Raw genomic sequence first — 89,680 nt, forward strand, 5'->3', positions numbered from 1 at the left:
GCGCGACAGGTCGAGCGCGACATCGTCGCGGGCAATCTTGATCGGTTCGACGGCGAAGGCCGGGAGCGCCGCGCAAAGCGTGACGACGGCCGCCAGAAAAAAGGCCAACAGCGACCCGTTTCGCAGGAAATTCGTCAAAAATCAGTCCTTCGTTCCAGCGCCCGGCGGATCGTCCGCGATCCGGGCGTAGAGGTAGTGGTCCTGCCAGATGCCGTTGATCCTGAGGTAGGATCGCAGAAGTCCTTCGCGCCGGAATCCGGCTTTTTCAAGCACGCGGATCGACCGGACATTGTCGGGAATACAGGCAGCTTCGATCCGGTGCAACCTCAGCGTATCGAAGGCGAAGCGGCAGACCACCTTGACCGCGTCGGTCATCAGGCCGCGGCCGCCGAACTGCTCCCCGATCCAGTAGCCGACATGGCCGCTTTGCGAGACGCCGTGGCGGATATTGCCGAGCGTAATGCCGCCGGCAAGCTTGCCGCTCGCCTTCTCGAAGATGAAGAAGGCGATGGCGGTTCCCTGCGCATAGTCTTCGCGGTAGCGGCCGATGCGCAGCCGCCAGGCGGTGCGGTCGAGTTCATCGGGCGTCCAGCGCGGCTCCCACGGTTCGAGGAAGGCACGGCTTTCGCCGCGCACCGCAGACCATTCGCGATAGTCGTTGGTGTAGGGCACGCGCAGCATGACCCGGTCGCCTTTCAGTGCCGGCAGGTCACGGCGAAAGAAAGGGAGCGCGAACACCGGCGCTTGAAGGCTTAGACGGCGAGCTTGCGGGCCGTGGTGTGCGTGCCCGCAAGCGAATCGAGAATCGCCTCATAGGGCGCGAGCGTACCCACCGGTCCAACCGCAGTCAGCGTCGGCTTGGTCGAAAACAGCCGGGACGAAAGGTCGGTCAGCCGCTCGACGGTCAGCGCCGACAGCCGTTCCATCAACTCCTCCTTGGCGATCGGCCGGCCGAACAGAAGCAGCTGCCTGGCGATCTGCGAGGCGCGGCTGGCCGGGCTTTCAGCCGACATGATCAGGCCGGCGCGGTATTGCGCGCGGGCGCGGTCGAGTTCTTCCTGAAGGATATTCTCGCCGGCCTTCTGCAGCTCGTCGATGATGACCGGCACCAGTTCGGCAATGTCGCTCTGCCCGGTCGCGGCATGAACGCCGAAGATGCCGGTATCGGAAAAACCCCAGTGGAAGGCATAGACCGAATAGCACAGGCCACGCTTTTCGCGGACCTCCTGGAACAGCCGGGACGACATGCCGCCGCCGAGGATCATCGACAGCACCTGCGAAGCGTAGAAATCGCGCACATGATAGGCTCGGCCTTCGAAGCCGAGCACGATCTGCGCGTCCATCAGGTCGCGATCCTCGCGGAAATCGCCGCCGACATACTGCGCATATTGGGGCATCGTGCTGTCGGACTTGCTGCGGAAACCGCCGAGCTGTTTTTCGACCTCGCGCACGAAATTGTCATGCTTGATGTCGCCGGCCGCGACGATCACCATCTTCTCGGCGCCATATTGGCGCTCGATGAAATCATGCAGCTGTTTGGAGGTGAAGGATTTGACGGTTTCCGGCGTGCCGAGGATCGAGCGGCCGATCGTCTGGTGGCGGAAGGCGGTCTCGGTGAAACGGTCGAAGACGATGTCGTCGGGTGTGTCGTGCGCGGCGCCGATCTCCTGCAGGATCACATGCTGCTCGCGCTCCAGTTCCTCTGGGTCGAATTCGGACTCCTGCAGGATATCGGCAAGGATATCCACCGCCAGCGGCACATCGTCGGACAGCACCCTGGCGTAATAGGACGTCGTCTCGACTGATGTGGCGGCATTGATCTCGCCGCCGACATCCTCGATTTCCGAGGCGATCTCGAAGGCCGTCCGCCTTTTCGTACCCTTGAAGGCCATATGCTCGAGCAGATGGGCCATTCCGTGCTCGTCGTCACGCTCATTGCGGGCGCCGGACTTGACCCAGGCGCCAAGGGCAACGGATTCGAGGCTTGGAAGGGTTTCGGTGGCGACTGTCAGGCCGTTCGACAGACGGCTTACCTCAACACCCATATGGCAAGTACTCCCTAACGCGCTGCCCTTGAGTGGCGGCTCACGTAATCTTCCACCATTTTCAGGTCGGATGGAAGTACCGTGTACTTTTCGTCGGCTGACATCAAGGACCCCAGCCATGCGGGCAGGGCCGGCGACACGCCGCAGGCGGCTTCGACCGCGGCCGGGAACTTGGCCGGGTGCGCCGTGCCCAGCACCACCATCGGCACTGCACCGTCAGCCTTGCCGGCGGCGACATGCACGGCCGCGGCCGTGTGCGGATCGAGCAGATAATTGCTGGATTCGAGCGTTGAACGGATGGTGGCGGCAACCTCGTCCATATCAGCGCGTCCGGCGTCGAATTCGGACCGCATCCGGTCGATTTCTGCGGTTTCGATGGTGAAGGCGCCGGATTGCTTGAGGCCGGCCATGTAACGCCGCACCGTCTCTGCGTTACGGTCGCAGGCCTCGAACAGCAGTCGCTCGAAGTTCGACGATACCTGGATGTCCATCGATGGCGACGTCGTCGCAAACACACCCTTGGTGCGGTATTCACCGGTCGCGAAAGTGCGCGCCAATATGTCGTTGTCGTTGGTGGCGACGATCAGCCGCTCGATCGGCAGGCCCATCTTCTTGGCGGCGTAACCGGCGAAAATATCGCCGAAATTGCCGGTCGGCACGGTAAAGGAGACCGGCCTGTCCGGCGCGCCGAGCGAAAGCGCCGAGGAAAAATAATAGACGATCTGGGCCATGATGCGGGCCCAGTTGATCGAATTGACGCCCGACAGCGACACGCGATCACGAAAACCATGATCGTTGAACATATCCTTCAGCAGGCCCTGGCAATCGTCGAAATTGCCTTCGATGGCCAGCGCCTGGACGTTGGTGGCCGTCGATGTCGTCATCTGCCGCTGCTGCACCGGCGAGACGCGGCCATGCGGAAACATCACGAAAATGTCAGTTCGGTCGCGGCCGGCGAAGGCATCGATGGCGGCGCCGCCGGTGTCACCCGAGGTCGCGCCGACGATGGTTGCGCGCTGGCCGCGCTCAGTCAGTACATGGTCCATCAGCCGGGCAAGCAGCTGCATGGCAACGTCCTTGAAGGCCAGCGTCGGACCGTGGAAGAGTTCAAGGATGAACGTGTTGGCGCCGGTCTGCACCAGCGGGCAGACGGCCCGGTGGCGGAAGGTGGCATAGGCTTCTCGCACCAGGCGCTCGAAGACGGGTGCGGCGATCTCGCCGCCGAGGAACGGCGTCAGCACGCGGATGGCGAGGTCCGCATAGGGCAGGCCGCGCATGGCGCGGATCTCGGCTGCCGAAAACTGCGGCCATGTCTGCGGCACATAAAGCCCGCCGTCGCGGGCCAGCCCCGCCAGCACCGCGTCGGCAAATCCAAGCACGGGTGCATCCCCGCGGGTACTCACATAGCGCATCGTCAAGGTCCATTGCTGCCGCCGGTTCATCCACGGCAATTGGTTAATTTTCCGAGCCGGCTCAGTCGCATTTTTGCCGTGGCGTTGCTATACGTCACCAACTTTGCGAGAGGGAAGTGCAGTTTCATGGCGTTTCACAAGTTCAACCGTCGCTTTGTCGCGGGTCTGGCGCTCACCGGCTTTATGCTTGCCGCCGCCGGTTGCCAATCGAGCGACAATGGCATCCTCAATCTCGGTTTCGGCAAGAAGACCGACCCGAATGCGCCAATACCGCCGCAGGATCCCAAGGTTCTCGCCAGCCAGTTGCAGGCCTACTGCCCGAAAGTGACGGTGCGCGATGGCACCGCCTACTTCAATACCTACGCCAAGGGCGCGCCGCAGCCGAGAAAGAAAAAGGCTGATGCGGCACAGGATGCCGAGGCCGCTGCCGCCGCGCAGACGGCGCCTGACGGCTCCATCGTCGATCCGAACAAGGATCCGGCCAAGATCATCTACCAGGCCTCGATCAGCGATGTGAGCCGCGATTGCAGCCGTGCCAACGGCCAGTTGACGATGAAGGTTGGCGTTGCCGGCAAGATCGTGCCGGGACCGCTGTTCGCCCCCGGCACCATCACCATGCCGATCCGCATTGCCGTCATGCACGGCCCCGACGTGCTTTATTCGCAAATTCACCCCTATCAGATCCAGGTCAGCGATCCCTCGACCGCCACCCAGTTCGTGTTCACCGATCCCAACGTCGTCGTGCCCGAACCCTCCGCCCGGGATTACACTGTCTATGCCGGCTATGACGACACCGCGCCGGCGGCGGCGGACAAGAAGTCCGGCAAGAAAAAGAAGCGCGCTCCCGCGACGAACTAAGCGCCTGGGCACCGTCGCTGCTGCGACGGTGCCGGTCAACTCTTTGAAAGATCCAAACGATCCGATCGTAATCCTGCAGGCGTGCGCCTGCGGCAGGTCGCGTCTGCGCTTTAATCTCGATCCATTCCGCCAGCGCACTTGACTCATCCATATCCCGGCGGTTATACGTCAATCAATAGCTCGCAGGTTATTGATCCCGATGCCGGACGCCCACGATACTTTGTTCAGAACGCTTGCCGACCCGACCCGGCGGGCCATCTTCGAGCGCTTGTGCCGCCAAGGTGAGCAGACCGTGGGGGCGCTGACGGCGCAGTCCGGGGTCTCGCAACCGGCGGTGTCGAAGCATCTCGGCGTCCTGAAGCTGGCCGGCCTGGTGCGTGACCGCCACGCCGGACGCCAGACCCACTACAGCGCCCAGCCCGCGGCACTTGGCCCGCTGACCGACTGGACAGTTCAAATGACTGGATTCTGGGAGAGCCGCTTCGATGATCTCGAGAGCCTGCTGAAAAGGATGGACCAGTGAGCAATCCCGAGCTGCGCACCGTCGTCGTCGAACGTGAAATATCCTGGCCGGCGGAGAAGATCTGGCGCGCGTTGACGCAGCCGCATCTGATTGAGGAATGGCTCATGAAGAACGATTTCAAGCCTGTCGTCGGCCACAGCTTCAATCTTCGCGGCGACTGGGGCGGCGTGCTCGACTGCGAGGTGCTGGCCATCGAGCAAAACAGGACGCTGTCCTACAGCTGGGATTTTGCGCATGAGGATGCCGCCTACAATCTGACGAGCGTGGTGACGTTCACGCTCACACCCACGAGCTCGGGAACCCATCTGCGCGTCGAGCAGTCGGGCTTCCATCCGAGCCAGAAGCAGGCCTATGGCGGCGCCAGGGCCGGGTGGCAGCAATTCCTCACCAAGCTGGAGCAGGTCCTGGCGAAGCCGGATTGAAGCCTGCCGGTACCATGCCCTGATCGCGGGGCACCGAATGCAAAAAGGAGTAAATCGATGAAGATCAAGCTGACCAGCGTCTATGTGGACAACCAGGACAACGCACTGCGCTTCTACACCGACGTGCTGGGCTTTGCCGTGAAGGCCGACTTCAGCAATGGGCCTTTTCGTTGGCTGACCGTCATCTCACCCGATGAGCCCGAGGGAGCCGAGCTACAGCTGGCGCTCAACGACAACCCGGCCGCCAAGGCCTACCAGCAGGCCATCTTCAAGCAGGGGCAGCCCGCGCTCATGCTGTTCACCGACGAGGTCAAGGGTGATTACGAGCGCATCAAGGGACGCGGCGGTGCGTTCGCCATGGCGCCGACAGAAGTGACCGGCTCGACCATCGCCCAGCTCAACGACAGCTGCGGCAATCTGATCCAGATCACCCAGCTGGCGCGTTGGTAGGCGCTGGTTTCAAGAGGAGGTTGCAATGAATTTGAGCAAATGGATACGTCAAACCCATCGTTGGCTGTCGATCATCTTTACGCTGACCGTGGCAGCCAATTTCATCACCATGGCGTTCGGGCAACCTCCGGCCTGGGTGGTCTATTCGCCGCTGCTGCCGCTATTCCTGCTGCTGTTCAGCGGCCTCTACATGTTCGTGCTGCCTTACGTCGCGAGATCGCGTGGCGAGCAGGGCGCGCAAGGGTAGGACATGGCCAAGGCGCCGGGAAAATCGAAGGTCGCAAAACCGGCCCCAGACAAGCCGGAAAAGCCGGTCCTGCTTTCGGGCGGCAACCCGCAGATCCCGAAGGCCTATGGGGACGCTCCGGTGCAGGCCTATATTGCTGCCATGCCGGGCTGGAAAAGCGATGTCGGGCGCTGGATCGACGCACTTATCGTCAGCGCCGTCCCCAGCGTCTGCAAGGCGGTGAAGTGGAACTCACCGTTCTATGGCATCGAGGGCGAGGGTTGGTTCCTCAGCCTGCATTGCTTCACCAGATACGTCAAAGTCGCCTTCTTTCGCGGCACGTCGCTCGATCCTGTGCCTCCCGGCGGTTCCAGGCAAAAGGAAGTGCGCTATCTCGACATCCATGAAGGCGAAGAGATCGACGAAGCCCGCTTCGCCTCCTGGGTGAGCCAGGCCAGCCGATTGCCCGGCGAGAAGATGTGAACGGAGGCAGACCATGAAGGTCAGCATGTCGAGCAAGGACGAGGGAGGCGCCTCTGCCTCCGAGCGGATAGATGCCCGAATCCGGGAGCTGGACGATTGGCGGGGCAAGACGTTGGCCAGCCTGCGCAAGACCATCCTCGACGCCGACCCGGAAATCATCGAGGAGTGGAAGTGGATGGGCAGCCCGGTATGGTCACGCGACGGCATGATCGCCGTCGGCAACGCTCACAAGGACAAGGTGAAGCTGACCTTTTCTCACGGCGCCAGCCTGCCGGATCCCGACAGGCTGTTCAACAACGGGCTCAACGGCAAGGTGTGGCGCGCCATCGATGTGGCGGAGGGCGACGAGATCGATGCGGATGCGCTGAAAGCGCTCGTCCGTGCCGCGATTGCCTACAACAGGGCAAAGAAGAAACCGGCCAAGTCGGCCAAAGCCAAGGACTGATCGGTTCAGGCGTCCGACCATTCCGACAGAGCGGCAACCACACTTTTCAGTTCGGCCCAGCGGCGGATGACGGTTTCGGCGCCGGCTTCGGTCAGCACATCGGCATGGCCGGGATAGCTGTGCGCGGCGCCGGTGAAGCCGATCACGCGCATGCCAGCGGCCCTGGCGCCGGTGACGCCGTGCACCGAATCCTCGATGACGAAGGTGTTTGCCGGATTGGCGTTGAGTTGCTGCGCCGCGATCAGGAACACATCCGGCGCGGGCTTGGTTTTCTTGCTTGGTATTTCCAGCGCTGAAAAAATCCGGCCGGCGAAGAACGGCAGCAGGCCCACTTTCTCGAGCATGAACTCGATCCGCTCCAAGCGTGAGTTCGAGCAGACGCAGCGCGGCGCGGTGACCGCGGCGACCGCCTCGCGCACGCCGTCGATGGCGCGCACGTCGCTGCGCAGTTTGCGGTCGACGAGCTCTTCGGCCCGGTCGATCATCGAGGCCTGGAACGGGATGGCGGATTTTTGCTCGACCCGCATCATGATGTCCTTGAAGGTCAGTCCGGCATAGGTTTCGGCGTATTCCTCAGCCGAGATTTCATATCCGGCCAAGGTCAGCAATTCGGCCTCGACGCGGGCTGCGATGATTTCGGAATCGACGAGCACGCCGTCGCAATCGAAGATGACAAGATCTGGCTGGGGCATGGCAATCCGAACGAGGGAGGGTGATGGAGGCCCGGCAAGGCTCAAGCGGCGCGACATACACCAACGGGCCGGGCTGCGCAAATTGACGACGTCAGGGCTGCCTGGACCGTTGCGTCCTTCACCGAATATTTACGCTGATCGGTAACCATAATGGGGAGTAAACAGTAACGCGTGCCTTGGGTGTAAAAATGTCTGCCGTGCGTCTTCTCGCCGACCTCTCCCACGCCCCCCAGCAATCCGAGTGGCTGGACACGATCCTCAAGGGCGATTGTGTCGCCGCGCTCGACCGGCTGCCGGAAAAATCCATCGACGTCATCTTCGCCGATCCGCCTTACAATCTGCAACTCGACGGCGATTTGCACCGGCCCGACCAGTCCAAGGTCGACGCCGTCGACGATGACTGGGACCAGTTCGAGAGTTTCGAGGCCTATGACGCCTTCACCCGCGCCTGGCTCCTGGCGGCACGCCGCGTGCTGAAGCCGAATGGCACCATCTGGGTCATCGGCTCCTACCACAACATCTTCCGCGTCGGCGCCAAGATGCAGGATCTCGGCTTCTGGATCCTCAACGATGTCGTCTGGCGCAAGACCAACCCAATGCCTAATTTCCGCGGTCGCCGCTTCCAGAACGCGCATGAGACCATGATCTGGGCCTCGCGCGACCAGAAGGGCAAGGGCTATACCTTCAACTACGAAGCCATGAAGGCATCGAACGACGACATCCAGATGCGCTCCGACTGGCTGTTCCCGATCTGCACTGGCGGCGAGCGGCTGAAGAACGACAATGGCGACAAGCTGCATCCGACGCAGAAGCCGGAAGCGCTGCTCGCCCGCATCATGATGGCCTCGACCAAGCCGGGCGACATCGTGCTCGACCCGTTCTTCGGATCCGGCACAACCGGCGCCGTGGCCAAGCGGCTTGGCCGCCATTTCGTCGGCATCGAGCGCGAGCAGGCCTATATCGACGCCGCCAATGAGCGCATCGATGCCGTGCGGCCGCTGGAAACCGCCGATCTCACCGTGCTCACCGGCAAGCGCGCCGAGCCGCGCGTCGCCTTTGTCAGCCTCATCGATACCGGGCTTATGCAGCCCGGCGCCACGCTTTACGATGCCAAGAAGCGCTGGTCGGCCAAGGTACGCGCCGACGGCACGGTTGCCATCGGTGACAGCGCCGGCTCGATCCACAAGATCGGCGCCGAAGTGCAGGGCCTGGACGCCTGCAATGGCTGGACCTTCTGGCACTATGAGCGCTCGGGCGGCCTGACCCCGATCGACGAACTGCGCCGCATCGCCAGGCTCGGCATGGAACGGGCAGGGGCCTGACGCTACCACATAAAGGTCGGCGCCCTACGGCGCCCCCCTCTGGCCTGCCGGCCATCTCCCCCACGAGGGGGGAGATCGCGCGCTTCATTGTTTTCGCCAACCTTCAACGTTGTAAGAAAGAGCCGTCGGCGAGGCTGCCAATCTCCCCCCTCGTGGGGGAGATGCCCGGCAGGGCAGAGGGGGGCGCCATAAAGCGCTACCTTCGACCCCTCTGCGTAGCTCAGGTCGCGATGCCATACCGCTCTAGGTCCGCCTTGAGCGTTTTTGCATCTGTGAACAGCACAGCATTCCAGCCAGCCGCCCTGGCTCCGTCGACATTCCTGGGGCTGTCGTCGATGAACAGCGTGGCGGAGGGCTCCAGGCCGAACGCGACCACGTGATGGTCGTAGATGGCGCGGTCGGGCTTGATCTCACGGATATCGGCCGACACGGTCACGCCGCGCGGGCGGCTAAGGAAATCGAAGCGCAGTCTTGCCTCGGCAAGCGTGTCGGCGGCGAAGTTCGTCAGCATGGTCACGTCGCGGCCGCTCTCGATCAGGCCGAGCATGATGGCGACGCTGTCCTCATAGGCATGCGGCACCATGTCGTTCCAATAGCGCCGGAAATTGCGAATGTTTTCAGCATGATCCGGGTAATCCGCGATCAGCAGCGCTTCCGCCTCTTCCCACGTCCGGCCACGATCCTGCTCGATGTTCCAGTCATGCGTGCAGACATTGTCGAAGAACCACTTGCGCTCTTCGGCATCGGGAATGAGGCGGCTGAACGGAATGTTCGGATCGTAGTGGAGCAAGACGCGGCCGATGTCGAACACGATATGGCGGATTTCAGTCATTTCTGGCCTTTCAAAGCGAATGCTAGTCAATTGGGCGGTGTTTTTTGGTTGCGCCCGGTATCGCTGCTTCGATGACCTTTTTCATGACGGTCGGCAGCGCTTCTCCGGAAATGTCATGGGCCAGCGACCAGAAATGCCCTTCCGGCGCATCACTTTTCACTTGAGCGTGAAAAACTTCGAGCTCGAGCGCGAAATGGGTGAAGACATGCGCGATCTCTCCAGCGCGCCGCCAGTCGGCAGGGAAGGGCGCTGCCTCCGAAGTGGTTGCACCGTCGATCCGCGCTGTCCAACCTGTGGTCGGCACCTCGGTCATGCCGCCGAGCAGGCCCTTGTCAGGCCGCTTGCGCAACAGGATGGCGCCGTCGCCGCGCTCGGCGACGAAGGCGGCACCCCGCCTGAGTGGTTTGTCGACCTTGGGCAGGCGGACCGGAAAGCGCTCGGGGTCGCCGGACAGGATGGCGCTGCAATCCTCGCGCACCGGGCACAGCATGCAGCGCGGCCGTCTTGGCGTGCAGATCGTGGCGCCAAGGTCCATCATTGCCTGGGCGAAGTCGCCCGGCCTTGTCTGCGGAACCAGTCTTGCGACGAGCGCGCGGATTTCAGGCTTTGCCTCGCTGAGCCGCGTTGCGATCGAATAGAGCCGCGAGATGACACGTTCGACATTGCCGTCGACGACCGCCGCCGGACGGTCGAAGGCGATCGCCGCGATCGCCGCCGCCGTATAGGCGCCGATCCCCGGCAATTCCCTCAATCCCGTTTCGTTGTCGGGAAAACGGCCGCCCTGGCTCGCAACCAGATCGGCGCAGGCCTTGAGGTTGCGCGCCCGTGAATAATAGCCGAGCCCGGCCCAGGCCTTCATCACATCCTCGGCCGGCGCAGCCGCCAGCGCCTTCACATCAGGCCATTTCTCGACAAAGGCGCGAAAATAGGATTTTACCGCTTCGACCGTGGTCTGCTGCAGCATCACTTCCGAAAGCCAGATGCGATAGGGGTCCGGCCGTGCACCGCCGGCCGCGGCGTGCGGCGTGATCCGCCACGGCAGTTCGCGATGGTGCGCGTCGTACCAGGCAAGCAGACGCGCGGCGATCTCTCCCGATAGAGTTGGTCCGGATGCGGCCTTGCGGGTCTGTTCGTGCAGTGCCATTGATCGCGGGCTGGCTCTAGGCTGGTGAGGAGCGTGGCTGGAGAACGTACATGGCAGGGAGAACGCCTTACGGCAATCCCGTTCCGGTGAGCGATCTCGCGACCGCGATCCTCGACCCCGTGCTGCGCAAGCGGGCCGGCATTTCGATCGGGCTGGTGCAGTCATGGGAAGAGATCGCCGGCCCCAGGCTCGCCGGCCATTCGCGCCCCGAAAAAATCCAGTGGCCGCGCCGCATGCATGAGGACGATCCGTTCGAGCCGGCGGTGCTGGTCATCGCCTGCGAGGGCATGGCCGCGCTGCACCTACAGCACGAGACCGGCGAGATCATCAACCGCGTCAATGCCTTTCTCGGCTTCAACGCGATCGGCAGGATCCGGATCGTGCAAAAGCCGGTGCTGAGGGACAAAGCCCGGCCGAAACCGACGCCGAGAGCACTGACTTCTGTCGAAAAGGCCAAATTGTCCGATACCGTCGGCAAGATCGAGGATGAAGGCTTGCGCGCCTCGCTGGAGCGTCTTGGCGCCACAATTCTTGGCCAAAGGAAGCGGCCAAGGTAATCAACCGGTAATCAGTCGGTCATGAACGCGTCATCTATCTCGCGCATTCGTGATCCTGCATGTAGAGTTTGGCGATTGGAATGGGGACGGCGATGCCTTAATTCCCGCCAACTCTCGCCTTTTCTAGCCTTTGCGTTGCAAAATCAAACCACAGTCAGGTGATTCGCATGAACCGTAGCTTGTCCCGCAGAAACCTCCTGTCTTCGCTGGCCGTCATTCCGGCAGTGGCTATGCTCGCCGCATGCAGCGATTCAGGCGAGGACGCCAAAGCAGCGGATGTGAAGCCTGCGGCTCCCGCGCCTGCTTCGACGCCTGCCACTCCGGCCGCCGTCAAGGTCCCGGAGTCTTCCGGCAATGTCGACATGGCCGAACTGCTGAAGCCCGGCGCTTTGCCCGACAAGCAGCTCGGCAAGGATGACGCCAAGGTCACCATCGTCGAATATGCTTCGATGACCTGCCCGCATTGTGCGCATTTCGCGGCGACCACCTTCCCTGAGTTGAAGACCAAATACATCGACACCGGCAAGGCGCGTTACATCCTGCGCGAATTCCCGTTCGATCCGAGCGCCGAGGCCGGTTTCATGCTGGCGCGCTGTTCGAAGGACAATTATTTCCCGATGGTCGACGTGCTGTTCAAGCAGCAGGCCAACTGGGTCGGCGTCAACAATACCAAGGATGCGCTGCTGCAGATCTCCAAGCTCGCCGGTTTTACACAGGAGTCCTTCGAGGCCTGCTTGACGGACCAGAAACTTCTGGACGATGTGAGATCGGTCCAGAAGCGCGGCGCCGATGAATTCAAGGTCGACTCGACACCGACCTTCTTCATCAACGGGAAAACCTACAAAGGTGCGATGTCGATTGAGGAAATATCGGCCATCATCGACCCTCTGCTCTGACGTCCAGGCGGCGCCGGAGCGACTGCGCTTTGGCGTCAGCGCACCTTTGTGCCTTCCAGGCAGGCGCGAATGAAGTTTTCGCGCCTTCGCCTCCTCGGCTTCAAGTCCTTCGTCGAACCCGGCGAGTTCGTCATCGAACGCGGCCTGACCGGCATTGTCGGGCCGAATGGCTGCGGCAAGTCGAACCTTGTCGAGGCGATGCGCTGGGTGATGGGCGAAAGCTCATACAAGAACATGCGCGCGTCCGGCATGGACGACGTGATCTTTTCCGGCTCGGGAACGCGCCCGGCCCGCAACACCGCCGAAGTCACGCTGTTCCTCGACAATAGCGACCGGACCGCGCCCGCCGCCTTCAACGACGCCGATGAATTGCAAGTGTCGCGCCGAATCGAGCGCGAAGCCGGCTCGCTCTACCGCATCAACGGCAAGGAAGCCCGCGCCAAGGACGTGCAGCTTCTGTTCGCCGACCAGTCGACCGGCGCGCGCTCGCCATCCATGGTCGGACAGGGCCGCATCGGCGAACTGATCCAGGCCAAGCCGCAGGCGCGCCGCGCGCTGCTCGAAGAAGCCGCCGGCATTTCCGGCCTGCACACGCGCCGTCACGAGGCCGAGCTTCGGCTGAAGGCGGCCGAACAGAATCTGGAACGGCTGGACGACGTCGTCGGCGAACTGGAAAGCCAGATCGAAAGCCTGAAGCGCCAGGCGCGCCAGGCATCGCGCTTCAAGAACCTGTCGGCCGATATCCGCAAGGCGGAAGCCACGCTCTTGCATCTGCGCTGGACCTTGGCCAAAACCCAGGAGGGCGATGCGCGGTCGGCATTGGCGGTTGCCACAGCTCTGGTCGGCGACCGCGCCGCCGCCCAGATGGCTGCCGCCCGTGAGCAAGGCATCGGTGCCCACCGGCTGCCCGATCTGCGCGATGCCGAGGCCGCCGCGGCTGCCGCCTTCCAGCGCCTGTCGATCGCCAAGGCGCAGATCGAGGAGGAGGCAGGCCGCATCCGCGCCCGCCAGGCCGAACTCGAGCGCCGGCTGCAGCAGCTCGACGGCGACATCGCCCGCGAGGAGCGCATGGTCCGCGACAATGCGGATATTCTTGAGCGCCTGCGCGAGGAAGAAGCCACGCTCAACTCAGACAATGCCGGCGCCGCCGAGCGCGAAGCCACGACGCGGGCCGCTTTCGAGCAGGCCGGCGCAACGCTTATAACAAGCGAAGCAAAGCTCGCGGCGCTGACCGCCGAACGAGCAGAGGCCGCCGCCTCGCGCAACCAGATCGAGCGCACGCTGCGCGACACCGCCGAACGCCGCGATCGCTTTGCCCGCCAGCTGGCCGATGTCGACCGCGAGCTATCGGAGATCGTCTCGAAAGTCGCCGGCCTGCCCGATCCCGCCGAGAAGCGCGCTTTGGTCGAGGACGCGCTCGCCCGGTTGGAGGAAGCCGAGGCCGGCGCCATTGCTGCCGAACAGGCGGTCGCCGAGGCGCGCGCCACCGAGAGTGCCGCCCGTCCGCCGCTGCAGGATGCCAGGGCCGAACTCGCCGGCATCGAGACCGAAGCCCGCACGCTGGCCAAGATCCTCAATGCCGCCAGCGGCGATCTTTTCCCGTCGGTGCTGGAGCAACTCAGCGTCGAACGCGGCTATGAGACGGCCCTTGGTGCTGCGCTTGGCGAGGATCTCGACGTGCCGCTCGACCGCAGCGCGCCGGTGCACTGGGGCGAAAGCCAGGTTCAATCAGGCGATGCGGCCTTGCCGGAAGGCCTCAAGAGCCTCGCCAGCGTGGTGCGCGCGCCTTCGCAGCTTGCCCGACGGTTGGCGCAGATCGGCATTGTCGACACCTCTGACGGCCGCCGGCTGCAGGCTCTGCTCGCTCCCGGCCAGCGGCTGGTCAGCCGCGACGGCGCGCTGTGGCGCTGGGACGGGCTGACCGCCAGCGCCGATGCACCGACCGCGGCCGCGCAAAGGCTGGCGCAGAAGAACCGGCTGGCCGAGCTCGATGCGGAGGCGGTACAGGCGACGCAGATCGTGCGCGAGGCCGAAGCCGCCCTTGCCCAGGCCGAACAGGCACTCCGCCAGGCGAGTGAGGCCGAACGCAATGCCCGCCAGGCCGGGCGCGATGCCCAGCACGGCCTGGACGCCGCCCGCAACGCCTTGGCCGAGGCCGAAAAGGCCGGCGGCGAATTGGCAAGCCGCCGCGCCGCGCTCGACGAGGCGCGCGCGCGCATCGTCGACAGCCATGAAGAGACGGCCGCCGCCTTCGCCGAGGCCGAAATGCTGCTGCAGGACGCCCCCGATCTCGGCGACCTGCAACTTCAGCTCGAACAATCCGCCGCCAATGTCAGCCGCGATCGCGCAACCTTGGCCGACGCGCGCGCCGTCCATGAAGGCCTGCGCCGCGAAGCCGAGGCGCGCACGCGCCGGCTCGACGCCATCGGCGCCGAGCGCAGCAACTGGTTGCAGCGGGCCGAAAACGCCTCGACGCAGATTGCCTCGCTGGGCGAGCGCAGGGCCGAGGCCGAGGCCGAGCGCGAAACGCTGGCCGACGCCCCCGACGAGATCGACGCCAGGCGGCGCGCGCTGCTGTCGCAGCTGACCGAGGCCGAGACCTTGCGCAAGGCGGCCGCCGACCGTTTGCAGGAGGCCGAGAACAAGCAGGCCGAGCTGGACAAGGCCGCCACCGCGGCCATCCAGTCGCTGGCCGATTCCCGCGAAACCCGCGTCCGCGCCGAAGAGCGATTGACCGCCGCCGATGAGCGCCGGCTCGAGGTCGAGGCGCGCATCCAGGAAACGCTGAACACGCCGCCGCATCTGGTCATTCGCCATACTGGCCTGGAAGCCGACAGCCCGATGCCGGAAATGGCCGAGATCGAGCGCCAGCTCGACCGGCTGAAGGTTGAGCGCGAGCGGCTCGGCGCCGTCAATCTGCGCGCCGAGGAAGAGCAGAAGGAATTGTCGGACCGGCTGGAGACCATCGTCTCCGAGCGCGAGGACATCATCGAGGCGATCCGCAAGCTCAGGCAAGCGATCCAGAGCCTGAACCGCGAAGGCCGCGAACGGCTGCTTGCCGCTTTCGAGGTGGTCAACGGCCATTTCCAGCGGCTGTTCTCGCATCTGTTCGGTGGCGGCACGGCCGAACTGCAGCTGATCGAATCCGACGACCCGCTCGAAGCCGGGCTCGAAATCCTGGCACGTCCGCCCGGCAAGAAGCCGCAGACCATGACGCTGCTGTCCGGCGGCGAGCAGGCACTGACGGCGATGTCGCTGATCTTTGCCGTGTTCCTGACCAATCCGGCGCCGATCTGCGTGCTCGACGAAGTCGACGCGCCGCTCGACGATCACAATGTCGAACGCTTCTGCAACCTTATGGACGAAATGGCCGCGACCACCGAGACGCGCTTCGTCATCATCACCCACAACCCGATCACGATGGCGCGCATGAACCGCCTGTTCGGCGTGACCATGGCCGAGCAGGGCGTCAGCCAACTGGTCTCGGTCGATCTGCAGGCCGCCGAGGCGATGCGCGAGGCGAGCTGACGCAGCATGCTTTGTTGATTTCGTCGGCGATGGCGTCGATCCGACTGTTGCAATAGGACCGTCGCCCTTGCGACCTGCTTGCGACGCGCATTCTGTAAGGTTCGAAGAGAAGGAATTTAAGCGCCACCTGAGAGCGAACGCCAAAGCCCACATGCAAAGCGCCCGGCCAACGCGAAAGCGATGCCTACAAGGCGCAGATGGCAATAGGCTCCGACCGCAATTCAGCTGCCACGTTTATCGGAAGCCCAGGAAGCTCAGTATCGCAATCACGATAACGACTGCTCCGATGAGCCAGATTATGTTGTTCACCGTATCTCTCCCGAACTAGTTGCTGGGAGTGAACTCGTAAGAGCCTACTAATGTTCCCGCATTTTCTGCGTCGAAACAAAATGGCGGCCATCGCTTCGTCGATTGCCAGACCAAGGTCCGAACAGGGTATGACTGAAGTCCTGACGTCGGAGCCATAGGCCTGAAGGCGGGCAACCTATGCCCTCCCGATACATTGGAACCGGGCTGCCGAGCATGAGTCCCTTCATCGGTGGTCAATCGGGTGCCCGCCATTCCTGAGAGGTTAGCGGGCACCCGATTGTCGTGACACCGCCAACGGCGTGCGTTTCAATAGCGAGGCTAACAGTGACCTTTGTCCAGAGATCTGTGCGTGACGGCGCAACCCGACCCGCAAACGACAACGACAGTCCTGCGGAGGTTTCTTCCGTTCTTGACCTCATACCATCGGCTGACGACGACAAGGTCGCTGAGCTTGTCAGGCGAACAGAGCGCCTGGCAATCGCAGTGGTTATCGGAATCGCGGTTCTGCTGATCTTGGCGCCGGTGGTTTACCTTGCACTTTCTTACGGGATCTGAGACGGCCCGACTTAGGCGATCTAAGATGGCCTGATTGGTCTCGTAAATCTCACAAATTGTGCCGACGGTCTTCCTCGCAAGACAAGTGTTTCCCGTCACAGATCAGGAGATCGAACGCGACGACATGGAATGGTCGTGCGCAGCGCTGCTTTGTCGAGTTGCGTAACCTTGGTGGTCGGCTTGAAAGAGCGTGCTCACCAGAATTTGCCAACAAGAGCTGTTGTTGCAATTCCTTCCTTCACACGCCGTGTTGCGCGGGAGCAGCCGTCACTGATCGCGCCCGTGGACCAACGACGCTACTCGGAACCAAAGGGATGGGACGCGGTTATCCCCGCGAAGGGATAATTAGCAGATGGAGATATTACAATGAAAACAATGATCGTGAGCGCCTTGGCGCTGTTCATTGCCATGCCGACGATAGCTCCGGCAGCCGAAGCTGACGTGGTCATCACGACCCACCATCGACATCATCACAGGAGCGTAAAGGTCATCAATGACCAGGGTCAACGCCTTCATCACCGCAGACACGGCACGGTTGCCTTCTACGACCACGGCCGCAGACATCATCGCCGGGATACGGTCATCGTGACCGGCTCGATCGAGCGCAGCCATCATCGCTATTATCGACATCATCGGCATCATCCCGTCGTCATCCAGGACGACAACGATTACTGATCCTCTCCGCACGGCCCCGGCTCTGTCAACGGAGTCGGGGTCGCGTGGGAGTCAGATAGCTCCTGACGGCAGCCATCGACAAGGTCGGTAAATCATTGATTCCAAAGGCATGTGATTTGGCTGGGGCGCCAGGATTCGAACCTGGGAATGTCGGTACCAAAAACCGATGCCTTACCACTTGGCGACGCCCCAGCAAACGAGCTTTGCCCGCTGCGCGCGGCCTTATAGGACGAGCGGCACGAAAGCTCAATGCCGAGTTGGCCACTGTGCAAAACTGATCCACCGCTTGGCGCGGGGACGCGCTATTCGCCCCAGACCGCCAACTCGTTGCCAGCGGGATCGGTGAAATGGAACCGCCTGCCGCCCGGGAACGAGAATATCGGCTTGACGATCGTGCCGCCGGCGCTTTCGACAACGTCGAGGGTTGCTTCCAGATCCTGCGAATAGAGCACCGGCAATGGTTTCGCCGGAGCCTCGCCTGCATCGGCCTGGAAGCCGCCATCGAGCCCTTCGCCGAAGGCTGAATAGGTCGGCCCGTAATCGGTGAACGACCACGAGAAGGCGGCGCTGTAGAAAGCCTTGACGCTGTCCAGCGTTGCGCCCGTCGCGGGCAGTTCGAGATAGTCGAGTTTTCCGTTGAGTTTCATCACGCTGCTCCCAACTTGTTCCCTATATGTTCTATATCCTGGGCAGCGATCCGGCAAGTCTTTTCGACGCAGCTTTTGCTTAATCGATTGTAGTCGCCGGGCTTCGCTGCCACACCTTGCCTTTCGCACTGCAGCATAATAACGCTCGGGTCGGAACGCGGGGGAACCGGGTCTTGGCCCCGGTGTTCTATCTTCCGAGGACTTGGAGGGCGAGCATGACCAAATGGGTCTACACCTTCGGCGATGGCGCCGCGGAGGGACGTGCGGGCGACCGCAACCTTCTCGGCGGCAAGGGCGCCAATCTGGCCGAGATGTGCAGTCTTGGCCTGCCGGTGCCGCCGGGCTTCACCCTCACCACCGAAGTCTGCAACGCCTATTATGCCAACGGCAACAGCTATCCGGCCGCGTTGAAGGCCGACGTCGTCAAGGCGCTGGACCATATCGGGCAACTGACCGGGCGCCGTTTCGGCGATCCGTCGAAGCTGCTTCTGGTCTCGGTCCGCTCCGGGGCCAGGGCCTCGATGCCGGGCATGATGGACACCGTGCTCAATCTCGGCCTCAATGACGAGACGGTCGAGGCGCTGGCAGCCGATTCCGGCGATGCCCGCTTTGCCTATGACAGCTACCGCCGCTTCATCCAGATGTATTCCGATGTCGTCATGGGTCTCGACCACGAAGTGTTCGAGGAAATCCTGGAGGACCAGAAGGCGAGCCTCGGCCACGAGCTCGACACCGAACTGACAGCGCAGGAATGGCAGAGCGTCATCGCCCTCTACAAGGCCAAGGTCGAGGAGGAGCTCGACAGGCCGTTTCCACAGGACCCGCACGAGCAGCTGTGGGGGGCGATCGGCGCGGTGTTTTCCAGCTGGATGAACAACCGCGCCATCACCTACCGGCGCCTGCACGACATCCCGGAAAGCTGGGGCACGGCGGTCAATGTCCAGGCCATGGTGTTCGGTAACATGGGCGAGACGTCAGCCACTGGCGTCGCCTTCACCCGCAATCCCTCGACCGGCGAAAAGATGCTCTATGGCGAGTTCCTGGTGAACGCGCAGGGCGAGGATGTCGTAGCCGGCATCCGCACGCCGCAGAACATCACCGAGGCGGCGCGCATTGCCGCCGGCTCGGACAAGCCGTCGCTGCAGAAACTGATGCCGGACGCGTTTCGCTCCTTCGTCGACATCTCCGACCGCCTGGAACAGCACTACCGCGATATGCAGGACCTCGAATTCACCATCGAGCGCGGCAAATTGTGGATGCTGCAGACGCGTTCCGGCAAACGCACCGCCAAGGCGGCGCTGAAGATCGCCGTCGAGATGGCGCGCGACAAGCTGATCACGACGGAGGAGGCGGTCGCCCGCATCGATCCGGCCTCGCTCGATCAGCTGTTGCATCCGACCATCGACCCCAAGGCCGCGCGCGATGTCATCGGCGTCGGCCTGCCGGCTTCTCCGGGCGCGGCGACCGGCGAGATTGTTTTCTCCTCGGGCGATGCCGAGGATCTGAAGACGCAAGGTCGCAAGGCAATCCTGGTGCGCATCGAAACCAGCCCCGAAGACATTCATGGGATGCATGCTTCGGAAGGCATCCTGACCACGCGCGGCGGCATGACCAGCCACGCCGCCGTGGTCGCGCGCGGCATGGGCAAGCCTTGCGTTTCGGGCGCCGGCTCGCTGCGTGTCGACTACAAGGCCGGCACGCTGATGTCGATGGGCCAGACCTTCCGCAAGGGCGACATCATCACCATCGATGGCAGCAACGGCCAGGTGCTGAAGGGCGCCGTGTCGATGCTGCAGCCGGAACTGTCGGGCGATTTCGCCGCCATCATGGAATGGGCCGATGCGGTGCGCCGCATGAAGGTGCGCACCAATGCCGAGACGCCGCTCGATGCGCGCATGGCGCGCTCCTTCGGCGCCGAAGGCATCGGCCTCTGCCGCACCGAGCACATGTTCTTCGACGGCGAGCGTATCGTCGCCATGCGCGAGATGATCCTGGCCGATACCGAGAAGGACCGCCGCACCGCGCTTGCCAAGCTGTTGCCGATGCAGCGCTCGGATTTCCTCGAACTGTTCGAGATCATGGCCGGCCTGCCGGTGACGATCCGGCTGCTCGATCCGCCGCTGCACGAATTCCTGCCCAAGACGGAAGCGGAGGTGGCGGAGGTCGCCGCCGCCATGAACGTCTCGCCCGACAAGCTCAGGCAGCGCACCGAAGCCTTGCACGAGTTCAACCCGATGCTCGGCCATCGCGGCTGCCGTCTCGCCGTCTCCTATCCCGAGATTGCCGAGATGCAGGCGCGCGCCATTTTCGAGGCAGCCGTCGAGGCCGGCAAGAAAGCCGGCGCGCTGGTCGTTCCCGAGATCATGGTGCCGCTGGTCGGCCTGGTGAAGGAGCTCGACTACGTCAAGGCGCGCATCGATGCGGTCGCCAAGGCTGTCATGGACGAGACCGGCGTCAAGATCGACTATCTCACCGGCACGATGATCGAGCTTCCGCGCGCGGCGATCCGCGCCCACGTCATCGCCGCTACGGCCGAGTTCTTCTCCTTCGGCACCAACGATCTCACCCAGACCACTTTCGGCATCTCGCGCGACGATGCGGCGTCCTTCCTCGAGACCTATCGGCAGAAAGGCATCATCGAGCAGGACCCGTTCGTCTCGCTCGACATCGAGGGCGTCGGCGAACTGGTGCGCATGGCTGCCGAGAAGGGCAGGGCGACGCGGCCCGACATCAAGCTCGGCATATGCGGCGAACATGGCGGCGATCCGGCCTCGATCCGCTTCTGCGAAGAGGTCGGCCTCGACTATGTCTCGTGCTCTCCCTACCGCGTGCCGATCGCAAGATTGGCCGCAGCCCAAGCCGCGGTGCAGATTGCCAAAACAGCAGTGCCGCGCCCCAAAAAGAGCGCCGCGGCATCCTGATTTCGAAATAGTCCTTTCGGTATCAATGAAACGGCCACCCCTGCGTGGCCGTTTGGCGCTAAGCTTACGATTTTGTAAGCAAATTCACGCCGATGTGCGCGGCCCAACACGCAATCCCGACATCGTTTCTGCCCAATTTCACGGCCCCCCAACCCGCCCGGTGCCGAGAAAAAGATGTTACAGATTTCGCCCAGACCCTTCCGCTCGATCCTGATTATCCAGACCAAGTTCATCGGCGATATTGTTCTGTCCTCCACGCTCGCCAAGAACCTGCAGCTCGAATATCCCGGTGTCAGGATCGTCTTTCTCTGCGAGGCGCGCCTCGCCAGTTTCGTCACCGCCCACGGCATCGCCTCGGAAGTCGTGACCTTCCGCCGCGCCGCCATGCGCGGCACCCCGCTGGAGCGTGGGCGCGAGCTCTATTCTATGATCAGCAAGCTGCGCCAATTCCGTTTCGACCTGACCATCGACCTTACCGATTCAAAGACATCGCGGCTCATCGTCAGGTTCCTCAACGCCAGGACCCGCATCGGCTACAATCCTCCGGAAAGGCCGCTGCGCTGGCATGAGCGCCAGCCCGCCAATGTCTTTGCCGAGCCGTTCGGTTTTGGCGAACGTCACTATCTCTACCGCTACCTTTCGCCGCTCGAGCCGCTCGGCGTCGGCCTGCGCGTGCGGGTGCCGTCGATTCGGCCATTGCCGATGGAGACGGCGAGGGCCCAGGCATTGCTGGACAAACACCATTTGCGGCCAAACGGCTTTGTCGCGGTGCATGCCGGCGCCAGTTTTCACGGCCGGCGCTGGCAGCATGAACGCTTTGCCGCCGTGATCGACACGATTTCGCGCGAAACCGGACTGGATTTCGTACTCGTCGGAGGCCCTGACGAGCGCAAGCCGGCCGAGCAGATCCTCGCCAGTGCCGCGTCGATCGTCAACCTCGTCGGCACGCTGTCGCTGGAAACGCTGCTGGCGGTGTTGCAGCAGGCGCGGCTGTTTGTCGGCAATGAGAGCGGCCCCATGCACATGGCGGCAGCGGCCGGAACGCCGGTTGTCGGCCTGTTCGGCCTGACCAGCCCGGCCGTCTGGGGACCGGTCGGCGTGCCCAGCCTCGCCTTGCAGCCATCCATGCCGTGCAATTGCGTGGCGGGCAGCCTGTGCAATCCGCTCGATCCCAGCAAGGCCTGCTGTGTCTGGCGCCTCGAGGTCGAACCGGTCGTTGCGGCTGTGCGCGAAGTCCTGTCACGCACGCATGTGGAACTGGAACACGCCGTCTGACGGTGCGCGGCGGTCAGATTGTCGGGATATCAGCTTTCTCACGGCCACTATCCCGATTTCCGCCTTGTTGCGGGTCGTGGGATGCGGCTATGACAGCGCCCATTCTCAGACAAGACAGGCATCCCTTGCAAAAGCTGTTTTGCGCCTTGGCGCTATCTATCCTGGCCGTGTCCTCGGCCCAGGCCGCGCCGCTTGTCGAGCCGACGCTGCATCTGAAGGCTGAGGATAGTGTGTCGGCGCTGGTGGAGAACCGGATTCCGGCGACGATCTTCGTCACCGGTATCTGGCTGAAGCGCAACGCCGCCGTCGTCGAGATCATGCGCGCGCATCCGGACCTGTTCGAACTGGAAAACCATGGCGGCCATCACATCCCGGCCGTCGACACGCCGCGTAAGATCTATGGCATCCGCAGCGCCGGCAGCCCGGAAGCGGTGCGGGCCGAAGTCGAATCGGGCGCTGCCGCTCTCGCTGGCACCGGCGAGCCGGCGCCGAAATGGTTTCGCGGCGCGACCGCCGAATACAGCCCGTCGGCTATCGCCATGATCCGCAAGCTTGGCTTCAAGGTCGCCGGCTTTTCGATCAACGGCGATGGCGGCTCGTTGCTCGGCGCAAAAGAAACTGCCCGGCGCATCGCCGCCGCCAAGGATGGCGATGTCATCATCGCCCACATCAACCAGCCGACCCACGCCGCCGGTGAGGGCGTCGTGCAAGGTCTGCTCGCGCTGAAGGCCAAGGGGCTGACGTTCGTGCGGCTGGATGACGCGGACGGTGTCGGCAACGACGGGACGACTGATTAGGATTAGGCGGCGGCAGGCGGTTTCATCGCCTTTGGACTAACGTCGCCGACGTTTGAGACTAGCCGAGGCCTCTAAACTCGTCATCCCGGGATGAAAACAGGAGCGAAGCTCCGTCGCGAAGACCCTGGGATGACGAAGCGAGCAACGGCGGCTTGAGTCGCTTGCTCAGGCCGGTGCTGCTTCGATCGTCACCCTGTTGGGATAGAAGGCGCCGTGGTCGCGAATCTCAGCCATTTCGTCGAAGGGCTGCTCATAGCCCCACATTGCGTCCTTGCCGGTCTCGCCGGCCCGCAGCACGCTCCAGTAGCTGGCGTCGCCCTTGTAGGGGCAGTGGGTCGACAGGGTGGTTTTGCCGAGCTGGGTGAAATCGATGTCTTCGAAGGGGATGTAGAATGCCTGGGGGTAGGGCGGTTCGGACAGAAGCTTCGCTCGCGTCGATGAGGCGATCACCGTATCGCCGGCACGCACGACCACGGTGCCGCGATAGGGTTCGACGGTGATGACCTTGCCGGGATTGCTCTGAAAGCCGGGGGCGGGGTTGGCGATCTGGTCCATGCGGGGTTCTCCTTGTTCGATTGGGAGCACAGTCCGATTGAGAGAGTGCGGGGTTGCTTCCCATGTCCCTAAAATGTGTCTGGAGAACTCGTTGCGCAAGCCTTCGCCAGTAGGCCAGAGCTGGCCTTCCGATCACTAAAAACGATCCCGCGTGGAATGCTAGGCTGCGGTCTTGAACACGTCCATGAGGCCGGCATAGGCCGCGGCAATACCGGCTACCGGGTTGGTGCTTCTTGACGTCGTCTCGACCTTCAGTGGGCCGCCGCCTGTCGGCAAGGTGAGCAGCAGGAACTGGCGATTGCCGCCATCGCCGATCGATGCGGCGGCGACATGCTGGCCTTCGCCTTCGTTCTGGACGCACATTTTGAACAGCAGCGTGCCGCCGACCGCTTCAAGGGCGCCGCCGACCACCTCGACGAATTCGTCTTCGGAGACCTTTTTGGCCTCCGGCACGAGATCGGCCAGACTTGCGGCAAGCGTGTCTTCAAGCTCTTCGTCGAGTTGAATATCGTCCAACTGCACGTCTTGGGCCCCGCTGTCAGCCAGCTGCCTGTCGTCGATCTGCCTGTCGTCGATCTGCCTGTCGTCGATCTGCTTGTCGTCGAGCTGCGTGTCCATGCGAACCTCTTTCAGTCGCCAATCCGCACCCCTACCCCGTTAACGAACCTTAACGTCGACGATGGCCGGATTGTGGCGGTTTTCCCCGCCTTTCGATCACTGCTTGCTTCAGCCGTTAACGGTTGGAGACGTCATGGCTGGACAATCCGTCCGTTCGTCCCACAATGGAACAAAAGACGGGAAAAACGAGGAAGCAATGGGAGGAACCAGATGCTCGGACTGATGCAGGAATGGCCGCTGCTCTGCCACAAGCTGATCGACAATGCCGAGCGGCAGCACGGGACGCGCGAGATCGTCTCGCGCTCGATCGAAGGTCCTGTCGTTCGCACCACCTATGCTGAAGTTCATCGCCGCGCGCTCAAGGTCGCTCAACGGTTGGAGCGCGATGGCTTTGTGCTCGGCGACCGCATCGCGACCCTGGCCTGGAACACGGCGCGCCACATAGAGGCCTGGTACGGCATCATGGGCATCGGCGCCATCTACCATACGCTTAACCCGCGTTTGTTCCCCGAGCAGATCGTCTGGATCATGAACAATGCGCAGGATAGAGGGATCTTCGTCGACCTGACCTTCATGCCGCTGCTGGAAAAGATCGCCGGCGCCGTCAAATCGCTGAAAAAGGTGATCGTCCTGACCGACAAGGCGCATCTGCCTGAAACGACGCTGCCGAATGTGGTTGCCTATGAGGACTGGTTGAACGAGGCCGATGGCGACTTCGCCTGGAAGGTTTTCGGCGAAAACACCGCAGCCGGCATGTGCTACACCTCCGGCACGACGGGCGATCCCAAAGGCGTGCTCTACAGCCACCGCTCGAATGTGCTGCATGCCATGATTGCTGCCATGCCCGACGCCATGGGCCTCTCCGCGCGGGACACGATCCTCCCCGTCGTGCCAATGTTCCATGCCAATGCCTGGGGCCTTGGCCAGAGCGCGCCGATGATCGGCGCCAAGCTGGTCATGCCCGGTTGCAAGATGGACGGCGCCTCGATCTACGAGCTGCTCGACACCGAGAAGGTGACCTTCAGCGCCGCCGTGCCGACCGTCTGGATGATGCTGCTGCAGCATCTGGAAGAGACCGGCAAGAAGCTTCCCTATCTCAGCAAAGTCGTCATCGGCGGCTCGTCCTGCCCGCGCGCCATCACCAGGAAATTCCAGGACAATTACGGTGTCGAAGTCATCCATGCCTGGGGCATGACCGAAATGTCACCGCTCGGCACGCTGTGCACCATGAAGCCGCAGTATCAAGCGCTCGAGGGCGAGGACCGGCTCGATATCCAGGGCAAGCAGGGCTACCCGCCCTTCGGGGTCGAGATGAAGGTGACGGATGACGACGACAAGGAACTGCCTTGGGACGGCAAGACCTTCGGCCGGCTGAAGGTGCGCGGTCCAGCCGTCGCCAGCGCCTATTATGGCGGCGTCGGCGCCGAGCAGTTCGACAAGGACGGCTGGTTCGACACTGGCGATGTCGCCCATATCGAGTCCGGCGGCTACATGCAGATCACCGATCGCGCCAAGGACGTCATTAAGTCGGGCGGCGAGTGGATATCGACCATCGACCTGGAGAACCTCGCCGTCGGCCATCCCGATGTCGCCGAGGCCGCGGCGATCGGCGTCCATCATTCGAAATGGGGCGAGCGGCCCTTGCTGGTCGTGGTCGCCAAGCCCGGCAAGGAGCCGAGCAAGGCCGATATACTGGCGTTCATGGACGGCAAGGTGCCGAAATGGTGGATGCCCGACGACGTCGCTTTCGTCAGTGAAATCCCGCACACCGCCACCGGCAAGATCCAGAAGATCACCTTGCGCAAGCAGTTCAGCGACTACCGCCTGCCGACGGATTGACCGGGACCGTGCGTTTCCTTGACCTTCAAGCTACCGGCGGCAAAAACGTTAGGGCAGGGGATGTTCAATTTGAGCATCCTTTGCTCTAAGCGTCTGTGCGGGTTGGGGCGGTGCTGAAGACAATGGAAATTGACGAGCGGCAGACATCGAAGGCGGCCGGCTGGTCGCGGCGCACGGGCGCTTTTGCCCTGGTCCTGCTGCTCACCGTGCTGGCCGGCCATCATTTCGAACTGGTCGAAACGCCGGCCTTCCTGTGGGTGCTGGCGATCGTCGCCTTGCTTGCCGCGTTCGCTTTGCTGTTTGCCGGCCTCGCTTTGTCCCGGCTGTGGCATTTCGGTGACCGTGGCGGCCGCGACCTCTCGGTCGGCGCCCTGCTGGCGCTGCTGGTGCTGACGCCCTACGGCTTTGCCACCTATTTGGCGGCGACCACGCCGCCCCTGAGGGACATCACGACGGACCTCGACAATCCGCCAGTGCTCGACACCAGCGACCGCACCAAGGACATGAACGTGCTCGCGCTGCCAACGCCGGGCGAAGCGCGCCTGCAGGCCGACGCCTATCCGCTGGTCACCGGGCATAGCTACAATCTGCCTTTCGAAACCGTCGTCGACGCCGTTGAAACCGTGCTCGACCGCCGCGATTGGCAACTTACTGCGCCATATCCGGTGACGGACGGTCAGGACGAGGTGACGATATCGGCCGTTGCCCGGAGCTTCGTGGTCGGCCTGCCCGCCGACGTCGCCATCCGGGTCAGCAATGACGGCGACACGATCGTCGTCGACATGCGCTCAGCCTCCCGCTACGGCCGCTACGACCTCGGCGACAACGCCGCGCGGATTGTGGAGTTTCTGGCCGAGCTCGACCGGGAGGTCGCGGGGCAGGTGGGTGCCGCGCCGGCTGAATAGTTCTCTACCCCACTGGCACAAAAACGCCGTCGATGGCCGGGTCACCCTGGGTAGCAACCAGGCCGCGCGCCACCAGGTCTTCGAGATGGGCAAGCACCGACAGGCCGGCGGCGCCATGCAGGCGTGGGTCGGTGTCCCGGTAGATAGCCTTGACCATGTCCGGGATCGTCCGGTCGCTGTCGCGGATCCGCTCGAGGATCGCCCGTTCGCGCATCTTGCGATGGGTCTTGAGGCCGCGCATGAAGCTGCGCGGCGCGGTCACCGGGCCGCCATGGCCGGGCAGCAGCAGGCGATCGCCGCGCGCGATCAGCCTGTCGAGCGAGGCCATGTAGTCGGCCATCCCTCCGTCCGGCGGCGCCACGATCGATGTCGCCCACGCCATCACATGGTCGGCTGAAAACAGGATGCCGGTGCCTTCGAGCGCAAATGCCGCGTGATTGGCGGTGTGGCCCGGCGTCAGCACCGTCCGGATCGTCCAGTCATCGCCCTCGACCAGCGCATTGTCGGGCAGCGCGATCTCCGGGACGAAAACCGTGTCGGCGCTGGCGTCGAGCGGGTTGATCTCGCCGATCCGCAGCGGCCTTGCCGGGCGGTGCGGGCCTTCGGCCAGTACAATAGCGCCGGTGTGCGCTTTCAGCCGGGCGGCCAGCGGAGAATGGTCGCGATGCGTGTGGCTGACGAAGATATGGCTGACCGGCCGGTTTGCGATCACCTTGAGCAGCGTCTGGAAATGCGCCTCGTCATCGGGGCCGGGATCGATCACCGCCAGCGTATCGCGCCCGACGATGTAGCTGTTGGTGCCGTGAAAGGTGAACGGGCTGGGGTTTTTGGCGGTGACGCGCAAGACGTCCGGCGCAACGGTGACGCCCTCGCCATAGGCCGGATCGAAGCTGGTGTCGAATTTGAGCGCCATGGCGGTGTCGTTGAATCTCTGTTCAGGAAGACGGCAAAACTGATTGCCGCATAACACGGAAGCCAATATAGAAAAACGCAAGGCCGCGATCTGCGGCAATCCGGATTGGGGAAGACCATGGCACTTGCAACGACGATGCGCCCGCTTGTTTCTCTCGCTTTGCCCCAGGAGGGCGCGCAGCGCCTGGCAACCCAGCTTTTGCTGGCGATCGCCGGAACGCTGCTTTTGACCCTGTCGGCCAAGACGAAAGTCGTGCTCGGGCCGGTCGACATCTCGATGCAGACGCTGGCCGTCCTGCTGATCGCCACCGCATTTGGCCTGCGGCTTGGCGTCGCTACCCTGCTTCTCTACATGGCCGAAGGCGCCATGGGCTTCCCGGTCTTCCAAAGCACGCCTGAAAAGGGCATCGGCATCGCCTACATGATCGGCGGCACCGGCGGTTATCTCGCCGGCTTCGTCGTCATGGCGGCCATTGTCGGCTGGGCCGCCGACCGCGGCTGGGACCGCCACCCGATCAAGTTGTTCAACGCCATGCTGGTCGCCGAAATCGTCATGATGGCCATGGGCTTTGCCTGGCTGGCCACCCTCATCGGCGTGGAAAAGGCGTGGCAGTTCGGCGTTTTGCCGTTCGTCCTCGGGGATTTGATCAAGGTTGCGCTCGCCGCCAGCCTGGTGCCGGCGGTATGGTCGCTGCTGCCCAAGCAGCCCTGAAACGGAGGCTTTTTCCACCGAACTTTACGTGAATAAAAGAGTGTAAAACCGGGGGTACGGCTTTTTGCGGCAACAGCGTCCGGTCGCCTATGCAAGATCAAGATTTCACTGAAATCAGACTTTATGGCGAGGTCATCATCAGCCGCGAGAGAGATATCGCGCCAGAGTTTTCCGACTACGACATCGACGCCCCCTTGCGACTGGATACTGCTGCCAACCTCGCTTTTCCGGATGGAACGATGGGCGTCAAAGGGTTCCGAAAGGAGCGCGATCAGGGTCGCCTTACCACAGAAATGATCGCCAACAAGGAATATACGCCTTGGCCGCGATCGAGCGCATGAGAGAGGTATGTCGCGTCCAAGCAAGGGAACCCGTCTCGCATGGCCGGAATTGCGGCGCAGATGGTCAGCGACTTCACCGGCGCAGAGACGATCGATCCAGATTTGCTGGATTGGATCGTGCGGAACTAGGCGCACTCAGCGCCACGGGAACAGCGTTTCGGTTCGGTTCCTGAGCGAAAGGGGGATACGCAGACCATCGCCATCGGCAATTTGAAGATGATTGAGCTGAAGACGCGATGGCGACCATTGCAGCAGCCAGCGCCTAAACCAGGCGTTGGCCCAGACTTCGAAGCCATAGTGGATAGCCAGCCCCCAGGCGGTCGCAAACGAGAGCATCAACAAAAGCCCAAGGTGGGGCTCTATCACCTCGTACCAACGCCAGTACCAAATCGGCCATTTGAAAAAGCTCCCCTGCACGACAAGATGCGCAAGGTAGATCGCGTAGCTAGCTGCACCCAGCATCTGAAATGGTCGCCCTCGCATGAAGACCCGACCTTCGACCTCTGCGGCGGCAAGCCCAAACACGAGGAAGAAGGCCCCGGCTCCCCACATGGAAAAAATGACGTTTCGCGACTCACCGACGAAGGCTGTCGTCGAAAGGATTAGTATCGCCAGGGCAAAAACGAGATACGCCAGCCATAGCCGCGTCACGGCGCAGTTCTGGATGGTCGATGCGATGATTAAGCCGCCACAGAACTCCAAGATAACCGGAGATCCGGAAAAGCCAAGGACCGCCGCATCGGTCGATAAGTTCACGTAAACCATCAGCACGAAGACAGAGATCAGAATGGCCGCGCCCCTTACCCTGGTGCCAACTATGCCGGAAACCACCACGACCGCGAATGCTATGTAAAAGAACATTTCGTATTCAAGAGTCCAGCCGACCCCCAGCGCAGGTAGCTGGCCTGTGATAGGCCTCTCGAGGAACAGTAGTGAGCGGCCCAATTGCGGCCATGTCCACACTTGGGAGGCCCAACAAACATAGGCGAGGGTCATCACCCAATAGAGCGGGAGGATTCGGGATACCCGTTTGGCCATGAAATCATAGACACCGGCAGCGCCAATCTCGAACCGCTGTAAGCCTATGACAAAGCCGGAAACCACAAAGAATATGGGCACGCCAACGGCGCCAAAGACTCCCACATTTCCGTAGGAGAAAAGCCAGGGGAGATCGCCGCCGACCAGTTTGTGGATTGAACCATAGACGCCGTAGTAGTGATGCACGACGACGAGCAGTGCCGCGATCCCGCGCAGCCCTTGAATAGATAGAAATACTTTCGGCACAACTCCTCCCGAGAGCTTCCGTCTTTTCAGAAGTTTTTCGCATCCTTTGTGGGCAACAGCAATCGAGAGACAACTCCTATGCACTGTTTCGTGCAAGCGCGTCCGCCAGCACGCGCGGCGCGCTTCACTCGCAACTCGCGCTGTTTAGAGGTCCGGTCATCTTTAAACCCCACGTCGGACATTCACGCACGAACATCGTCAGCAGAAACGAGACAGACCAATCCCTTCGACCATTCATGGCAAGGCAAGCGCCCTCGTCAGTTCGACAACACTTGAGCAGAACAGTGCTGTGCTCGCCGCGACCTTCTCTACCGCGCGCTGTGACAGTCGCCAACAAGATGACTACGAGTTCTGGTTCCGGGTTTTCGAGGGTCACGTACTGCGACCGGAATGTGATTGAACGGAAGGCACCTAGCCCGCTATCTTTTGATGAGGGCGTAGCAAATCTGTTTCGCGATTGACCGATTCGGACGAACGGGGATGATCCTAGACGCTGCCCGAGCCGGAAGATTGACAAGCCATTGCTTGAAACCTAAGCACGGGCAACTTGTTGTCAGGGCGGGGGCCTCGGTTTTCAAGGAGAGCTTGTTGAAAGGAATTATCCTTGCAGGAGGCAGCGGCACCCGTCTCTATCCGCTAACATTAGCGGTCTCTAAGCAAATCCTGCCGATATACGACAAGCCTATGATCTATTATCCGCTGAGTGTGCTGATGCTCGCGGGTATCAGACAGATTTTGATCATCTCAACTCCACGTGACTTACCCACTTTCCGGGAATTGCTTGGCGACGGCTCGGAGTTCGGCCTTGAGCTCTCATATGCCGAACAGCCGCGGCCCAACGGGCTTGCCGAGGCCTTCATCATCGGCCGCGACTTCATCGGCAAGGACAATGTGTCGATGATCCTCGGCGACAACATCTATTTCGGCGAGGGCCTGTTGCAGCTCTGCCGCGCTGCCGCGCAGCGCGAAAGCGGCGCGTCGGTGTTCGCCTACCATGTCGAGGATCCGCAGCGCTATGGCGTGGTGTCGTTCGACAAGCTCACCGGCACCGCTTTGACGATCGAGGAAAAGCCGGAGAAGCCGAAGTCCAACTGGGCGGTCACCGGGCTCTATTTCTACGACAACGATGTCGTCGACATCGCTTCGACGATCAAGCCCTCGGCGCGCGGCGAGCTCGAGATCACGGCGGTCAACAACGTCTATCTCGAGCGCGGGAAATTGCACGTGCATCAGCTTGGCCGCGGCTATGCCTGGCTCGACACCGGCACGCATGACAGCCTGCATGAGGCCTCGTCCTTCGTGCGCACCATCGAGCACCGCCAGGGCATCAAGGTTGCCTGTCCTGAAGAAATCGCTTTCGAGCAGGGCTGGCTGACCGCCGACAAGGTGCTTGAGCGCGCCACGCGCCTGGGCAAGAACGAATACGCCGCCTATCTGCGCCGGCGTGTCACCGAGCTGACGGAGAACTAGAGTGGACTTCAGGCAGCTTGGTCTTGATGGCGTGCTCGAGATCGTGCCGAAGCGGCACGGCGATGCGCGCGGCTATTTCATCGAGACCTGGAATGCCGAGCGCTTTTTTGAAGCCGGCATCGACCTGCGTTTCGTCCAGGACAATCACTCCTATTCGGCGGCGGCAGGTGTCGTGCGGGGGCTTCACTATCAACTGCCTCCACGCGCGCAGGACAAGTTGCTGCGTGTGATCCGAGGCAAGATTCTCGACGTGGCGGTCGACATCCGCCGCAGCTCGAAAACCTTCGGAAAATGGGTCGCGCTCGAAATATCGGCCGAGAGAGGCAACCAGATCCTGGTGCCGAAGGGTTTCGCGCACGGTTTCGTCACGCTCGTGCCGGACACCGAGGTTCTGTATAAGGTCACCGACACCTATTCGCCGGCGCATGATCGATCGATCCGTTTCGACGATCCTGATATCGGCATCGATTGGCCGTCGCCGGCCGGCGCCTTCGAGCTCTCGGCCAAGGACCTCAAGGCGTCGGCGCTTGCTGAGGCCGAGGTGTTCGCATGACGCGCGACGATGTGAGGAGAGCGCCATGAATTTTCTGGTGACAGGCGGTGCCGGCTTCATCGGCTCGGCCGTGTGCCGGCATTTGTGCGCCAATCCGGCCTACCATGTGACCAATCTCGACAAGCTCACCTATGCCGGCAATCTGGCCTCGCTGCGCACCATCGAGAATGCGCACAACTACAAATTTGCGCAGGCCGACATCTGTGACGAGCGGGCGGTTCTCGACATCCTCCACCGCGACGAGATCGACGTCGTCATGAACCTCGCCGCCGAAAGCCATGTCGACCGCTCGATCGACGGACCGGGCGCCTTCATCGAGACCAACATCGTCGGCGCCTACCGGGTGCTGAATTCGGCGCTCGAATATTGGCGTGGCCTTGGCGACGACAGGAAAGCCCGCTTCCGCTTCCACCATGTGTCGACCGACGAGGTGTTCGGCGATCTGCCTTTCGACGGCGGCATGTTCGTCGAGGAAACGCCTTACGCGCCGTCCTCGCCCTATTCTGCCTCCAAGGCGGCGTCGGACCATCTGGTGCGGGCCTGGCACGAGACCTACGGCCTGCCAGTCGTGCTCTCCAATTGCTCGAACAATTACGGGCCCTATCACTTCCCCGAAAAGCTGATCCCGCTGGTCATCCTCAACGCGCTCGACGAAAAGCCGCTGCCGGTCTACGGCGCCGGCGCCAATGTGCGCGACTGGCTGTTCGTCGAGGACCATGCGCGCGCGCTGGAGCTTGTCGCGACCAAGGGAATGCCGGGCGAAAGCTACAATGTCGGCGGCAATTCGGAGCGGACGAATTTGAGCGTCGTCGAGACGATCTGCGACCTGCTTGACATCAGGCGGCCTCGAAAAGGCGGCAAAAGCCATCGTGATCTGATCAATTTCGTCACCGACCGCCCCGGCCACGACCGCCGCTACGCGATCGACGCATCCAAAATCAGCCGTGACCTCGGCTGGACGCCTGCCGAGAGTTTCGACAGCGGCCTGGCAAGGACGGTCGACTGGTTCCTCGACAACAAATGGTGGTGGGGCCCGATCCGCGAACAGCGCTATGCCGGCGAGCGGCTGGGCCAGGTCCAAGACAGGAAGGGCGCGGCGTGAGGCTTGTCGTCACCGGACGCGAGGGCCAGGTCGCCACCAGTTTGCTGGAGGCGGGGCAAGGGCTGGCGGGCGTGGAGGTGGTCGCCGTGGGACGGCCGCAGCTCGATCTGGCGCGGCCCGACACGGTGTTCGAGGCGCTTGCGGCGGCGAGGCCCGATGTCATAGTCTCGGCCGCCGCTTACACCGTGGTGGACCAGGCCGAGGACGAGCCCGAACTGGCTTTTGCGGTGAACGCCGCGGGCGCCGGCAAGGTGGCCGAAGCGGCAGCGCGGCTTGGTGTCCCGGTCATTCATCTTTCGACCGACTATGTCTTCGACGGCACCAAGACCGGTGCTTATGATGAGGCGGACGCGACCGCGCCGCTCGGCGTCTACGGCGCGTCCAAGCTTGCGGGCGAACAGGCGGTGGCTGCAGCCAGCCCGCGCCACGTGATACTGCGCACCGGTTGGGTTTACAGCCCGTTCGGCAAGAATTTCGTCAAGACCATGCTCAGGCTGGCTAGCGACCGTGACGAGATCGCGGTGGTGGGCGACCAGTGGGGAAACCCGACTTCCGCGCTCGATATCGCCGACGCTATCCTCCGTGCAGCAGCGATCCTGCGTGGCCACACAGGCTTTGCGTCCTTCGGCATCTACCATCTGGCGGGAACCGGCGAGACTAACTGGAGTGGCTTTGCCCGCCACATCCTGGACACAAGCCGGGCGTTGGGTGGCCCGCGTGCGCAGGTGCGCGACATCGCGACCAGCGACTATCCTACCAAGGCGGGGCGCCCCGCCAATTCGCGGCTTTCGAGCGCGAAATTCGCAGCCACGTTCGGATGGACGGCGCCGGAGTGGCAATTATCCACAAATGCCTTGGTCGGCCGCCTTTTGGCGGGGGAGACAACGAGCGCGATCGAGGGGCATCGCCATGGACCTGTTGCCGGACCGCCTCGAAGCGATTTGGCGCCAATCAAGGACAGCCTCCAACGATGAATGAGCCAGCAACTTCGCGGAAAGGCAGCGATCCGAAAGCGGATACGGAGCCGACGAATATCCGCGGCCGGTCACTTCGCCGACTCTACGACAAACATGACGGCAAGGTGTCTGACAAGTGGTCGATTTACTTGAGTGAGTATGATCGATTTTTTTCGAGATATCGAAACAAACCGGTTCGGATCCTCGAAATTGGAATCCAGAACGGCGGCTCGCTTGAGATATGGGGAAAGTATTTTACAAAAGCGGAAATTATTCTGGGCTGTGATATCAACCAGAACTGCGGACTCCTGCGTTTCGACGACGGGAAAATCGACGTTGTCATAGGTGATGCTAACGCCGAAGACGTTAAGCGCAGTATTGTCGATCGATCCGAGGCTTTCGACATCATCATAGACGACGGTTCGCACAGATCTTCCGACGTCATACGGACATTCACAGGCTATTTTCCTCATCTTTCAGATGGTGGGATATTCGTTGTCGAAGATCTGCATACCAGCTACTGGCAGGACTTCGAAGGTGGCCTCTATGATCCGCTTTCCTCGATGTCGTTCTTCAAGCGATTGCTTGATTTGATCAATCACGAGCACTGGGGACTGGACCATAGTCGAACGGATGCACTCGCGGCATTCGCGAATCGGTACGGGGTCGTATTCGATGATCCTTCGCTTGCGTCGATTCATTCCGTAGAGTTCCTGAACTCTCTTTGTATCGTAACCAAACGGCCGTCCCAGGAGAACGTCCTCGGGCGCCGCTACGTAGCAGGAGAGGTCGCGGCGGTTGAACAGAGCATCCTTCGTCTTGATGGCACGGCGCTGAACGCTGCCAGCCAGGCTGGAAATCCCTGGTCGTTGCGGTCGATGACGATGGAAGAGGAGATCACGAGCAAACGGGAACTGGGCGACCATCGCGAAGCGCAAATGCAGGCGCTCCTCGAGGAGGTCGCCAAGGCGCGCAGAGAGATCGAGAGCCGCTCCGACGAGATCGCAGGCGCAAGAGCCCAGCTCGCTGAAAGGTTAGAAGAGATCAACGCCTTGCAAGCGGAACTGTCGACGGCGCATGCGGCCGCCAGCACGCTCCTTGCCGATCGCGACAATGCTCGCTTCGAGGAAGTCCGGTTGCACGGTGTTCTCGATGCAGTCTACGCCAGCACCTCATGGCGACTGACCAGGCCATTGCGCGGAATTGCGAGCCGCGTCCGCGCGATCGGCAAGGCACCTATGACCGCTCGCCGCGTCTTGGCTCGCGGCGCGTACATTTGCTGGCACAAACTGCCGCTGTCTGTCGACGTTAAACGGAAGTTGAAAAGCGCGGTGTTTTCGACCTTTCCTTCGCTGTTTGGCGTTACGAATGCCTATCGCGCCTGGCGAAGCCTGGAGGCGCCCGACGCACCGATGGGCTACGTCGGGACGGCCTTGTACCGGCCGGCCAGTTCTGGCCCGGCCGTTGCACCCGAACCCGTCTACGTGCCGCGTCTCGAAGCTCCGCCGCTGCACCAAAAGCCGGTGCGCGTCATTGCGTTCTACCTGCCGCAGTTCCACCCGACGCCCGAAAACGATGAATGGTGGGGGCAAGGCTTCACCGAATGGACCAATGTCAGGCCCGCCCAACCGCAATTTTTCGGCCACCACCAGCCGCATGAACCGGATGCCCTCGGCTACTATGATCTGCGCGACACCGCCGTGCAGTACCGCCAGATCAACCTGGCAAAGCTCTATGGCGTGGAAGGCTTCTGCTTCTATTTTTATTGGTTCGGCGGCAAGAGGCTGTTGGAAAAGCCGCTCGAAAACTGGCTCGGGGACAAGAGCCTCGACATGCCGTTCTGCCTTTGCTGGGCCAACGAAAACTGGTCGCGCCGCTGGGACGGGCTGGACCAAGAGATCCTGATCGCCCAGGATCACTCTCCCCAGGATGATCTCGCTTTCATCGCCGAGGTCGCGCCTTATCTTCGCGACCCTCGTTACATCCGGATCGACGGCAAGCCGCTTCTGCTTGTCTATCGCCCAAGCCTGCTTCCGGCGGCAGCCGAGACGGCGCAACGCTGGCGGACATGGTGCCGGGAGAACGGCATAGGCGAGATTTTCCTCGCTTACACCCAGTCCTTCGAAGCCGTGTCTCCTGACCGTTACGGGTTCGATGCCGCTGTGGAATTTCCGCCAAACAATTCGGCGCCGCCAAATGTCACGCACACCGTTGCGCCGCTGCACGACGATTTTGCCACCACTGTCTATGACTGGTCTGTTTTTCCGCAGCGCAGCGAGAACTATCCACCCCGCAAATACAAGCTCTTCCGCTCGGTTTGTCCCGGCTGGGACAACACGGCGCGCCGCAAGCGCGGCGGCACCGTGTTCATCAACAACACCCCCGCGCTCTACCGAGGGTGGCTGGGCAACGCCATCGAGGACACGCTGGCCCATGTCAAGGAGCCATCCGAGCGGCTGGTCTTCGTCAACGCCTGGAACGAATGGGCGGAAGGCGCTCATCTGGAGCCCGATACCGTAAACGGCTACGCCTACCTGCAAGCGACCCGCGACGCTCTGGAGGCGGCGAGCGGGAAATGCAAACCCCGGATCGCAATCGTTTCCCACGACGCCCATCCGCATGGCGCACAATTGCTGGCGCTCAATTTGGCCAAGGGGTTCACACAGCTTGGTTTCGCGCCGGATCTCGTCGTGCTGGGTGATGGGCCGCTGCTCGGCCGTTTCGCCGACACAGCGACAGTGCATAGGATCAATGTGCCAGAGGGAGATGCCGCCGATGTGTTGTGTCGCCTGACCGCCATCAGGAACGCAGGCGCGGAAGTGGCGGTCGTGAACACCACCGTATCCGGCATGCTCGTCCCGCTGCTGAAACAGGCGGGGTTCCGCACGGTGTGCCTCGTCCACGAGCTGCCCGGGATATTAAAGTCCTACGGCCTTGCTGATGCCGCCGAGGCGATTGCCGAGGGCGCCGATACAGTCGTTTTCCCAGCAGAGATCGTGAAAGCCGGATTTGAAGAATTTGTTGGCCGGCCGGTCAGCCAGTCAGTCGTCAGACCGCAAGGCCTCTATTTGCGCATGCCGTACCACGCAGGGGACCGTCAACGGGTCCGCGAGGCGGTCCGCGCCAAATTGCAACTATCGACAAACACCAGCATCATCTTGTGCGCGGGCTACGCCGATCATCGGAAGGGCCTCGATCTTTTCGTTGACGTTTGCCTCACTCTGATGAGGTCCAATCCGGATGTGGTTGCGGTCTGGGTCGGCCACGTCGATCGCGCCTTTCACGCCAAACAGATGCAACGCGTGAGGGAAGCAGGGCTCGAGGATCGCTTCGTCTTTGTGGGCTTGGTAGAGAACCCGCAGGAATATTATTTCGCGGCGGATATTTACGCCCTGACTTCGCGTGAAGATCCGTTCCCGTCGGTGGTACTTGAGGCGCTTGATGCCACGGTCCCGGTCGTTGCCTTCGAAGGCGCAGGCGGCTTCCAGGACTTGCTGAAGCGTGATTGCGGAAGTCTTGTGCCTGCATTCGACACTGACGCCATGGCCAAGGCCATCAACGGTCTACTCGATGATCCGGACAATGCTCGAAATCTGGCAGGCGTGGGCCGTGATATTGTCCGCCAGGAATTCAGCTTCAGCCACTACCTGCACGACTTGCTGATTTACGCAGAAAGGCCATCGCCGCGGGTGTCGGTCATCGTGCCGAACTACAATTACGCCCGATATCTGGGTGCGCGCCTGAGCTCGATCACCGATCAGACGATGCGGCCCTATGAGTTGATCGTGCTTGACGATGCTTCGACGGACGAAAGCGTCGAGGTCATCCAGCAATTTCTGGCCGATTGCGACATTTCGTGCAGGTTGGTCGTGAATGCGCAGAATTCGGGCTCGGTCTTCCGTCAATGGATGCGTGGGGTCGAAATGGCGCGGGGCGATTACGTTTGGATCGCCGAAGCCGACGACCTCGCCGATCCCGGCTTTCTGGCCGAGCTTATGCCAGCCTTCGAGCGCGACGAAGTCGTAATGAGCTACTGCCAGTCGCGCCAGATAGACGGCGCCGGCCGCGTCTTGTCCGAACACTATCTCGACTATGTGGCCGATATTGACCGGTCTCGCTGGACGAAACCCTATGTCGTGGATGGCCGCCAGGAGATCGCCGAGGCACTTTACCTCAAGAACACCATTCCAAACGTCAGCGGCGTTCTGTTTCGAAGGGAGGCGCTGCGCGAGGCTCTCAGCCAGCACCTTGATGAAATCGCTTCCTACAGGAATGCCGGCGACTGGGTCGCGTATCTGCGATTGCTGGAGAAGGGCGATATCGCGTTCCATCCGCACGCGCTCAACGCGCATCGCCGGCATCAATCAAGCGTGACCATCGGGAGTTTCAACGCCAGCCATCTGCAAGAGATCGCGCGCGTGCAATCCGAAACGATTGCCCGCTTCCATCTGGGAGCGGCAGCGCAAGAATCAGCAAGCGCATATGCCCAACGACTCTACGAGCAATTTGGCCTCGCGACAGGCGACAAGCCACGGTTCGAGTGGCATCAGGTTTCTGGGGAAACTCGGGCCAAGGCCGAAGAAACAAACAGCGCCGATATGATCAATTCTGAATCGAAGAGAAAGCTCGGCGAGTCAGTGGCGATCGTCGGCGCCGCTTGGGTCGAAAGCCCATACTATGACGATGCCGAGCCCTGGACCCATCTGTTTTGGGACGAGGACAAGAACTTTCGTCGTCTCTTCAACAAACTGGACCTGACGTCAGTTCTCGAATTGTCGTGCGGACATGGTCGGCACGCCGAACGAGTTGCTCAGATGACGGATCGCCTGACGCTGATGGACATTCACGAGGCCAACCTGGATTTCTGCCGAGACAGGCTGCGGGCGTATCCGTTTGTCCGATATCTCAAGGGGGACGGGGCCACCTTTGAGCCGGTGGAACAAGGAAGTGTGACCGCTATCTATTCTTATGACTCCATGGTGCATTTCAGCCCGGATATCGTTGAGAGCTATCTCAGGGATGCAGCACGAATACTGCGGCCCGGCGGAATGGGGCTTTTTCACCACTCTAACTATCCAGCGCCAATGAACCGGCACTACGGTCGGAATCCACTGGCGCGAAACCACATGACCAGGAAACTGTTCGAGACCTACGCCAAAAGTGCGGGGCTTGTCGTTCGCGAAAGCAATATCATTCACTGGGGCGGCGTGGACGAACTGGATTGCGTTACGCTCGTGGAGCGGCCGGACTAGACACCGTGAATGTCCAAATAGAATTTTTGAAACCTCACTCAGAAGAGCTGAAATTTATCGCCGCTGACGAGGTTCGCACCTCTAGATTAGAACGTGCGTGGCTTTCTCAGTATGTATACCTCCGTCATAGGGCCAAGGACCGCAATGCTATTGGACTGCATTCTCCGCACTTCAACGTCGAATCCGGTGTGTCGCTGGATCAGCAGGGGAAAATCGTAGCCATACCGCCAAGTGACCAATGATCCGCTCGGATCTTGCGGGTTGCCATGGTATTCGGGTTCGCCCACAATCCGGATGCCATCCTTCGATCGGAAGGCTACTTGTTCTGAGGCCGCCCATTCCGGGTATGTCGGTGTTGTGAAAATGCACACGCCACCGAAATCCAGAGTTCGGAAAATCTCCCTGAGGGCGGCAAATGGGTGGAATAGGTGCTCCATTACATCAAGATGGATGACTAGGTCGAAAGTTCGGTCAGGAAAGGTTTGAGCCTCCAGGTCCTCATTCCTGATGTGCTCAACCATCGAACCGAAAGGTTTGCTCGGATAATAGCCTGAAAACACCTTTTGCTTTGAATTGTACCAAAGCCATAGCGAAAGGCCGCGCCCTCCCGGCGCCGATTCGTGCACGCGGAGCGTCTTGAAAGCTTCTCTTGGGAAGAGCGAGAATACGACATCAGCTGCGGCCCGCTCGCGCGTCACGCAATCGTTCAGCGGGCAATTGACGGCGACAAGGGAGTCTCGGCAGCTGTAATAGTCGTCTGGGGATGTGAACGTCTTCCGCTCGGTGCAGATCGGGCAAGTCGCCTGAAACTCTATCGCCATTGATGTCCTCCGCTCAGCCTCAAACTTAGCCGAACTCTGTAGCCGTCACAAACCTACAGCCGCATTTCCTTCACGTGCGTCGGTCGGAAAGGCAAATCCATGCATCGAATTTCGCGCCGGAGCCATAGTGGACCAAGTTTGGAACTGATATGGCCAAACGCGGTCGGTTTACCCACGTATCGACTAGTCTAGATCAATGGGGTAACGCAGCGGGTGCGGTGCAGTCGAGGCCTTGACCGCCGAGGCCGTTGAGAAGGCGTCCCCTAGCTCGAGTGCTTTGTGTCAAAAACGTTCTGCAGGGTGACGCGGTCAAAGTTAACGCCAAGGAAGTCAAATAGTGGCCTAAGGCGATCAGGGTCATAGCGGTAGTCATCATAATGGACGTGAAAAATGTCTCGCGTCGACGATTCTGCTATGTCGCGAAGCAACTGATCGGCTTTAGTCAAATCCTCCTTTGAAACATCATGACCTGCCTTTTTGTTGCTGGCGATAGTGGCCTCCAGACCCCGCGTGTTGATAAGAAAGGCACAGCGAGGAAAGAAGCGCCGCATGAATTCCAGCTCGAACGCCAGTTCACCAGCAGTCAAGTGATAGCGAATTTCCTTGAAGCCTGTGACGCGAATATCTGGCGGCGGCTTCAAGATATTCCGAATGAAACTGGCGGCAAGATCGTGCCCGAATCGATCAAGATCCATGCCGGCGGCGCCAAACCATGGACTGGTGGGCTTTTCGCTATCGGCTGAGAACAGGTCCTGCGCAATCTTCACCGCCTCCCAGGACTTGATAAGACCGTGAAGAGCGCCCGCATTTTCACCTCTGATAAGCACACCCGGGATGGTGTTCACTATCCCCTGAAGCAGAGTTGAGCCTGATCGCCCATAGGTCACGATAAAGAGAAAATCAAAATTCATTAGCACCTCATAAGGAGCCATTAGCGCCGGCACCGGAACCGAGTACCGCTCGCCATTGCCGAAATCGTCCCCACACGGCGAATGGCAGCCGATCAAATCATAGTAGAAGCGATTACCGGAGAATCTCGGTCCGGCAGACAATTAATCCACTATCTCTCTCTCGTGCAGGTGGTTGATAAACCGCGATTTATCGTCACCTTAGCCCGCCGCTAACCGGAAGGCTGCATCAGCACCGACACTTGGAATGGATCGAGTATGGATCGGTCATGTCCTACAAGTGTCCAGCCATTCCCCCTCAAAAAATCGATTTCGCAAGAGATGTCACCATACGTTTCGCCTTCGACACCACCATGAGGAAGATAGGCAAATCCGTTAAGGCGGTGATTCGACTCCATCTCCGCAGCGATGGAGGTCTTTCGAATCCCATCGATGAACGGCCAGAATTCGATGGGCCGAATGGTGGCGACGAGCAGTCCGCCGGGCTTGATGTGGTTTCGAAGCGCCGCAAGGCAGGTTTTGGCGGTTGCCGGCGCGAGATGAGTGAAGACCGAGAAGGCGAAAATCAAATCGAATCGTTGATCATTGACGGGTAGACCAGAAGGCATCCGCTCCGATTGAGCGAACTTGCCATGCATCCTCGCCTCTCGACATAGGTCCAGAGATTTATCCCACGCGTCAACACCCCATATGTGCGACGGGTCGCTATAGTAGTACATCATGCGCAAGATACGCCCGTAGCCACATCCGAAATCGAGGATGTCAGACCCTGCCAGCGGCTTTTTCACATGCCGAGTGTAGTTGTTTTCAAGTTGACGGGCAAAAGATGCTGTCTGCCGATACAGGTCGAGACCAGATGCTCCGGTCCAAGTCTTCTGCACGTCGTCGCTGGCCATTGCTGGCAGGAGACGCGACAAACCAGGATAGTGCTTGTTCGGCAAGGAAATCATAAAGAGGCCGAAGTCGTCCAGGCTCATTCGGCGTAGAAAAACGAGTGCCTCTTCAACCGTGCATCCGTTGGCCGCCGAGCTTTCCGCCGCATTCAAGTGTGGGACGGCAGTGGAAAACATGCGGCCTCGCGCTGTTCGTGAGGTCTCTCCGTTTGCGTGACCGTGTAGCACGCGTCGAATTGCAGTCAGCCAATCAACGACCAAAGGAATCACCGCTGAAAACTGAATCGAAGGGTCCCCGATCCACCGTTTCAAGAGCTGGCGACGTACGGGTCAAACCTGGACTAGTCGGGCGCATGTCAAGTCCGCAGCGATAAGTGCCAAACCACACTACAGGACTTTCGCGAGCAGGACCAATTGCGGCGCCCTTCAACGCTTGGCCATCCTTGTGAGGGCTTGCTGATGTGCGTAGCTAGGCGTCTGGCCGAGCCTTATCAGTGCGATGTCGTCCTTGATTTCTACACTGCCGGGAGCGGGCCACACCGGCATGGTTGAAAGACGGACGATTGTTTGGTCGACTTGATCCAGGGTCGGGCCTGTCAAATTAGAATAGCCCAGAAGTTCCATATAGGAAGCGATACGCCAAGGATTGCCACCGTCCCATTCGAAGAAGGAATAACCGACTGTCGAGCCTGGCGGCCTGGGATAGGTTGTCACAAATGGCTGGGCACCGAACACGCTTAAGGCGTAGCTGCGTTTTGCGTCGAAACCGGGCGTGGCCGACAACCTCTCGTAGAGGGCTCCCGCCAGAAGAGTATCGTGCTTGTCGACCAGATAGCTGGACGCCAGACGATAGTTCTGGATGACCTGGATCTGGAAGAGCGCCACCGCCAGCAAAATAGCCGAGGCGACACGAATCCTGTAATTCCCGCTCGTAACCGCCACATAAGAAAACAGCCACACCGCGATCGGAACCCCAACGAGACTTCTGACAGGCATGCTGCCCGCCGCGAGCAAATGAAGACCGAAGGGAACAAGCAACGAAACGAAGGCGGGTGCCGTCAACATCAGTCTTGTGCGGGGCGATTCCTCGAAAAGTACCCAGCCGCCCAGGATCAGCAAGAGAGGAATTGCCCACAACGCAACGCCATAGGTGCCCCGGTCCAGAGCGTAAGCCCCGCTCATCGCCTCCAATACGCGTCCAATGACCACAATCGGATGTTCAAACAGAAAACCCGGCTGGGAAAGCGAATCGAAATAGGCGTTACTGCCGGAGACGAACAATCTAAAAACGGCGTTGCCGGTGACGTAGAACAATATGGCGCCGGTCAGCAGAACACCGATCCGAAACAGGACTTTAGGCAGCGATTTTCCCGTGCCAGCCCTTGTCTGTAGAATTGAGATCGCGATGCCCAATACCAGAATTGCCGGCGCGAAACTCTGATAGATCGAGATCGCGAAGCCGCCTGCGGCTACTGCACCCAGGAAGGATGGGCTGAGTACAGAAACGTCACTCCTGACGATCAGCCAAAGCGCGAGCGCGGTGGCGAACAGACCAATCCCGACAGCGGCGATGTTCGAATAAAACTCGACGATGAAGAACCAGGTCGGGAAACCGCAGAAGATTGCAAAACATGCATACTCCGCGATGGAAAGCTCGCGCTTGTCGATGGCGTCCATGACGAGGAGATAGGCGGCTACGCAACCGGCACCAAAGACGGCCGGTGTCAGCAGCGGCATCACTGGGTGGGGGATGAGAAATCTCTCGATCAGATACGCGCCCCATCGCCCCTGAATGATCCAGATTGACGCATCAGTTCTGAACGCGGCGAGTTCTTCGTCGACGGAGAGCGAAAAGGAAGCCAGCTCAGAGAAATACATCGCGACAAAAATCGCGAAGAGATTGATTGCCTGCCGGATTGTGTTTGGGCGCGTCAGCATGATCTGCGGAGTATCCATCGAGAAATCAAGAAGTTGAGGATGGTCGTCGTGGCGAGGGTTACGAAGAATGCTACCGCCGTGTTTTGCAAGATTCTTTCGAGGACCTGAAGACTAACCAATCCGACTACGAACACGATTGCGATCGAGGCGCCGATTGCCAGTCTGTCAGCGAAGCCCGTACGGCCTCCGGGAAAGACACGATCTGGATAGAATACCATCGCAAAAACGAGGCCTGCCAGCCAGGCAAGCCCGTAGGAGAAACTTGAAGGGAACACTGTTAGGCCGGCGAAATATATGAGCGTGGTCAGCGCGGTGTTTAGGCCGCCGGCGACAAGAAAGCGGATAGCGTCTGCGCCCACACGATCAGCGGCCATCCTGCCCGACCGCATTGAGGAAATCTGAATAGTCCCGGATGTAATCGTCTGCATCATATTGGTGCGAGGCCATCACCAGCAGGGCCGTTTCTGGCTGAAATTTGTACTGAATCCCCCAAATTCCTGGCGGCAAATAGAGGCCGATCGAAGGTTCGGTCAATGACACCTCTTTCCTGTCACGTCCGTCATCCACGACGACCGAAAGGCGACCATGGGTTGCAATAAGGAACTGATGGCACTCGCGATGCGCATGCTCGCCTCTGACCTTGTCTGACGGCACGCCGTAGACCAGGAATGAGCGGACCGGCTTGAAGGGCAGATTCAAACCGAACTCTAGTGGAGCGAGCTCGCCGCGCAGGTCGCCAAAATGCGGTAGCCGCCAGAGTTCGCACCCGCCAATGCCAAGCGGCATTTTCTCGCCAGCTGTGCCGGGAAAGGTTTGGGTCACGATCGGCTCCACTCGCGGGCCGGTCTGGTAGCCGATGATCGTGGCGGGATTCCCGACGACAACGGCATTGGCAGGGACGTTCTTGGTCACCACGGCGCCGGCGCCGACCATCGCCTGACGACCGATGGTTATGCCTGGGAGAATCGTCGCGTTGGCGCCGATTGATGCGCCATCCTCGACGGTCGTCAGCAGAAACGTTTCGGGATATTCCTTCGAACGAGGGAATCGATCATTGGTGAAAGTCGCATTCGGGCCGACGAATATGCGATTGCCCAGGCGAAGGCCGTCCCACAATTGAACACCGCACTTTATGGTCACCTCATCGCCGATGATCACGTCGTTCTCGATGAAAACATGATCGCAAATGTTGCAATTCGAGCCGATCACGGCGCCGGGAAGGACGTGGGCGAACGCCCAGATCCGTGTTCCATCGCCGACATACGAACTTTCGCAAATGCCGCGCTCATGCACGAAAAATGGCTTGTCGGTCATTTGGCTGTTCCGTCAACGACGCGGCTGATGATTCTGAGAGGGCGTGACTTGGTGTTTTCAACTGCCCGCCAGAGATAGCAGCCAAGAATGCCCTGAACCAGGAGACTGGCCGAACCGAAGCCCGTGATCAGCAACACCAGCGTCGTGTAACCGGCGGGATCGATATTGCCAAGCAAGCGGGCAATCACGGTAACGGTGGCAAATATCAGGCTCAAGACGCAGCCCGCGAAGCCCACCCAGAGTGTGAGCATGATCGGAAAGTCAGAGAACGAAAAGACGCTGTCCATCATGTATCGGAACCGCCGTGCCATGCCCCAGGAGCTTGTTCCGTGCTCTCGTTCGCGCCGGCGATAGGGCACGAATTGCCGCCTGAAGCCCACCCAGAACAGCTGCACGACAAGCGAGCTGTTCGGCTCTTCGATCGACAGGATCGCTTCCAGCACCGGGCGATTGCAAGCGAAGATATCCACCCCGCCGCTCGGCATGCTGGGCAGGACCAGCCTGCGGTAGGCGGCCCAGAAAGCCCTCGAGAGAAATTTAGTCAGAGGCGGATCGCTACGTCCAGCTCGCTGCCCAAACACCACGTCCGCCTCATCCTTCTCCAGTTTCGAAAAGAATTCGAGGATCAGTTCCGGCGGCTCCTGCAGGTCGGCCGCCATGGCCGCAACGTGATTGCCCGATGCGTGTTCGAGGCCGGTGCGGATGGCGGTAAAAGAACCAAAATTCCGGCTATGGAAGATGATCTTGTAATCGTAGCCCGTGCTCTTCATTTCCTTGATCAGCAGAGGGCCGGATTCGTCAGGCGACCCGTCGACAACGAAGACGAACTCGATGTCGCCCTGATATCTGCAATGGAAATCGGCGACCGCCTGCAGAAGGGAAGGGATGTTCGCCTGATTTCGATAGATCGGGAAAACGATCGAGCGCGTTGTCACATTGCCTCCCATTCGCGGAGGGCCAGGCACACCTGCTCGATTTCGTCACTCGTCATGTCGGGATAGCAGGGGACGGAACAGAGGCGGCCGACGCTGTCCCTTGAAATGGCGAGATTTTCCATTCCTTTCATCGGCAGGTCCGCCCAGCCGACCTGGTCGCAATCCAGCACGGGATAGTGAATGTCGGTATCGACGCGGTGTTCTTTCATGTACGCTCTGAATGCATCTCGATCGTCGCAGAGCACGACGGCGAGGTGCGCGACAGCGCCGTCGCCACCCTCCAGGAATTGCAATCGATGCCCGGCGACCGATTTGTATCGGTCGAGAATGGCACGTCGCTGCCTGTTGCGGATATCCACATCGCCCAGCAAAACGTCCAGTATCGCCGCTTGAACCTCATCCATACGAGAGTTGCGGCCGTTGGGCACGCCGACATGATATTTTGAACTCCAGCCATATTGTTGCAGCTGCCGCACGTGTGCGGCGGCTGCCCCGTCGGAGGTGAGAACGGCGCCGCCGTCACCCATGGCCCCGAGATTCTTGGTTGGATAGAAGCTGAAAGTGGAGATATCGCCCAGCGAACCCGCAACGTCGCTTCCGATCCTTGCCCCGTGCGCCTGCGCGCAATCCTCCACGATTGGAATGTGCGAGAGACCAGCCTCGGCAAGTCCCGCCCTGATGGCCCGGACATCGACGACGCCGCCATAAAGGTGGGTAACGACGATTGCAGCAGTGTCTGCGTTGGCTGCTTTCAGCACCGACTGAAGGTGTACGAGCTGGCTGGTCGGTTCGATGTCGACGTAGTGCGGAATGAGGTCGTTGTGCCAGCAGGCACAGCTGGCATAGCCCCCGGCATTGGCCGGAAGGACAACTTCGCGCCCGCGCGCGCCGCCGCGCTTGAGGACCGCGGCCAATGCAAATTCGAGTGCGTCAGTACCGTTGGCCACGAGGACGCATTCCGAAACACCAATAAATCTGGAAAAATTTGCCGCAAATCGTTTGCCGACCGCGCCATCGAGCCACCATCCCGAACGCAACGTGCTCGCTACTTCACGCTCGATTTCGACTTGATAGCGCTGATACAGGCGCTTCAGGTCGTTCATCGGGACGGAGTCTTGTGTTGTCATGGTCAACTCAACTGCTCAAGCATGCTTCATTTAAGAATGTTCGCACGGCGGAACGTTTGGCAAGCTCAGTTGCCGCAGGCATGGTAAATCCAGAAGTCCGCTTGCGAGCGTGAAGGGGCGCCGAAAGAAGAGGCACAACTATTGGGATTCTGACGCCGCTGCAACCGGCTTCGCATCGGTAGCGCAGGATGCGCGCCATGTTCAACAGGGCCCACGAACAGCCCCGTCTTGGCGCAAGAAAGGCAGGCCAGCGTGATGGCCGTCGAGAGTGTCTAACGCTTGGCTGTCGTTGCAGCTCTCTTTACCGGCTCTGTCGTGAGCGATTCTATCCGCCCGCTCCTGAGCGTCAATTTCTTCGTACACACACTTTGGATAAGAGCCTCGCTGTGGCTCGCGAGGACGATGATGCCGGCCTTTTCCGCCAGTTCGTCCATGCGCCTTTTGGCCTTGTCCTGAAAAGCGGCGTCGCCGGCGCCGATCCACTCGTCCATCAACAGAATCTCGGGATCAAGCGCGGTCGCTGCCGAAAAGGCCAGTCGCGCGGCCATGCCCTGGCTGTAGGCCTTGAACGGCAAATCGATGAAGTCCCCCAATTCGCTGAAGGCAATGATGTCCTCCATTTTCTCTTCGATCTCGGCTTCCGTCCATCCGCTGATCAATCCACGCAGGACGATATTTCTGCGCCCGGTTGCCTCGCGGCGAAAGCCTATGTTGATGTTGAAAAGAGCGTCGACTTTGCCTTCTATCGCGACGCTTCCCCCGGATGGCTCGTAGATCCCGTAGAGCACCTTGAGAAGGGTGGTCTTGCCGGCTCCGTTCGGGCCAACCAAGCCTAACCGGTCGCCCGCCTTGAGTTCGAAACTGACGCCGTCGAGCGCCTGCACAAACTGCTTTCTACCCGAGCCTTCGATTCTGCCGCCAGGCCCGTCCACGCGCCGGTCCGGCGCGGAAAGCGTCAGCTTCTCGTGCAGCTTGTAAACAAGGCTAACGTTGTCCAGCTTGATAGAAACCATCGAAAACTCAGATGATGAAGACGACTTGCTTGCGATAACGACCAAGCAGTAGCAATGCAATCATCCATGTAGCCAATGACACGATGATCGTTACCGTGAAAGCATGGGTGGGAAACTCTCCAGTCATGATCGGCAAACGGACGATCTCCAGAAAATAGGTGAACGGATTCCATTCGTAGGCGTATGTTTGGACGGGGTCTTGACCGTTGTACACCCAGAAAACAGGCGTGAAGAACATGCCGACCCGTAGCAAATTACCAACAATGAACTGGCTGTCGGGAAAGAAAGCTCCAAGAAACGCGAAGACGGTGATAAGAGCAGGCGTGGCGAACAAGATCAGGAGCAATCCTGCCAGTGACCACAGCCATGGAGTGCCGATCGGGGAGCCGCTCAAGACGAGAATGAACACGCAACCCGCGATCGCATAGCCTGCTCTGATGACAGACTGCAATGCCAATCGCATCACATACACGAACAAAGGCAGCGTCGTGCCTTCGATGAAGCTCTCTTCGCGTTGAAAGAGCGCCACGCTCGTGGACATTACTTCCATCAGATAGAACCATACCAGAAGGCCTATCGCGACATACGCGGAATAACCGGCGGCATCCTTGCCGACAGGCTGGAACACGAAAACGAACGTGCCCACGAAAGCGACGTAGTTGACCAGAAGCCAAAGCGGGCCGAGCGTCGTGCGCCTGTGCTGATCGCCGATGTCCTCATGGGCAAGGGCGATCCAGACCCTGTGCAACTTCATAGCCTTGCTGATGTCGTCGACGGCGCCGTTAAATACTGCAATCATCGCTGATGGTATCGCATTTTCTGTTTCTGGGCTTCATGGCTTTCCCATGGCTGTAATGGAGCCGCCAAGGATCTCTTCACACTGATTGCGACACACATATGGCAACGCGCTGCGTCGTAGTGAAGCTGCCATCGATTCGCAAAGCGAACATTCGGGATATGCAGTACGATCTCCCGTTCATTGCCAACCAGGCGGAGTTCGCCGCCGATCCAAAGTACATCACGATGTCGGGTCCGCGGTCGCTCATCCGACGAGAGTCGCAGACTGCGGGGGCAAATCGAGGAACTGGTTGATGACACATGCTTGAGGCCCACCGTTGCAGAAAGCCAGGCGCTGGTCAGCGCGCTGCGCGTCCCTATCAGGCATTCGCAATCCGTTTGACCTGCCGGACGGCAGGGGAAAAGTGCCACTCGGTCTGTCCAATGTCGAGGCTGAGGACTGGCAGACCTGCCGGTTTCCGAGGATGACGAAGGGCCCAGGGCCTACACCGAGATCGTTCGCGAATAGGGCTAAGGGTTGTTCGCGTGCAATAATGGATGACAGGCGCGATGCTGTTCGCCTCATGCGGCCGGCGTTTCCTGGTTGCCGCTCCACAAGTGTGCAGGGCTCGACGGCATCCACACCAGCAGCGGCGGTTATACCTGACATGTCGGGCGCACGGGGGGCTGGGGGTACGGGCGGAAAGGTTGCTTGTAACCTGTGCTGACTTTTCCGGCTTGGCGCTCCATCGTACACAGTGGGATGGATCGGAGCGGTACGTGCGGCGTTTCAATAATTTCGTCCATAGACACCCCGGCAAGTTGCTTCATCGTCGGCTCCAACAGCGCTCATCGCGACTTTAACTTGCGAAGCGACGTTTGATGCGATCGACCACCGCTCGTACTGGGGCGGATGCGCGCCAGGTCGTGCTGGACGTCATGGCGGCGACACGGGCTTCCGCGTCGCGGCTCGCCTTTTGCATGCGCTCAATCTCCTTGACCAGCTGCGAATTGTCCGAGCGCAGGCCCTCCAATTCGGCATGGATTTTGGGCGAGTGCACCTTGGCTATGTGAGACCATAGCTGCCGTTGCGATAGGTCCAGGAAAGTCTTGCGGTCCAATGCGTGAGGCTGGAGCCGATCCCGGACTGCAGACGCGAGCCTGCCGAGGCCAAGTACGGCCACGGTGTCAGGAAGGAATACCGTCTCGTGCGTGATGCCGAGATGGTCGAGAAAGCGCTCCGCATTGAGAATCGCGTCCGCGATCAGGTTGGCGTCGTGGAAGGCAACGACACAGTCCTGCTCCATGAGCGGCAAAACGCCGACAAAGTCCGAAAAACAGGCCGTGTCCGTGTGCTCTCCGTCGATCAGAGCGAGCGTAGCCCTGGGATCGACCGCCTCGGGACTTACGTCGGAGACGTCGCTGTCAATCGTGGTAAGTTTGGCCATTGCGGCGGGAGGAATCCAATCCGACAGCACGGCGATCATTCGGGCCGCTGAGTTTTCAGGGTAGTGAAAAACCTGTGAACGTTCGTCAGGCTGCGCCGTGGGCCGCGCATCAACCGATATCGCTGCCTCGCAGGCCGGATCAATCAGGTGCGGGAAGAGGCTTCCGCCGATATGCGAGCCGACCTCAAGGTACACATAGTGGCCGAATACCGATCGAGCGAAGTTCTGGACACGAAGGAAACTCTTGCGGTCACTGAGGGTGCTCTCGGTCTTGACCTGGAAAACGGCAATATCCAGCGTCTCGATCATGCCCATCGCTTGTTCGGCGGTTGGCATTGGGGTGGCTCCTTGGGCAATTGGTTGCGACTTGCTTGCGCGGCACTTTGGAAAGGCCGTCGCGAATTGATGGTCGTTCCGTTGCACTTTGGCCGGATATCCGCAACAGCTTATTTCGATATGGAATCGTGATGTACTGAAAGGTCGATTGTGAACCGCCTCTATACAGATCTCCTGATCAAGATCATTGCCAATACCATCTACGGCTCCGGTTCGCAGGTGATTGATCCGACGAAAGTCGGAGAGGCGACGCCCTTCAATCGCGAGGATCGCCTCCTGGGTCGCGATTGGCCGGCGATTGCTCATTCTATGGCGGGTGTGAAACGTTTGGCGAATGTGCGTGACCTCGTCCAGCGAGCCATTGATGAGAACGTGCCTGGGGATTTCATTGAGACTGGCGTCTGGCGTGGTGGCTGCTGCATCCTCATGAGGGGAGTGCTGGCCGCCAATGAGGTCAAGGACAGGAAGGTTTACGTAGCCGACTCATTCGACGGTTTGCCACCGCCAGACGCCGAGAATTTTCCAGCTGACCGGGGAGGCAGGCTGCACGAATATCGCCAGTTGGCGATTGATCAGGCACAGGTTGAATCCAACTTTGCCGCCTACGACCTTTTGGATGACCAGGTGATCTTCGTCAAAGGCCTGTTCGGTGAGACCTTGCCCAGCCTGAGGGCCGGTCCATTCGCCCTGATCCGGCTGGACGGCGATATGTATGAGTCGACGACGGACAGCCTTGAAGCGCTTTATCCGAGGCTGTCGCCCGGCGGTTTCGCGATCATAGATGACCTTGCGGTTCCGCCATGCCGGCAGGCAGTCGAGGATTACCGCGCTCGTAACCGCATCAAAGCGGAAATCCATGAGATAGACTGGACCGGCGGTTGGTGGCAGAAGCCTATTGCCGGCAACTGACCCACGGAAGCGCTATGAAACAGAACTACGTGTCCGTCGTTGTTGTCGCTTACGACATCGCCCGAGAACTGCCCCGAACCTTGCTTTCGCTCGCATCGCGCTATCAGCAACGCGTGACGACGGACGACTACGAGGTCATTGTCGTCGACAACGGATCATCACCTGCGGTTGGTGGGAGCCTGGTCGCGGAATATGGGCCGAACTTTCGCCTGCTGCGCATCGATGACGCGTCACCCTCGCCTGCGGCTGCCGTCAACCTCGGGATAAAGGAGGCGAGGGGAGACAAGATCGGCGTGATGATCGACGGCGCACGGATGGCGACGCCCGGGTTGGTGCATTTCGCTCGCATCGGGTTGGACATGGCTCCGACAGCAGTCGTGGCCGCGCCTGGCTGGTATCTTGGAAGCGACATCCAGGGGAACGCGTCCGGGAATGGCTATACCCGGGCCATCGAGGATTCGCTTTTGCGATCGATCAGATGGCCAGAAGATGGGTATCGATTGTTCGAGATCGGGACGATGGATGAGTCGTCGGTCGATCCGTGGTTCTCGCCGATAGCCGAAGCGAATGTCCTCTTCATGAGCCGGAAGGGTTGGCAGGCGATCGGCGGCATGGATGAGCGCTTCAGCTGTCCGGGCGGCGGCCTGGTCAACCTCGATACGCTCGAACGTGCGATGACGCTGTCGCAAGCACAGCTCATCCTCACTCTGGGAGAGGCTACATTTCACCAACTGCATGGCGGGGTGTCCACCAACGCAAGCGTCGACCAGCAGCGCAAGAACTGGATCGTCTGGAAGGCTGAAAGGGATGCGTTGAGGGGGGCAGGCGAGTTTACCCTTCACACCCCCTCGGCATTCGTGGGTTCGCTGCCTTCATCGCTTCTGCCGCACCTTGCCCGGGCGACAATTGCAAACCCATTCAGGGTCGCTCCAGCCACCGCCGCAGGCTTCAGGGCGCATTTGAGGCCGCCAGAAGAACGCGTGCCGGCGAACCAGACAGCGGCGACGCTGGTCGAGTTGGCCAAGGGTCAGTTTCAGTCGGGGCACTATCAGACGGCGGCAGACATCCTTCGCATGGCAAGCACGCATGCACCCGCCGAGCTTGCTGCGTCGCGACTTCTTTCTTCTGCCGGCATTCTTGCCCGACACGATCCAGTTCGAAACGCCGCCTATTTTACTGGGATCGGTGATGCGTACTTTGCCATCGGCGACAACGAAAGGGCTGAAGTCCAATACCGCAAAGCATTGGACCTCAACCCGGATACTGTGGGGGCCCATGTCGGCCTGGCCAGCACACGGATGGCCGGGCCTTTCTATTACGACTGGCTGGAGCGTCTTTACTCGGAGCTGGAACCCACTGTCGTGGTAGAGATAGGCGTCTGTGACGGCGTATCGCTCTCCAAGATCAAGCCTCCGGCTCTTGCAATCGGGATCGATCCCAATCCACGCGCCACGATGGCACTCAGCGCAGAAACGCACATTTTTCCAGAGACGAGTGACACCTTTTTTGATCGCGGCGGAGCGGATGCATTGCTAGCCGGCCGCCCGTTGGGTGTAGGGTTCATTGACGGTCTTCACACGTTCGACCAGGCATTGCGCGATTTTGCGAACCTCGAACACTACTGCGACCCTGGCTCGGTTTTGCTCGTGCACGACACTGTTCCCCTGGACGACACGACGCAAAAGGTTCCGCCGACAACGCAATTCCACACCGGCGATGTCTGGAAAATGGTTCCGGCGCTCAAGGCGCTTCGCCCTGATCTCGACGTGTTTACCATTGCAACGCCTTGGACCGGGCTCACCGTGGTATCCGGCTTTGGCAAGCTTAGATACGATCCTTCGTGGATTGTCCAAGCGGGAGAACGCTTTGCAAACATGGAATACACCGAGATCGCGGCAAATCTTGGGGAAGCGCTTTGCCTGGTTGCAAACGAATGGGAGCCGGTGTTTGCGCGGCTCAGGACCAACCTCGTCCATAAAAGGAGGAGACAGCCACAATCAGAGCAACTGGCGGTGGCAAAGTCCGACGCCAAGGAGGCTACGATGGGCGGGTTCTTGCATCAGTACTTTTTGAACAACAGCGGCAAAGAGATCTACAAATGGCTGCACTATTTCGACGTTTACGAACGTCACTTCGAAAGGTTCAGAAATCGAAGGCCGGTCGTCGTTGAAGTCGGCGTCTATAAGGGAGGATCACTCGAGATGTGGCGAGCCTATTTCGGCGAGGGCGCGCGAATTGTTGGAATCGATATCGATCCTGCATGCAAGGCGCACGAGTCCGGAGGCGTGGAGGTCTTCGTTGGAAGCCAGGATGACGCTCAACTCCTCGATCGGATCGTCGAGAAGTATGGTTCCATCGACATCGTCATCGATGACGGCAGTCACATGATGGATCATGTCATCGCGACATTTGAGCATCTCTACCATCATGTGCAGCCGAACGGCGTTTACTTGGTCGAGGACACGCATACGAGCTATTGGGAGGACTATGGTGGCGGGCTCCGCAGGCCCGGGTCGTTCATGGAATTTGCCAAGGGAAAGCTCGACGAAATCAACGCTCATCACGCGCGCGGCGCAATGCCGGCGAACGCCTTCACCCATGCAACAGACTCGATCTGTGTCTATGACAGTATTGTCGTCTTTGAAAAACGGCCGCAGGGCAAACGTCAGTCTCTCATGACAGGACAGGGGTAGGTCGAGTTCCGGCCATGCTGGTGTTCCCTCGGTTCTCACGTCGCCACGCCAATTTATCGATTCTGGCTTCGCGTTTTCGAGGGTCACTTCCCGAGAGCGCAAGGTTAGAACTTCTCATACCACCGCCGAAGCCGCCAGTCCTCTGCTGATCGCCCAGATGAAGCGTTCGCGCGCGACCAAATTCAATCTCTCCTGCGAGCCCAAAGAAGGATTTTTCGGATGAACAGAGGGATCATGCGGTTGTAGAATCGCTTTATCTCGGTCACAAAATTTGCCAGGACTGAAACTTCTTTGTCAATTGCGCGCAGCATGGTTTGGCTGGTTTCAGCGATGGCAGCGCGCGAATTGGATTCGCCGAGCATGATCTGGCGACTTTTGGCAATTTCAAGTTCGATCGACCCGACCTGCTCGCCCAGTTTCGTTAAAGAGGCGGCATTACCCTTCAGAATTTCGGTATTTGATTGCAACATCATCAGAAGCGCAGTTGGCTCTGGCGAATCTGGGCCATCCATGCAGCTCCTTTACAATGTGAAACCATCGCCTGCGCTGATGCTAAGATACCAATCTCTTCAATCCAAGAGGCGGTCGCGAGGAATCGCGCGTCAAAGTTCGGTGCCTCGTCGGTTTGCATGGCCCGACTATAGATTCGAAGATGTTCCTCTACGAAATGCGCATCTCCCGCCACCCTTCGAAAATACGCAGAAACCGCTGCGGCATGGCCTGCATCGAATCTGGAGATCGCATCCATTAGATTCTCGACTGTCATGGGTTTGGCCAAAACACCGACGCCAAGATTCATTCGGCGCCACGCCTGCATGTTTGCGGTGTTGAGCAACCCCGCAAAGCCGCGTGCGTCGCAGACGACAACGGCACATCCCACTGCCGCCGCCTCGATTGCCATGCGGGCGGTCGCAAACACGATATCATAGCCAAGCAAATCCTGTTCGAGCTGATGCGAAAATCGGCCTGTGGCAGGCCCCAGTCCATCTAGCTCGATGCCATTTTTGGCGCAGGCCTGACGAACCGCCGCTTGGTGATCGAAGTTCTTCGTCAACAACAGCCCTCTTGCGGGCCGCGCAGGCAGTTGCGGGCGTTGTTTGAAGCGATTGAGATCAACCGCATTGTAGACGAGGCTTAGTTGGTCAGCGGGAATCCCCCTCGAAAGGCACTTAAGCCTACACGCTTCGTCTACGGCTATCCAATGGCGTATTTGAGGATGAAGAATAGGTGCTTCGACCTCATAGAAGGTACTTGTGGCATGAAAATACGGCAGGCACGTCCGGAAACCTGTCAGACAGCGTGTCAGGTGTTGGGCATGGACTACATCGGGCTTTTCGACGATTTCGGCAATCCGGTCTACAACATGATGCCCCCGCTGGCGCATTCTAAATGCCATATCGCCAAGAGTTGGGGCCAGCAGCATGGTATGATGCCCGCCACTGCGGAGCCCGTCAGCAAGCAATTCAACAACCGCTTCTGACCCGCTATTGCGGGATAGGGACAGATTGGTGATAAGAACCCGCAACGGCGTTCCTTGCTTGTTTCGCAACGTGCCTGCAAACGAGCGACAGGCACAAGAGCTATTGGAAGCGTCTTAGTTTGAAGCCGTTTTCCAAACAAGCTCTGCAAAATCTCGGAGGGAGCCATTGATTGTCTGAAAAGCTGGAAAATGTCTTGGTTCTCGCCCATCCGGGACATGAACTCAGGGTTTACCATTGGCTCGAGTGCGCACAACCCAGAGTCTACCTTCTGACAGACGGATCGGGCGGTCGCCAAACGGCGCGTACGCAGTACTCGCGCCACCTTGTGAAAGCTGCGGGCGCGACGCCGGGCGCAGTATTCGGCGATATTCCCGATGCCGTCTGGTACGAAGCTCTGCTGGCTGGAGAAACTGACTTCTTTGTTGATGTGCTGACGAAAATCGCCACCGATTTGGCAGGCGCGAAAAACGTTCAATTCGTGTCGGACGCGGTCGATGGCTACAACCCGATACATGACCTAGCCTATGCCTATGGACAGGCTCTCGCCGGAGCGCTGAAAAGGACAGCGAAAGTGGCACAGCACCTTTGCTCCGCAGCGGTTCCAAACGTGGCGGGACCTATTGGACTGGAAATTCAACTCGACCACGCTGCCCGAGCGAGAAAAATGGCCGCCGTCGAGAGCTATTCCCCGCTCGCCGATGAGGCCCATAGAATAGTCGAACGGGACCCCCAATGTTTCGACAGGGAACGTCTCATTTCCCAGCATTTTGATTGGGAGGGCTCATGGGCACCAGAATGGGAAGTGATTGGCAAAGAGCGGGTCGCCGCTGGCATCTACCGCAGATGCATTACTTATAAGGACAATGTACAGCCTATTGCCAAGCGCCTGAAGTTTGAAGGTACTCGCATCTTGCACGCGGGATGATCTAGCCGGAAGCAGCGCCTTAACCACACGCACATCCAAAAAACCGCTGGCGATGCCCTCAACTCCGCGCTATGCGATACAGGGCGGCGGGCGGAGGATTTGGCACATTAAGACACGTGGTCGGTGACGGATGACAGTCAATCTGGCGCCACTTTATGCATAAGTCCTTGCGCCTGGAGTTCAGTACCACCCAATGACATCCTATGTAGAGGTCGTGTCCGGACTTCGGCCGAAGATGCGGCGCGCCATTATAATGATCCAGGACCTGGTCATGGTCCTGGTCGCGGTGGCGCTGAGTCTGGGGCTTTCGCAGTCGAGACTTTCATTCGACGCGCTCTCCACGGCCGGCCTGGCGTGCTGGGCAAGTATTGTTTTTCTCAGCCATATGCTGTTTCGCTATTGCGGCCTCTACAACACCGTGTGGCGTTTCGCCTCCACGCCGGACTTCTTCAACATCCTGAAGAGCTGCGCCATCCTGACCGTCACGCTCTATGTCGTCTCGCTGGCGGTTCGATCGTTTCAGCCGGTGACCGGCCTCAACGAGCGCCAGTTCATCGTCTTTTTCCTCGTCTCCTTCACCATCATATCGGCGCCTCGGCTCTATTACCGGTTCCTGCGCGACGGGGCGAGCTGGCGGATCCTGAGCCGCAACGCAAACAATGTGGCGATCAAGCAGGCGCTGTTCGTCGGCAGGCTCGGCGAAGCAGACGTCATAATCCGGTTCACGCGCACGGCAGAGCCGGCCGAATATTCCATCGCCGGGATCATGGCCATCGAGAACGGCGCGCCTTTGGGCACGCAGATCCACGGCGTTCCGGTGGTGGCCGTGCGCCCCCGCCTGGTCGAGGTCCTCGAAGAATATGCAAGAGGCACCAAAAGCCTCGACATGCTGATTTTCGGCAAAGGCGCCGAGCGCGAGATCGAAGAATTTTCGGAACTGGTTCGCATCGCCCGTCATAGCGGCATCGCCGTCGTCCAGTTCTCCGGCGTCTCGGAGCTCGGGCAGCGCGGAAAGCTGGTTCTCGATGCCGTCGAGATGGAAACCATCCTGCGCCGCTCAACGGTTCCATCCGACATTGAGCGCATTGGCGGCTTCCTCAACGGCAAGCGCGTCCTGGTCACCGGCGGCGCCGGCTCAATCGGTCGCATCCTGGTCAAGCGGTCGCTGGAACTTGGCGCCGAGGCGGTTCTGGTCGCCGATATCTCGGAGTTCGGTATTTTCCAGCTCGACCAGCAGGTTGACGAAAAGGACCATGTCCGGCTCAAGAGCCGCATCGTCGATGTCACAGACCGGCGCCAGATCACCCGCGTCGTCAGCGATTTCAAGCCCGACATCATCTTCCATGCCGCCGCGCTCAAACATGTGCCGCTGCTCGAGGAAAATTGGGAATCGGCGATCCAGACCAACATTTTGGGCACCCTCGTCTGCGCCGAGGTTGCCGCCAAATGCGGGGTGCCGCAGTTCCTGCTGATTTCCAGCGACAAGGCGGTCGATCCGACCTCGGTGCTCGGCATGACGAAACGCGCCGCCGAGCAGATCGTCTCTTCGCTGCACGAAACGCACGCCACCGGGCCTAGCGGCCGTCGCTCCGGCACCAAGTTCATCGCCGTGCGGTTCGGCAATGTCTTCGGCTCCAATGGCTCGGTCGCCACCATCTTCCAGGCGCAGATCGAGGCCGGCGGTCCGGTCACCATCACCGATCGCCGCATGACCCGCTACTTCATGACGGTGGCCGAAGCCGTCGACCTCGTCATCATGTCGGCGGCCGACGCCGAGCGGCGCCAGGGCAAGGACGACTACGCCATCTACATGCTCGACATGGGCAAGCCGGTGCCGATCCTCGAAGTCGCTGAAACCATGATCCGCATGGCCGGCAAAAGCCCCTACACCGACATTCCGATCCGTTTCACCGGGATCAGGCCGGGCGAGAAGCTTCACGAGGTGCTGCATGGCGGCAATGAGGAGATCGTCGCGCTGGATATCCCCAAGATCTTCGGCCTCAGAACCGATGTCGTGGGATGGCCCAAGGTCCAGGCGGCGCTGACATCGCTGCAGGCGGCCATGCGCGATCAGGACAAGGCCTCGGCGCTCGCCGTCATGGCCGCCCTCTATCAGGCGGAAGAGCCTCCAAGTGACGCACGCCGGGAAACCGTTGCGAAAACAGTCGGGCAAGCTGGTTAGAGCAATTCCAGGAAAAAGTGTGGAGCGGTTTTCCCGTCCGGGATTGCGTCAAAACAAAGAGCCTGTCCTGATCGACCGGGATTGGCTATTGAAACCGATCCGATGGCCGTTCCCAGGCGTTTGCAGATGATTTTGAACCAGTGAGCAGACAAGATCAGCGCGTGGCCGTGCTGCTGGGCACGAAAGATGGCGCGGCTTTCCTTGACGAGCAGCTCGCGTCGCTGGCTGCGCAATCGCATCCTGTTGTCGACCTCTGGGTTTCCGACGACGGTTCGACAGACGGCACTTCGGCCATTATCGGCGCCTGGCAGAGCCGCTGGTCCAAGGGCCGGTTGACCCTGTCGAATGGTCCTCGCCAGGGCTTTGCCGCCAATTTCCGCGCGATGATCATCGATCCGCGCATCGAGGCCGACTACTACGCCTTCTGCGACCAGGATGACATCTGGGAGCCGGATAGGTTGGAGAGCGCTATTGCCTGGATGCAAGGGCACGATGCCGCAACGCCGCTGCTGTTTTGCTCCAGGACCGCGACCATGTCCGAAACCGGAGCGGCGCAAGGGTATTCGCCGCTGTTCCAGCATCCACCCGCATTTCGCAATGCGCTTGTGCAAAGCATTGCCGGCGGCAACACGATGATGATCAACCGCGCCGCGCGAAAGTTGCTGGCAAAGGCATCGGCAAGGACCGAGTTCGTCAGCCATGACTGGTGGACCTATCTGATCGTCACGGCTGCCGGCGGCATTGTTCGCTATGACCCGCGACCGCTGGTGCGCTACCGCCAGCATGAGGCAAACCTGGTCGGCGCCAACGTGTCGTGGAAGGCGAGGCTGTCGCGGCTGGGGCGCCTCTTCAGGGGCGAGTTCGCCGTCTGGACCGATCACAATCTGAGTGGCCTGGCGGTCAATCGCGACATCCTCTCGAGGGATGCCGCCGCCTGTCTCGGCCTGTTCATCAGGGCACGAAAGGGCGGTATCTTGCGACGCCTGCGCCTTCTCAGAAAAAGCGGCGTCTACCGGCAGACGCTGGCTGGGACGCTTGGGCTCTATCTGGCCTTCATCTGGCGGCGGATCTAGAGCATGCAGACACGGCCATGAGGGAACCCAAGCGAGCTTTCGACCTGGCGGTGGCGGCGCTGCTGCTGCCACTGGCCTCGCCTTTCATCCTGCTTGCCATGCTGGCAATCAGGACGACGTCGCCTGGACCGGCACTCTTCTCTCAAACCCGTGTCGGCCAGCACGGGGTGCCGTTTGCCTGCCACAAGCTGCGCACGATGGTTGTGGGAACGCCGTCTCTGCCCTCGCATCAGGCGCCGGCAATTTCCGTCACTGCCGTCGGCAAGGTGCTGCGGAAATTCAAGATCGACGAGCTGCCGCAGCTCTGGAACGTGCTCAAGGGCGAGATGAGCCTGGTCGGACCGCGGCCGTGCCTGCCCACGCAGACGGAATTGGTCGAACGCCGCAGGCAATTGGGTGTGCTTGCGGCGCTTCCGGGCATTACCGGGCTCGCGCAGATGAAAGGCATCGACATGTCCGACCCAAAGCTCTGCGCCGAAACCGATGCCGAGTATTTAAAGTCGGCATCGGTGGGCCTCGATGTCCGCATTCTCATAGGCACGATTTTCTACCGCTGAACGGCACCCGATTTGTAGCGGCGTGCGAGCTCGGTCAGCTGTTCGAGCGAATCGGTCTGTGGCGCCCAGCCTTCGGATACCAGCACGGACGGATCGCAAATTTGGGTCGCGGTCATCGCCTCCCATGCCGTGCGTTTGCCGATCAAGGTCAGTGCTGTCCGCACCAGGCCGCCGGGCACTCTGGACAGCTTCAACGAGTAGCCATAACCGTCCCGGAAGGCCATGATGATGGATGAGACCGGGAGGGGCGGGAGGTCGCAGGCGACGTAGGCCCGGCGAACCGACTGCGGACGGCTGAACAGATAAACAGCGGTTCGCGCCGCACTCTCGCATGACATCAATGATCGGAGGCCGCTGAAGGTCGCCGCCGGCAGCGACAAGGCTATAGGCATGCCGCTCAGCCGCATCAGGTACGCCAGGTTTCCCTTCATGCCTTCGCCATAGACCGGCGGCAGGCGCAACGTCGTGGCGTCGGAGGGCCTGGAGGCATAGGCTTCGAGCATCCTGATCTCGCCTTCGCGTTTCGAGCGCCCATAGGCGCATTGCGGGGCTGCTGGCGTCGCTTCACTGATGGTTCCGCTGAAACCGGGACCGGCCACCGCCCGGATCGATGACAGATAGACGAAGCGCCCGCTTGTCCGCCAGGCGGCCGCGCGCGCCAGCTGGGCGGTCAGTGTCGCGTTGGCGGCCATGAAGTCGGCTTCGCTCGCCTTGCGGTCATTGTTGAGCGCCGCACAGTGGACGACATGGGTGACATCTCGCATCAGCGCCTGGAATGCCTGGGCCGGCGCGTCGAAGTCCGGCAACAAAACCGCATCGCTCACGGGATCGAGCCGTTCCGGGTGGCGCGATGCCATGCGCACCCCGAACCCGGCTTCGCGAAGCTGGTTGACCACCTGCCTGCCGATGAAACCCGTCGCGCCTGTGACCAGCACTTTCACGGCCGGCTTGCCTGGGGCGCCGGGGCCGGTTGTTCCGGCAGCATTTGTTGCCGGCCCGATGCAAGATAGGTCCCGGACACCAGAAACACCATCAGTGTGGCATCGAGGATGTCGTGGCCGACCAGGATGCCGGTCAGGCCGCCGATGAGATAGGTGATCGCAGTGACGACAATCATCGTGGCGCCGAACCGCTCGATCGCGTCCGCGCTGGTGCGCAGCACGATGGCCGCGTTTCTCGCGGCAACGACGAACACAGCCGCGAGCGTTACGGCTCCAAGCAGGCCGGCCTCCACCAATGCGGTCAGGAAGCCATTGTGGAAATGGCTGAAGCCCGTCGACGGCATGTTGAACTGATTGTGGAACCCATCCTTTATCAGCTCGCGGCTTGCGGCAATGCCGTGGCCGAAAATCGGCATGTCGTGGAAGGCGCTCAGGCCAATCTGCCAAAGTGCGGCGCGCAAGCCGAGCGCGGTCGTGTGGTCGCCCTTCGTGGCGAGCGCATCCCAGTCGCTGAACAGGAAGGCCGCGCGCTCGGAAATGATGGGGAGACCGATGACAGCGATGACGATGCCGGTCGCCCCCGCAATCAGCAAAAGCCGAATGGCGTTTCTGTTGTTGAGCTTGCGACGGTTGATCAGCAGGACCGCGATGCCGGCCACCAGCATCGCCAGCCAGATTATCCGAGATCCCGAATAGACAATGGCGACCGCGCCGGCCAGTGTCGCGCAGGCCAGCAACGTCCTGTTCTTTTCTACACCCGATAAAGCGCCTGCCAGGCACATCATCATGCTGAGGCAGGCGACGGTCGCGAACACGATCGGATTGCCGGCGCCGCCTTCGGCCCGTATGCCCAGCCCGTGATATTGCACGACCGCCAGCAGCACGGCGCCAAAACAGGCGGCGGCGCTCGCCAGCACGACGATGCGCGTCAGCGTGGTTTTCTCGGTAATGCTCCAGGTCGCGTATGAGACAGGGAAAAACAGGAAGGTGATCAGCCCTGCCAGATGCGGCGCATCCCTGGCGATCGAATTGTTGACGATGGAGGCGAGCACGCTGGCTGCGCAATAGGCATAGATGGCCACCGTCATCACGGTCATCGGCCGGTCAATGTTGAAACGCCGTCTTTTCAACGCAAGCAGAAGCACCGACCACAGGCCGCCGCCATTGAACAAAAAGCTGACCGCCGATCCCAGCACCGGCGGGAAAAAGAAGCACAGAATGGAGAAGGTGATGTTGATCCGTGACGGCGAAACGTGCTGCTTGATGGCGGAGATCGGGGTCAATGCTCTGGTTCACAATGCGCTGGGTCGCGTGGCGACGGACAATGTTTGGCGCGGCATTTGCGGCATGCCGCCCGGCGCAGGTTCAGGAGCCGGTATAGCGGCTGGGTGCGGTTTTCGAAAGTGCGACGAGGTCGGGCCGGCGTTTCTTTCGGTCCAGGCAAGATTTTTCCCGGCCTTTGAAGGCTATCGCTCCGTCGGGCAGGAATTTCCCGATTCTGGGCTTTTCATGGAAAATTCGTTGCCGATCGGTGTGGCCGCCGGCCTTTCCAGCGTTGTTATATCAGGTGGCGATCTGCTAGAACGCCGGCACGAACCGATAGTGTCCAGCAGTGAAGCTTGAACCGGGCGGCTGAAAAGGACGCCCGATCCATCTGATGCAAGGTCTGGATTGCACGAGAGAACGCTCACAGTCCATGAACATCGCGCTTACGCATCTGCAGCGGCTCGAGGCCGAGTCCATCCACATCTTCCGTGAGGTTGCGGCCTCCTTCTCCAAGCCGGTGATGCTCTATTCCGTCGGCAAGGATTCCTCCGTGCTGATGCATCTGGCGATGAAGGCCTTCTATCCGGCCAAGCCGCCTTTCCCCTTCCTGCATGTCGACACCACCTGGAAGTTCCGCGAGATGATCGCCTTTCGCGACCAGATGGCGCAGAAGCTCGGCTTCGACCTGCTGGTCCACGTCAATGAAGACGGCGTGCGCGACGGTATCAACCCCTTTGACCATGGCTCGAACACCCACACCCATGTGATGAAGACGGTGGCGTTGCGCCAGGCGCTCGACAAATACGGCTTTGACGCTGCCTTCGGCGGGGCGCGGCGCGACGAGGAGAAGTCGCGCGCCAAGGAGCGCATCTTTTCCTTCCGCAACGCCCAGCATGTCTGGGACCCGAAGAACCAGCGGCCGGAGATGTGGAAGATCTTCAACACCCGCATCGCGCCGGGCGAATCGATCCGCGTGTTTCCGCTGTCGAATTGGACCGAGCTCGATATCTGGCAGTACATTCTGCAGGAAAACATCCCGATCGTGCCGCTCTATTTCGCCAAGGAGCGGCCGGTGGTCGAACGCGACGGCATGCTGATCATGAAGGATGACGATCGCATGCAATTGCGCCCCGATGAGACGGTGGAGAACCGCCTGGTCCGTTTCCGCACGCTTGGCTGTTATCCGCTGACCGGCGCCATCGAATCCGACGCCGACACGCTCGAAGCCATCGTCGGCGAGATGCTGACGGCGCGCACCTCCGAGCGCCAGGGCCGCCTCATCGACCGCGATGAAGCCGGCTCGATGGAAAAGAAGAAGCGCGAGGGGTATTTCTGAGCATGCGCCATATCCTGGCCAAGAGCCTCGCTCCCACCGACGGCGTGCGCGAATACATGGCGGCGCAGGAGAAGAAGTCGCTGCTCCGCTTTCTCACCTGCGGCTCGGTCGACGACGGCAAGTCGACGTTGATCGGCCGTCTTCTGTCCGACACAAAGCAGATCTTCGAGGACCAGCTCGCCGCACTCGCGCGCGATTCCCGCAAGCACGGCACCACTGGCGACGACATCGACTTCGCGCTTCTGGTCGACGGCCTCGAGGCCGAGCGCGAGCAAGGCATCACCATCGACGTCGCCTACCGCTTCTTCGCCACGCCCAAGCGCAAGTTCATCGTCGCCGACACGCCCGGCCATGAACAGTACACCCGCAACATGGCGACCGGCGCCTCTACCGCCGATCTCGCCATCGTGCTCATCGATGCGCGCCAGGGCGTGCTGCGCCAGACCCGGCGCCACTCGATCATCGCTTCGCTGCTCGGCATCCGCCATATCGTGCTTGCCGTCAACAAGATCGACCTCGTCGATTTCGACCAGGCGGTGTTCGACCGTATCGTCGAGGATTACCGGCAGTTCTCGCACGAGCTCGGCTTCCAGACGATCGTGCCGATCCCGATGTCGGCCCGCTATGGCGACAATGTCACCAGCCGCTCCGGCAAGACGGCGTGGTATTCCGGCCCGTCGCTGATCGAGCATCTCGAAACCATATCGGTCGACGAGGCCGCGGTCGAACTGCCGTTCCGGTTTCCGGTGCAGTATGTCAACCGGCCCAATCTCGACTTCCGCGGCTTTGCCGGCACCATCGCGTCCGGCTCCGTCGCGCAGGGCGACGAGGTGGTGGTCGCCAAATCCGGCAAGGCCTCGCGGGTCAAGCGCATCGTCGCGCAAGGCGGCGATCTTGCCCAGGCGGTGGCCGGCCAGGCCATCACCCTTGTGCTCGATGACGAGGTCGAGGTCTCCAGAGGCAACATGCTGGTGTCGCCGGCGGCACGGCCGCAGGTCGCCGACCAGTTCGCCGCCAACATCGTCTGGTTCGACGAGGCAGCGCTGCTGCCGGGTCGCTCCTATATACTGCGCACCGAGACCGACCAGACCAGCGCCACCGTCACCGACCTGAAATACCGCGTCAACGTCAACGACTTCGCTCGCGAGGCGGCGAAGTCGCTCGAGATGAACGAAGTCGGCATCTGCAACATCTCGACCCGGGCGCCGATCGCCTTCGACTCCTTCGCCGACAACCGCGATACCGGCGCCTTCATCCTGATCGACCGCATCACCAATGCCACGGTCGGCGCCGGCATGATCCTGCATACCTTGCGCCGCGCCGAAAACATCCACTGGCAGTCGCTCGATGTCGGCAAGCGCGGCCGCTCCGACCTGAAGAGCCAGCGTCCCGCCGTGTTCTGGTTCACTGGGCTTTCCGGTTCGGGCAAGTCGACCATCGCCAACCTGCTCGAGAAGAAGCTGTTCGCTTCCGGGCGCCACACCTACATTCTCGACGGCGACAATGTCCGCCACGGCCTAAACCGCGATCTCGGCTTCACCGACGTCGACCGTGTCGAAAACATCCGCCGGGTCGCCGAGGTGGCCAAGCTGATGGCCGATGCCGGGCTGATCGTCATTGTCTCCTTCATCTCGCCCTTCAGCGCCGAGCGGCGCATGGCCAGGGAGTTGATGGCCGACGGCGAGTTCGTCGAAGTGTTCGTCGATACGCCGTTCGAGGAATGCGCCCGACGCGACCCGAAAGGCCTTTACGCACGGGCGCTGAATGGCGAGATCAAGAACTTCACCGGCGTCGATTCCCCGTATGAAGCTCCCGAAAATCCCGAAATCCATCTCAAGACACTCGGCAAGACGGCCGAGGAGATGGTAGAGGCTCTGGAACACTGGCTGAATGAGCGCGACATTGCCGAAGACCAATATGACAGCGGCGGCGGCATCTGACGACGAAGTGATGCTCGACGTGTTCGAGCGCCTGGCGCTCGAAGCCGGACGCGAGGTGATGCGGGTCTTCAAGGCCGGCTGCGCGGTCGACAGCAAGTCCGACTCCTCGCCGGTCACGGAAGCCGACCGCGAGAGCGAGACGATCATCCTCGCCGGCCTGCGTGCGGCCTATCCCGATATTCCCTGCGTGGCCGAGGAAGAGGTCGCCGAAGGCATTGTGCCGCCCGATCTGGATGGCGCCTTCTTCCTGATCGATCCGCTCGATGGAACGAAGGAATTCGTCAACCGCCGGACCGATTTCACCGTCAACATTGCGCTTGTCCGGCACGGCGTGCCGGAGATCGGCGTCGTCTTCGCACCGTGCAGCGGGCGGTTCTTCTCTGGACGGCCGGGCTGGGCCGAAGCAATCGAGGTCGAAGGCGACTTCCGTATCGTCGGCCGCCGGCGGATTTCGGTTAGGAGGGCGGTCACGCCGCTGGCGGTCGTTGCCAGCCACTCGCACAACACCCCGGAGACCGAAGCCTTCATCAAGGATCTCGGCGCCGCCGAGATCGTCTCGGTCGGCTCATCGCTGAAATTCTGCCTGCTCGCCGCAGCCGAAGCCGACATCTATCCGCGCTTCGGCCGCACCATGGAATGGGACACGGCGGCCGGCGACGCCGTACTGCGCGCCGCCGGCGGCATGACGCGCACGCTGGACGGCGAGCCGCTCACCTATGGCAAGCGCAAACAGAGCGACGACGAGGATTTCGCCAACCCGCATTTTATTGCGAGCGGGAAGGCGGCGGACGCGGCGTAACTTACGCCGCCGCTACATGCGCCGAGTTCGAGCCAATGTAGTTGCGGATCGTCTCGATGATGCGGTCCTGGTCGGCTTCGCTGAGATAGGGATGCATCGGCAGGCACAGGATGCGCTTCGGCAGTTCCTCCGAAACCGCAAGCCCGGTCGGCGTGCGCGGATAGTCGCGATAGGCGACCTGCTCGTGCAGCGGCTTCACATAATAGATCACCGAAGGGATGCCCTTTTCGCCGAGATGCGCCCTCAACCCGTCGCGCTTCGGCGTCTCGATGGCGTATTGCGCCCAGGCCGAGCGGCCACCGCCCAGATTGCGTGACGCCTTGACGATGTCGCCGAGACCTTCGGCGTAGCGCTTGGCCACCACCTGGCGGGCGACCATCTCGTCTTCGAGGATGGCGAGTTTCTCGATCAGGATCGCCGCCTGGATCGTGTCGAGGCGTGAATTGATGCCGACGCGGACATTGTCATACTGCGTCTCGCCCTTACCGTGGAACGCAAACGAGCGCAGCTGGTCGGCCAGCGCGTCGTCATTGGTGAACATCGCGCCGCCATCGCCGTAGCAGCCCAGCGGCTTGGCCGGATAAAAGCTGGTCGAGCCGACATGGCCGAAGGCGCCGCACATTGTGCCGTCGGCCGAACCGCCGATCGACTGCGCCGCATCCTCGATCACCAGCAGCCCTTCGCGCTTGGCAATCGCCATGATCGCCTCGTAGTCGGCGGCAAGCCCGAACAGGTCGACGGGAATAATCGCCTTCGGCTTCAGCCGGCCTTCCTTCTTGATCATGGCGATCGCCGCCTCGAGGCTGGCGATGTCGATGTTGTAGGTCTCGGCGTCGACATCGACGAAAACCGGTTCGGCCTTGGCAAGCGCCACCACTTCCGCCGTCGCGGCAAAGGTGAAGCTCGGCACGAACACCGCGTCGCCGGGGCCGATACCGGCGGCAAACAGCGGCAACAGCAGCGCGTCGGTGCCGTTGGCGCAGGCCACGACATGCTTGGTGCCGATATAGGCTGCGAGCTTGTTTTCGAATTCGGTGACTTGCGGTCCGAGGATATAGCGGCCTTCCTCGACGACATTGTCGATCGCGGCCTTCAGCCGGTCGCGGATACGTTCGCGCTGCGCGCCAAGATCGATGAATTGCATGTCGGCCTCAAAACGGTGTGGTGCGAGCCGCCCCAACGACACGCACAGAAACAACAACTTAACCGGGCCGCTGGTACCAGAGTTGGGTCGGTCTAGAAAGCCGGACCGGCCGCGGGACGGGTTGTCTAGGTGTCGCAGCCTGTTACTTCAGGCTTTCCCTGCATTGCCGCAAGATGCCGGAAATCCGGGCTTCGCCGCCTATTAATCCGGCTGATTCAGTGCGTCTTTCCGGCTCGCGGAAACATAAAGTGATCGGCTGCTTGCAGCGGCTGGCGGCGGACTAAGCGTGGATCAGGCGATTTCGTGCCGCCAGGGCGGGTTGGCGCCGGCCCGCGACACGGTCACCGCCGCCGCTTTGGCGCCGAGGGCCAGCGCCTGACGGATGGCGTCCTCCGAAAGGCCGCCGATCCCGGCCTTGGTGAGCAGGCCTTGCTCGTGCAGCGAGGCCAGAATGCCGGCATTGAAAGTGTCGCCGGCGCCGACCGTGTCGACCACCTCCACCTTATGCGGCATCACCGTGACCTTGTGATCCCTGCTGTAGCCGACTGCGCCTTCGCTGCCATGGGTGACGACGATCAGCTTGGGGCCCCGATCGAGCCAATTGCGGATGACGTCCTCATGCGAGCCGGCCTCGCCGAACCAGTGCAGATCCTCATCCGATAGCTTCACGATGTCGGCCATCGCCATCATCGAGCGGATGCGCCGGAGGTGCTTGGCTTTGTCGGGGATGAAGTTCGGCCGGATGTTGGGGTCGAGCATCATGACGCGGCGTTGGTGCTCGCGTTTCATGAATTCTTCGTAGGCAGCACCCGCCGGATCCGAAATCAGGCTGATGGCGCCAAACAGCATGGCTTCGATCTCGGCGCCCAGTTTCGGCAGATCCTCTGTCGTCAGCATGCGCCCGGCGGTGTTTTCGTCGTAGAAAGTGTAGGTCGCCTGGCCGTTGGTGAGCCGCACGAAGGCGAGCGTGGTCGGGCGAGGGGAGGTGTGCGCATAGGTGGAGCTGACCTTGCTTGCGCCGAGCGCCTCGCGGAACTGGCCGCCGAACAGATCCGACGACAGGCCGGAAAAGAAGCCGGCGGGCGCGCCGAGGCGGCCAAGCGCGATCGCCGTGTTGAACACCGCGCCGCCGACATAGGGCGCAAAGGCCGGCTCGCCCTGTGTCGTGGTGCGCGGCAGCATGTCGATCAGGGCTTCGCCGCAGCAGAGGATCATGATTTCTTGTTCTCCGGCGGATAGATCACGCCCTTGCGGATGATGATGTTGGCGTAGAGCCGGGGTTCGCTGGTCCCGACGATCGCATATGCCGACCGGACGCGTGCATAGAAGTCGGCGCCCGCCAGCGCAACCACCTTGCGGCCCGGCGCGCGCCTGGTGCAGATCGTTTCGATTTCATGGTGGACCGGATCGGCGACCGAGGGATCGCCTTTGACCGAGGCACGAAACAGCGCTTCCGGCACGAAGTCGTCCACCGGCAGCACGCTCAAAATGGCGTCAAGCACCGGTATGAGGTGAAGACCGTCGGCGCGGATCAGCCGGTTTGCCTGTTCTTCCGCCGGATAGTTGCCGTCGACGAGCGCGATCTCGTCGCCATGGCCCATGGCGCGCAATGTCGCCAGAAGCTCCGGACCGAGCAGCGACGGAATACCGATCAGCATTCAGATGCTCCTGGAAATCGTGGTCGAACCGATGAGGAAGCGTTCGGACAGCGGCAGGCTGGCGCCGCCCAGCGCGCGGGCATGGATGCCGACGGTGCCTTCGCGCACCACCGGAAGCTTCAGCCCTTCGCCATCGATCGTACCGATCGCCTGCCTGATCGCATCGACGAGCCGGCGCCGGACAGCGAGCGGCATCCAGCCGTCGATCACCGCGGCCTCGAAATCGATCACCGAGGACGCCGATACGATGGCATAGGCCAGCGCCTGAGCGGCATTGGCGATCCAGTCGTCGAGCTCGTGACCGATCTCGCCCCAATCCTCAGGCGACGTCCACAGATGCGAAGCCTCGACGCCGCGTGCGTTAAGCGCCTTTTCCAGCATGGCGATCGAGGCGACGTCGATGAGCTGCGTCGGCTTGCCGTCCGGCCCCGGCACCGGCATCGAACCCAGCGCCCCGGCATTTCCGGTTGGCCCGCCGAACAGCCGGCCGTTGAGCACGATGCCGCCGCCGGCAAAGGCGCCGATATAGAAATAGACGAAGTCGCGCGCCCCGCCGGTCTGGCCGAACACCAGCTCGGCGCCGCAGGCGGAGGTGGCGTCATTCTGCAGATAGACCGGGAATTCGCACTGCGCCTGGATGTCGGCACGGATGTCGCGATGGCGCCATTCGTCCATGATGTCGCGCGGCGCGCCGGCGGTGTCGGCCCAGTTCCACAGTTCGAACGGCATGGCGATGCCGAGCCCGGCAATGCGCTTGTCCTGCGCAGGTGTCAGTTCGGCGCGCATCGTCTTCATGCCTTCGGTGACGAACTCAACCGTCTCGCGCGGCGCCGGATAGCGGTAGGAGTGCTGCAGCATGGAACGCACAGTTCCGAGGAAATCGATCAGCACCAGTTCGGCGCTGCGGCGGCCGATCTTGAGGCCGATGAAGAAGGCGCCTTCGGGGTTCAGCGCCATCGGGATGGAGGGCTGGCCGATCTTGCCGCGCAACGGCGCCTGGCGCAGCAGCAGGCTGTCTTCCTCCAGTTCGCGCATGATGACCGAGACGGTCTGCGCTGAAAGGCCGGTCATGCGCGCAATGTCTGATTTGGCCAAGCTGCCGTGCTGGCGAACCAACGACAGCACCAGCCGCTCATTGTGGTCGCGCATGCCGCTCTGGTTGGTGCCACGGTGGAGACGGCTGGCGGCCGCCTCGGGCGAACCGTGCCTCGCAATGCCGGTCTCCACCCTTGTTCCTTCCCTTGGTTTATTCTTACTGCTTTTGCGGCAGAATGAGTGAACCGCGCAAAGCTGTCAATAATAAATAAGAGTGATTTAATTATTGACAGGCGGCTCCCGCTGGTGTCATTTGAGGGCGCGTCCACACTGGGAGAACTTCAGTGGACGCGCTCAAGATGCCGGTTGGCGGCATCCGCATGGTTCCATGGGAGGAAGATCGTGACCAAAGCTTTATTGAAGTCCACCGTGTTCGCCGCGGCGGGCCTCGGCCTGATGGCGTTTGCTTCGACAGCATCGGCCGCCGGCGTCGGCGCCTGCCTGATCACCAAGACCGACACCAACCCCTTCTTCGTCAAGATGAAGGAGGGCGCGACCGCCAAGGCCAAGGAACTTGGCGTCGACCTCAAGACCTATGCCGGCAAGATCGACGGCGATAGCGAGAGCCAGGTGGCGGCGATCGAAAGCTGCATCGCCGACGGCGCCAAGGGCATCCTGATCACCGCGTCCGACACCAAGGGCATTGTGCCGACGGTGAAGAAGGCGCGTGACGCCGGCCTGCTGGTGATCGCGCTCGATACCCCGCTGGACCCGATCGATGCCGCCGACGCGACCTTTGCGACGGACAATCTGGAAGCCGGCAAGCTGATCGGCGCCTGGGCAGCCGCGACCCTCGGCGACAAGGCCAAGGACGCCAAGATCGGCTTCCTCGACCTGACCCCCTCACAGCCGACCGTGGATGTGCTGCGCGACCAGGGCTTCATGATGGGCTTCGGCATCGACGTGAAGGATCCCAACAAGATCGGCGATGAGGACGATGCCCGCATCGTCGGCCACGACGTCACCAACGGCAATGAAGAAGGCGGCCGCAAGGCGATGGAAAACCTTCTGCAGAAGGACAACTCCATCACCGTCATCCACACCATCAACGAGCCCGCCGCTGTCGGCGCCTACCAGGCGCTCAAGGCGGTCGGGCTCGAAAGCCAGGTGCTGATCGTCTCGGTCGATGGCGGCTGCCCCGGTGTGAAGTCGGTGACCGAAGGCGTCATTGGCGCCACCTCGCAGCAATACCCGCTGCAGATGGCGGCACTCGGCATCGAGGCGATCGCCGCCTTCGCCAAGGACGGCGCCAAGCCGAAGCCGACCGAAGGCAAGAACTTCTTCGACACCGGCGTCAACCTCGTCACCGACAAGCCGGCCAATGGCGTGAAGTCGATCGACACCAAGGAAGGCCTCGCCAAGTGCTGGGGCTGATGGCTGCCTGACAGCCAGCGGCAAGCTGACGGCCGGGGGCTTGATCCCCGGCCGCTTCGGGTGGACGATGCGTCACGCGAATAATCCCGGCAGCAGACCGGACAGGCGCGAGCGGGTATCGGCATGGAGCTGAAGCCCAGGGGAGGAAACATGGCTCAAGCACAGGAATTCGAGAAGGTTCTCTCGAGCAGCGACACAAGCGTTGCCGCCTTTGACGAGCACAAATCGGCCGTCAAGCGCATCCAGCATTTCCTGCACTCCACGCCGGCGGCGGTGCCGCTGATTGTGCTGGTCTTGTCGATCGTCATTTTCGGCATCGCCATTGGCGGGCGTTTCTTCTCATCCTATACGCTGACGCTGATCCTGCAGCAGATCGCCATCGTCGGCATCCTCGGTGCCGCGCAGACACTGGTCATCCTGACCGCCGGCATCGACCTGTCGATCGGCGTGATCATGGTGATTTCGGCCGTGATCATGGGCAATTGCGCGGTCAGCTACGGCATGCCGGCCGTGCTCGCAGTGCCCATCGGGCTTGCCGCCGGCGCAGTCTGCGGCCTGCTCAACGGCTTGCTGGTCGCCTACATGAAGCTGCCGCCGTTCATCGTCACGCTCGGCACCTGGAACATCGTCATGGCGACGAACTTCATCTATTCGGCCAATGAGACGATCCGCGATACCGACGTCGACGCCCAGGCGCCGCTGCTGCATCTCTTTGCCCTGAGTTTCAAGATCGGCACGGCGGTGCTCACACTGGGCGTCATCGCCACGGTCGTGCTCGTTTTGATCCTCTGGTACGTGCTCAATCACACCGCCTGGGGCCGCCATGTCTACGCCGTTGGCGATGATCAGGAGGCGGCGAAGCTGTCTGGCATCCAGACCAAGAAGGTGTTGATGACGGTCTACACCCTTGCCGGGTTGATCGCCGCTTTCGCTGCCTGGGTGTCCATCGGCCGCAACGGCTCGATCTCGCCGTCAGCCGCCGTCACCGACTACAACCTGCAGGCGATAACCGCGACGGTGATCGGCGGCATTTCACTGTTCGGCGGGCGCGGCTCAATTCTGGGCACGCTTTTCGGCGCGATGATCGTCGGTGTCGTCTCGATGGGCCTCAACATGCTGGGCGCCGATCCGCAATGGAAGGTGCTGCTCACCGGTGTGCTGATCATCGGCGCCGTGGCGATCGACCAATGGATCAGAAAGGTTTCGGCATGACCGTGGAACCCATCCTCACCGCGCGCGGCCTGATCAAGCGCTATGGCCGTGTCACCGCCCTCGACAATGCCGACTTCGACCTCTACCCCGGCGAAATCCTGGCCGTCATCGGAGACAATGGCGCCGGCAAATCATCGCTGATCAAGGCGATTTCCGGCGCCGCCGTGCCCGACGAAGGCGAGATCCGTCTTGAAGGCAAGGCTGTCGCTTTCAAATCGCCCATGGAGGCGCGCGAGGCGGGCATCGAGACGGTCTACCAAAACCTGGCTTTGTCGCCGGCCCTGTCGATCGCCGACAACATGTTCCTGGGCCGCGAGATCCGCAAACCCGGCTTCCTCGGCGACTGGCTTCGTATGCTCGACCGGCCCGCAATGGAAAAGCGCGCCCGCGACAAGCTCACCGAGCTTGGGCTGATGACCATCCAGAACATCAGCCAGGCGGTGGAAACGCTGTCGGGCGGCCAGCGCCAGGGCGTGGCGGTGGCGCGCGCCGCTGCTTTCGGCAGCCGCGTGGTGATCATGGACGAGCCGACCGCCGCACTCGGCGTCAAGGAGAGCCGCCGCGTGCTGGAACTGATCCTCGACGTCAAGAAACGAGGCCTGCCGATCGTGCTGATCTCGCACAATATGCCGCATGTCTTCGAGGTTGCCGACCGCATCCATATCCATCGGCTGGGTCGCCGCCTCTGCGTCATCGATCCCAAGCAATATACCATGTCCGACGCCGTCGCCTTCATGACGGGAGCGAAGGTTCCGCCGGAGGCTGCACTCGCTGCCTGATCCGCTCGACGGATAAATTGCCGCAGGGGAACTGGCGGCATGCTGGTCTAAATCGATTGAACGTATGTTGCGATGCACTAGGATAGGCTGGGACTGAGAGCGAAAGCCGGTATGATCGCAGCACGATCACGAGAGGCAGTATGACGCGAACAATGACAGCCAAAGCCCCCGATCTCGAAATACCCGATCCCAAGACGCTGGCCGACGAAGTCTTGCTGGCTCTCAAATACCGGGTCGGCAAAGGCACCTCCGTTGCCACGCAATATGATTGGCTGACAGCCTCGATCAAGGTCGTGCGCGACCGCATCGTCGATCATTGGATGCAGGCGACGCAGGAGGCCTACGCCCAGCAGGAAAAGCGCGTCTATTACCTGTCGCTCGAATTCCTCATCGGCCGGCTGATGCGCGATGCCTTCTCCAATCTCGGCCTGATGGACAATATGCGAGAAGCGCTCAAGTCGCTGGGCGTCGACCTCGACCTCATCGCCGGGCTCGAACCGGATGCAGCGCTCGGCAATGGCGGTCTCGGCCGGCTCGCCGCCTGCTTCATGGAAAGCATGGCGACCGTCGACATTCCCGCGCATGGCTACGGCATTCGCTACGCCAACGGCATGTTCCGCCAGGAGATCCATGACGGCTGGCAGGTCGAACTGCCCGAAACCTGGCTCGACCACGGCAACCCCTGGGAGTTCGAGCGCCGCGAACGCGCCTTCGAAGTCGGCTTCGGCGGCTCGGTGGAATCGATCACCTCCAAGGATGGCCGGCTCGAACGTCACGTCTGGAAGCCGACCGAGCATGTCCAGGCCGTCGCCTACGACACCCCGGTGGTTGGCTGGCGGGCCAACCGCGTCAACACGCTGCGGCTTTGGTCCGGCATGCCGGTCGATCCGATCCTGCTCGACAAGTTCAACGCCGGCGACCACATCGGCGCGCTGGCCGAAAGCAACAAGGCCGATGCCTTGTCGCGCGTGCTTTACCCCGCCGATTCCCACAAGGCCGGCCAGGAACTGCGGCTGCGGCAGGAATATTTCTTCTCCACCGCATCGCTGCAGGACATCGTCCAGCGCCATCTCAGCCAGTATGGCGATCTCGCCTCGCTGCCCGACAAGGCGGCGATCCATCTCAATGACACCCATCCGGCGATCGCCGTGCCAGAGCTGATGCGCCTGCTGATGGACGTCCATGGCATGGATTTCGACCAGGCCTGGGACATCACCAAGCGCACCTTCGGCTACACCAACCACACGCTGCTGCCAGAAGCGCTGGAAAGCTGGCCGGTGCCGCTGTTCGAACGGCTTTTGCCGCGCCACATGCAGATCGTCTACGCCATCAATGCTCAGGTGCTGCTTGAGGCCCGCGCCACCAACCAGTTTTCCAATGAGCAGATCAGCCGCATCTCGCTGATCCAGGAAAATGGCGACCGCCGCGTGCGCATGGGTAACCTGGCCTTTGTCGGCTCGCACTCGATCAATGGCGTGTCGGCGTTGCACACCGAACTGATGAAGGAGACGGTGTTTGCCGATCTCCACAAGCTCTATCCCGATCGCATCAACAACAAGACCAACGGCATCACGCCACGGCGCTGGCTGATCCAGTGCAATCCGGGCCTCACCGCGCTCACCCGCGCGGCGATCGGGGACCGTTTCCTCGACGACATCGACGCCATCAAGGGGCTCGAAGCCTTTGCCGGCGACGCCGCCTTCCGCGACAAGTTCGCCGCCGTCAAGCGCTCCAACAAGGTCAAGCTCGCCAATCTGGTCGCAGACCGGCTCGGCATCAAGCTCGACCCGTCGGCGCTGTTCGACATTCAGGTCAAGCGCATCCACGAATACAAGCGCCAGCTGCTCAACATCCTGGAAGCTATCGCGCTCTACGACCAGATCCGCTCGCATCCCGAGCTGGACTGGATGCCACGCGTCAAATTTTTCGGCGGCAAAGCGGCGCCCAGCTACCACAATGCCAAGCTGATCATCAAACTGGCCAACGACGTCGCCAAGGTCATCAACAGCGACCCGTCGGTGCGCGGGCTGCTGAAAGTGGTGTTCGTGCCGAACTACAATGTCAGCCTGGCCGAGGTGATGATGCCGGCCGCCGACCTGTCCGAGCAGATTTCGACTGCTGGCATGGAGGCGTCGGGCACCGGCAACATGAAGTTCGCGCTGAACGGCGCCTTGACCATCGGCACGCTCGACGGCGCCAATGTCGAGATCAAGGAATGCGTCGGCGACGACAACATCTTCATCTTCGGCCTGAGCACGGCGGAAGTCGCCGAGCGGCGCAGCAATGGCTACAACCCGCGCGCCGTGATCGAGGGCTCCCCTGAATTGGCGCAGGCTGTTGCCGCAGTATCGTCGGGCGTGTTCTCGCCCGACCAGCCGGATCGCTACCGCGAGCTGGTCGACGGTCTCTACAACAGCGACTGGTTCATGGTGGCGGCGGATTTCGACGCCTATGCCGCCGCCCAGCGCGATGTCGACGCCGTCTGGCGCAACAGCCCCGATTGGTACGCGCGCGCTATCCGCAACGTTGCCCGCGTCGGCTGGTTCTCTTCCGATCGCACGATCCGCCAATATGCGAAAGAAATCTGGAACGTGCCCGCCTGATATGATTGCATGAGGCCACGAGCAACGGGTCTTGTGCACAAGAACTGGTTCCCAGGGAGGGACACCGCCTGATGAAGAAACCGCGCGCGACCGCGACGACGAGCGGGTCGGACGGGCTGGCGTCAGCCGGCGATGTCGCCGCAATTGTTGCAGGCACGCATGGCGATCCTTTTGCAATCCTGGGCGTGCATGATGCCGGCAAGAGCCTGGTTGCCCGCTGCTTCGTCCCCAATGCCGAGTTCGTCACCGCATACACGCTGGCCGGCAAGAACGCCGGCGAACTCACGCGGCGCGACGACGCCGGTTTCTTCGAAGGCAGACTGTCGATCAAGAAGCGTCAGCCGCTGCGCTATCACGCCAAAAATGCCGGCGGCGACTGGTGGCTGACCGATTCCTATTCCTTCGGCCCGGTGCTCGGCCCGATGGACGACTACTATATCGCGCAAGGGTCGCACCTCAGGCTGTTCGACAAGCTCGGCGCCCATCTCCTCGACCATGAAGGCGCGTCGGGCGTCCATTTCGCCGTCTGGGCGCCCAATGCAAGGCGCGTCTCCGTGGTCGGCGACTTCAACGAATGGGACGGCCGCCGCCATACGATGCGCGACCGCCGCGACACCGGCATCTGGGAACTGTTCATTCCCGATATCGGCGCCGGCCACCCCTATAAATACGAGATCATTGCCCCCGACGGCGTGCGCCTGCCGCTCAAGGCCGATCCGTTCGCCTTCAAGTCTGAATTACGCCCGGCCACAGCATCGGTGACGGCGGTGCCCCCGGCGCATGAATGGGGGGACGAAGCGCATCGCGCTTACTGGCGAAAGGCCGATCCGCGGCGGGAAGCCATATCGATCTACGAGGTCCATGCCGGTTCGTGGCAGCAGCACGATGATGGCAGCTTCCTGTCATGGGACGAACTCGCCAACCAGCTCATCCCCTATGCTGTCGAGACTGGCTTCACCCACATCGAGTTCCTGCCGATCTCCGAACATCCCTATGACCCGTCATGGGGTTATCAGACAACCGGACTTTATGCCCCCTCGGCGCGCTTCGGCGACCCCGACGGCTTCGCCCGTTTCGTCGACGGTGCGCACCGCGCCGGCGTCGGCGTCATCCTCGACTGGGTGCCGGCGCATTTCCCGGTCGACGCGCATGGCCTCGCCAATTTCGACGGCACCGCACTCTACGAGCATGCCGATCCGCGCAAGGGTTTTCATCCCGACTGGAACACCGCGATCTATAATTTCGGCCGCCGCGAGGTGGTGTCGTTCCTCGTCAACAACGCGCTGTTCTGGGCCGAGAAATACCATGTCGACGGTTTGCGGGTCGATGCGGTGGCCTCGATGCTCTACCTCGATTATTCGCGCAAGGCCGGCGAATGGATCCCCAACGAGAAGGGCGGCCGCGAAAACCTCGAAGCGGTGTCCTTCCTGCAGAAGATGAACAAGGAGGTCTACGGCCACCATCCCGGCGTGATGACCATCGCCGAGGAATCGACCTCATGGCCGAAGGTCTCGGCGCCGGTGCATGAAGGCGGGCTGGGCTTCGGCTTCAAATGGAACATGGGCTTCATGCACGACACGCTGGAGTATTTCGCCAAGGAGCCGATCTTCCGCAAGCACCACCACAACGACCTGACGTTCGGATTGACCTACGCTTTCTCCGAGAATTTCGTGCTGCCGCTGTCCCATGACGAGGTCGTGCACGGCAAGGGCACGCTGCTCGGCAAGATGGCCGGCGACGACTGGCAGAAGTTCGCGACTTTGCGCGCCTTTTACGCCTTCATGTGGGGGTATCCCGGCAAGAAGCTGTTGTTCATGGGCCAGGAATTCGCCCAGCGCCGCGAGTGGAGCGAGGCGCGCGCGCTCGACTGGAACCTGCTCGACTTCCACCCGCATCGCGGCGTCTGGCAGACGGTGCGCGACCTCAACTATCTCTATCGCTCGCGCCCAGCGCTGCATGCACGCGACTGCGAGCCGGACGGCTTCTCCTGGCTGATCGTCGACGACAAGGAAAATTCGGTCTTCGCCTGGCTGCGCAGCGCGCCCGGCGGCAACCCGATCGCCGTCATTTCCAACTTCACGCCAGTGCCGCGCGACAATTATCGCGTGCCATTGCCCAAGGTCGGCAAATGGCGCGAAATCATCAACACCGACGCTTCGGACTACGGTGGTTCGGGCAAGGGCAATGGCGGTGTGGTCGAAGCCAGGGCGGAAGGAGGAGGCATTTCGGCAACGATGCTTTTGCCGCCGCTGTCGACGATCATGCTTGAACTCGTTGCGGACTAGGTCCGTCAACTCGTTTCGGATTAGGTCCGTCGACTCGTTGCGGACCGGGCGATGCTCCAGACTGGTAATTTGGGAGGGTAAAAAATGGCAGACTTGAAGAGAACCCAGCCGCTGGCGCGCGATGCCATGGCCTATGTGCTGGCCGGCGGCCGCGGCAGCCGGCTCAAGGAATTGACCGACCGCCGCGCCAAGCCGGCTGTCTATTTCGGCGGCAAGACGCGCATCATCGATTTCGCGCTGTCCAATGCGCTGAATTCCGGCATTCGCCGCCTCGGTGTCGCCACCCAGTACAAGGCGCATTCGCTGATCCGCCACCTGCAGCGCGGCTGGAACTTCCTGCGCCCGGAGCGAAACGAAAGCTTCGACATCCTCCCGGCCTCCCAGCGTGTCTCGGAAACCCAGTGGTATGAAGGCACCGCCGACGCCGTCTACCAGAACATCGACATCATCGAGGCCTATGGGCCGGAATACATGGTCATCCTGGCCGGCGACCATATCTACAAGATGGACTACGAGTTGATGCTGCGCCAGCACGTCGATGCCAATGCCGACGTCACCGTCGGTTGCCTCGAAGTGCCGCGCATGGAAGCGACCGGCTTCGGTGTCATGCATGTCGACGGCAAGGACAACATCATCGCCTTCGTCGAAAAGCCCGCCGACCCGCCCGGCATTCCCGACAAGCCGGAATTCGCGCTGGCCTCCATGGGCATCTATGTCTTCAAGACCAAGTTCCTGATGGAACAGCTGCGCCGCGATGCGGCCGAGCCAGGCTCCAGCCGCGACTTCGGCAAGGACATCATCCCCTACATCGTCCAGCACGGTAAGGCGATCGCGCATCGCTTCGCCAAATCCTGCGTGCGCTCGACGGCCGAGAACGAGGCCTATTGGCGCGATGTCGGCACGGTCGACGCCTACTGGGAAGCCAATATCGACCTGACCGACATTACCCCCGAACTCGACCTCTACGACCGTGACTGGCCGATCTGGACCTATGCCGAATTGAAGCCGCCGGCAAAGTTCGTGCATGACGAGGATGGCCGGCGCGGTTCGGCCGTGTCCTCGCTGGTCTCAGGCGATTGCATCGTCTCGGGTGCTTCGCTGAAGCGCAGCCTGATCTTCACCGGCGCGCGCATCAACTCCTATTCGACGCTGGAAGAGGTCGTCATGCTGCCCGACGTTCATGTCGGCCGGAACGCAAAGTTGAAGCGCGTCGTCATCGACCACGGTGTAAGGATACCGGAAGGGCTGGTGGTTGGCGAAGACCCTGTTCTCGACGCCAAGCGTTTCCGGGTTTCGGAAAAGGGCATCTGCCTGGTCACGCAGGACATGATCGACAAGCTGAAGCTGTAAGACGGGATACCATAGACGCATGCAGGTTCTGTCGGTCACGCCCGAAATATTCCCGCTGGTCAAGACCGGCGGACTTGCCGATGTGACCGGCGCATTGCCGATCGCGCTGGCCGCCAAGGGCGTGATCATGCGCACGCTCATCCCTGGCTTTCCCCAGGTGATGGACGCCTTCAAGAAAAAGAAAGCCGTCTACCAATATCCGCTGCTGCAGGGCGGCAAGGCTTCGGTCCATGCCGTCAAGATCGCCGGGCTCGACCTGTTCGTGCTCGACGCGCCGCATCTCTACGACCGTCCGGGCGGCCCCTACGGCAATGCGGCGGGCGCCGATTGGCCCGACAATTGGCGGCGTTTTGCTGCGCTGAGCCAGGTCGGCGGCGATATCGCCGGCGGCGCCATCTCCGGCTACCAGCCCGACCTGGTGCACGCCCATGACTGGCAGTCGGCGATGACGCTGGCTTACATGCGCTACGGCAAGGCGGTCGGCGTACCGTCGCTGATCACCGTTCACAACCTTGCCTTCCAGGGTCAGTTCGGCGCCGGCATTTTTGGCGAGCTCGGCTTGCCGGCCGCGGCGATGGCGCTCGACGGCGTCGAATATTATGGCGGCGTCGGCTTCCTCAAGGCCGGCCTGCAGGCGGCCTGGGCGATCACAACGGTGAGCCCCACCTATGCCCAGGAAATCCGCTCGCCGGAATTCGGCATGGGCCTCGACGGCCTCATCAACATGCGCTCTTCCGACCTCTACGGCATCGTCAACGGCATCGACACCGACATCTGGAACCCGGAGACCGACAAGCATCTGGTGTCGGCCTACTCCGCCGCGACGCTGAAGGCTCGCCTTCCCAACCGGGCGGTTGTCGAGGACCGCTTCAGCCTCGAGCGCGACGATAGTCCGATCGTCTGCGTCGTCAGCCGGCTGACCTGGCAGAAGGGCATGGACATACTGGCGGCTGTGGTCGACGGCGTCGTCGCCACCGGCGCGCGGCTGGCGATCCTTGGCTCAGGCGACGCCGGCCTGGAAGGCGCGCTGCTGGCTGCCACCGCCCGCCATCGCGGCCGTGTCGGCGTCGTCGTCGGCTATGACGAGGGGCTTTCCCACACCATGCAGGGCGGCTGCGACGCCATCGTCATCCCGTCGCGCTTCGAGCCTTGCGGGCTGACCCAGCTTTACGGCCTGCGCTATGGCTGCGTGCCGGTCGTCGCCCGCACCGGCGGCCTTGCCGACACCATCATCGACGCCAATGAAGCAGCGATCTCGGCCGGTGTCGCCACCGGCTTCCAGTTCGCGCCCAACAATGGCGGCGCCATGCTGCACGCCATCCGCCGGCTGGTCGATGCGCATTCGAGCCCGGCCGTCTGGGAACAGATCCAGCGCCAGGGCATGAAGGCCGATGTCTCCTGGGACAAGAGCGCCGACAAATACGTTGAACTCTACCGCCTGCTGCTTTCGAAAAGGGTTGCCTGAAGCATGATCCGGACCGTCGCCACCAAACCCTATCTCGACCAGAAACCCGGCACGTCCGGCCTGCGCAAGAAGGTGCCTGTCTTTCAGCAGGAGCACTATGCCGAGAACTTCATCCAGTCGATCTTCGACGCGCTGGAGGGCTTTGAGGGCAAGACGCTGGTGATCGGCGGCGACGGCCGCTTCTACAACCGCGAGGTCATCCAGAAGGCCATCGCCATGGCGGCGGCCAACGGCTTCGGCAAGGTGATGGTCGGGCAGGGCGGCATATTGTCGACGCCGGCGGCGTCGCATGTCATCCGCAAATACAAGACCTTCGGCGGCATCATCCTGTCGGCCAGTCACAATCCGGGCGGCCCGCACGAGGATTTCGGCATCAAGTACAATGCCGGCAATGGCGGCCCGGCGCCGGAAAAGCTGACCGACGCGATCTTCGAAAAGACCAAGACGATTTCGAGCTTCAAGACGGTTGACATCGACCAGATCGACATTGACAAGATCGGCACGGTGACCGCCGGCGGCATGGCGGTCGAGATTATCGACCCGGTCACCGACTATGCCGAATTGATGGAGAGCCTGTTCGACTTCGACGCCATCCGCGCCAATTTCAAATACGGCTTCCGCATGCGCTTCGACGCCATGCATGCGGTCACCGGCCCGTATGCCAAGGAAATCCTCGAGCGCCGGCTCGGCGCGGAGAATGGCACCTGCCGCAACTACAAGCCGCTGCCGGATTTCGGCGGCCATCACCCGGATCCGAACCTGGTCCACGCCAAGCATCTCTATGACGAGATGATGGGACCGGATGCGCCCGATTTCGGCGCCGCTTCCGACGGCGACGGCGACCGCAATCTCATCATCGGCAAGGGCATTTTCGTCACCCCGTCGGATTCGGTGGCCATGCTTGCCGCCAATGCGCAATTGGCGCCGGGCTACAAGGACGGCCTCAAAGGCATCGCCCGCTCGATGCCGACCAGCGGCGCTGCCGACCGCGTCGCCGAACAGCTCGGCATCGGCATCTACGAAACGCCGACCGGTTGGAAGTTCTTCGGCAATCTGCTCGATGCCGGCATGGCAACGATCTGCGGCGAGGAAAGCGCCGGCACCGGCTCGAACCATGTCCGTGAAAAGGACGGGCTGTGGGCGGTGCTGTTGTGGCTGAACATCCTGGCCGTGCGCGGCGAAAGCTGCAAGGACGTCGTCACCGAACATTGGGCGACCTACGGCCGCAATTACTATTCACGTCATGACTATGAGGAGGTCGAAACCGAGCGCGCCAACGCCCTGGTCGACGAGTTGCGCGCCAAGCTCGCTTCGCTGCCCGGCACCAGCGTGCGCGGCCTGAAGATCGCCAATGCCGACGACTTCGCCTATCACGATCCCGTCGACGGTTCGGTGAGCAAGAACCAGGGCATCCGCATCCTGTTCGAAGGCGGCTCGCGTGTCGTGTTTCGTTTGTCCGGCACCGGCACGTCGGGTGCTACGCTGCGCGTCTACATCGAGCGCTACGAGCCGGACAGAGCGCGGCATGATCTCGACACGCAAGAGGCGCTCGCTGACCTGATCGCGGCTGCCGATGAGATCGCCGGGATCAAGAGCCACACCGGGCGCAACAAGCCGAGCGTGATTACTTGAGGGTGGTGACGTCTTTACCCTCCCCCTTGTGGGGAGGGTCGATCCGCGCAGCGGATCGGGTTGGGGGTGCTCGTAAAGCGCTTTCCCCGCGCCGACCCCCACCCCGCTCACTTCGTTCGCGACCCTCCCCACAAGGGGGAGAGTGGAGGATGCGCCGATGACCCAGCTCGGCGCAACCGTCACTCCCGAAGGCATCCGCTTCGCCGCCTGGTCGTCATCCGCGCGGCGCCTGTGGGTGTCGATCTTCGACGACACCGGCGCCCGTGAAATCGACCGGCTCGAACTTCAGCCGGAAAGCGAGGGCGTCCATGCGCTGTTCGTCGCCGGCCTTGCCGCGGGTACGCGCTACGGCTTTCGCGCCGACGGCGAATATGCGCCGGAGCGCGGGCTGTGGTTCGATCCCGACAAGCTGCTCACTGATCCCTACGCCGTCGAGATAGACCGGCCCTACCAGCATCATTGGCGGCTTGCCGCCCGGCGCAACGAAGGCGCCGACACCGCGCCACTGATGCCGAAGACCATCGCGCGGGCTCAACCGAAGCCGCTGCCGGCCAAGCCGCCTTTGTTCCAGCCAGGCGGCCTGATCTACGAACTGAACGTCCGCTCCTTCACCAGGCTGCATCCGGACGTGCCCGAAGCGCAGCGCGGCACCATTGCAGCCCTTGCCCATCCGGCTATCGTCGAACATCTCAAGAAGATCGGCGTCTCCGCCGTTGAGCTGATGCCCGTGACGGCATGGGTCGATGAGCGCCATTTGCCGCCGCTGGGCCTCAGCAATGCCTGGGGCTACAACCCAGTCACCTTCATGGCGCTCGACCCGCGCCTGGCGCCCGGCGGCCTCGCCGAGTTGCGCGATACTGTGGGGGTGCTGCGCAGGGTTGGCATTGGCACCATCCTCGATCTCGTCTTCAATCATACCGGCGAAAGTGACCGGCTCGGGCCGACGCTGTCGCTGCGCGGCCTCGACAATCAAGCCTACTACCGCAGCGAGCCGGACGGCAGGTTGGCCAACGATACCGGCACCGGCAATACCATCGCCTGCGACCATCCGGTCGTTCGTGACATGGTACTCGACACGCTGCGCCATTTCGTCCGCCAAGCCGGCGTCGACGGTTTCCGCTTCGACCTGGCGCCGGTCCTCGGTCGCGTCGATGGCGCATTCGATCCGGCAGCCCCGTTGCTCGAAACCATCGCAACCGATCCCATCCTTGCCGACAGGGTGCTGATCGCCGAGCCCTGGGACATCGGCCCGAATGGCTATCAGCTCGGCAATTTCCGGCCGCCTTACCTCGAATGGAACGACCGCTACCGCGACGACGTCAGGCGCTTCTGGCGCGGCGATGCCGGCACGGTCGGTGCGCTGGCGACAAGGCTCGCCGGCTCCTCCGATGTGTTCGGCAGGGAGGGCCAATCCGCCAGCCGCACGGTCAACTTCATCGCCGCGCACGATGGCATGACGCTGGCCGATATCGTCGCTTATGAAGCCAAGCACAACCAAGCCAATGGCGAGAAGAACCGCGACGGCCACAATGAGAACCTGTCCTGGAACAACGGCGTCGAGGGCGAAACCTCGGACAAGGCGATTGCCGAGGCCCGTTCCCATGATCGCTTCGCGCTGCTCGCCACTCTGTTTGCCTCGCGCGGCACCATCATGCTGACGGCGGGCGATGAATTCGGCCGCACGCAAGGGGGCAACAACAACGCCTATGCGCAGGACAACGCCATCACCTGGCTCGACTGGGCCGGGCGCGACGTCGGGCTGGAAGCCCATGTGTCCGCGCTCGCAGCTCTGCGCGGCGCGGTGCCGGCGCTTTCCGATACGCGCTTCCTGACCGGAGAGCCGCCGCCCGGTTCTGAAACGCCCGACGTCGCCTGGCTGACCGAGACCGGCGCGCCGCTCGGCGAAGCCGACTGGAACGATGGCTCGCGCCATCGCCTCGTCATGCTGCTCGGCGATGGCGGGGAAGGCCGCCTGGCTGTGATCGTCAATGGCGATCGCCGCCAATGCGTCTTCACGCTGCCCGCGCGGCAAGGGTTTGAATGGCAGCCGGCTGTTGAAGCGCAAGCGGTCGACCTCGCGTGGCCGCTGCCCGGCCGCAGTGTCAGTTTCATGATCGAGCGCCGGACCGCAAAGGCCCGCGCCAGGAAGGGTCCGTGATGGCCGACGACAATGCCCAGCCGGGACCCGAACAGAGCGCCGACTGGTGGCGCGGCTGCGTCATCTACCAGATCTATCCTCGCTCCTTCCAGGACACCACCGGCGACGGCAGCGGCGACCTCTCAGGCATCACCTCACGGCTGGCGCACGTCGCCTCGCTCGGCGTCGACGCCGTCTGGCTGTCGCCCTTCTTCAAATCGCCAATGGCCGATATGGGCTACGACGTCTCCGACTATCAGGCGGTCGATCCGATGTTCGGCACGCTCGACGACTTTGACGCGCTGGTTGCCGAGGCGCACAGGCTCGGCCTGAAGGTGATCATCGATCAGGTGTTGTCGCACTCCTCCGACAAGCACGAATGGTTTGTAGAGAGCCGTGCCAGCAAGGATAATCCCAAGGCTGACTGGTATGTCTGGGCCGACACCAGGCCGGACGGCAACGCGCCCAACAACTGGCTGTCGGTCTTCGGCGGCCCGGCCTGGGAGTGGGACGCGACCCGCCGGCAATACTACATGCACAATTTCCTCGCCTCGCAGCCGGACCTCAACTTCCACAATCCTGAGGTTCAAGACGCGTTGTTGCAGACGGTGCGGTTCTGGCTCGAGCGCGGCGTCGACGGCTTCCGCCTGGATACGGTCAACTACTATGTCCACGACCGCTGGCTGCGCAGCAATCCGCCGCTGGCGTCGAGCGTCGCCGGCACCAACGGCGAAACCAACACCTATCTCTTCCAGGAGCATCTGTTCGACAAGACGCAACCGGAAAACCTCGGTTTCCTCAGGCGCTTCCGCGCTTTGCTCGACGAATATGACGGCCGCGCCAGTGTCGGCGAGGTCGGCGACGAAGGCCGTTCGCTGCAGACGCTGGCCGCCTACACATCCGGCGGCGACAAGCTCAACATGTGCTACACCTTCGACCTGCTCGGTCAGCAATTCTCAGCCGCCCATGTGCGCGGCTGCGTCGAGGCCTTCGAGGCAGCTGTCGCCGACGGCTGGGTCTGCTGGGCATTCTCCAACCACGATGTCGTGCGCCATGTCAGCCGCTGGACGCGGCCGGGCGGCGATCCAGATGCGGTGGCGACATTCGCTATCGCTTTGCTCTCCTGCCTGCGGGGCTCGATCTGTCTCTACCAAGGCGAAGAGCTTGGGCTGGAGGAGGCGGAACTGACCTTCGAGGATCTGCGCGATCCCGTCGGCATCCGTTTCTGGCCGGGGGTCAAAGGCAGGGACGGCTGCCGCACACCGATGGTCTGGGAGGCGGGCGCCGACAATGCCGGTTTTTCCTCGGGAAAACCCTGGCTGCCGGTGCCGGAAAGCCACCGCGCTCGGGCGGTCGATATCCAGAACGCCGACGACAAGTCCGTGCTCGCCGGCTACCGGACGATGCTCGCCTTGCGCAAGGCGCACCTGGCGCTGGTCAAGGGCCCGATCCGCTTTCTCGATACCGAGGGCGATGTCCTTGCCTTCATCCGGCAGGGCGAGGACGAGACATTGCTCTGCGTCTTCAATTTCGCCGACAAGCCGGCCGACTGGCCACTGCCGCCGGATCTCCAGCCTGTCGAGGCGATCGCTCTGGGTGGCGGTGCCGTCCTGCAGGAGGAGGGGCTGTCGCTGCAGGCCCTGGGCTGGTTTGTCGGCAAGGTAGGCTGATCTTTCAGGGACGCCGTCCGGCGTCAACAAAGATCGTGTCCGCATGCAACCATGCCGAGTGATCCGTGCAACGCCACCGGCGCCACGTTTTTCATTTTCGGGCTTCTTCGGTACTTTCGTCGAGCTTGGCCACGAACGGCATTCCTGAAATGTTTCCAGATGGTTGCGCTAATGACAACTGCTGAGGGCAAAACCCAAAGTTACAGGACAACCACAAGTTGCATCCAATTGGACCTTGTAATATAGATTAGCTATGGCTGGTTTAGGGTGAGGATGCTCACTTAGCGTCAAGCAAGACTCGGTTGAAATAATATTTCCGTCTGTCTAGTCTCCTGCCACCAGCTGCCGGAACGGGAACCGGCGGCGCGCTCGAAGGGGCCAGAAATCGGTTCCGGGGCGTCAACACTCGTAAGGCGCAGCCGATGGGCAGCGCCACAGGGAGAGACTTCATGCTGAAAAATATGCTGAAGGCGACGCTTGTCGCCGCGACCATGACCTTTGCCGCAGGCACGTTCCTGACGCCGGTCCTTGCCGAGACCGTCTATAACAGAGGCAGCGCCGCCGAAGCGGAGACGGTCGATCCGCACAAGACCTCGACCGTCTACGAAGCCGATATCATACGCGACCTGTTCCAGGGACTGGTCATGCACGATCAGAAGACGAACCTCATCCCGGGCGCCGCCGAAAGCTGGACGGTATCTGATGACGGCACCGTCTACACCTTCAAGCTGCGCAAGGACGGCTTGTGGTCGGATGGCAGCCCGGTGACGGCGGACGACTTCGTCTATTCCTTCCGTAGGCTGGAGGATCCGGCGACCGCCGCCGAATACGCTTCCATGCTCTATCCCGTGAAGAACGCCGAGGAAGTCAACACCAAGAAAGGCAAGCCCGAGGACATGGGCGTCAAGGCGATCGACGCCAACACCCTGGAAGTGACGCTGAAGGCGCCGACGCCATACTTCCTGGAGATGCTGACCCACCAGGCTACCTACCCGGTCAACAAGGCCTCGATCGACAAGCTCGGCGCCGACTGGATCAAGGCGGGCAATCTCGTTTCGAACGGCGCCTATACATTGGCCGAGTGGATTCCCAACGACCACATGAAGCTGGTCAAGAATCCGAAATTCTGGGATGCCGCGACCGTCAAGATGGACGTCGTCAACTACATCCCGACCGAAGACCGCTCTTCGGCGATGAAGCGCTTCGAGGCCGGCGAACTCGACAGCTACGGCGACCTGCCGACCGAACAGCTCGCTGACCTCAAGACCAAGTTCGGCGATCAGGTCCGCGTCGGACCGTATCTCGGCACCTATTATTACGCGATCAAGACCGACAAGGCGCCCTGGGACAATGTCGAGCTGCGCAACGCCATCTCGATGGCTATCGACCGCGACTTCCTGGCCGAAAAGGTCTGGCAGAATTCCATGCTGCCTGGCTATTCGATGGTGCCTCCGGGCATCGCCGGCTACACGCCGGCAATGGCCAAATACGCCGACATGCCGCAGATCGACCGCGAGGACGCCGCCAAGAAGATCCTTGAGAAACTCGGCTATACGCCCGAGCATCCGCTGAAGATGGAGATCCGCTACAACACCTCGGAAAACCACAAGAACACCGCGGTTGCCATCCAGGAACAGTTGAAGCCGCTTGGCGTCGAGATCACGCTGCTCAACACCGATACCAAGACCCACTATTCCTTCCTCGAGCAGAAGGGCAACTACGACGTGGCGCGTGCCGCCTGGATCGCCGACTACAAGGATCCCGAGACCTTCCTCGGCATCACCCGCAAGGCCAGCGGCAACAACTATTCGAACTACGTCAGCCCGGCATATGAGGCGGCCATGGACAAGGCCGCGGCTGCCGGCGGCAAGCCGGAAGAGCGCATGAAGGACCTCACTGAGGCCGAGCGCATCCTTGTCGATGACGTCGGCAACATTCCGCTTCTCTACTACAGCTTCCACGATATCGTCTCCTCGAAGCTGCATGGCTTCGATGACAATGTGATGGACATCCATCCGTCCCGCTTCGTCTCCAAGGACTGATAATCATCCTTGACTGGACCGCCCCCCCCCCATTTGGGGCGGGGGGCGGGGGGGTGAAAGCAACCCGGCGGAATTGGTGGTGGGTGTTTTGGCAGCCCCGGGGGGGTAT

Annotated in this window: 75 protein-coding genes, 1 tRNA gene and 1 pseudogene (1 of these 77 running past the window's edge); 46 read left to right on the forward strand and 31 right to left on the reverse strand. The window is 61.4% G+C overall.

The window, feature by feature from the left end:
- The 4 genes in view from NKI15_RS23225 to thrC are tightly spaced (at most 14 nt apart) and all read right to left on the reverse strand, a layout consistent with a single transcriptional unit that may run on beyond the window.
- A protein-coding gene (locus NKI15_RS23225) for an EAL domain-containing protein (RefSeq protein WP_023692066.1) crosses the window boundary here: on the reverse strand, positions 1 to 138 show its 5' portion. Its footprint begins 2,751 nt before the window's first position; the window shows 138 of its 2,889 coding nt (coding positions 1-138); the start codon lies at positions 136 to 138; its stop codon lies off the left edge, out of view.
- Between the two features lie 3 nt (positions 139 to 141).
- Positions 142 to 738 carry a GNAT family N-acetyltransferase gene (locus tag NKI15_RS23230; RefSeq protein WP_352514490.1) on the reverse strand — a complete coding sequence of 199 codons (597 nt, stop codon included), beginning with the start codon at positions 736 to 738 and terminating at the stop codon, positions 142 to 144.
- 14 nt (positions 739 to 752) lie between these two features.
- A complete protein-coding gene (locus NKI15_RS23235) occupies positions 753 to 2,045 on the reverse strand; it encodes a M16 family metallopeptidase (protein ID WP_023668402.1) in 1,293 nt (430 codons plus the stop codon).
- Between the two features lie 14 nt (positions 2,046 to 2,059).
- Positions 2,060 to 3,457: a threonine synthase gene (gene thrC / locus NKI15_RS23240; protein WP_352514491.1), complete on the reverse strand. Its 1,398-nt coding sequence runs from the start codon at positions 3,455 to 3,457 to the stop codon at positions 2,060 to 2,062.
- 126 nt (positions 3,458 to 3,583) lie between these two features.
- Between thrC and NKI15_RS23245 the strand changes: the two genes are divergently transcribed.
- From NKI15_RS23245 to NKI15_RS23275, 7 genes are all read left to right on the forward strand, one after another.
- Positions 3,584 to 4,315 (forward strand): hypothetical protein, encoded by a 732-nt coding sequence (locus tag NKI15_RS23245; protein WP_023668400.1) that lies wholly within the window; start codon positions 3,584 to 3,586, stop codon positions 4,313 to 4,315.
- Between the two features lie 199 nt (positions 4,316 to 4,514).
- Positions 4,515 to 4,838, forward strand: coding sequence for an ArsR/SmtB family transcription factor (locus tag NKI15_RS23250; protein WP_023668399.1), 324 nt, complete (start codon positions 4,515 to 4,517; stop codon positions 4,836 to 4,838).
- Positions 4,835 to 5,260 (forward strand): SRPBCC family protein, encoded by a 426-nt coding sequence (locus NKI15_RS23255; protein ID WP_023668398.1) that lies wholly within the window; start codon positions 4,835 to 4,837, stop codon positions 5,258 to 5,260. Before NKI15_RS23250 ends, NKI15_RS23255 begins: the two co-directional genes overlap by 4 nt.
- Positions 5,261 to 5,317: 57 nt before the next feature.
- Entirely contained in the window at positions 5,318 to 5,710 is a 393-nt protein-coding gene (locus NKI15_RS23260) for a VOC family protein (protein WP_352514492.1), read from the forward strand.
- A gap of 25 nt (positions 5,711 to 5,735) precedes the next feature.
- On the forward strand, positions 5,736 to 5,957 hold the full coding sequence (locus NKI15_RS23265; protein WP_023668396.1) for a hypothetical protein: 222 nt from the start codon (positions 5,736 to 5,738) through the stop codon (positions 5,955 to 5,957).
- 3 nt (positions 5,958 to 5,960) lie between these two features.
- Positions 5,961 to 6,419, forward strand: coding sequence for a DUF1801 domain-containing protein (locus NKI15_RS23270; RefSeq protein WP_023668395.1), 459 nt, complete (start codon positions 5,961 to 5,963; stop codon positions 6,417 to 6,419).
- A gap of 13 nt (positions 6,420 to 6,432) precedes the next feature.
- Entirely contained in the window at positions 6,433 to 6,864 is a 432-nt protein-coding gene (locus NKI15_RS23275; protein WP_023668394.1) for a DUF1801 domain-containing protein, read from the forward strand.
- A 5-nt stretch (positions 6,865 to 6,869) separates the two neighbouring features.
- Here the strand turns inward: NKI15_RS23275 and NKI15_RS23280 are convergent, their stop codons facing one another.
- Positions 6,870 to 7,556, reverse strand: coding sequence for an HAD family hydrolase (locus NKI15_RS23280; protein ID WP_023706677.1), 687 nt, complete (start codon positions 7,554 to 7,556; stop codon positions 6,870 to 6,872).
- A gap of 188 nt (positions 7,557 to 7,744) precedes the next feature.
- Here NKI15_RS23280 and NKI15_RS23285 point away from each other — a divergent pair, with 188 nt between their 5' ends.
- Positions 7,745 to 8,878, forward strand: coding sequence for a site-specific DNA-methyltransferase (locus tag NKI15_RS23285; RefSeq protein WP_023668392.1), 1,134 nt, complete (start codon positions 7,745 to 7,747; stop codon positions 8,876 to 8,878).
- Positions 8,879 to 9,098: 220 nt separating this feature from the next.
- Here the strand turns inward: NKI15_RS23285 and NKI15_RS23290 are convergent, their stop codons facing one another.
- Together NKI15_RS23290 and mutY are read right to left on the reverse strand one after the other, a co-directional pair.
- Positions 9,099 to 9,710, reverse strand: coding sequence for an HAD family hydrolase (locus NKI15_RS23290; protein WP_023668391.1), 612 nt, complete (start codon positions 9,708 to 9,710; stop codon positions 9,099 to 9,101).
- A gap of 22 nt (positions 9,711 to 9,732) precedes the next feature.
- Entirely contained in the window at positions 9,733 to 10,854 is a 1,122-nt protein-coding gene (gene mutY / locus NKI15_RS23295) for an A/G-specific adenine glycosylase (RefSeq protein ID WP_023668390.1), read from the reverse strand.
- Positions 10,855 to 10,904: 50 nt separating this feature from the next.
- On the opposite strand from mutY, the gene NKI15_RS23300 reads away from it, so the two are divergent.
- From NKI15_RS23300 to NKI15_RS23315, 4 genes are all read left to right on the forward strand, one after another.
- On the forward strand, positions 10,905 to 11,411 hold the full coding sequence (locus NKI15_RS23300; protein ID WP_023687168.1) for a DUF721 domain-containing protein: 507 nt from the start codon (positions 10,905 to 10,907) through the stop codon (positions 11,409 to 11,411).
- A 167-nt stretch (positions 11,412 to 11,578) separates the two neighbouring features.
- A complete protein-coding gene (locus NKI15_RS23305) occupies positions 11,579 to 12,307 on the forward strand; it encodes a DsbA family protein (protein WP_023692056.1) in 729 nt (242 codons plus the stop codon).
- Positions 12,308 to 12,376: 69 nt separating this feature from the next.
- Positions 12,377 to 15,835 carry a chromosome segregation protein SMC gene (gene smc, locus NKI15_RS23310; RefSeq protein ID WP_352887179.1) on the forward strand — a complete coding sequence of 1,153 codons (3,459 nt, stop codon included), beginning with the start codon at positions 12,377 to 12,379 and terminating at the stop codon, positions 15,833 to 15,835.
- Positions 15,836 to 17,065: 1,230 nt separating this feature from the next.
- Positions 17,066 to 17,374: a hypothetical protein gene (locus NKI15_RS23315; RefSeq protein WP_023670691.1), complete on the forward strand. Its 309-nt coding sequence runs from the start codon at positions 17,066 to 17,068 to the stop codon at positions 17,372 to 17,374.
- 117 nt (positions 17,375 to 17,491) lie between these two features.
- Here the strand turns inward: NKI15_RS23315 and NKI15_RS23320 are convergent.
- Positions 17,492 to 17,566, reverse strand: a tRNA-Gln gene (locus tag NKI15_RS23320).
- A 110-nt stretch (positions 17,567 to 17,676) separates the two neighbouring features.
- On the reverse strand, positions 17,677 to 18,021 hold the full coding sequence (locus NKI15_RS23325) for a VOC family protein (protein WP_023687172.1): 345 nt from the start codon (positions 18,019 to 18,021) through the stop codon (positions 17,677 to 17,679).
- 215 nt (positions 18,022 to 18,236) lie between these two features.
- On the opposite strand from NKI15_RS23325, the gene ppdK reads away from it, so the two are divergent.
- From ppdK to NKI15_RS23340, 3 genes are all read left to right on the forward strand, one after another.
- Entirely contained in the window at positions 18,237 to 20,942 is a 2,706-nt protein-coding gene (gene ppdK / locus NKI15_RS23330) for a pyruvate, phosphate dikinase (protein WP_352514494.1), read from the forward strand.
- 174 nt (positions 20,943 to 21,116) lie between these two features.
- Positions 21,117 to 22,217, forward strand: coding sequence for a glycosyltransferase family 9 protein (locus NKI15_RS23335; RefSeq protein ID WP_352514495.1), 1,101 nt, complete (start codon positions 21,117 to 21,119; stop codon positions 22,215 to 22,217).
- 89 nt (positions 22,218 to 22,306) lie between these two features.
- On the forward strand, positions 22,307 to 23,014 hold the full coding sequence (locus NKI15_RS23340) for a polysaccharide deacetylase family protein (protein ID WP_352514496.1): 708 nt from the start codon (positions 22,307 to 22,309) through the stop codon (positions 23,012 to 23,014).
- Between the two features lie 165 nt (positions 23,015 to 23,179).
- Here NKI15_RS23340 and NKI15_RS23345 read toward each other — a convergent pair whose 3' ends face one another.
- Together NKI15_RS23345 and NKI15_RS23350 are read right to left on the reverse strand one after the other, a co-directional pair.
- The gene (locus NKI15_RS23345) at positions 23,180 to 23,569 is read right to left on the reverse strand and encodes a DUF427 domain-containing protein (RefSeq protein ID WP_352514497.1); all 390 of its coding nucleotides are present in this window, start codon (positions 23,567 to 23,569) and stop codon (positions 23,180 to 23,182) included.
- Between the two features lie 159 nt (positions 23,570 to 23,728).
- Positions 23,729 to 24,085, reverse strand: a complete 357-nt coding sequence (locus tag NKI15_RS23350; RefSeq protein ID WP_023743686.1) for a hypothetical protein — start codon at positions 24,083 to 24,085, stop codon at positions 23,729 to 23,731.
- A gap of 312 nt (positions 24,086 to 24,397) precedes the next feature.
- On the opposite strand from NKI15_RS23350, the gene NKI15_RS23355 reads away from it, so the two are divergent.
- Complete coding sequence (locus tag NKI15_RS23355) at positions 24,398 to 26,026, forward strand: fatty-acid--CoA ligase (RefSeq protein ID WP_352514498.1); 1,629 nt, start codon at positions 24,398 to 24,400, stop codon at positions 26,024 to 26,026.
- Between the two features lie 122 nt (positions 26,027 to 26,148).
- The gene (locus NKI15_RS23360; protein WP_023747531.1) at positions 26,149 to 26,931 is read left to right on the forward strand and encodes a DUF1499 domain-containing protein; all 783 of its coding nucleotides are present in this window, start codon (positions 26,149 to 26,151) and stop codon (positions 26,929 to 26,931) included.
- Positions 26,932 to 26,935: 4 nt separating this feature from the next.
- Here the strand turns inward: NKI15_RS23360 and NKI15_RS23365 are convergent, their stop codons facing one another.
- Positions 26,936 to 27,844 carry an MBL fold metallo-hydrolase gene (locus NKI15_RS23365; protein ID WP_023747530.1) on the reverse strand — a complete coding sequence of 303 codons (909 nt, stop codon included), beginning with the start codon at positions 27,842 to 27,844 and terminating at the stop codon, positions 26,936 to 26,938.
- 117 nt (positions 27,845 to 27,961) lie between these two features.
- Here NKI15_RS23365 and NKI15_RS23370 point away from each other — a divergent pair, with 117 nt between their 5' ends.
- Positions 27,962 to 28,555: a biotin transporter BioY gene (locus NKI15_RS23370; RefSeq protein WP_023705510.1), complete on the forward strand. Its 594-nt coding sequence runs from the start codon at positions 27,962 to 27,964 to the stop codon at positions 28,553 to 28,555.
- A gap of 89 nt (positions 28,556 to 28,644) precedes the next feature.
- Positions 28,645 to 28,896 (forward strand): hypothetical protein, encoded by a 252-nt coding sequence (locus NKI15_RS23375; protein ID WP_023705509.1) that lies wholly within the window; start codon positions 28,645 to 28,647, stop codon positions 28,894 to 28,896.
- Positions 28,897 to 29,031: 135 nt separating this feature from the next.
- Here NKI15_RS23375 and NKI15_RS23380 read toward each other — a convergent pair whose 3' ends face one another.
- A complete protein-coding gene (locus NKI15_RS23380; protein ID WP_023705507.1) occupies positions 29,032 to 30,180 on the reverse strand; it encodes an acyltransferase family protein in 1,149 nt (382 codons plus the stop codon).
- A gap of 588 nt (positions 30,181 to 30,768) precedes the next feature.
- Between NKI15_RS23380 and rfbA the strand changes: the two genes are divergently transcribed.
- The 5 genes from rfbA to NKI15_RS23405 are packed head-to-tail and all read left to right on the forward strand — an operon-like array spanning position 30,769 to position 39,513.
- The gene (rfbA, locus tag NKI15_RS23385; RefSeq protein ID WP_023705506.1) at positions 30,769 to 31,650 is read left to right on the forward strand and encodes a glucose-1-phosphate thymidylyltransferase RfbA; all 882 of its coding nucleotides are present in this window, start codon (positions 30,769 to 30,771) and stop codon (positions 31,648 to 31,650) included.
- A gap of 1 nt (position 31,651) precedes the next feature.
- On the forward strand, positions 31,652 to 32,203 hold the full coding sequence (gene rfbC / locus NKI15_RS23390) for a dTDP-4-dehydrorhamnose 3,5-epimerase (protein ID WP_023705505.1): 552 nt from the start codon (positions 31,652 to 31,654) through the stop codon (positions 32,201 to 32,203).
- A 25-nt stretch (positions 32,204 to 32,228) separates the two neighbouring features.
- Positions 32,229 to 33,305: a dTDP-glucose 4,6-dehydratase gene (gene rfbB / locus NKI15_RS23395; protein WP_023705504.1), complete on the forward strand. Its 1,077-nt coding sequence runs from the start codon at positions 32,229 to 32,231 to the stop codon at positions 33,303 to 33,305.
- Positions 33,302 to 34,279: a dTDP-4-dehydrorhamnose reductase gene (gene rfbD / locus NKI15_RS23400; RefSeq protein WP_023705503.1), complete on the forward strand. Its 978-nt coding sequence runs from the start codon at positions 33,302 to 33,304 to the stop codon at positions 34,277 to 34,279. The genes rfbB and rfbD overlap by 4 nt, the downstream gene beginning before the upstream one ends.
- Positions 34,276 to 39,513 carry a glycoside hydrolase family 99-like domain-containing protein gene (locus tag NKI15_RS23405; RefSeq protein ID WP_352514499.1) on the forward strand — a complete coding sequence of 1,746 codons (5,238 nt, stop codon included), beginning with the start codon at positions 34,276 to 34,278 and terminating at the stop codon, positions 39,511 to 39,513. Before rfbD ends, NKI15_RS23405 begins: the two co-directional genes overlap by 4 nt.
- Positions 39,514 to 39,599: 86 nt before the next feature.
- Here NKI15_RS23405 and NKI15_RS23410 read toward each other — a convergent pair whose 3' ends face one another.
- From NKI15_RS23410 to NKI15_RS23455, 10 genes are all read right to left on the reverse strand, one after another.
- Positions 39,600 to 40,334, reverse strand: a complete 735-nt coding sequence (locus NKI15_RS23410) for a class I SAM-dependent methyltransferase (RefSeq protein WP_050587696.1) — start codon at positions 40,332 to 40,334, stop codon at positions 39,600 to 39,602.
- Between the two features lie 263 nt (positions 40,335 to 40,597).
- The gene (locus NKI15_RS23415) at positions 40,598 to 41,386 is read right to left on the reverse strand and encodes a sulfotransferase (protein ID WP_156932393.1); all 789 of its coding nucleotides are present in this window, start codon (positions 41,384 to 41,386) and stop codon (positions 40,598 to 40,600) included.
- A gap of 68 nt (positions 41,387 to 41,454) precedes the next feature.
- Positions 41,455 to 42,312: a class I SAM-dependent methyltransferase gene (locus NKI15_RS23420; protein ID WP_023709287.1), complete on the reverse strand. Its 858-nt coding sequence runs from the start codon at positions 42,310 to 42,312 to the stop codon at positions 41,455 to 41,457.
- A 249-nt stretch (positions 42,313 to 42,561) separates the two neighbouring features.
- On the reverse strand, positions 42,562 to 44,091 hold the full coding sequence (locus tag NKI15_RS23425; protein ID WP_084013504.1) for a glucosyltransferase domain-containing protein: 1,530 nt from the start codon (positions 44,089 to 44,091) through the stop codon (positions 42,562 to 42,564).
- Positions 44,092 to 44,436: 345 nt separating this feature from the next.
- Positions 44,437 to 45,387: a WxcM-like domain-containing protein gene (locus NKI15_RS23430; protein ID WP_023705494.1), complete on the reverse strand. Its 951-nt coding sequence runs from the start codon at positions 45,385 to 45,387 to the stop codon at positions 44,437 to 44,439.
- Positions 45,384 to 46,322: a glycosyltransferase family 2 protein gene (locus tag NKI15_RS23435; RefSeq protein ID WP_198020342.1), complete on the reverse strand. Its 939-nt coding sequence runs from the start codon at positions 46,320 to 46,322 to the stop codon at positions 45,384 to 45,386. Before NKI15_RS23435 ends, NKI15_RS23430 begins: the two co-directional genes overlap by 4 nt.
- A complete protein-coding gene (locus NKI15_RS23440) occupies positions 46,319 to 47,425 on the reverse strand; it encodes a DegT/DnrJ/EryC1/StrS family aminotransferase (RefSeq protein ID WP_023705492.1) in 1,107 nt (368 codons plus the stop codon). The genes NKI15_RS23435 and NKI15_RS23440 overlap by 4 nt, the downstream gene beginning before the upstream one ends.
- 296 nt (positions 47,426 to 47,721) lie before the next feature.
- A complete protein-coding gene (locus tag NKI15_RS23445; protein WP_023705491.1) occupies positions 47,722 to 48,462 on the reverse strand; it encodes an ABC transporter ATP-binding protein in 741 nt (246 codons plus the stop codon).
- Between the two features lie 7 nt (positions 48,463 to 48,469).
- Complete coding sequence (locus tag NKI15_RS23450) at positions 48,470 to 49,261, reverse strand: ABC transporter permease (RefSeq protein ID WP_023705490.1); 792 nt, start codon at positions 49,259 to 49,261, stop codon at positions 48,470 to 48,472.
- A gap of 838 nt (positions 49,262 to 50,099) precedes the next feature.
- A complete protein-coding gene (locus NKI15_RS23455; RefSeq protein WP_023705488.1) occupies positions 50,100 to 51,023 on the reverse strand; it encodes a class I SAM-dependent methyltransferase in 924 nt (307 codons plus the stop codon).
- A 150-nt stretch (positions 51,024 to 51,173) separates the two neighbouring features.
- Here NKI15_RS23455 and NKI15_RS23460 point away from each other — a divergent pair, with 150 nt between their 5' ends.
- Both NKI15_RS23460 and NKI15_RS23465 read left to right on the forward strand, forming a co-directional pair.
- Positions 51,174 to 51,932, forward strand: coding sequence for a TylF/MycF/NovP-related O-methyltransferase (locus NKI15_RS23460; protein ID WP_023708419.1), 759 nt, complete (start codon positions 51,174 to 51,176; stop codon positions 51,930 to 51,932).
- A 14-nt stretch (positions 51,933 to 51,946) separates the two neighbouring features.
- Complete coding sequence (locus tag NKI15_RS23465) at positions 51,947 to 54,625, forward strand: class I SAM-dependent methyltransferase (RefSeq protein WP_084013503.1); 2,679 nt, start codon at positions 51,947 to 51,949, stop codon at positions 54,623 to 54,625.
- Between the two features lie 182 nt (positions 54,626 to 54,807).
- Here the strand turns inward: NKI15_RS23465 and NKI15_RS23470 are convergent, their stop codons facing one another.
- The gene (locus NKI15_RS23470) at positions 54,808 to 55,137 is read right to left on the reverse strand and encodes a hypothetical protein (protein ID WP_245261128.1); all 330 of its coding nucleotides are present in this window, start codon (positions 55,135 to 55,137) and stop codon (positions 54,808 to 54,810) included.
- Positions 55,098 to 55,679 (reverse strand): hypothetical protein, encoded by a 582-nt coding sequence (locus NKI15_RS23475; RefSeq protein WP_352514500.1) that lies wholly within the window; start codon positions 55,677 to 55,679, stop codon positions 55,098 to 55,100. Before NKI15_RS23475 ends, NKI15_RS23470 begins: the two co-directional genes overlap by 40 nt.
- Positions 55,680 to 55,940: 261 nt before the next feature.
- On the opposite strand from NKI15_RS23475, the gene NKI15_RS23480 reads away from it, so the two are divergent.
- From NKI15_RS23480 to NKI15_RS23500, 5 genes are all read left to right on the forward strand, one after another.
- Positions 55,941 to 56,105 (forward strand): hypothetical protein, encoded by a 165-nt coding sequence (locus NKI15_RS23480; RefSeq protein WP_023705484.1) that lies wholly within the window; start codon positions 55,941 to 55,943, stop codon positions 56,103 to 56,105.
- Between the two features lie 170 nt (positions 56,106 to 56,275).
- Positions 56,276 to 57,031, forward strand: coding sequence for a hypothetical protein (locus tag NKI15_RS23485; RefSeq protein WP_023709659.1), 756 nt, complete (start codon positions 56,276 to 56,278; stop codon positions 57,029 to 57,031).
- Positions 57,032 to 57,224: 193 nt separating this feature from the next.
- Positions 57,225 to 59,213 carry a nucleoside-diphosphate sugar epimerase/dehydratase gene (locus tag NKI15_RS23490; RefSeq protein ID WP_031196486.1) on the forward strand — a complete coding sequence of 663 codons (1,989 nt, stop codon included), beginning with the start codon at positions 57,225 to 57,227 and terminating at the stop codon, positions 59,211 to 59,213.
- 140 nt (positions 59,214 to 59,353) lie between these two features.
- On the forward strand, positions 59,354 to 60,286 hold the full coding sequence (locus tag NKI15_RS23495) for a glycosyltransferase family 2 protein (protein ID WP_023705481.1): 933 nt from the start codon (positions 59,354 to 59,356) through the stop codon (positions 60,284 to 60,286).
- 17 nt (positions 60,287 to 60,303) lie between these two features.
- Entirely contained in the window at positions 60,304 to 60,843 is a 540-nt protein-coding gene (locus NKI15_RS23500) for a sugar transferase (protein ID WP_023705480.1), read from the forward strand.
- Here the strand turns inward: NKI15_RS23500 and NKI15_RS23505 are convergent.
- Both NKI15_RS23505 and NKI15_RS23510 read right to left on the reverse strand, forming a co-directional pair.
- Entirely contained in the window at positions 60,834 to 61,784 is a 951-nt protein-coding gene (locus tag NKI15_RS23505) for an NAD-dependent epimerase/dehydratase family protein (RefSeq protein WP_023705479.1), read from the reverse strand. The two genes, NKI15_RS23500 and NKI15_RS23505, sit on opposite strands and share 10 nt — an antisense overlap.
- Complete coding sequence (locus NKI15_RS23510; RefSeq protein ID WP_245271838.1) at positions 61,781 to 62,872, reverse strand: O-antigen ligase family protein; 1,092 nt, start codon at positions 62,870 to 62,872, stop codon at positions 61,781 to 61,783. The genes NKI15_RS23505 and NKI15_RS23510 overlap by 4 nt, the downstream gene beginning before the upstream one ends.
- On the opposite strand from NKI15_RS23510, the gene NKI15_RS23515 reads away from it, so the two are divergent.
- The 4 genes from NKI15_RS23515 (at position 62,859) to cysQ (ending at position 67,125) form a co-directional block, all read left to right on the forward strand.
- Positions 62,859 to 63,407, forward strand: a complete 549-nt coding sequence (locus NKI15_RS23515) for a hypothetical protein (RefSeq protein WP_245261131.1) — start codon at positions 62,859 to 62,861, stop codon at positions 63,405 to 63,407. The two genes, NKI15_RS23510 and NKI15_RS23515, sit on opposite strands and share 14 nt — an antisense overlap.
- 73 nt (positions 63,408 to 63,480) lie before the next feature.
- Entirely contained in the window at positions 63,481 to 64,386 is a 906-nt protein-coding gene (gene cysD / locus NKI15_RS23520; protein WP_023705476.1) for a sulfate adenylyltransferase subunit CysD, read from the forward strand.
- Positions 64,387 to 64,388: 2 nt separating this feature from the next.
- Positions 64,389 to 66,326 carry a sulfate adenylyltransferase subunit CysN gene (gene cysN, locus NKI15_RS23525; protein ID WP_023705475.1) on the forward strand — a complete coding sequence of 646 codons (1,938 nt, stop codon included), beginning with the start codon at positions 64,389 to 64,391 and terminating at the stop codon, positions 66,324 to 66,326.
- Positions 66,327 to 66,336: 10 nt separating this feature from the next.
- A complete protein-coding gene (cysQ, locus tag NKI15_RS23530; protein WP_031196482.1) occupies positions 66,337 to 67,125 on the forward strand; it encodes a 3'(2'),5'-bisphosphate nucleotidase CysQ in 789 nt (262 codons plus the stop codon).
- A gap of 1 nt (position 67,126) precedes the next feature.
- Here the strand turns inward: cysQ and NKI15_RS23535 are convergent, their stop codons facing one another.
- The 4 genes from NKI15_RS23535 to NKI15_RS23550 form a co-directional block, all read right to left on the reverse strand.
- Positions 67,127 to 68,269 (reverse strand): DegT/DnrJ/EryC1/StrS family aminotransferase, encoded by a 1,143-nt coding sequence (locus tag NKI15_RS23535; protein ID WP_023698144.1) that lies wholly within the window; start codon positions 68,267 to 68,269, stop codon positions 67,127 to 67,129.
- A gap of 291 nt (positions 68,270 to 68,560) precedes the next feature.
- Entirely contained in the window at positions 68,561 to 69,484 is a 924-nt protein-coding gene (locus tag NKI15_RS23540) for a carbohydrate kinase family protein (RefSeq protein WP_023708422.1), read from the reverse strand.
- Positions 69,481 to 69,927 carry an RbsD/FucU family protein gene (locus NKI15_RS23545; RefSeq protein ID WP_023684581.1) on the reverse strand — a complete coding sequence of 149 codons (447 nt, stop codon included), beginning with the start codon at positions 69,925 to 69,927 and terminating at the stop codon, positions 69,481 to 69,483. The genes NKI15_RS23540 and NKI15_RS23545 overlap by 4 nt, the downstream gene beginning before the upstream one ends.
- The gene (locus NKI15_RS23550; RefSeq protein ID WP_023702241.1) at positions 69,928 to 71,154 is read right to left on the reverse strand and encodes an ROK family transcriptional regulator; all 1,227 of its coding nucleotides are present in this window, start codon (positions 71,152 to 71,154) and stop codon (positions 69,928 to 69,930) included.
- A 264-nt stretch (positions 71,155 to 71,418) separates the two neighbouring features.
- Between NKI15_RS23550 and NKI15_RS23555 the strand changes: the two genes are divergently transcribed.
- The 11 genes and pseudogenes from NKI15_RS23555 to NKI15_RS23605 all read left to right on the forward strand — a co-directional run.
- A complete protein-coding gene (locus tag NKI15_RS23555) occupies positions 71,419 to 72,396 on the forward strand; it encodes a sugar ABC transporter substrate-binding protein (RefSeq protein WP_081725578.1) in 978 nt (325 codons plus the stop codon).
- Positions 72,397 to 72,546: 150 nt separating this feature from the next.
- A complete protein-coding gene (locus tag NKI15_RS23560) occupies positions 72,547 to 73,608 on the forward strand; it encodes an ABC transporter permease (RefSeq protein WP_023705472.1) in 1,062 nt (353 codons plus the stop codon).
- Positions 73,605 to 74,387: an ATP-binding cassette domain-containing protein gene (locus tag NKI15_RS23565; RefSeq protein WP_023670726.1), complete on the forward strand. Its 783-nt coding sequence runs from the start codon at positions 73,605 to 73,607 to the stop codon at positions 74,385 to 74,387. The genes NKI15_RS23560 and NKI15_RS23565 overlap by 4 nt, the downstream gene beginning before the upstream one ends.
- Positions 74,388 to 74,527: 140 nt before the next feature.
- Positions 74,528 to 76,990: a glycogen/starch/alpha-glucan phosphorylase gene (locus tag NKI15_RS23570; protein WP_023708423.1), complete on the forward strand. Its 2,463-nt coding sequence runs from the start codon at positions 74,528 to 74,530 to the stop codon at positions 76,988 to 76,990.
- Positions 76,991 to 77,061: 71 nt separating this feature from the next.
- Positions 77,062 to 79,275: a 1,4-alpha-glucan branching protein GlgB gene (glgB, locus tag NKI15_RS23575; RefSeq protein WP_023705470.1), complete on the forward strand. Its 2,214-nt coding sequence runs from the start codon at positions 77,062 to 77,064 to the stop codon at positions 79,273 to 79,275.
- Positions 79,276 to 79,359: 84 nt separating this feature from the next.
- Positions 79,360 to 80,625, forward strand: a complete 1,266-nt coding sequence (gene glgC / locus NKI15_RS23580; RefSeq protein ID WP_023670729.1) for a glucose-1-phosphate adenylyltransferase — start codon at positions 79,360 to 79,362, stop codon at positions 80,623 to 80,625.
- Between the two features lie 19 nt (positions 80,626 to 80,644).
- Positions 80,645 to 82,090, forward strand: a complete 1,446-nt coding sequence (gene glgA / locus NKI15_RS23585) for a glycogen synthase GlgA (RefSeq protein WP_352887190.1) — start codon at positions 80,645 to 80,647, stop codon at positions 82,088 to 82,090.
- A gap of 3 nt (positions 82,091 to 82,093) precedes the next feature.
- Positions 82,094 to 83,722, forward strand: coding sequence for an alpha-D-glucose phosphate-specific phosphoglucomutase (locus tag NKI15_RS23590; RefSeq protein ID WP_023708425.1), 1,629 nt, complete (start codon positions 82,094 to 82,096; stop codon positions 83,720 to 83,722).
- 157 nt (positions 83,723 to 83,879) lie between these two features.
- Positions 83,880 to 85,880, forward strand: coding sequence for a glycogen debranching protein GlgX (gene glgX / locus NKI15_RS23595; RefSeq protein WP_352514501.1), 2,001 nt, complete (start codon positions 83,880 to 83,882; stop codon positions 85,878 to 85,880).
- Complete coding sequence (gene bglA, locus NKI15_RS23600; RefSeq protein WP_352520117.1) at positions 85,880 to 87,529, forward strand: beta-galactosidase BglA; 1,650 nt, start codon at positions 85,880 to 85,882, stop codon at positions 87,527 to 87,529. Before glgX ends, bglA begins: the two co-directional genes overlap by 1 nt.
- Before the next feature lie 644 nt (positions 87,530 to 88,173).
- Positions 88,174 to 89,319 (forward strand): annotated as a pseudogene (locus NKI15_RS23605) (peptide ABC transporter substrate-binding protein); the annotation flags it as partial.
- Positions 89,320 to 89,680: the final 361 nt, after the last annotated feature.

The sequence above is a fragment of the Mesorhizobium sp. M0862 genome (assembly GCF_040319795.1).
Taxonomy (GTDB): Bacteria; Pseudomonadota; Alphaproteobacteria; order Rhizobiales; family Rhizobiaceae; genus Mesorhizobium.

Coding starts and splice junctions, on each gene's coding strand:
- NKI15_RS23235 (WP_023668402.1), bottom strand. CDS start 2,045: ATGGGTGTTGAGGTAAGCCGTCTGTCGAACGGCCTGACAGTCGCCACC.
- thrC (WP_352514491.1), bottom strand. CDS start 3,457: ATGCGCTATGTGAGTACCCGCGGGGATGCACCCGTGCTTGGATTTGCC.
- NKI15_RS23245 (WP_023668400.1), top strand. CDS start 3,584: ATGGCGTTTCACAAGTTCAACCGTCGCTTTGTCGCGGGTCTGGCGCTC.
- NKI15_RS23250 (WP_023668399.1), top strand. CDS start 4,515: ATGCCGGACGCCCACGATACTTTGTTCAGAACGCTTGCCGACCCGACC.
- NKI15_RS23260 (WP_352514492.1), top strand. CDS start 5,318: ATGAAGATCAAGCTGACCAGCGTCTATGTGGACAACCAGGACAACGCA.
- NKI15_RS23265 (WP_023668396.1), top strand. CDS start 5,736: ATGAATTTGAGCAAATGGATACGTCAAACCCATCGTTGGCTGTCGATC.
- NKI15_RS23270 (WP_023668395.1), top strand. CDS start 5,961: ATGGCCAAGGCGCCGGGAAAATCGAAGGTCGCAAAACCGGCCCCAGAC.
- NKI15_RS23275 (WP_023668394.1), top strand. CDS start 6,433: ATGAAGGTCAGCATGTCGAGCAAGGACGAGGGAGGCGCCTCTGCCTCC.
- NKI15_RS23280 (WP_023706677.1), bottom strand. CDS start 7,556: ATGCCCCAGCCAGATCTTGTCATCTTCGATTGCGACGGCGTGCTCGTC.
- NKI15_RS23285 (WP_023668392.1), top strand. CDS start 7,745: ATGTCTGCCGTGCGTCTTCTCGCCGACCTCTCCCACGCCCCCCAGCAA.
- NKI15_RS23290 (WP_023668391.1), bottom strand. CDS start 9,710: ATGACTGAAATCCGCCATATCGTGTTCGACATCGGCCGCGTCTTGCTC.
- mutY (WP_023668390.1), bottom strand. CDS start 10,854: ATGGCACTGCACGAACAGACCCGCAAGGCCGCATCCGGACCAACTCTA.
- NKI15_RS23300 (WP_023687168.1), top strand. CDS start 10,905: ATGGCAGGGAGAACGCCTTACGGCAATCCCGTTCCGGTGAGCGATCTC.
- NKI15_RS23305 (WP_023692056.1), top strand. CDS start 11,579: ATGAACCGTAGCTTGTCCCGCAGAAACCTCCTGTCTTCGCTGGCCGTC.
- smc (WP_352887179.1), top strand. CDS start 12,377: ATGAAGTTTTCGCGCCTTCGCCTCCTCGGCTTCAAGTCCTTCGTCGAA.
- NKI15_RS23315 (WP_023670691.1), top strand. CDS start 17,066: ATGAAAACAATGATCGTGAGCGCCTTGGCGCTGTTCATTGCCATGCCG.
- NKI15_RS23325 (WP_023687172.1), bottom strand. CDS start 18,021: ATGAAACTCAACGGAAAACTCGACTATCTCGAACTGCCCGCGACGGGC.
- ppdK (WP_352514494.1), top strand. CDS start 18,237: ATGACCAAATGGGTCTACACCTTCGGCGATGGCGCCGCGGAGGGACGT.
- NKI15_RS23335 (WP_352514495.1), top strand. CDS start 21,117: ATGTTACAGATTTCGCCCAGACCCTTCCGCTCGATCCTGATTATCCAG.
- NKI15_RS23340 (WP_352514496.1), top strand. CDS start 22,307: ATGACAGCGCCCATTCTCAGACAAGACAGGCATCCCTTGCAAAAGCTG.
- NKI15_RS23345 (WP_352514497.1), bottom strand. CDS start 23,569: ATGGACCAGATCGCCAACCCCGCCCCCGGCTTTCAGAGCAATCCCGGC.
- NKI15_RS23355 (WP_352514498.1), top strand. CDS start 24,398: ATGCTCGGACTGATGCAGGAATGGCCGCTGCTCTGCCACAAGCTGATC.
- NKI15_RS23360 (WP_023747531.1), top strand. CDS start 26,149: ATGGAAATTGACGAGCGGCAGACATCGAAGGCGGCCGGCTGGTCGCGG.
- NKI15_RS23365 (WP_023747530.1), bottom strand. CDS start 27,844: ATGGCGCTCAAATTCGACACCAGCTTCGATCCGGCCTATGGCGAGGGC.
- NKI15_RS23370 (WP_023705510.1), top strand. CDS start 27,962: ATGGCACTTGCAACGACGATGCGCCCGCTTGTTTCTCTCGCTTTGCCC.
- NKI15_RS23375 (WP_023705509.1), top strand. CDS start 28,645: ATGCAAGATCAAGATTTCACTGAAATCAGACTTTATGGCGAGGTCATC.
- rfbB (WP_023705504.1), top strand. CDS start 32,229: ATGAATTTTCTGGTGACAGGCGGTGCCGGCTTCATCGGCTCGGCCGTG.
- NKI15_RS23405 (WP_352514499.1), top strand. CDS start 34,276: ATGAATGAGCCAGCAACTTCGCGGAAAGGCAGCGATCCGAAAGCGGAT.
- NKI15_RS23410 (WP_050587696.1), bottom strand. CDS start 40,334: ATGGCGATAGAGTTTCAGGCGACTTGCCCGATCTGCACCGAGCGGAAG.
- NKI15_RS23420 (WP_023709287.1), bottom strand. CDS start 42,312: ATGTTTTCCACTGCCGTCCCACACTTGAATGCGGCGGAAAGCTCGGCG.
- NKI15_RS23425 (WP_084013504.1), bottom strand. CDS start 44,091: ATGGATACTCCGCAGATCATGCTGACGCGCCCAAACACAATCCGGCAG.
- NKI15_RS23430 (WP_023705494.1), bottom strand. CDS start 45,387: ATGACCGACAAGCCATTTTTCGTGCATGAGCGCGGCATTTGCGAAAGT.
- NKI15_RS23440 (WP_023705492.1), bottom strand. CDS start 47,425: ATGAACGACCTGAAGCGCCTGTATCAGCGCTATCAAGTCGAAATCGAG.
- NKI15_RS23445 (WP_023705491.1), bottom strand. CDS start 48,462: ATGGTTTCTATCAAGCTGGACAACGTTAGCCTTGTTTACAAGCTGCAC.
- NKI15_RS23450 (WP_023705490.1), bottom strand. CDS start 49,261: ATGATTGCAGTATTTAACGGCGCCGTCGACGACATCAGCAAGGCTATG.
- NKI15_RS23455 (WP_023705488.1), bottom strand. CDS start 51,023: ATGCCAACCGCCGAACAAGCGATGGGCATGATCGAGACGCTGGATATT.
- NKI15_RS23465 (WP_084013503.1), top strand. CDS start 51,947: ATGAAACAGAACTACGTGTCCGTCGTTGTTGTCGCTTACGACATCGCC.
- NKI15_RS23470 (WP_245261128.1), bottom strand. CDS start 55,137: ATGGATGGCCCAGATTCGCCAGAGCCAACTGCGCTTCTGATGATGTTG.
- NKI15_RS23480 (WP_023705484.1), top strand. CDS start 55,941: ATGGACTACATCGGGCTTTTCGACGATTTCGGCAATCCGGTCTACAAC.
- NKI15_RS23490 (WP_031196486.1), top strand. CDS start 57,225: ATGACATCCTATGTAGAGGTCGTGTCCGGACTTCGGCCGAAGATGCGG.
- NKI15_RS23500 (WP_023705480.1), top strand. CDS start 60,304: ATGAGGGAACCCAAGCGAGCTTTCGACCTGGCGGTGGCGGCGCTGCTG.
- NKI15_RS23515 (WP_245261131.1), top strand. CDS start 62,859: ATGGCCACCGTCATCACGGTCATCGGCCGGTCAATGTTGAAACGCCGT.
- NKI15_RS23510 (WP_245271838.1), bottom strand. CDS start 62,872: ATGACGGTGGCCATCTATGCCTATTGCGCAGCCAGCGTGCTCGCCTCC.
- cysD (WP_023705476.1), top strand. CDS start 63,481: ATGAACATCGCGCTTACGCATCTGCAGCGGCTCGAGGCCGAGTCCATC.
- cysN (WP_023705475.1), top strand. CDS start 64,389: ATGCGCCATATCCTGGCCAAGAGCCTCGCTCCCACCGACGGCGTGCGC.
- cysQ (WP_031196482.1), top strand. CDS start 66,337: ATGCTCGACGTGTTCGAGCGCCTGGCGCTCGAAGCCGGACGCGAGGTG.
- NKI15_RS23535 (WP_023698144.1), bottom strand. CDS start 68,269: ATGCAATTCATCGATCTTGGCGCGCAGCGCGAACGTATCCGCGACCGG.
- NKI15_RS23540 (WP_023708422.1), bottom strand. CDS start 69,484: ATGATCCTCTGCTGCGGCGAAGCCCTGATCGACATGCTGCCGCGCACC.
- NKI15_RS23545 (WP_023684581.1), bottom strand. CDS start 69,927: ATGCTGATCGGTATTCCGTCGCTGCTCGGTCCGGAGCTTCTGGCGACA.
- NKI15_RS23555 (WP_081725578.1), top strand. CDS start 71,419: ATGGCGTTTGCTTCGACAGCATCGGCCGCCGGCGTCGGCGCCTGCCTG.
- NKI15_RS23560 (WP_023705472.1), top strand. CDS start 72,547: ATGGCTCAAGCACAGGAATTCGAGAAGGTTCTCTCGAGCAGCGACACA.
- NKI15_RS23565 (WP_023670726.1), top strand. CDS start 73,605: ATGACCGTGGAACCCATCCTCACCGCGCGCGGCCTGATCAAGCGCTAT.
- NKI15_RS23570 (WP_023708423.1), top strand. CDS start 74,528: ATGACGCGAACAATGACAGCCAAAGCCCCCGATCTCGAAATACCCGAT.
- glgB (WP_023705470.1), top strand. CDS start 77,062: ATGAAGAAACCGCGCGCGACCGCGACGACGAGCGGGTCGGACGGGCTG.
- glgC (WP_023670729.1), top strand. CDS start 79,360: ATGGCAGACTTGAAGAGAACCCAGCCGCTGGCGCGCGATGCCATGGCC.
- glgA (WP_352887190.1), top strand. CDS start 80,645: ATGCAGGTTCTGTCGGTCACGCCCGAAATATTCCCGCTGGTCAAGACC.
- NKI15_RS23590 (WP_023708425.1), top strand. CDS start 82,094: ATGATCCGGACCGTCGCCACCAAACCCTATCTCGACCAGAAACCCGGC.
- glgX (WP_352514501.1), top strand. CDS start 83,880: ATGACCCAGCTCGGCGCAACCGTCACTCCCGAAGGCATCCGCTTCGCC.
- bglA (WP_352520117.1), top strand. CDS start 85,880: ATGGCCGACGACAATGCCCAGCCGGGACCCGAACAGAGCGCCGACTGG.